Origin of the sequence: Virgibacillus kekensis, assembly GCF_042654125.1 — a bacterium.
Classification (GTDB): Bacteria; Bacillota; Bacilli; order Bacillales; family Amphibacillaceae; genus Lentibacillus; species Lentibacillus kekensis.
In genome coordinates this window covers 1-103,040 of the sequence record NZ_JBHSFU010000002.1, presented here as the reverse complement: position 1 = coordinate 103,040, position 103,040 = coordinate 1, and the positions used below count along the sequence as shown (strand labels likewise).

The 103,040-nt window shown below is 41.8% G+C and carries 95 protein-coding genes, 1 rRNA gene, 1 pseudogene and 2 riboswitches; of the genes and pseudogenes, 29 read left to right on the top strand and 68 right to left on the bottom strand.

Going from position 1 to position 103,040, the window contains the following annotated elements:
• Positions 1 to 152, bottom strand: a 16S ribosomal RNA gene (locus tag ACFO3D_RS01325); the annotation flags it as partial.
• Positions 153 to 635: 483 nt separating this feature from the next.
• Complete coding sequence (locus ACFO3D_RS01320) at positions 636 to 1,505, bottom strand: nucleotidyltransferase-like protein (RefSeq protein WP_390292778.1); 870 nt, start codon at positions 1,503 to 1,505, stop codon at positions 636 to 638.
• 129 nt (positions 1,506 to 1,634) lie between these two features.
• On the opposite strand from ACFO3D_RS01320, the gene ACFO3D_RS01315 reads away from it, so the two are divergent.
• On the top strand, positions 1,635 to 2,027 hold the full coding sequence (locus tag ACFO3D_RS01315; protein ID WP_390292777.1) for a YgzB family protein: 393 nt from the start codon (positions 1,635 to 1,637) through the stop codon (positions 2,025 to 2,027).
• A gap of 201 nt (positions 2,028 to 2,228) precedes the next feature.
• On the opposite strand, the gene perR is transcribed toward ACFO3D_RS01315, so the two are convergent.
• From perR to ACFO3D_RS01285, 6 genes are all read right to left on the bottom strand, one after another.
• Positions 2,229 to 2,678, bottom strand: coding sequence for a peroxide-responsive transcriptional repressor PerR (perR, locus tag ACFO3D_RS01310; protein ID WP_390292776.1), 450 nt, complete (start codon positions 2,676 to 2,678; stop codon positions 2,229 to 2,231).
• Positions 2,679 to 2,859: 181 nt separating this feature from the next.
• On the bottom strand, positions 2,860 to 3,414 hold the full coding sequence (locus tag ACFO3D_RS01305) for a cob(I)yrinic acid a,c-diamide adenosyltransferase (protein WP_390292775.1): 555 nt from the start codon (positions 3,412 to 3,414) through the stop codon (positions 2,860 to 2,862).
• A 3-nt stretch (positions 3,415 to 3,417) separates the two neighbouring features.
• Complete coding sequence (locus tag ACFO3D_RS01300) at positions 3,418 to 4,374, bottom strand: D-2-hydroxyacid dehydrogenase (protein WP_390292781.1); 957 nt, start codon at positions 4,372 to 4,374, stop codon at positions 3,418 to 3,420.
• 54 nt (positions 4,375 to 4,428) lie between these two features.
• The gene (locus tag ACFO3D_RS01295) at positions 4,429 to 5,091 is read right to left on the bottom strand and encodes a sugar transferase (RefSeq protein ID WP_390292774.1); all 663 of its coding nucleotides are present in this window, start codon (positions 5,089 to 5,091) and stop codon (positions 4,429 to 4,431) included.
• 134 nt (positions 5,092 to 5,225) lie between these two features.
• A complete protein-coding gene (gene bcp, locus ACFO3D_RS01290) occupies positions 5,226 to 5,693 on the bottom strand; it encodes a thioredoxin-dependent thiol peroxidase (RefSeq protein ID WP_390292773.1) in 468 nt (155 codons plus the stop codon).
• Between the two features lie 45 nt (positions 5,694 to 5,738).
• Positions 5,739 to 6,179: a potassium channel family protein gene (locus tag ACFO3D_RS01285; protein WP_390292772.1), complete on the bottom strand. Its 441-nt coding sequence runs from the start codon at positions 6,177 to 6,179 to the stop codon at positions 5,739 to 5,741.
• 113 nt (positions 6,180 to 6,292) lie between these two features.
• Here ACFO3D_RS01285 and ACFO3D_RS01280 point away from each other — a divergent pair, with 113 nt between their 5' ends.
• The 5 genes from ACFO3D_RS01280 (at position 6,293) to ACFO3D_RS01260 (ending at position 12,070) form a co-directional block, all read left to right on the top strand.
• Positions 6,293 to 6,994 carry a response regulator transcription factor gene (locus ACFO3D_RS01280; protein WP_390292771.1) on the top strand — a complete coding sequence of 234 codons (702 nt, stop codon included), beginning with the start codon at positions 6,293 to 6,295 and terminating at the stop codon, positions 6,992 to 6,994.
• Positions 6,991 to 7,989, top strand: coding sequence for a sensor histidine kinase (locus ACFO3D_RS01275; RefSeq protein ID WP_390292770.1), 999 nt, complete (start codon positions 6,991 to 6,993; stop codon positions 7,987 to 7,989). The genes ACFO3D_RS01280 and ACFO3D_RS01275 overlap by 4 nt, the downstream gene beginning before the upstream one ends.
• A gap of 98 nt (positions 7,990 to 8,087) precedes the next feature.
• Positions 8,088 to 8,864: an ABC transporter ATP-binding protein gene (locus ACFO3D_RS01270; RefSeq protein WP_390292769.1), complete on the top strand. Its 777-nt coding sequence runs from the start codon at positions 8,088 to 8,090 to the stop codon at positions 8,862 to 8,864.
• The gene (locus tag ACFO3D_RS01265; RefSeq protein WP_390292768.1) at positions 8,839 to 10,755 is read left to right on the top strand and encodes an FtsX-like permease family protein; all 1,917 of its coding nucleotides are present in this window, start codon (positions 8,839 to 8,841) and stop codon (positions 10,753 to 10,755) included. The genes ACFO3D_RS01270 and ACFO3D_RS01265 overlap by 26 nt, the downstream gene beginning before the upstream one ends.
• 16 nt (positions 10,756 to 10,771) lie before the next feature.
• The gene (locus ACFO3D_RS01260) at positions 10,772 to 12,070 is read left to right on the top strand and encodes a glutamate-1-semialdehyde 2,1-aminomutase (protein WP_390292767.1); all 1,299 of its coding nucleotides are present in this window, start codon (positions 10,772 to 10,774) and stop codon (positions 12,068 to 12,070) included.
• Between the two features lie 331 nt (positions 12,071 to 12,401).
• Here the strand turns inward: ACFO3D_RS01260 and ACFO3D_RS01255 are convergent, their stop codons facing one another.
• From ACFO3D_RS01255 to mutY, 4 genes are all read right to left on the bottom strand, one after another.
• Positions 12,402 to 14,168 (bottom strand): ABC transporter ATP-binding protein, encoded by a 1,767-nt coding sequence (locus tag ACFO3D_RS01255; protein ID WP_390292766.1) that lies wholly within the window; start codon positions 14,166 to 14,168, stop codon positions 12,402 to 12,404.
• A 205-nt stretch (positions 14,169 to 14,373) separates the two neighbouring features.
• Positions 14,374 to 14,901, bottom strand: coding sequence for a nucleoside tri-diphosphate phosphatase (ntdP, locus tag ACFO3D_RS01250; RefSeq protein ID WP_390292765.1), 528 nt, complete (start codon positions 14,899 to 14,901; stop codon positions 14,374 to 14,376).
• 139 nt (positions 14,902 to 15,040) lie between these two features.
• Complete coding sequence (locus ACFO3D_RS01245; protein WP_390292764.1) at positions 15,041 to 15,214, bottom strand: gamma-type small acid-soluble spore protein; 174 nt, start codon at positions 15,212 to 15,214, stop codon at positions 15,041 to 15,043.
• 188 nt (positions 15,215 to 15,402) lie between these two features.
• On the bottom strand, positions 15,403 to 16,476 hold the full coding sequence (gene mutY / locus ACFO3D_RS01240; RefSeq protein ID WP_390292763.1) for an A/G-specific adenine glycosylase: 1,074 nt from the start codon (positions 16,474 to 16,476) through the stop codon (positions 15,403 to 15,405).
• A gap of 125 nt (positions 16,477 to 16,601) precedes the next feature.
• Here mutY and ACFO3D_RS01235 point away from each other — a divergent pair, with 125 nt between their 5' ends.
• A complete protein-coding gene (locus ACFO3D_RS01235; RefSeq protein ID WP_390292762.1) occupies positions 16,602 to 17,582 on the top strand; it encodes a metal-dependent hydrolase in 981 nt (326 codons plus the stop codon).
• Positions 17,583 to 18,151: 569 nt separating this feature from the next.
• Here ACFO3D_RS01235 and ACFO3D_RS01230 read toward each other — a convergent pair.
• Positions 18,152 to 18,490, bottom strand: coding sequence for a YfhH family protein (locus ACFO3D_RS01230; RefSeq protein ID WP_390292761.1), 339 nt, complete (start codon positions 18,488 to 18,490; stop codon positions 18,152 to 18,154).
• Positions 18,491 to 18,603: 113 nt separating this feature from the next.
• Between ACFO3D_RS01230 and ACFO3D_RS01225 the strand changes: the two genes are divergently transcribed.
• Positions 18,604 to 19,263, top strand: coding sequence for an SDR family NAD(P)-dependent oxidoreductase (locus ACFO3D_RS01225; RefSeq protein WP_390292760.1), 660 nt, complete (start codon positions 18,604 to 18,606; stop codon positions 19,261 to 19,263).
• Between the two features lie 43 nt (positions 19,264 to 19,306).
• Here the strand turns inward: ACFO3D_RS01225 and recX are convergent, their stop codons facing one another.
• Positions 19,307 to 20,119: a recombination regulator RecX gene (gene recX / locus ACFO3D_RS01220; RefSeq protein WP_390292759.1), complete on the bottom strand. Its 813-nt coding sequence runs from the start codon at positions 20,117 to 20,119 to the stop codon at positions 19,307 to 19,309.
• Between the two features lie 125 nt (positions 20,120 to 20,244).
• On the opposite strand from recX, the gene ACFO3D_RS01215 reads away from it, so the two are divergent.
• The 3 genes from ACFO3D_RS01215 to ACFO3D_RS01205 all read left to right on the top strand — a co-directional run bounded on the left by ACFO3D_RS01215 (position 20,245) and on the right by ACFO3D_RS01205 (position 22,189).
• Positions 20,245 to 21,144 (top strand): TIGR01777 family oxidoreductase, encoded by a 900-nt coding sequence (locus ACFO3D_RS01215; RefSeq protein WP_390292757.1) that lies wholly within the window; start codon positions 20,245 to 20,247, stop codon positions 21,142 to 21,144.
• A gap of 307 nt (positions 21,145 to 21,451) precedes the next feature.
• Positions 21,452 to 22,009, top strand: a complete 558-nt coding sequence (locus ACFO3D_RS01210) for a GNAT family N-acetyltransferase (RefSeq protein ID WP_390292756.1) — start codon at positions 21,452 to 21,454, stop codon at positions 22,007 to 22,009.
• A 51-nt stretch (positions 22,010 to 22,060) separates the two neighbouring features.
• Positions 22,061 to 22,189: a YfhE family protein gene (locus ACFO3D_RS01205; protein ID WP_390292755.1), complete on the top strand. Its 129-nt coding sequence runs from the start codon at positions 22,061 to 22,063 to the stop codon at positions 22,187 to 22,189.
• A gap of 410 nt (positions 22,190 to 22,599) precedes the next feature.
• On the opposite strand, the gene ACFO3D_RS01200 is transcribed toward ACFO3D_RS01205, so the two are convergent.
• From ACFO3D_RS01200 to ACFO3D_RS01170, 7 genes are all read right to left on the bottom strand, one after another.
• Positions 22,600 to 23,295 carry a hypothetical protein gene (locus ACFO3D_RS01200; protein ID WP_390292754.1) on the bottom strand — a complete coding sequence of 232 codons (696 nt, stop codon included), beginning with the start codon at positions 23,293 to 23,295 and terminating at the stop codon, positions 22,600 to 22,602.
• A 1-nt stretch (position 23,296) separates the two neighbouring features.
• Positions 23,297 to 24,154: an ABC transporter ATP-binding protein gene (locus tag ACFO3D_RS01195; RefSeq protein WP_390292753.1), complete on the bottom strand. Its 858-nt coding sequence runs from the start codon at positions 24,152 to 24,154 to the stop codon at positions 23,297 to 23,299.
• Entirely contained in the window at positions 24,144 to 24,521 is a 378-nt protein-coding gene (locus ACFO3D_RS01190) for a GntR family transcriptional regulator (protein WP_390292752.1), read from the bottom strand. Before ACFO3D_RS01190 ends, ACFO3D_RS01195 begins: the two co-directional genes overlap by 11 nt.
• A gap of 266 nt (positions 24,522 to 24,787) precedes the next feature.
• Positions 24,788 to 24,967: a type II toxin-antitoxin system antitoxin gene (locus ACFO3D_RS01185; RefSeq protein WP_390292751.1), complete on the bottom strand. Its 180-nt coding sequence runs from the start codon at positions 24,965 to 24,967 to the stop codon at positions 24,788 to 24,790.
• 13 nt (positions 24,968 to 24,980) lie between these two features.
• Complete coding sequence (locus tag ACFO3D_RS01180; RefSeq protein WP_390292750.1) at positions 24,981 to 25,829, bottom strand: SPFH domain-containing protein; 849 nt, start codon at positions 25,827 to 25,829, stop codon at positions 24,981 to 24,983.
• 73 nt (positions 25,830 to 25,902) lie between these two features.
• Entirely contained in the window at positions 25,903 to 26,775 is an 873-nt protein-coding gene (locus ACFO3D_RS01175; RefSeq protein ID WP_390292749.1) for a ComEC/Rec2 family competence protein, read from the bottom strand.
• A 279-nt stretch (positions 26,776 to 27,054) separates the two neighbouring features.
• Complete coding sequence (locus ACFO3D_RS01170; protein ID WP_390292748.1) at positions 27,055 to 29,184, bottom strand: ATP-dependent Clp protease ATP-binding subunit; 2,130 nt, start codon at positions 29,182 to 29,184, stop codon at positions 27,055 to 27,057.
• A gap of 278 nt (positions 29,185 to 29,462) precedes the next feature.
• Between ACFO3D_RS01170 and ACFO3D_RS01165 the strand changes: the two genes are divergently transcribed.
• Positions 29,463 to 30,506 carry an LCP family protein gene (locus ACFO3D_RS01165; RefSeq protein ID WP_390292747.1) on the top strand — a complete coding sequence of 348 codons (1,044 nt, stop codon included), beginning with the start codon at positions 29,463 to 29,465 and terminating at the stop codon, positions 30,504 to 30,506.
• A 64-nt stretch (positions 30,507 to 30,570) separates the two neighbouring features.
• Here the strand turns inward: ACFO3D_RS01165 and mbcS are convergent, their stop codons facing one another.
• From mbcS to ACFO3D_RS01140, 5 genes are all read right to left on the bottom strand, one after another.
• Complete coding sequence (mbcS, locus tag ACFO3D_RS01160; protein WP_390292746.1) at positions 30,571 to 32,145, bottom strand: acyl-CoA synthetase MbcS; 1,575 nt, start codon at positions 32,143 to 32,145, stop codon at positions 30,571 to 30,573.
• Between the two features lie 373 nt (positions 32,146 to 32,518).
• Positions 32,519 to 33,319 (bottom strand): delta-lactam-biosynthetic de-N-acetylase, encoded by an 801-nt coding sequence (gene pdaA, locus ACFO3D_RS01155; protein ID WP_390292745.1) that lies wholly within the window; start codon positions 33,317 to 33,319, stop codon positions 32,519 to 32,521.
• A 52-nt stretch (positions 33,320 to 33,371) separates the two neighbouring features.
• Complete coding sequence (locus ACFO3D_RS01150; protein WP_390292780.1) at positions 33,372 to 34,682, bottom strand: Na+/H+ antiporter family protein; 1,311 nt, start codon at positions 34,680 to 34,682, stop codon at positions 33,372 to 33,374.
• Between the two features lie 182 nt (positions 34,683 to 34,864).
• On the bottom strand, positions 34,865 to 35,662 hold the full coding sequence (locus ACFO3D_RS01145; RefSeq protein ID WP_390292744.1) for a YfkD famly protein: 798 nt from the start codon (positions 35,660 to 35,662) through the stop codon (positions 34,865 to 34,867).
• A gap of 109 nt (positions 35,663 to 35,771) precedes the next feature.
• On the bottom strand, positions 35,772 to 36,164 hold the full coding sequence (locus tag ACFO3D_RS01140; RefSeq protein ID WP_390292743.1) for an OsmC family protein: 393 nt from the start codon (positions 36,162 to 36,164) through the stop codon (positions 35,772 to 35,774).
• A gap of 162 nt (positions 36,165 to 36,326) precedes the next feature.
• Here ACFO3D_RS01140 and ACFO3D_RS01135 point away from each other — a divergent pair, with 162 nt between their 5' ends.
• The gene (locus tag ACFO3D_RS01135) at positions 36,327 to 37,508 is read left to right on the top strand and encodes an MFS transporter (RefSeq protein ID WP_390292742.1); all 1,182 of its coding nucleotides are present in this window, start codon (positions 36,327 to 36,329) and stop codon (positions 37,506 to 37,508) included.
• A gap of 614 nt (positions 37,509 to 38,122) precedes the next feature.
• On the opposite strand, the gene ACFO3D_RS01130 is transcribed toward ACFO3D_RS01135, so the two are convergent.
• Positions 38,123 to 38,809, bottom strand: coding sequence for an amino acid ABC transporter permease (locus tag ACFO3D_RS01130; protein WP_390292741.1), 687 nt, complete (start codon positions 38,807 to 38,809; stop codon positions 38,123 to 38,125).
• A 6-nt stretch (positions 38,810 to 38,815) separates the two neighbouring features.
• On the bottom strand, positions 38,816 to 39,703 hold the full coding sequence (locus tag ACFO3D_RS01125) for a transporter substrate-binding domain-containing protein (RefSeq protein ID WP_390292740.1): 888 nt from the start codon (positions 39,701 to 39,703) through the stop codon (positions 38,816 to 38,818).
• 229 nt (positions 39,704 to 39,932) lie between these two features.
• Between ACFO3D_RS01125 and ACFO3D_RS01120 the strand changes: the two genes are divergently transcribed.
• Entirely contained in the window at positions 39,933 to 41,861 is a 1,929-nt protein-coding gene (locus ACFO3D_RS01120) for a heavy metal translocating P-type ATPase (RefSeq protein WP_390292739.1), read from the top strand.
• 26 nt (positions 41,862 to 41,887) lie between these two features.
• Here the strand turns inward: ACFO3D_RS01120 and ACFO3D_RS01115 are convergent, their stop codons facing one another.
• The 6 genes from ACFO3D_RS01115 to ACFO3D_RS01090 form a co-directional block, all read right to left on the bottom strand.
• A complete protein-coding gene (locus ACFO3D_RS01115; RefSeq protein ID WP_390292738.1) occupies positions 41,888 to 42,709 on the bottom strand; it encodes a YihY/virulence factor BrkB family protein in 822 nt (273 codons plus the stop codon).
• 42 nt (positions 42,710 to 42,751) lie between these two features.
• Positions 42,752 to 43,096 carry a YtxH domain-containing protein gene (locus tag ACFO3D_RS01110; RefSeq protein ID WP_390292737.1) on the bottom strand — a complete coding sequence of 115 codons (345 nt, stop codon included), beginning with the start codon at positions 43,094 to 43,096 and terminating at the stop codon, positions 42,752 to 42,754.
• A gap of 128 nt (positions 43,097 to 43,224) precedes the next feature.
• The gene (locus ACFO3D_RS01105) at positions 43,225 to 43,890 is read right to left on the bottom strand and encodes an SOS response-associated peptidase (protein WP_390292736.1); all 666 of its coding nucleotides are present in this window, start codon (positions 43,888 to 43,890) and stop codon (positions 43,225 to 43,227) included.
• 18 nt (positions 43,891 to 43,908) lie between these two features.
• Entirely contained in the window at positions 43,909 to 44,904 is a 996-nt protein-coding gene (locus ACFO3D_RS01100; protein ID WP_390292734.1) for a glutaminase, read from the bottom strand.
• Positions 44,905 to 45,221: 317 nt separating this feature from the next.
• Positions 45,222 to 45,977: a lysophospholipid acyltransferase family protein gene (locus ACFO3D_RS01095; RefSeq protein ID WP_390292733.1), complete on the bottom strand. Its 756-nt coding sequence runs from the start codon at positions 45,975 to 45,977 to the stop codon at positions 45,222 to 45,224.
• 109 nt (positions 45,978 to 46,086) lie between these two features.
• Positions 46,087 to 46,956, bottom strand: coding sequence for a CAP domain-containing protein (locus ACFO3D_RS01090; protein WP_390292732.1), 870 nt, complete (start codon positions 46,954 to 46,956; stop codon positions 46,087 to 46,089).
• A 384-nt stretch (positions 46,957 to 47,340) separates the two neighbouring features.
• Here ACFO3D_RS01090 and mreBH point away from each other — a divergent pair, with 384 nt between their 5' ends.
• The 5 genes from mreBH (at position 47,341) to ACFO3D_RS01065 (ending at position 53,088) form a co-directional block, all read left to right on the top strand.
• Entirely contained in the window at positions 47,341 to 48,348 is a 1,008-nt protein-coding gene (gene mreBH, locus ACFO3D_RS01085) for a rod-share determining protein MreBH (RefSeq protein ID WP_390292731.1), read from the top strand.
• A 318-nt stretch (positions 48,349 to 48,666) separates the two neighbouring features.
• Entirely contained in the window at positions 48,667 to 49,020 is a 354-nt protein-coding gene (locus tag ACFO3D_RS01080) for a DUF1428 family protein (RefSeq protein WP_390292730.1), read from the top strand.
• A 235-nt stretch (positions 49,021 to 49,255) separates the two neighbouring features.
• A complete protein-coding gene (locus ACFO3D_RS01075) occupies positions 49,256 to 50,416 on the top strand; it encodes a CaiB/BaiF CoA transferase family protein (RefSeq protein WP_390292729.1) in 1,161 nt (386 codons plus the stop codon).
• 12 nt (positions 50,417 to 50,428) lie between these two features.
• Positions 50,429 to 51,619: an acyl-CoA dehydrogenase family protein gene (locus ACFO3D_RS01070; protein WP_390292728.1), complete on the top strand. Its 1,191-nt coding sequence runs from the start codon at positions 50,429 to 50,431 to the stop codon at positions 51,617 to 51,619.
• A 23-nt stretch (positions 51,620 to 51,642) separates the two neighbouring features.
• Positions 51,643 to 53,088: an NAD-dependent succinate-semialdehyde dehydrogenase gene (locus ACFO3D_RS01065; RefSeq protein WP_390292727.1), complete on the top strand. Its 1,446-nt coding sequence runs from the start codon at positions 51,643 to 51,645 to the stop codon at positions 53,086 to 53,088.
• Positions 53,089 to 53,818: 730 nt separating this feature from the next.
• Here ACFO3D_RS01065 and ACFO3D_RS01060 read toward each other — a convergent pair.
• The 7 genes from ACFO3D_RS01060 to ACFO3D_RS01030 all read right to left on the bottom strand — a co-directional run bounded on the left by ACFO3D_RS01060 (position 53,819) and on the right by ACFO3D_RS01030 (position 62,349).
• Positions 53,819 to 54,133: a DUF3870 domain-containing protein gene (locus ACFO3D_RS01060; RefSeq protein WP_390292726.1), complete on the bottom strand. Its 315-nt coding sequence runs from the start codon at positions 54,131 to 54,133 to the stop codon at positions 53,819 to 53,821.
• Positions 54,134 to 54,151: 18 nt separating this feature from the next.
• Positions 54,152 to 54,922: an IclR family transcriptional regulator gene (locus ACFO3D_RS01055; protein ID WP_390292725.1), complete on the bottom strand. Its 771-nt coding sequence runs from the start codon at positions 54,920 to 54,922 to the stop codon at positions 54,152 to 54,154.
• Positions 54,923 to 55,013: 91 nt separating this feature from the next.
• Positions 55,014 to 56,186, bottom strand: coding sequence for a saccharopine dehydrogenase family protein (locus ACFO3D_RS01050; RefSeq protein ID WP_390292724.1), 1,173 nt, complete (start codon positions 56,184 to 56,186; stop codon positions 55,014 to 55,016).
• 83 nt (positions 56,187 to 56,269) lie between these two features.
• The gene (locus ACFO3D_RS01045; protein WP_390292723.1) at positions 56,270 to 57,766 is read right to left on the bottom strand and encodes an aldehyde dehydrogenase family protein; all 1,497 of its coding nucleotides are present in this window, start codon (positions 57,764 to 57,766) and stop codon (positions 56,270 to 56,272) included.
• A gap of 39 nt (positions 57,767 to 57,805) precedes the next feature.
• A complete protein-coding gene (locus ACFO3D_RS01040; protein WP_390292722.1) occupies positions 57,806 to 59,479 on the bottom strand; it encodes a thiamine pyrophosphate-binding protein in 1,674 nt (557 codons plus the stop codon).
• Positions 59,476 to 60,657, bottom strand: coding sequence for an LL-diaminopimelate aminotransferase (locus ACFO3D_RS01035; protein WP_390292721.1), 1,182 nt, complete (start codon positions 60,655 to 60,657; stop codon positions 59,476 to 59,478). The genes ACFO3D_RS01040 and ACFO3D_RS01035 overlap by 4 nt, the downstream gene beginning before the upstream one ends.
• Positions 60,658 to 60,768: 111 nt before the next feature.
• Positions 60,769 to 62,349 carry a Na+/H+ antiporter NhaC family protein gene (locus ACFO3D_RS01030; protein WP_390292720.1) on the bottom strand — a complete coding sequence of 527 codons (1,581 nt, stop codon included), beginning with the start codon at positions 62,347 to 62,349 and terminating at the stop codon, positions 60,769 to 60,771.
• A 229-nt stretch (positions 62,350 to 62,578) separates the two neighbouring features.
• Between ACFO3D_RS01030 and kynU the strand changes: the two genes are divergently transcribed.
• From kynU to ACFO3D_RS01005, 5 genes are all read left to right on the top strand, one after another.
• Positions 62,579 to 63,850, top strand: coding sequence for a kynureninase (gene kynU, locus ACFO3D_RS01025; protein WP_390292719.1), 1,272 nt, complete (start codon positions 62,579 to 62,581; stop codon positions 63,848 to 63,850).
• Entirely contained in the window at positions 63,850 to 64,503 is a 654-nt protein-coding gene (gene kynB / locus ACFO3D_RS01020) for an arylformamidase (protein WP_390292717.1), read from the top strand. Before kynU ends, kynB begins: the two co-directional genes overlap by 1 nt.
• Positions 64,496 to 65,332 (top strand): tryptophan 2,3-dioxygenase, encoded by an 837-nt coding sequence (gene kynA, locus ACFO3D_RS01015; RefSeq protein WP_390292716.1) that lies wholly within the window; start codon positions 64,496 to 64,498, stop codon positions 65,330 to 65,332. The genes kynB and kynA overlap by 8 nt, the downstream gene beginning before the upstream one ends.
• Positions 65,333 to 65,402: 70 nt before the next feature.
• On the top strand, positions 65,403 to 66,746 hold the full coding sequence (locus ACFO3D_RS01010; RefSeq protein ID WP_390292715.1) for a sodium-dependent transporter: 1,344 nt from the start codon (positions 65,403 to 65,405) through the stop codon (positions 66,744 to 66,746).
• Between the two features lie 460 nt (positions 66,747 to 67,206).
• A complete protein-coding gene (locus ACFO3D_RS01005) occupies positions 67,207 to 68,553 on the top strand; it encodes a CoA-disulfide reductase (protein WP_390292713.1) in 1,347 nt (448 codons plus the stop codon).
• Between the two features lie 37 nt (positions 68,554 to 68,590).
• On the opposite strand, the gene ACFO3D_RS01000 is transcribed toward ACFO3D_RS01005, so the two are convergent.
• The 9 genes from ACFO3D_RS01000 to ribD form a co-directional block, all read right to left on the bottom strand.
• The gene (locus ACFO3D_RS01000; protein WP_390292712.1) at positions 68,591 to 69,856 is read right to left on the bottom strand and encodes a DUF5667 domain-containing protein; all 1,266 of its coding nucleotides are present in this window, start codon (positions 69,854 to 69,856) and stop codon (positions 68,591 to 68,593) included.
• Between the two features lie 271 nt (positions 69,857 to 70,127).
• A complete protein-coding gene (locus ACFO3D_RS00995) occupies positions 70,128 to 70,802 on the bottom strand; it encodes a hypothetical protein (protein ID WP_390292711.1) in 675 nt (224 codons plus the stop codon).
• 62 nt (positions 70,803 to 70,864) lie between these two features.
• Positions 70,865 to 71,590, bottom strand: a complete 726-nt coding sequence (locus tag ACFO3D_RS00990; RefSeq protein WP_390292710.1) for a TerC family protein — start codon at positions 71,588 to 71,590, stop codon at positions 70,865 to 70,867.
• 108 nt (positions 71,591 to 71,698) lie between these two features.
• Positions 71,699 to 73,576 carry an ABC-F family ATP-binding cassette domain-containing protein gene (locus ACFO3D_RS00985; RefSeq protein ID WP_390292709.1) on the bottom strand — a complete coding sequence of 626 codons (1,878 nt, stop codon included), beginning with the start codon at positions 73,574 to 73,576 and terminating at the stop codon, positions 71,699 to 71,701.
• A 12-nt stretch (positions 73,577 to 73,588) separates the two neighbouring features.
• Positions 73,589 to 73,780: a hypothetical protein gene (locus ACFO3D_RS00980; RefSeq protein WP_390292708.1), complete on the bottom strand. Its 192-nt coding sequence runs from the start codon at positions 73,778 to 73,780 to the stop codon at positions 73,589 to 73,591.
• 61 nt (positions 73,781 to 73,841) lie between these two features.
• The gene (gene ribH, locus ACFO3D_RS00975; RefSeq protein ID WP_390292707.1) at positions 73,842 to 74,315 is read right to left on the bottom strand and encodes a 6,7-dimethyl-8-ribityllumazine synthase; all 474 of its coding nucleotides are present in this window, start codon (positions 74,313 to 74,315) and stop codon (positions 73,842 to 73,844) included.
• Between the two features lie 19 nt (positions 74,316 to 74,334).
• On the bottom strand, positions 74,335 to 75,570 hold the full coding sequence (locus ACFO3D_RS00970) for a bifunctional 3,4-dihydroxy-2-butanone-4-phosphate synthase/GTP cyclohydrolase II (protein WP_390292706.1): 1,236 nt from the start codon (positions 75,568 to 75,570) through the stop codon (positions 74,335 to 74,337).
• A gap of 41 nt (positions 75,571 to 75,611) precedes the next feature.
• Positions 75,612 to 76,244, bottom strand: a complete 633-nt coding sequence (gene ribE, locus ACFO3D_RS00965; RefSeq protein WP_390292705.1) for a riboflavin synthase — start codon at positions 76,242 to 76,244, stop codon at positions 75,612 to 75,614.
• 1 nt (position 76,245) lies between these two features.
• On the bottom strand, positions 76,246 to 77,328 hold the full coding sequence (gene ribD / locus ACFO3D_RS00960; protein ID WP_390292704.1) for a bifunctional diaminohydroxyphosphoribosylaminopyrimidine deaminase/5-amino-6-(5-phosphoribosylamino)uracil reductase RibD: 1,083 nt from the start codon (positions 77,326 to 77,328) through the stop codon (positions 76,246 to 76,248).
• 148 nt (positions 77,329 to 77,476) lie between these two features.
• Positions 77,477 to 77,623: riboswitch (FMN riboswitch) on the bottom strand.
• Between the two features lie 434 nt (positions 77,624 to 78,057).
• Between ribD and ACFO3D_RS00955 the strand changes: the two genes are divergently transcribed.
• Positions 78,058 to 79,041, top strand: a complete 984-nt coding sequence (locus ACFO3D_RS00955) for a DmpA family aminopeptidase (protein ID WP_390292703.1) — start codon at positions 78,058 to 78,060, stop codon at positions 79,039 to 79,041.
• A 135-nt stretch (positions 79,042 to 79,176) separates the two neighbouring features.
• On the opposite strand, the gene ACFO3D_RS00950 is transcribed toward ACFO3D_RS00955, so the two are convergent.
• From ACFO3D_RS00950 to ACFO3D_RS00920, 7 genes are all read right to left on the bottom strand, one after another.
• Positions 79,177 to 80,079, bottom strand: a complete 903-nt coding sequence (locus ACFO3D_RS00950; protein WP_390292702.1) for an RluA family pseudouridine synthase — start codon at positions 80,077 to 80,079, stop codon at positions 79,177 to 79,179.
• Between the two features lie 20 nt (positions 80,080 to 80,099).
• A complete protein-coding gene (locus ACFO3D_RS00945; RefSeq protein ID WP_390292701.1) occupies positions 80,100 to 80,330 on the bottom strand; it encodes an excisionase family DNA-binding protein in 231 nt (76 codons plus the stop codon).
• Positions 80,331 to 80,363: 33 nt separating this feature from the next.
• On the bottom strand, positions 80,364 to 81,014 hold the full coding sequence (locus ACFO3D_RS00940; protein ID WP_390292700.1) for a transporter: 651 nt from the start codon (positions 81,012 to 81,014) through the stop codon (positions 80,364 to 80,366).
• A 575-nt stretch (positions 81,015 to 81,589) separates the two neighbouring features.
• Entirely contained in the window at positions 81,590 to 81,868 is a 279-nt protein-coding gene (locus ACFO3D_RS00935; RefSeq protein ID WP_390292699.1) for a GNAT family N-acetyltransferase, read from the bottom strand.
• 40 nt (positions 81,869 to 81,908) lie between these two features.
• The gene (cyoE, locus tag ACFO3D_RS00930; protein ID WP_390292697.1) at positions 81,909 to 82,829 is read right to left on the bottom strand and encodes a heme o synthase; all 921 of its coding nucleotides are present in this window, start codon (positions 82,827 to 82,829) and stop codon (positions 81,909 to 81,911) included.
• Between the two features lie 103 nt (positions 82,830 to 82,932).
• Entirely contained in the window at positions 82,933 to 84,330 is a 1,398-nt protein-coding gene (locus ACFO3D_RS00925; protein ID WP_390292696.1) for a hypothetical protein, read from the bottom strand.
• A 125-nt stretch (positions 84,331 to 84,455) separates the two neighbouring features.
• Positions 84,456 to 86,723 carry a putative bifunctional diguanylate cyclase/phosphodiesterase gene (locus ACFO3D_RS00920; RefSeq protein WP_390292695.1) on the bottom strand — a complete coding sequence of 756 codons (2,268 nt, stop codon included), beginning with the start codon at positions 86,721 to 86,723 and terminating at the stop codon, positions 84,456 to 84,458.
• A gap of 71 nt (positions 86,724 to 86,794) precedes the next feature.
• Positions 86,795 to 86,876, bottom strand: a riboswitch (cyclic di-GMP riboswitch).
• Between the two features lie 515 nt (positions 86,877 to 87,391).
• On the opposite strand from ACFO3D_RS00920, the gene ACFO3D_RS00915 reads away from it, so the two are divergent.
• Positions 87,392 to 88,207, top strand: coding sequence for a ZIP family metal transporter (locus ACFO3D_RS00915; RefSeq protein WP_390292694.1), 816 nt, complete (start codon positions 87,392 to 87,394; stop codon positions 88,205 to 88,207).
• Positions 88,208 to 88,336: 129 nt separating this feature from the next.
• Here ACFO3D_RS00915 and ACFO3D_RS00910 read toward each other — a convergent pair whose 3' ends face one another.
• The 3 genes from ACFO3D_RS00910 to ACFO3D_RS00900 all read right to left on the bottom strand — a co-directional run bounded on the left by ACFO3D_RS00910 (position 88,337) and on the right by ACFO3D_RS00900 (position 90,222).
• Complete coding sequence (locus ACFO3D_RS00910; RefSeq protein WP_390292693.1) at positions 88,337 to 88,513, bottom strand: YjzC family protein; 177 nt, start codon at positions 88,511 to 88,513, stop codon at positions 88,337 to 88,339.
• A gap of 318 nt (positions 88,514 to 88,831) precedes the next feature.
• Positions 88,832 to 89,362 carry a GNAT family N-acetyltransferase gene (locus ACFO3D_RS00905; protein WP_390292692.1) on the bottom strand — a complete coding sequence of 177 codons (531 nt, stop codon included), beginning with the start codon at positions 89,360 to 89,362 and terminating at the stop codon, positions 88,832 to 88,834.
• Positions 89,363 to 89,631: 269 nt separating this feature from the next.
• Positions 89,632 to 90,222, bottom strand: a complete 591-nt coding sequence (locus ACFO3D_RS00900) for a vWA domain-containing protein (protein ID WP_390292691.1) — start codon at positions 90,220 to 90,222, stop codon at positions 89,632 to 89,634.
• Positions 90,223 to 90,337: 115 nt separating this feature from the next.
• On the opposite strand from ACFO3D_RS00900, the gene ACFO3D_RS00895 reads away from it, so the two are divergent.
• Positions 90,338 to 90,823: a hypothetical protein gene (locus tag ACFO3D_RS00895; protein ID WP_390292690.1), complete on the top strand. Its 486-nt coding sequence runs from the start codon at positions 90,338 to 90,340 to the stop codon at positions 90,821 to 90,823.
• Between the two features lie 51 nt (positions 90,824 to 90,874).
• On the opposite strand, the gene ACFO3D_RS00890 is transcribed toward ACFO3D_RS00895, so the two are convergent.
• The 5 genes from ACFO3D_RS00890 to ACFO3D_RS00870 form a co-directional block, all read right to left on the bottom strand.
• Positions 90,875 to 91,618 (bottom strand): PepSY domain-containing protein, encoded by a 744-nt coding sequence (locus ACFO3D_RS00890; protein WP_390292689.1) that lies wholly within the window; start codon positions 91,616 to 91,618, stop codon positions 90,875 to 90,877.
• A 103-nt stretch (positions 91,619 to 91,721) separates the two neighbouring features.
• Positions 91,722 to 93,083, bottom strand: coding sequence for a sensor histidine kinase (locus ACFO3D_RS00885; RefSeq protein WP_390292688.1), 1,362 nt, complete (start codon positions 93,081 to 93,083; stop codon positions 91,722 to 91,724).
• Positions 93,080 to 93,772 (bottom strand): response regulator transcription factor, encoded by a 693-nt coding sequence (locus ACFO3D_RS00880; protein ID WP_390292687.1) that lies wholly within the window; start codon positions 93,770 to 93,772, stop codon positions 93,080 to 93,082. The genes ACFO3D_RS00885 and ACFO3D_RS00880 overlap by 4 nt, the downstream gene beginning before the upstream one ends.
• Before the next feature lie 473 nt (positions 93,773 to 94,245).
• A complete protein-coding gene (locus tag ACFO3D_RS00875) occupies positions 94,246 to 94,719 on the bottom strand; it encodes a hypothetical protein (RefSeq protein ID WP_390292686.1) in 474 nt (157 codons plus the stop codon).
• A gap of 317 nt (positions 94,720 to 95,036) precedes the next feature.
• Entirely contained in the window at positions 95,037 to 96,023 is a 987-nt protein-coding gene (locus ACFO3D_RS00870) for a tRNA dihydrouridine synthase (RefSeq protein ID WP_390292779.1), read from the bottom strand.
• 697 nt (positions 96,024 to 96,720) lie between these two features.
• Between ACFO3D_RS00870 and ACFO3D_RS00865 the strand changes: the two genes are divergently transcribed.
• Positions 96,721 to 97,416, top strand: a complete 696-nt coding sequence (locus tag ACFO3D_RS00865; RefSeq protein WP_390292685.1) for a hypothetical protein — start codon at positions 96,721 to 96,723, stop codon at positions 97,414 to 97,416.
• A 228-nt stretch (positions 97,417 to 97,644) separates the two neighbouring features.
• On the opposite strand, the pseudogene ACFO3D_RS00860 reads toward ACFO3D_RS00865, so the two are convergent.
• Positions 97,645 to 98,469: pseudogene (locus ACFO3D_RS00860) on the bottom strand (tyrosine-type recombinase/integrase).
• A gap of 430 nt (positions 98,470 to 98,899) precedes the next feature.
• On the opposite strand from ACFO3D_RS00860, the gene ACFO3D_RS00855 reads away from it, so the two are divergent.
• Positions 98,900 to 100,315 carry a DUF2254 domain-containing protein gene (locus ACFO3D_RS00855; RefSeq protein WP_390292684.1) on the top strand — a complete coding sequence of 472 codons (1,416 nt, stop codon included), beginning with the start codon at positions 98,900 to 98,902 and terminating at the stop codon, positions 100,313 to 100,315.
• 313 nt (positions 100,316 to 100,628) lie between these two features.
• Here ACFO3D_RS00855 and ACFO3D_RS00850 read toward each other — a convergent pair whose 3' ends face one another.
• Both ACFO3D_RS00850 and ACFO3D_RS00845 read right to left on the bottom strand, forming a co-directional pair.
• Positions 100,629 to 101,213, bottom strand: coding sequence for a bifunctional transcriptional activator/DNA repair enzyme AdaA (locus tag ACFO3D_RS00850; RefSeq protein ID WP_390292683.1), 585 nt, complete (start codon positions 101,211 to 101,213; stop codon positions 100,629 to 100,631).
• Positions 101,197 to 102,483, bottom strand: coding sequence for an APC family permease (locus tag ACFO3D_RS00845; protein WP_390292682.1), 1,287 nt, complete (start codon positions 102,481 to 102,483; stop codon positions 101,197 to 101,199). The genes ACFO3D_RS00850 and ACFO3D_RS00845 overlap by 17 nt, the downstream gene beginning before the upstream one ends.
• Positions 102,484 to 103,040 lie beyond the last annotated feature (557 nt).

Below are 103,040 nucleotides of genomic sequence, written 5' to 3'. Positions count from 1 at the left end.
TTACAGGCAGGTTGCCCACGTGTTACTCACCCGTCCGCCGCTCGTTCCACAGGCGTCACCCCGAAGGGTTCAGCCTGCTTCCCGCGCTCGACTTGCATGTATTAGGCACGCCGCCAGCGTTCGTCCTGAGCCAAGATCAAACTCTCCAAAAAAGTTTGATATGATTGACACCAATCAATCATATAATGTCTTAGCTTTTAAAAATAGAATTCAGGGAAAAGCAATAAATGCTTTTCCTGTCTTCTTGACATACTGGTTGTTTTGTTCAGTTTTCAAGGATCAAATTTCAATGCCGCTCTCAAATTGGCGACTTTATTAATATATCATTTTTCAAGGTTGATGTCAACAACTTTTTTGTTCATCTTTTTGAAAAATGCTTACTGCGTCTCAAGCAGCGTTTATTAATTTATCATGATTTTTTCTTTTTAGCAAGAAGAAAATCTATGAAATTTTGTCGGTCCAAAACCTGTCCGGTTTTTTGCGACGGAATTAAATGTACCATGGTTACTTATTAAAGTCAAACCCTTTTTTTAAATAATATATCGACCGTAGAAAAGCTTCAGCTTAAATGCCACTGAAGCTTTTCGGCCATCTTTTCAATATGAAGCTTTAATTTTTGCCTGGTGAATTGCCATTTACTTTTTTACACGATATTTCCTTTGATATACACCTTTTCCCTTTGTCTCGATTCTTTCCGCTGATAATAATCCCTTTTCAGTCAGAAATCCAAGTATGGCTGTTAGGTCAAGTTTATATGGTTCCACTTTCTTGTTCTGTTTCAATTCTCCATACGACCATGCCTCAGCCTTGGCTTTCATGATATCCAACAGGTGTTTTGCAGACACGTTCGCTCTGGTGCTAATGGCAAAGTCTACTGCTATTATCATCAAATGAACACGCTCATCTATAGCTTCATTGCTTTGGGTTAACTCATCGTAAAGTTTATATACCTCCGGATCTATTTGCTTCACCTGGGTCCATAAAGTTACCTCGGGATAATAACCCTTTTCTATAACCGCAAGTCTCGCCAGATAGTGTAGACAGTTAACCATTCTGCTATATGAATCCTTATATTGCTTTAGAGCATACAGATCTTTCACTTCACTGTAACTCTTAACCAACTTGCCAAACTCCATCGCTTTTCGAAGATCTCTTTTTTCTACTGGAAATTCCCTGAGCTGCTCCTTTAATTGGGAAATATATTCGTTACGGTCAAAAAGAACCTTCCCATTGACTATCCATTCTATAGCTTTTCTGTATCCACTTGTATCAATCCATTCCATCAGCAATTTTTCCGTTACAGTATGCATTGCTGCAGTCTTGTCATCAAATTCATAATGCTTTTCCTGCCAAGCATTTTCATTTTCCTTTACAATAATAAGCAGAATCACATCGAAATTATCAGTCACAGGGCTATTCGGTTTAGTTTTTTCTATTATAACGATTCCCAGTGTATTGGCATCTCCTGCCCGCTCCTGGTAAATCGGCCGTAATAAATCTTCCATATAGTAGGTCCTCCATTAAATTCGAATTCTATATATATTTCGTTATAGTTTTGTGAAATCCTTTTTTCAGAATCAAAAAATGAAATAAAATATGCTATACTACCATTGTAATATATAAGGAGGACAACCATGGCGCAACAATTAGTCTATTCAAGTAAAATAAATAAAATAAGATCATTTGCCCTGATACAAATTTTTATTGGTTTTGCCTTTATGTATGGAGGTATTCTGACAAAAAAAATTGAATGGTTGATGGCAACCTTATTCGTTATAGGTGTATTATTTGTAGTTTTCAGTTGTGTAGTGTATTTCTGGATTGGATTATTGTCCACAAGAGCTGTTCCGATTGTTTGTCCTAACTGTGAAAAGCCCACAAAAATGCTGGGCCGGGTCGATGCCTGTATGCATTGCAAACAACCCCTTACCCTTGATAAAGATCTGGAAGGCAAAGAATTCGACGAAAAGTATAATACCAAAGAATACCGCAAAGAACTTAAGCGGAAAGCTAAAAATAATAAGTAACTTGCAGACCCGTCATGATGGCGGGTTTTTTGTTTCCATAAATGCAAAAGCTCAAGCGCTCTTAACAACTATAGGCTGGATGGCCAGCGCGACCAATTCACATAATACGGCTTCCCCACCACTTATGAGGCAATTTATATATTTTTAAAACCTATAAAAAAATCCGGATATCCTTCACTGGATAGCCGGATTCTTACATTATTAGTGTTTTTGTGTTTCAACCTGCTGACAGTCTTCACATTTGCCGTAAATCTCCATCCGATGATGGCTTATATCAAAACCAGTTACCTGTTCTGCCAAAGATTCAACTTCATGCAGGGTCGGATAATGAAAATCAACTATTTTACCGCAATCATCGCAGATAATGTGGTAATGTTCACTTGTATTACAGTCAAATCGGCTTGATGCATCTCCATACGTAAGTTCACGTACAAGCCCGATTTCCCGCAGTACCCGCAGGTTATTATAAACTGTAGCAACACTCATATTCGGGAATTTCCCTTCAAGCGCTTTATAAATTTCATCAGCTGTCGGGTGAACCATCGAGTTAAGAAGGTACTCAAGAACCGCATGACGCTGTGGTGTAATCCGTACGCCAGAGTCTTTTAAGGTGTTAATTGCTTCACGTAATTTTTTGTCAGACACCGTCATGCACCCCACTTTCAAATTTATTCGAGTCTAATAATATTCTTATATTATAATTCTTATAATTAGTGTAACCGGTTCTACAGTCTTCTGTCAATATAAGTATATTGAGCGTTTATAAATATTATTCCCCGAAAAAACAAAACAAGCGATTCCATTTCAAGGTAATCGCCTGTTTCTCATTTTTTTAAACATCAGCTTTCAATGGAAGTTCTTCTCCACCGAGATTCTTGTTTACGTACCTGGCTGCTACGAATAAAAAGTCGGAGAGCCGGTTCAGATAGGACACCACCAGTGGATTAGCATCTTCTCCCATAGCAACTGCTGCCCGCTCCGCTCTGCGGGTTACTGTTCTAGCTGTATGCAATGCACTTGAGCAGTTGTGTCCTGATGGGAGGATGAAGTTTCGAAGGGGATCAAGTTCTTTATCCCATTTATCAATTTGGTCCTCGAGCTCCTGGATATGCTCTTTTTTCAACTTCCACGCAACTTCCTTGTCACTGGGCGTAGCAAGTTCGGCCCCCGCATGGAATAAAATCGTCTGTACCCGGTGCATTTTTTCCAAAAAGTCCTGCTTCCCCGTCCAGTCTTCCTTATCAAGAAAGCTTAAAGCCAGTCCAATCATGGAGTTCGCTTCATCACACGTTCCATAGGCCTCGACACGGATATCATTCTTGGGTACCCGTTGTCCATAAACCAGTGATGTTGTACCTTTGTCACCTTTTCGGGTGTAGATTCGCATATGTTAATACCCCCTGCTTATATCGATTTGGTTTATATATTGACCGCCCTCATTCAAAAAGGTGCGTAAATTCTCCTCAAATATATCGAGTGCTCTGGTCACATACTTGGAGGATTTTCCCGATAAATGCGGTGTAACGGTAACGTTCTCGGCTTCCCAGAATGGGTGGTCTTCCGGCAATGGTTCTGTCTCAAAGACATCAAGTACCGCATGGGCAATTTCCTGTTCATTGACTGCCCGCAGAATATCCTCCTCGCTGACAGCGTCCCCTCTGCCCATATTCAGAAATACCGCATGATCCGGCATCAACTGGAAGTGTTCATAGGTAAAAAACCCTTTTGTATCCGTCGTGCTCGGTAAAACAGATACCACAAAGTCAGCTTGAGAAAGAACGCTCTCCATTTCCGATTTTGTATAGTTTTCATCGAAATATTCCCTTGGAGTACCACTTCTAGAAATTCCGTAAACCTTCATATTAAAAGCTTTGGCCAGCCTCGCCACTTCACCGCCTATTGCCCCGGCACCCACGATAAGCATAGTTCTGCCTGAAATTTCATTGATACGGACGGTTCGCTTCCAGTTTCGCTCAGCCTCATCTTTCATTAATTCTTTGCCTTGCCGATATACCTGCAGCAGCATAGAGATAGCATATTCAGCCATTGGCGTTTTATGGATACCCCTGGCATTGGTTACTAATATCCCCTTTTCTTGAATTGCTTCAAACGGCATTTTTTCCACTCCGGCTGAGATAACCATGATCCATTTCATATTTTCAGCTTTGCCAATTAGTTCTGGAGTAAGATCCTCCCCATACGTAATCAATACTTCTGCTGTGTCAATATACTGTTTGGACTCGTCCATATTTTCACAAAAAATAAAGGAGACATCAGCATATGTTTCAGTAAGCTTTACACGATGTTTGTTGGATAGTTTTGCTGAAGATAGTACAATCAAGTCCATTTCCTCCCTGTCCATTTCTCTTACCCTTATAGTAAACGTTTTTTTTATAAATTGCTATTGTTTGAAAATTTGTCTGATTGCACGGGAAAAGATAATTAAATCAAATTTAATGGATCTTTTTTCGATATAAAATAAATCATCCCGTATTTTCTGAGTATGGTTCAGGTTTGTACTCCCATTCACTTGGGCAAACCCGGTGATCCCTGGCTTAACCATGAGTCGGACTGCCTGGTGCTTATTATAATGATCCACCACTTCTGCAATTTCCGGCTCCGGACCAACAAGACTCATATCCCCTTTAAGAACGTTGTAGAGTGCGGGCAGGTTTTCCAGACGGTATTTTTTAATCCACTTTCCAGAAAACGTAACTGTTTGTGCTGCACTCCTTTTAAAATGAAAAGAATCTGGCACTCCATTCGACCACTCTTCTGGAAAGGGGTGCGGCGGCAATGACCGGATTACTTTTGATGGTATCGTCATCGTTCTGAATCGCCATATAGTATAAAGCCGGTTCCTCTTCCCTGCCACAGTCTCCTTCTCAAAGACTGGTTTTCCATCCCTTTTTAAAATCCGGTAACTAACTACAATAAACAGTGGTGACATAATAAGAAGAGCAGCGGAACTTATGACGATATCGGCGACACGTTTGGTTATGGTATACAAGGTGTCATGCTTACCTAAATCTGCTTTGGATCGGATACTTTGGCGGATTTCCATCTTACACACCTCTTTCTTTAGAATGTAATCCCTACATTTTATTCGGCAAAAGAAGCCTGTATAACATAGACCGCCAATTATTATATATCTGTAATAAAACAGACAGCCCATTCATCGATAGGCTGTCTGGATTTTTAACTATTTTCCCGGATAAATTCCAGTGCTTCTTCTACATGGCCTTTAACTTTGACTTTACGGAATTCTTTTTGCAGGACTCCCTCTTTATCAATAATAAAGGTTGATCGCTCGATACCGTAGTATTCTTTTCCAAAGTTTTTCTTAAGTTTCCAGACTCCGTAATCTTCGGCTACTTTATGATCTTCGTCGGCAAGCAGCTGAAATGGAAGGTCGTGTTTCTCGATGAATTTCTGATGTCGGGAGGCCGGGTCCGGACTTACACCAAGAATAACGGCATCTAATTCGCTGAAGCTTTCCTGGGCATCCCTGAAATCACACGCTTCTGTAGTACACCCTGGTGTCATGTCTTTCGGATAGAAATATAGAACGACATGTTTTCCTTTAAAATCTGACAGGCTTACCTCGTCTCCGTCCTGATTCGCCAGAGTAAAATCCGGTGCTTTCTTCCCTGGTTCTACGCTCATTCAAATCCCTCCAAATAAGTCTCTCTACGTTAACTATAGCATATCCTACTGACTGTCTCTATTTTCATGGTTTGTTTGAACGAGCCTTAGCACAAAAGCGGTAGGCAGAACATATCCAAGCAGGGCCTGTACGAGCGCAATGAAACGACCAATCCCTATTGGTGTTATGTCCCCATACCCAATGGTCAGAAGGGTCACCCCACTAAAGTACAGGGAATGGATAATCGATCCGGCAACACTTACATGGCGAAGTTCCCCGTTCTCAACTAGCAGTATATTATTAATTGACAATGTGAAATAAATTAGGCCAAATCCGATAATCACAATCAGGTAAATGACAAGCAGTGTATAAAAAATCTCAACAGAGAACCTTGTCTCACGCATTTCCATAACTTTTTTGCGACCGCCACCACGAATGAAATCAATAATACTCACAACAACAATACTGCAAATTATAAAAACAATTATTGCTGGAATGATGTCCATAACTACCCCCCACTCGAAAACATTATATGCTTGGCCACCGGAGGAATAGTCATTTATTTTTAGTAATCAATACGATAGTATATAACTATTATCAGGAAAGGATTGGTTTTCAATTGAAACGAATCTACCTAATCGAAGATGACCCGAAAATCGCAGGACTGCTGAAGGATTATCTGGAAAAATATGAGTATGAAGTTACTACTGTCGCGTCGTTTGATAAAATTATCGATGAATTTAAAGCGATAGAGCCACATTTGGTTCTGTTGGATATAAATCTGCCGCGTTTTGATGGATTTTACTGGTGCCGACAAATCCGTAGCATCTCCAATTGCCCGATTATCTTCATATCGGCGAGGGATAGTGGAATGGACCAGGTCATGGCAATTGAAAATGGCGGCGATGACTATATTACAAAGCCGTTTGACTTTGACGTGGTACAAGCGAAAATAAAAGGTCTGATCAGGCGCATTTATGGTGAATATGCTGCCCCCAATCAATCTGAGTCTATGGAACTCGACGGTCTGCAACTATATTTAACCGCAATGGAGGTTTCGTGGAAGGGACAGACCTCAGTACTGACAAAGAATGAGTTTATTCTTTTAAGAGCCTTTGTTCACCGACTGAACAACGTTTTATCACGTACGTATCTTCTGGAAATCCTTTGGGATGATGAAACCTTTGTCGATGACAATACATTATCGGTCAATGTTACACGGCTGAGAAAAAAACTGGAGCAGATCGGAATCTTTGACTGTATCCAAACTGTACGGGGAGCCGGCTATAAAATGGTGAACACATGGAGTGAACTAGCATGAAGGATTTTCTGAGCGACAGCCGGCCGTTTATCATGTTTTACTTTTCACAAATTATCCTGATGGTAATTATCAGTCAGCTTGTTCTCCTTAATACCGGGGGCACTGTGAGCGTGGAAGTAATTTCTTATATGCTGCTTCTTGCTTCAAGCTTCCTGGTAATCTTTCTGACATACCGTTACCTGAAATTCCGTGACTTCTATGTAAAACGGCAAAATACATACTTTCCTGAACCGCCAAACCGGATGCTTGCGAATGTCCAGCAGCTTCTTGAAAATGATCACCAGCAATATCAGCAGGAAATTAATGCATTACAGACCGAGAAAGAGTTGGAGTTTAATTTTATCCAGCAGTGGGTGCATCAGATGAAGACGCCGGTATCTGTAATGGACCTGACTTTACAAAAAGAGCGAATGAACCTGCCAGAAAATGTATTTCACAGTATGCAGGAGGAAATCGAGAAGCTCGAGCAGGGTCTGGATCAGGCACTTTATTTGTCACGGCTGCAGAAATTTGACCGTGACTTCCACGTCCAGAGGTTGTCTCTGAAGCAGCTGGTGCGGGAATCGATACAGGACTTCAAATCAAGTTTTATCCGCAACAGCATTTTTCCCGAAGTCACCATTGAGGAAAACTGTGAAGTGGCTACCGACCCAAAATGGATCCGCTTCGTAATCAATCAGCTGATTTCCAATGCAATTAAATATTCAAATCCCAATTCGGAAAAAATATATTTTACCGGAGAGCAACAGGAAAAGTCGGTTACCCTGACAATCCGCGACACTGGATGTGGTATACCCTTCCAGGACCTCTCCCGTGTATTTGACCCCTTCTTCACTGGTCTGAATGGCCGGAAGTTCCGCGAGTCCACCGGAATGGGACTCTATTTGGCACATCAGATCTGTGAAAGACTTGATTATAATATCACTGTTCAGTCGGCAGCGAATAAAGGGACAGAAGTAACCCTCCGATTCAACACAAACCTTACCAATTTGTAAGGTTTCTTTTTTACTTTGAAAGGAAAATCGATGGTCGACTTGGCGGTAATTCCGTAGACTTTATGACAGTAATGTTATTAATGAAAGGAGCAGTTCACATGACTGTTTTACAAGCGAACAACCTATCTAAAATATACGGAAGCAAACGAGGCGTCCAGTACCAGGCGCTTGATGAGTTTACATTCAATGTCACCAAGGGAGAATTCATCGGGATTATGGGTCCTTCAGGAAGCGGGAAAACCACCTTATTGAATTTGCTCGCGACTATCGATAAACCCACCTCTGGAAATATCACTATTAATGGCACAGAGGTCACAGGTCTGGCCAAAAACAAGCTTGCCAAATTCCGCCGTTCGGAAATGGGATTTATTTTCCAGGATTATAATCTGCTTGATACGCTGACAGTTGGTGAAAATATCCTCCTGCCACTCACATTGCAAGGAGAAGAAGTGAAAGAGATGGAAAAGAAGCTTGTCACCGTCGCCAAACAGCTTGGAATCGATAAGATTCTCGATAAACGGACATTCGAGATTTCCGGAGGGCAGATGCAGCGTGCGTCAATTGCAAGGGCAATTATCCATGATCCGACGATAATCTTTGCTGATGAACCAACCGGTAACCTTGACTCCAAATCTTCCGGCCAGGTTATGCAGTCACTCAGCACAATGCAAAAAGAACGCCGGACGACAACCATCATGGTTACACACGATCCATTTGCGGCCAGTTTCTGTCAGCGGGTTATTTTCATAAAAGATGGCAAATTGTTTAATGAGATTCACCGCGGAGACAACCGCCAGGCATTTTTCCAGGATATATTGAATGTCCAGTCACTGTTGGGAGGGAATACTGATGACCTTCACTCAGTTCGCTTTTAATAATGTAAAACGTAATACCAGACAGTATCTGAGTTATTTTCTAAGCTGTACCTTTGCTGTAGCGATATTTTTCATATATGCCGCAGTTATTTTCCACCCCGACATTACCGACAATGAGTTCCGGGCAAATGTCCAACAGGGAATTATTGTCAGTGAGGTTATTATATACTGTTTCTCATTCCTTTTTGTGCTTTATTCAACAGGCGCTTTTATAAAATCAAGGTTAAAAGAATACGGAATATTGACAACCCTTGGTATCAGCAAACCACAGCTAAACAGAATGCTTCTTTTGGAAAATACCATAATCGGTGTGATTTCCATCGGGGCTGGCCTATTGCTCGGTACATTATTGATGAAGTTATTTCTTATGGTGTTTTCAGCAATTCTTGGAACAGAAGAAATCCTGTCATTCTATTTATCCTGGAAAGCAATCGGTCTGACAGTAGGGCTATTCTTCATTATGTTTGAGCTGAATACACTTGCAGTGGTATGGACTCTTAGAACCAACTCAATTATGGAGGTCTTCCGCGGTGCCAAAAAACCAAAGAAGCTCCCCGGATTCTCCTGGATTGTCAGCCTGCTTTCTATAGCGGCCATTGGTATAGCTTACTATATGGCTTACACTGCAGATATTACGAGTATTTTTTTTCGGATGATTCCAATTCTCCTTCTCGTAATCCCGGGCACCTATTTCCTTTTTACCCAATTCAGTGTCGCAGTAATCAGCATCATAAAGAAGAACAAAAGCTATTATTTTAAGGGTTCAAATATGCTTACCGTGTCTGATTTGGCATTCAAAATGCGGGATAATGCCCGGCTGCTGTTTTTCGTAACGATACTGAGCGCTGTTGCATTCACTTCATCTGGCGTCCTTTATGGGCTGTATCAGGGTATCGAGGAGGAAGCAGAGCGTTTTCTACCACAGGATGTGACTCTCTTCAGCACCGATGTGGAAGATGGCAAAGGATTCAGCCAGGCTGTTGAAGAATTGAGGCAACAGTTTAAAAACAGAAACATCCCTTTTGAGGATAGTCAGATTACAGGAGTTAAAGTTAATGGTGAATCAGATGGTACAACGTTGAACGATTCGACGTATACGATTTACGCGTACTCAGATTATAAGAAACTTGCTTCCTTACAAGATCGAAACGTTGTATTTACGGTTGAGGAAAATGAGGCTGCTATCCTGGCACAGGATATTGAAATGCAGTTTTATCAGGACCTGCCGGATAAAATGACCCTTAGTTCGAAAAGTAAGCAGGCCACCGTCGACCTGGAAATTGAACTGACTGCAATAAATCCTAACCCCTATGCCGGTGATGCTGTGGTTGTTTCTGATCATCTATATAATTCATTCTATAAGTCTGCCGAGTCTGGTGAACTTCTCCAGTATTATGCGATGAATGTACCCGACTGGCCTTCTTATTCCGAGGAAATAACAGAAAGCCTTGCACACGTTGACAGAAAAAAAGCTTTTCCCGATTCCAGTGCCAATTTCTACGTTCAATATAAGGAATCTATGTCCTATACATTCTTTTTTGGTATATTTATAAGTGTTCTATTCTTTTTGGCAGCAGGGTCAATCTTATACTTTCGGATGTACCAGAATATTGATAAGGATCTCGAACATTTTCATTCCCTGTACCGAATCGGCTTTACGGATAAAGAGATGAAAAAAATTGCAACTGTCCAGCTTGGTCTAATGTTTATAATTCCGTTCATAGTTGCAGTAATTCATGCAGGATTCGCGTTCCGTTCCCTGCAGAACATGCTGGCATCTTCCATTCTGTTGCCAACTGTATTAATTATAGCGTGCTATTTCGTGGTCCAACTGGTCAATTTTATTTTCATCCGGAATATATACACTGCCAAGCTGAAAAAAGTTATGTAATCTGGGAGGCATTTTAATGGATTTTTCACAATCGAAAGAACTGCACGAAGAAGCACTGGACCATATAGTAGGTGGGGTAAACTCGCCATCACGTGCCTATAAAGCGGTTGGCGGCGGGGCTCCTGTCTATATGGACCGTGCCAGAGGTGCTTATTTTTGGGACGTGGATGGTAACAAGTATATCGATTACCTGGCAGCGTACGGACCAATTATTACAGGACATGGTCATCCGCATATTGCCGAAGCCATAACACGTGCGGCAAATAACGGAGTCCTTTATGGTACACCAACTAAACTGGAAAATAAATTTGCAAAAATGCTTAAGGAAGCGATTCCGTCACTTGAAAAGGTACGTTTTGTAAACTCCGGAACTGAAGCTGTTATGACGACAGTCCGGGTTGCCCGGGCATATACCGGCCGCACTAAAATAATTAAGTTTGCCGGTTGCTATCATGGTCATTTCGATTCGGTACTTGTTCAGGCGGGATCCGGACCTGCAACACTCGGAACACCCGATTCGGCGGGAATCCCTAAAGCTGTTGCTGCTGACGTGATTACCGTTCCATTTAATGACCTTGAGGCATTCAAAACTGCCATGGACCGCTGGGGCGATCAGATTGCTGCAGTTCTGGTGGAACCGATCGTCGGTAACTTTGGTATAGTCGAACCACACCAAGGTTTCCTTCAGGCAGTCAATGATATTACCCATGATGCGGGAGCATTGGTTATTTATGATGAAGTAATCACTGCATTCCGGTTTACTTACGGAAGTGCACAGCAAGTCTATAATATCGAGCCGGACATGACGGCAATGGGTAAAATTATTGGTGGCGGCCTACCAATCGGAGCGTATGGCGGCCGTCAGGACATCATGGAGCAGGTTGCGCCACTTGGACCGGCGTACCAAGCAGGAACAATGGCCGGAAATCCGGCATCCATGGCAGCTGGAATAGCTTGTCTTGAAGTTTTACAACAAGACGGCGTGTATGACCGGTTAGATAAGCTGGGGGCTCGCTTGGAAAAAGGTATCGTGGTAAAAGCTGCAGATGCAGGGGTTCCAATTTCTGTAAACAGGTTATGTGGCGCCTTGACTGTTTACTTTGGTGATACAAAGGTAACCAACTATGACCAAGCAGAAGAAAGTGACGGTGAAGCATTCGCACAATTTTTCCGTCTGATGATTGAACAAGGTATCAATCTTGCGCCATCCAAGTATGAAGCATGGTTCCTGACCACCGAACATACGGAAGCTGACATTGATACGACGGTTGATGCAGTTGGCAATGCGTTTAAAAAGATGGCTGAGAAATTCTAAGCGGACACAGATTACCTTATTTCCACTAAAAACATGGTTTTACTTTTTAAGCGGACATACGAGCCCTTATTTACTATGGATTATCCAAAACGAGCTACCATTTAGCTTAAGGGCTCTGGTGTCCGCTAAACAGCTTAACCGGACAGGGGACCTATTTTTTTATGTAAAAAGAATTTATCCTTCGTCTGGATCTAGTGTTCGAATTTTATGTTACTTATACACTTTTATCCTAGCCTCTTTAAATGGACCAAATGAGTTCAGAACGGAAACTTGTCTTCTTGAACAAAACACTCCCTCACTGCACCAGTGAGGGAGTTCCACCCTGAATAAATCAGGTTTCCATATATTCATGATTATCAAGGTTTTGGACTTGATAAAGATTATAATAACTTCCTTTACGTTTCATTAGTTCTGCATGCGAACCAATTTCCTTTATTTCTCCATCCTCGATTACAACAATCCGGTCAGCATGCGTAATTGTTGCAAGCCGGTGGGCTACAATAAATGTTGTCCGGTCGGATGCAAGTCGTTCGACAGCCTCCTGGATAATATGCTCACTTTCCAAGTCCAGTGCTGAGGTCGCTTCGTCAAAAATTAGGATTGGAGGGTTTTTAAGAAATACCCGTGCAATGGCAATCCGCTGTTTTTGCCCGCCGGAAAGCTTGACGCCACGTTCACCGACAAGCGTGTCGTAACCGTACGCCAGTCCCTCAATAAAGTCGTGGGCATTAGCGGCTTTCGCGGCCGCAACAACCTCTTCGTCAGTTGCATGTGGGTTCCCCATCCTGATATTCATCGCAATTGATTCGCTGAATAAAGTATTATCTTGGAGCACCATTCCGATGTTGTCGCGGAGTGAGCGTGCCTTTACATCGCGAATATCGATTCCGTCAACCTTTATCGACCCTGCTGTCACATCGTAAAACCTTGGAATCAGACTGATTAATGTTGATTTTCCTCCCCCACTCATTCCAACAAAGGCAATGGTTTCACCCTGCTTCACATTAAGGGAGACACTTTTCAGCACCTCCTCTTCTGCTTCATCATAATGAAAGGAAACATTCTCGATATCTATTCTTCCTTCCACACGACCGAGCTCTTTCGCGTTCTTTTTATCAGTTACATCATACTTCTCGTTCAGGAATTCAAATACCCGGTCAATAGATGCAATTGACTGGGTCAACACGGTGGATGAACTTACAAGCCGCCGTAATGGACTGTATACGCGCTCCATGTATCCTACAAATGCGACCATCGTACCCATTGACAAGGCTCCATTAATTACCTGGTACCCAGCATAGGCAATTACCAATAATGGAGCAAGGTCAGTGATTGTATTCATCACTGCAAACGTCTTGGCATTCCAGTCAGTATGGTTGAGAGCTTTCTGCAGAAAATTTTCATTACGCTCGTCAAATTGATCCTGCTCATACTCTTCGAGAGCAAAACTACGAGTAACCGGAATGCCCTGCACCCGCTCATGCAAGTGCCCTTGTACTTCCGCAAGAGACTGGGAACGATCTCTGGTCAACCGCCTCAATTTGGCATAAAAGTATTTTACCGAGAATCCATAAAAAGGGAAAAGCATTATCGACACAAGGGTCAGCCAAACATCCATCGACATCATAATTCCAATTGCAATTAAAATGGTAATCATGTCGAGCCAAATATTCATTAGTCCAGTAATCACAAAAGTTTTAGTTTGTTCGACATCATGTATTACCCGGGAAATAATTTCCCCGGTTTTTGTCTTGGAATAGAATTTAAGGCTAAGTTTTTGTATGTGATCAAACAGCCGATCCCTTATATCATAAAGGATTTTATTGCCTATCCACTGCGCCAAGTATTGTCGAACATATTCTATTGGCGGACGCATTACAAGGAAAATAAGAAAAGCGATACCCATCAGCCAGAAAAGTTCGTTGATTTTTGCTGCATCTGTCATGTCTTCTTCGTTTATAATGTTATCAATAACATATTTCAGAATTAATGGCATTAAAAGCGGTATGGCAAATTTGACGATCCCAATAAGTACGGTCCACAGGATTTTCCATTTATATGGTTTTACAAAAGCTAAATATTGTTTAACACTGCTCATCTGCTTCAATTCCTTACTGATAAATTTAGAAAAACTCGACATTCGTCTCGTCTATTACGAGTGTCGAAGTTTTTCTTATACTATTTTCCATAGAAATTAATAATTTCTGATAGTACAAAAAATCCCTGTAGCATCACCAACAGGGATAACGTTTCGACACTTAAAGCATTATAAGGCTTACAACTACTATAATCAATTGGACTGCCTAACGATATGTGAGATATCGTTCATACCACTGATCCACGAAATCAGCCGAAAAGGGACCTTTTCGCTGCCTTACCAGCCTAAGCAAAAATTCCATATTATTATGCAGAATACGATCGAGAACCCGTGGATAGTTCATTAACTTTTTATGTTCGTCATATTCATCTTCGTCAAGAATTACATATGTCATATCGGGATAAACTTTAACGTCCAAATCATAATCGATATACTTAAGCGCCTCTTCATCGTATACAAACGGCGAGCTGATATTGCAGTAATAGTATATCCCATCATTTCGGAGCATACTTATTATGTTGAACCAATATCTTGAATGAAAATAACAAATGGCAGGCTCGCGGGTTATCCACGTCCGTCCGTCACTTTCTTTTACCAGTGCCTTATCATTAGCCACAATCACTACTGTATCGGTTGCCTTTAGTACAAGACTGTCTTCCCAAATTCGGTGGATCTTTCCGTCGTGCTTATAACTTTGTATCTGTATTGTTGAGCCTGCATCCGGACCGGCCATTATTGCTCTCCTTTCCCAAGTAAGTTTGTCCTTCCATTATACGGACAAAAATTACAGATATAAAGCAAACCGAGTTTTTAGCACAACGTAAAAAGAGCTCCCTGAGGCAGGAAGCTCTTTTACATCGGGGGATGGTACGTTATTTTTTGTTTTGCTGAGATTTCTGGTTTTGACGCTTAACTTCTTGTGCATTTGTTTCAGATGCAAATTCAGTACCAAACTGACCTTGTCCTTGTTTAGACTGTTGGTTCTGCTGTCTTACTTTCTGAACGTTTGTGCCAGCAGCTGATTTGTTAGGTTGTTGTTTAGCCATCAGTATCACCTCCGCAGTAATTAATTTCTCCATTATGAAGGTTGTTATCCGAAAAAAAATCAGATAACAATTGGTAATTACTGGATAACAGAGATGAATGCTAAATACCTTTCTTATACAGGACAAGTGTCTATTTTCCTTATCAAATCCACATTTTTCATTTATTAATCATATAGTTATATTAAGGACTACCTATCGAAATATTTCATCATTTTCTGATGGGATACCGGAAAAGGATATTGATCCATTTCTTTACGATCAACTAAGATTAGTCGGTCATCATCCGCCAAAATATTATTTGTGACGGCTTCATAGATGTCGAGTTGCCAAATAATATGAGAAAAAACATGCTTGAGTTTTCCTTGCTTTTTCCCCAGGGTGATGTTTATTCCATATTCCATCTGAAACCAGTTTTCGATATGTTCCAATCCTATTTCATCAACCGGTACCATGGGGAATTGCCACATGTATGCGAGCAATCCATTTTCCGACCGCTTTTCAATAACGAATTGATCGTTCTGATTTCGAATTAGAAGTGCTACATAGGGCTTTGTCTTCTGCTTTTTGGCTTTTGATTTATTTGGCAAATCTTCCTCAACCCCATCAGCAAAAGCTCGGCAGTATTCCTGCACAGGACAAAGCATACACATTGGAGATTTTGGTGTGCATACCAGGGCCCCAAGCTCCATAATTCCTTGGTTAAACGATGAGGGATCTTCGACAGAAATCAGTTTGCTGACAATTTGTTCAAATTTCTTTTTCGTTTTAGGTTGGGCAATATCATCGTCAATTTTTAAAACGCGAGATAAAACACGCATCACATTCCCATCAACGGCTGGTTCCGGCTGGTTAAAGGCAATTGAAAGAATAGCCCCTTTAGTATACGGGCCGACCCCTTTTAGCGAACCCAGCTCTTTTGGATTAGACGGCACCTCGCCGCCATATTCAGTAACGACCTCCCGCACAGCGTTTTGCAGGTTACGAGCCCGGGAATAGTATCCAAGACCTTCCCATGTTTTCAACACTTCCTGCTGATCAGCATCAGCTAAATCATTTAAAGTTGGATACTTTGTGATAAAACGCTGAAAATAAGGGATAACGGTATCGACTTTAGTTTGCTGTAACATAATTTCGGATACCCATACTTTATAGGGATCCTGATCTTTACGCCATGGGAGATCACGTTTATTTGACTGATACCATTCCAGTAGACTTTGCTGGAATGCATTGGTATCAAAATTTTCTAAAGTTTTATCAGACATGAAGTTACATCCTTTTATGTTAAAATCGACTAGCAGGTAAATTTGCCTTCTGATTTGCAACATACTTATTATTAAAGTAAAAAAATTGTGCTACCATGAAACTGTCTAAGGAGGACATTAAACCTATGGATACCGGCACTCATATTACAATGGGCGTTGCACTAGGCGGCCTGGCAACGCTGGATCCGGCTGTGCAAAGTGATCCATTACTGTTCAATGCAGTCATGGTCGGGACGATTGCAGGTTCGCACGCTCCTGACTTTGATACTATATTAAAACTAAAAAACAATGCTGTATATATTCGTCATCATCGCGGTGCAACCCACTCTATCCCAGCAGTTATTGCATGGGGAATTTTGCTCGCTGGAATAATCCACGCAGTTGTCCCTAGCGTGAGTTTCCTCCATTTATGGGCGTGGACTGCTCTCGCGGTTATAATTCACGTACTTGTCGATATCCCTAATGCATATGGAACCCAGGCATTCAGGCCATTTTCAAACCGGTGGGTTGCATACGGATTCATCAATACGTTTGACCCGTACATTTTCGGTCTTCATGTAGCCGGAATATTTGCATGGCTACTGGGCGCAAATCCTGCTTATACATGGATAATCGTTTATGTCGTGGTATTTATGTATTATATCAAGCGTTATATAGAAAAGCGCGAGATTGCCAAAAAAATTCACGAATATTATCCAGATACAGTGGAAATTGCAACATCACCAACTATTAAGCAAAATTACTGGCGGGTCGCTATCACAACACCTGATAAATTTTACGTAGGTGCGGTCGAGCATGGACATATTGAAATTATTGATGAGTTCAACAAGGTTCCTTTGCCTGATGACGAACTAATGCATAAGGCAAAGGAAGATAAGAACATCGCGGCATTTTTGTCATTCTCCCCTGTTTACCGATGGGAGCTCAGTTATTATGATGATTTCACCGAAGTACGATTTATTGATCTTCGCTACCGGTCAGATGAATACTATCCATTCGTCGCGGTTGTGCAAATTGATGATAATATGCGAATCATGACGTCATACACCGGTTGGATATTTTCTGAGCAAAAACTTCAGAATAAACTTGGCATCGATAATATTTAACATAAACAACAGCCCGCTTACCCGGGCTGTTGTTTATTTTTGGCAGTTTTAAAATAACTGTTATTTGTGACAGAAAAATTATAAAATGCGAAGTAGTGAATTTAGGAAATGTTAGGCAATAGCTTCAGCAATACACTTCGCTTTCACCACTCCAGGTGCAAGTCCAACATCTGTTCAAGCTAAAGTTTTCACAGTGTTTCCTTTGCCGTTGGACTCACCAAGAGCCTCCTCGTTCGCAAAAATCCCTCGCTGCGAGATCTCTTTGGCTCGTTGTTCCACGGGAGTCTACGGTATTGCTTACACTTCAGGTCCATAATTAATAAGGGTTTGAGCATGCTCCAACGGCCTTGCACTAATCCTCTTCTATCTCCTTCGCTAACTTGGCGTTGATTGGAGCGTAGGGTAGTCGACTCCTGCGGGAAAAGCAACAGCTGAAAATCCCGCAGGAAGTGGTCTTCTTCCGAGGAAGTTGAAGCGTTGCCCGCGGAAAGCGACTGCGCGAAGCGGAAATCAACATAGCTAGCTATGTCGCAGTTTATATCAACTGCGTGGTTTAAAGAGCAAGAGCCTTATTTTTCTTCGACTTTATCTCCCAGAAGTGAAATAGGGATTGCTTCTTCTTTTTCATATTGTTCATTCAGCAGGTTAATCCGATGCCCCCATGCAAAAACGCCGTTTATATAATTTATTTTAAACGTGTGACCAGGATCGCCGCTCAATTCATGAATATCGTTCGCTTGAAAATCTTCAGGGTTTAGCATATAGGCCATGGCCACTTGAAGTTTTCGCTCGTTGATAGCAACTTCGCTTATATTTCCAAGCTGCTCTGCTTTCTGTGCCTTTTCCTTCAGCCTTCCTACTTCCTCACGCAACTGCTCTATTGAATAGTCACTATATCGGTAGTCCATTTCGCATACTCCCTTTCCTATCAGTTTACATTTTATCAATAGTTTAGGAAAATGGAAATAAACATACCTGCTTTTTTCGATTTGCAGCACAGGTTTCCTAAGGAGGATTACATATGCGTACAATTGCGATTACTGGTGCCGGGAGCGGACTTGGCCGTGCCCTAGCACTAAAATATGCGCAAAATGATTATAAAGTTTTCTTGCTCGGACGGGATGATACAAAACTTCATTTCGTACAGAATAGTATTATCCAAAACGGCGGACAAGCCGAAGTTGTGTTATGCGATGTCCGTGAACAAGCTTCTGTAAGTATCGCCTTTCAGCAGATTGGTCAGCTGGATGCATTTATCAATAACGCGGGAATCGGTATTTTTGGCCCTGTCGAGGATTATACTTTGGAGGAAATTGAGAATACGCTGAACACCAATATTAAAGGTACTATCCTGACAGTGCAGTCTGTCCTCCCGTTAGTCAGGAAGAGCAGCGGCCGGATCCTGAACATCATTTCGACAGCTGGTCTGCGCGGCAAAGTCAATGAATCCATCTATTGTGCAAGTAAGTTTGCCGTAAAGGGATTTACAGAGAGTCTTCAGAAGGAATGGGAAAACGAATCAATTTCTATTACGGCAGTGTACATGGGAGGTATGAACACCCCGTTCTGGAAAGAATCTTCGCATGTTACTGATCCATCTGGGCTAAAGGGTCCTGAAGTGGTAGCTGAACAGATTTTTAATGAAGATGATGGAAGAAAAGAAATTATCATCGACAAATAACAAGTGGAATTCGATAGACAGAGGCAGTTTTGTCTCTGTCTATTTAAACCTCAAGCTCCTCGTCAAGAAACTTATTGATGAGGTCGATTGCAAATCCCTTTCTGTATAATGCTTCCTTCATTTTTTGCCTGAGTTCAAAGCCCTCATATTTTTTCCGGTTTTTACGGAGCAGCTTCTCACCTTGAACATAAAGTGCATCCCATTCCACATCGTCATCCTTTTCATATCTTGCTTCGTTAATAACATCTTTAATGACATCCTGGGTAAATCCCTTTTGCATCAATGTTCCCTGCAATTGCTGAAGCTGTTTTTGAAAAGAATTGTTCTTGCTGGAATTGAGTTTTTTCTTCACCCATTTCATAGCCTTCTTAAATTGCGTTTCGTAATTATAAAGATCAACCGCTTCTTCAGCAATCGATTTGGAAACTCCTTTTTCCATCAGCTCTTTTTTTACCAGTAATGGCCCTTTACTTGTTGTATGAATTCTGGTCCGGACGAATGCCTCGGCAAACTGATTATCATCAATCAGTCCCTCGTCTTCAAGCTTTTTCATAATTTTATTGATATGTTCCTGGTCAACTTCCTTTTTTTCCAGGTAATCGTAAATTTCCTTTTTTGTCCGCATCCTGTAGCTTAAAAAGTTTATTGCCAGGGTATAGGACTTATGCAATGTATCTTTCTTGATGAGTGTGGTAATCATTGAATCGTCTAGCTCCATGTTCTTTCGGAGTCCGAATTCAATAAGAACTGCTTCATCCACACTAAAGCCGTATTCTTCGCCATTACCGTTGTCGAGAAAGATATTATACCGGTCTTTTCGTCTTTTTTGCGTGGTGATTCGGGAAATCTTTGTCACGTATCTCACCCCTTCCCCCTAATTTTAGCAGAATAATGAAGTCCAATCACCATCTGGACGCCGGTATACTAAATTTGTTAAAAGAGAATAGACTATAATAGACAAGCTCAATTGGAGTGATGATAATGAATATCCTGATTACAGGTGGTACCGGTTTTGTCGGCAGCCATCTTACAAAAGAACTAACCGCCAAAGACCATCATGTATACATATTGACCCGCTCCCCAGATAAGCACAATGACACCGAAAGAGTTTCCCATATTGGATACGACGACCAGGAAATATCAAACCTTCCACCCATCCAAGGAGTTGTTAATCTAGCTGGTGATTCATTATTTGGTTACTGGACCCGAAAGAAAAAAGAGACCCTCCTCTCCAGCAGGATAAATACGACACAAAAACTGATTGATATGATTCAAAAAATGGATAGAAAACCTGATGTATTCATTAGTGGATCAGCGGTAGGCTTCTATGGTACATCAGAGGACCTAATATATACCGAAAGAACTACCGAACCTGGTAAAGACTTTCTGGCCAAGGTTGCAGTTGACTGGGAGAAAGCAGCAAGCCAAGCCGAGCAAATGGGGATACGAACTATCTATACCCGCTTTGGGGTTATTCTTGGAAATGAAGGAGCACTTCCCTACATGAAACTTCCGGTCAAACTGTTTGCTGGCGGCAAAATCGGGAATGGACAGCAATGGTTGTCGTGGGTCCACATTTATGATGTGGTGCAGCTTATCCAGTTCTGTTTGTTTAATGACCATATCAGTGGACCTGTGAATGTAACGGCGCCACATCCAAAACGGAACAAGGATTTCACAAAAATACTCGCTGATGCGCTGAACCGCCCGTACTGGCTCCCCACTCCGGCTCCTTTAATCAGGACTATTATCGGGGAAATGAGTATGCTGATTACAAAAGGGCAGTTTGTGTTACCGAAGAAAGTTTTGGACAGTAACTACCAATTCACCTATCCTAATCTTAGAGCTGCACTGGAGGAAACGGAACGTACTAAGGCGTGAAAAATTTGTCGTAAATTTGTGTTAAAAAATCATTCCCTTTTCTTCTGAATGATTGTAAAATATAAATAGCAAATTAGGAACGGAGATACGTCTTATTGAGGTACCGGAACTGATTGTAATTCAGTGCATAGACTGGATTAAATAGGGAAGGCAAATGGTGCGCCACCGGCTTCGGCCGGTTCTAGTGGGTTCGATTCCCGCCCCGAATTTTTGTTGAACGTTAACTAAAAATTCGAGGGTGGGGAACCTTACTGGATTTCTGTGTGAATTTAGGATACCCACCTTTAATATAAGGAGGGTATTTTTTATGCTCAAACCACGTGAACTGCATGAGGTATCAGCATTATTTGAACTACTGTCCCACCCAGAGGTTTCTCCATTTGTCCGGCAGAAAGCAGAAACCAGCGACGGGTATTACTTTGTAACGAAAAAGACCATTGAGGATGAAAAAAAAGGCGAACTGATCTCCAGAACAATTGTCGATGAATACCATCATCCAATTGGCACTATTAATTTATTTGATATCCAAAATAATTGTGGATTTCTCGCAACCTGGATTGGTAAGCCATATTTCGGAAAGGGCTATAATCAACTTGCAAAGGAATTGTTTTTTGAAGAGCTTTTCTACGAGCTCGGACTGGATGCAGTGTTTATTAAGATACGCAGAACTAATATCCGTTCGTTAAAAGCTATTCTAAAATTCCCGTATGTTGCATTAGGGAACAGTCTTTATCCTGAAGTCTACCAGCAAATTAATGCCGTTGACGATGTTTATGATCTATTTATCATTTCTAAATACCATTATATGTCCTACAAACAGTTTGAACAAACCGAACTCCAAGACACGGGAGAGGAAGTTTCCTAGTATGAATTGTTACCAATTGGAGAATCCTAACGATAAAGTGAGGGATTGCCAATGAGAGGAAAAAGCAAAGACCAGCACGAAAGATTTTTGTCTAAAACACAAGAAGTACTCTATCAGCGTGAATTTAAGCATGCTGATAAAGTCTACAACAAAATGACTCAAAAAGGAAACCGGAGTTAAGCTTCGGTTTCCTTTCTTTTTTTGTATGCATAGTCCCGTATTTAATGTCATTCCTCATGTTCATCCACAAATAGTCCACCGATTGTGAATAACCTTTTAAAAAGGCTCCACATATGCAGTAGTTATTCACAGGGTATCTGTGCATAATTTAATTGCCTTCTGTGGATATCGGGGATAACTAGGATAAATGCCCGCTTACACATTATTTAACCTGTTGATAAATTGTTATTAACGTAATGCTTAATACGGGGGAAGCATCGTAATGCAAAGTCAGGTGAACTTTGTTTTTTTATATACAGGGAAATATTCTTCTCTCCAGCATAAGTGCTAAAATGCCATTCGCCACAATGGCTCGATTAATCCCATAGTTTCTAATGTTAAATCAGAACTTTTTTCGGTTAGTTACGTATTTATTTTACTTTTACGGTAGTAATGTTGCGTATGAACATCCAGGAAAGGACATAAGCAAAAAGTCCAACCAGAAATATTTTAAGGAACAGGGTCATAGAGAATGACTGGAATAAATCCACGAGAAATTCAACCAGCCACCCTTGGGCTATTCCTCCAAGTATTACGACAACCATAACACCTAAAACACTGCCGCCTCCTGCCAGTCCGTATCTGTAAAAAAGCAATCCTAACAGAAACATAATAGCCATCAGACAGAACATGATAGAAATATCCACCAGAATTCTTGTGTACCAATTATTTTCCATCATCTGCGCAGGGTGCAGGAATGTAAATGCTCCTGAGACACTAATGAGCCCCATAATGATTTCCTGAAATATACTTGCCACAACAGCCATAGCTGAAGTAAGCCCGAGAAAAAATATGCCCAAACTAGCATACATTTTCTTACGGGTAGCACCCATTCTAATTGCAAAAGGTACAGCCTCCTTCACGGTAAGGAATCCAACGATAGAACAATAAATATACATTGGCCCTGTAAGACTAAACGCCATTGCGTTACTGTCTGTTTGGTACAGGAAGTAAGCGAACGCCAGCGACACTAGCAGAATCCCTGCAAGAATCACGTAGAATATGGAAAGTGAGTGACGATAATTAGCGGCATAGAAATATAATAACCCCTTAAATTGCCTAGTCATACTATGCTCCCCTCCTTGCTTCAGTAAGGTAAATCATGAGATCCTGTATCGGGATACCTTCAGCCTTCAGCCCGGACGAAAGTGCATCTTCTTCATTTCCATAAACATAGGCGGTCATCATCCCTGCAATTTGTTTTTTACCGATTACCTCTTTATCTGAAATGAATGATTCCACGACCTCTATTGGTCCGGAGACTGCACAAGTGCGATCCCTCAGTGATTCAGCATCCTCTTTAATCATAAGTTTTCCTTTATTAAGGATTAACACCTCTTCAAACATCAGACTAACTTCATCGATTAAATGTGTTGAAAAAATGATAGTTCGTTTCTCAGACTCATACTCTTCAAGTAACAGGTCATAAAATTTTCTTCTAGCAGCAGCATCGAGCCCAATATATGGTTCATCAAAAATTGTAATAGGTGCTTTACTTGCAAGACCGACTATAATACCAAGTGCTGAAACCATCCCTTTGGATAGGGCCTTTATTTTCGCATTCGGATTAAGGTTATATTCTTTAACCAATTCTTCTGCCAACTCACCGTCCCATTTCGGGTAAAAAAAAGAATAGATACGCAGAACATTTTTTACTTTAAGATCTCTTTTAAAATTACCGCCTTCTTTTATCAGGCAGATCGACTCGGTTAATCGCTGATTGTCGAAAGGATTCTCCCCATCAATCAAAATTTGACCTTCCGATGCCAGTATGTGACCTGATAGGATTTCCATAAAAGTGGTTTTACCCGCACCATTTCTGCCAAGTAATCCGTAAATTTTTGGCTCTTCCAGTGTAAACGACACATCGTCGAGCGCTATCGTATCCTTATACTTTTTCGATACATTTTTAACCTCAATTTTCATCTCGATTCCCCTCTCTGTTTACCATTTCCAGCAGCTCTTCCGTACTGATATTCAACTTACTGGCTTCCTCTTTCAATGGGAGCATGAAGTTCTCGTAGAAGGTCTTTTTACGCTTACTGATCAGTATGGATTTTGCATTCTCCGTAACAAACATTCCAACCCCCCTGCGTTTAACTAAAATATCTTCATTAACCAGTTCGTTTATGCCTTTTGCAGCAGTTGCCGGATTTATCTGATAGTAGCTGGCAAATTCATTTGTAGAGGGAACACGCTCCCCAGCCTGAATATTCTCATTGATGATAGAGTCTTCCAGCTGCTCTTTAATCTGGAGAAATATAGGTCTGTTATCATCCAATTGGTTTTTCATAAAAAATCCCCTCGGTTATTTGGTTAATTAGTTATGTAACTAACCATATAACTAAAACCCGAATATGTCAATAAGTTTTTTGAAAATTAGGCAGACCAGTTCATTCTTAGGAGCGATGAGAGGTCGAAGGAGCTAAAATTTCTTTGCTAACACCGCTCATTAGTGCGATAAGCAGTCGAACGAAGACAAAATTCCTTCAATTCCTCCCACCACATTGTTAAAATCTTTCCCATTAAATAAGCTCCGCACAATTTGTGCAGAGCTAATCAATCTTCCCCTATTTTCTTATCCTGTGACTTTGGCAGCCGGCCGGACCGCTTGGCAGATTCACGGAGCAAGAATTCAACATGACTGTTAACACTCCGGAATTCATCCTTGGCCCACGCCTGAAGAATGTCATAGAGCTTCGGGTCAATTCGTAATGGGAAATTCTTTTTTTTAGCCATAGAACCCCTCTTTTTAGTTATAGAGTGAACCAGTATTAATTACAGGTTGGGTACCATGGTCAGAAACGATAGATACTAGCAGGTTGTTAATCATCACAGCTCGGCGCTCTTCGTCAAGATCAACTATGCCATCTTTTTCAATTCGTTCGATTGCATCCTGAACCATCCCCACAGCACCTTCAACAATCTGTTTCCTGGCTGCGATAATTGCACTTGCTTGCTGGCGTTGAAGCATTGCTTGCGCTATTTCAGTGGAGTAAGCAAGGTGTGTCAGGCGTGCTTCGATGACGTCCACTCCTGCGACTGTCAGTCTGTCCTGCAATTCTCGGGCAAGCTGGTTTGAGACTTCTTCAGCGTTACCCCGAAGTGTAAGTTCTACGTCCTCGAATGTATCGTACGGATAATTGGTCGCTACAGCACGGATCGCGGTCTCGCTCTGTATTTCAACAAACTCTTCATACTGATCGACATCAAATACAGCTCGTGCTGCATCAACAACTTTAAATACGATAACTGCCGCAATTTCAATCGGGTTACCATTTACATCATTAACCTTCAGCCGTTTACTGTTGAAGTTCCGCACCCGAAGAGAGATTGTCCGGCGGATGGAAAAAGGTACTGTGATAACAATTCCCTCTTTCCTGATGCTTCCCATATACTTACCCAGAAAAATGACAACAACTGACTGGTTAGGCTGAATCAAAGTTATTCCACTGCCCAGTACAATTGCAACCAGAAGACTGATTGCTCCCAGTACAAAATGAGCCTCATAGAAGCTGAAAGCCCCTAATCCAAGTAAAACGATGATAGCAACAATTCCCACGTACCCATTCATCATCCATGCATCTTTTTCACGAAGCATACCAACACACCTTCCCCACTCTTATTTGGTTTTCATACCATTATGATATCATATTTGTTTATTTTTGGAAACATTATCCTACTTTTAAGCTGTCGGTCGGATTTTTTTCATTTAAAATAATATAATCCTGTCCGTCCGAAATGATTGAGATGTTACCAAATGCGGCAGTGGAATAAATCGAAGCACCAGCTTTGTTTAGATTTTTTACCACCCGTTCGACGGGATGCCCAAAGTCATTTTTTCGGCCATATGTCAGAATTGCGATTTCAGGACTTACCCTTCTCAGCAAATCATACGTTGTACTTGTATCAGAGCCATGGTGGGCGACTTTAAATATTTCCGATTCAAGATTATATTTATTCATCAATATTTTCTCTCGTTTGGCACCAATATCAGCCATCAGAAGAAAATCCAATTCTTTGAAACTGACACGAAGGGCAATGGAGGAATTATTGTTGCTGATTGACCCTTTGGACGCATTCAAAATTCGTATTTTCAGCAATCGGTCTATTTTAATAAGGTCATTCTGATGAGCAATTTCAACTGGAATTTGCTGTTTCAGGATTTGACTGACATAACTGGCATATGTCTTTGTCGTGTGCAACTTTCCCGAATCAAGAATCTTTTCAACTTCCACTGCTTTAAGTACCTCAACAAGGCCCCCGATATGATCAATATCCGGATGGGTTGCAATCAACAGATCTATCTTTTCCACGCCATGTTTTTTAAGAAACGAAACGACGGTTTTTCCAGCTTTAGGTGGTCCGCCATCTATTAGGATGCTTTTATCCGTCGGTGTCTCAATCAATATACTGTCCCCCTGGCCGACGTCGATAAAATGCACTTCCACTTCTGGTCTGTCTGCAGCAGAATGAATTTTTGGTAACACTATAACCATTACTATTACCAGGACGGCGGCTGTATTGATCCGTAAGAATTTCTCCATTAAAAAACATCCTTATCTCGCATAATTTTTCCTTAGTTTTAACGGATAAGGACCTAAAAATACGGCGGATACAAAGCTGTAATGCGAATGTTAAAAAGCGTGGGGCCCCATGCTCCTCACCGTTTACCTGCATTCCGGCATCACGATGATCGAGAATTGATGAGTACAAATGATAGCTTATAGCACTTATGCTAGCGTGGTTACTGGGAATCGGTAAGCAGATAATTCTAAAACTATCTAAAAAAGCCGCTGATTAAATATCAGCGGCTAACAATCACACTATTTACTTTTCACAACAGCAATTTCACCGTCGGTTACTTTAACTTCAACGTTCTCAACTGTTTCCTCTTCCAGGATCAAATCGGTCAGCTGATCCTCGATTTTATCTTGGATAACACGGCGCAATGGGCGTGCACCAAAGCGGCGATCATAACCAAGCCGTACCAGTTCCTGTTTTGCTTCATCAGTAATTGTGATACTGATGTTATTTTCCTCGATTGCCTCCTCAAGTTCGGCAAGCATCAGGTCAACAATTTCCAGAAGGTTGTCTTCTGTAAGTTCGTTGAATGTCACTATTCCATCAAAGCGGTTCAGGAATTCCGGTTTAAAGTAATTGCTCAGATTTTCAAGGGTTGAAACAGACTCGTGCTGTGCTTTATTAAAACCTACACTAATCTGTTTGTCGCCCGTTCCAGCATTACTAGTCATAATAATTACCGTATCTTTAAAGCTTACATTACGGCCATGAGAATCGGTCAGGTGACCGTCTTCCATAATTTGCAGGAACATATTCTGAACGTCCGGATGCGCTTTTTCAATTTCATCCAACAGGAGGATGGAATAAGGATTTCGGCGTACCTGCTCAGTTAACTGTCCCGCCTCCTCGTGGCCGACATATCCTGGAGGTGAACCGATAATTTTTGACACGGTGTGTTTTTCCATATATTCACTCATATCAAGGCGAATCATACTATCACGTGTACCAAACATCTCTTGCGCAAGTGCCTTACTCAGTTCTGTTTTACCTACCCCGGTCGGTCCAACAAATAGGAATGAACCGATTGGGCGATGTTTCGACTTCAGCCCAGCACGGCTGCGTCGGATCGCTTTAGCAACCTTGGTAACTGCTTCAGGCTGTCCAATAACCTTAGCCTCGAGATTTTCTGCAAGGCTCTTCATTTTCTCCTGTTCATCTGCCTGCAGTTTTGTAACCGGAATACCGGTTTTTTCTTCAACTATTAGCTGGACATCAGATATATCAACATCGGTAATTTGCTCATCATCTTTTGCTTTCTCCAGCTGTTTCTGAAGCTGAATTTCCTGATAACGAAGATGTGCTGCCTGCTCATAATCCTCTTTTTCTGCAGCCTTTTCTTTTTCTTTAATAATTTCATCAAGCTTTTTCTTAATGGAATTAGAATCTTTCTCGGCATTGGATAGATTCAATCGAGATCCCACTTCATCCATTAGGTCAATTGCCTTATCCGGCAGGAAGCGATCCTGAATATATCGTTGTGAAAGGGTCACAAATGAACGGATTACTTCATCAGAATAATAAACCTCATGGAATTTTTCATAGCGGTCTTTAATGCCATTCAAAATCTGGACAGCTTCATCGACTGACGGTTCTTTAACAATAATCGGCTGGAAGCGGCGTTCCAATGCAGCGTCCTTTTCAATTTTACGGTACTCTTTCAATGTAGTGGCACCGATAAGTTGCAGTTCGCCACGTGCCAGGGCTGGTTTTAGAATATTTCCCGCATCCATCTGTGAGCCTTCAGCTGTTCCTGCTCCGACAAGCAAATGGATTTCATCTACGAAAAGAATCACGTTTTTACGTGACTGCAGCTCCTGCACCAGCTGCTTCATCCGTTCTTCAAACTGGCCTCGAATGCCTGTATTCGCTACAAGAGAAGCTACATCAAGCAAGTAGATTTCTTTGTTCATTAGTTTTGCCGGTACATTTCCTTCCGTGATTTTCAGTGCAAGTCCTTCCGCAATTGCGGTTTTTCCCACACCAGGTTCACCAATCAATACCGGATTATTTTTGTTGCGGCGGTTAATTGTTTCAACCACTCGTTTAACCTCGCTGTCACGGCCGATTACCGGGTCAATCAGGCCGGCACGTGCCGCATGTGTAAGATTCTTGCCAAGCTGATCAAGCAGACCATTGCCACCTGCTGCCTGTTGTTGGGTTTTTGTACCTGTAAAGCCCTGTCCATTTCCCTGGAAAAAGCCTTCGGAAAAATCGTCCTGCTGGTTAGGATTAAATCCATAACCGTTATTCATTAAATTTCCCTGTATTTCTTCAAAGCACTTATTACAAACATGCATCTGCATCTTTTCATTATTAATTTTCATGGTTACATTAATGTTCGCTGGACGAATTCCGCATTGTTCACATTGCATAGATAATTCCTCCTTTTAATGGGATCAAATATCAATTTTGACTTTGACTATATTTGACCTTTGACTTTATTATACTCTGACCAATTTTGACTTTCAAGTCCTTTGACTCATTTTTTTTATGCAAAATTTATATGTTACCTGCCTTTTTCCTGGGTCATAAGTTGCGAGTTCGTATTGTTATATCCATTCTTTTCACATATAATAGGATTTAAAACGTCCATAACAGGTTAATACTTGGTGGACCTTAAAATTTGTCTGTTAATTGGGGGATTTATATATTGACTGAACTACGAACGGAGCGAAGAAGAAAGAAAAAGAAATCATGGAAGCGGCGGCTCCTAATTTTTGTTCTTATCTTTCTTATAATGATATTGGGTGTAGGGAGTTATCTCGTCTACCAGACGTACCAGGCAGCAAAAGGATCGTACAATGGTCTTGAACGACCAGGAGAAAAATCAGAGATGCGGAAAGAAGCGGTAACGGTTGGAGAAGATCCAATTTCCATCCTGCTGATTGGGGTCGAAAACTATTCCTCCGGAGGGAAAAACGGCCGGGCAGATACCTTGATAGTTGCTACTTTAAATCCGGACACGAATAAAATGACCATGACCTCTATTCCGAGAGATACTCGAGTAGAATTGCCAGAAGAAGGCGCAGGAGAATACGCAGGTTATCATAAAATTAACTCTGCATATCATTATGGGTCGATAACCGGCTATGGCGGCAACCGCCTAACTGTTGAAACAGTTGAGGATTTGCTTCATATCCCTATCGATGAATATGTTACAGTGGATTTTGAAGGATTTCGGGATATCGTCAATTCCCTTGGTGGGGTGACCGTGGATATTAAAGAAGGCTTTTGGGAAAAGAATATCTTTAATAATGATAAACGAATCTATTTTGAAGCAGGACCAGAGAAGCTCAACGGTGAAGAAGCACTTGCCTTTGTAAGGATGCGAAAGAGAGATGTAAATGCTGTTTATCCACGGGATGAGCGGCAACGTCAGTTTATCCAGGCGGCAATCGGGCAGGCTATCTCGCTTGGAACTATCTTCAAAGTAGGAGAAATCTCTGACATACTTGGTGAAAATGTAGAAACCAGTCTGCGGCCGACAGAAATTTACTCACTGCAGAAAGCCTATTCATCCATTAATGCCTCCAATATAAAAACATTCAATATTGAGGGGGCAAATCAATGGTTCGGTAACCAGATATTCTTTCTTCCTTCAGAGGCGGGAATTAATGAGGTTTCCGATAAATTAAGAAATGCGCTCGGTCTGCCGGAAGACAGTGGGACTGGTGAACCTGGAACAATTGAATAAGGTTAATATGAAAAGAACCCGGTAACAGCGCTAAGATATGCTCGCTGTTACCGGGTTTTCTTATTTAATGCGTTACTATTTCTTTCTGCCGTAATTCTACTCGTCTGATTTTACCAGAAGTTGTTTTAGGTAATTCCTTGATAAACTCTATTTTCCGTGGATATTTGTAAGGTGCTGTCAGCTCTTTTACATGGTCCTGCAGTTCTTTTACCAGGTCATCACTGGCACTCACACCATTCTGTAGCACAACAAATGCTTTTACTACACTTCCTCTAACCTCGTCCGGACTGGCGATTACTGCACATTCCTGGACAGAAGGGTGTTTAACCAAGGCATCTTCCACCTCAAATGGCCCAATTGTATAGCCGGAGCTGATAATGATATCGTCACTTCGGCCTTCGAACCAGAAATAGCCGTCCTTATCTTTTGACGCCTGGTCACCAGTTACATAGTAATCACCTCGACGGGACATCTTTGTTCGCTCGGAGTCCTTATAATATTCACGGAACAATGCCGGACAATCAAGTTTCACCGCGATATCCCCTGTTTCATTGACCGGAAGTGGATCACCGTTTTCATCAATAACTTCAACGTCGTTACCAGGTGTAGGTTTCCCCATGGACCCTGGCTTTACTTCCATATCTTTCATAACTCCAAGCAACAGTGTATTCTCAGTCTGGCCATACCCATCGCGGACAGTTACATTAAAATACTTTCTGAAAGTATCTATAACTTCACGGTTAAGCGGTTCACCTGCGGACACAGCGCTATGAAGCGCAGGCAACTGATAGTCTTCCAGATTATCCACCTTTGCCATCAGACGATATTCAGTCGGGGTACAGCAAAGAACATTAATATCGTTGTCTTGCAGTAGTCCAAGATAAGTTTTTGGATCAAATTTTCCCTGATAGACAAATCCAGTAGCACCTGAACCCAATACAGAGAGGAACGGACTCCATATCCATTTCTGCCAACCAGGCCCAGCCGTGGCCCAAACTTTGTCACCTTCATTAATACACAACCAGTTTTCAGAGGCTGTTTTCAGATGAGCAAATCCCCAGCCGTGTGTATGTACAACCCCTTTTGGGTTACCGGTCGTTCCAGAAGTGTACGGCAGGAATGCAATATCATCGCGGGATGTATCAGCGGTTTCAAGCTCATCAGATGCATCCTCCTTTAATGCATCCAGATGATGCCAGCCATCTACTTCCTTACCCACTGAAAATAATGTGAGCTGGTCATACTCTTTGATAGCTTTATATTGTTCCACATACGGATAGTAGCTTACGACACCACTTACTTCCCCGTGACTGATTCGGTACTGAAGATCCTTAGTCTTCAGCATTTCCGAACTCGGAATGATAATAATTCCGGTTTTCAATGCTGCGAGATAGGTCTCATATGCTTCAATTAGTCTGGGAATCATAATTAGAATTTTATCGCCCCTCTTTAGTCCTTTTTCGAGGAAGGCGTTGCCAATTTTATTTACATTTTTCATCAGTTCATTGTAAGTAATCTCTTTTGATTGACCACTATCATTCTTCCAGATTAGTGCTTTTCTGGTTGGGTCTTCTGCAAAACGCTCCATTTCCAGTACAATATTATAATCCTTTGGAGCAATTAAATCTTCTCTGTTCATTATCTCAACTCCCATCCCTATTATTGGTGCTTATTATATCAATAATTTTAAAAATTTAAAAATAAGAGCTTCCTGGCAGTAATGCCAATGTTGTGAATAAGATGAGCGTATTATTGAAAAACAACCATCATACATATTCCAGATACGGACTTATCGAAGGAAGCCCGTACGCCTATCTGCATAAATATGAAATATAAGAAAAGGGTGTTCCCCAATCATCTCAGGGAGCACCCTTTTCGTCTACTGCCATAGTGGCAAGGCTTCCTACCATTTATACGAATACCACTCTGCACTCAATACTTTCCAGCGCAGCCATCCCATTCACCTGCTCCCTTTCTGGCGGCACTCTAGCACAATGCAAAAAAGCGAGAAGTTAATAGCCGTATAGAGGTCTTGGGAGCAGATTCTTCATTACAAGATAATCAAGGCTCTTGAAGGTATATCCTTGTTTTTTAAGTTCGGTAATCATTTTATCAAGCGCTTCGGCATTATCCTGGGATACCGTATGGAGCAGCATGATTGCCCCCGGATGGATCTGTTCCATAATATTGTCAAAAGCATATTGCCAGCCCTTCTGATCATTAGTATTCCAATCCGTGAACGCCAACGACCAGAAAATATGAATATATCCAAGCTCATTAGCCCATTCCAGCGTTTTTTCACTGAATATCCCTTTTGGAGGTCGTACGTATTTTAGTTTTTCTTGATCGGAAACCTTTGCAACTGCCTGTTCAAGAGATTCAAGTTCTTCTTTCATCGATTCTTTTGATATTCGGGTGAATTCCGGATGGTGATAGGAATGGTTACCGACAATATGTCCTTCCTCCACCATACGTTTTACCAGTTCCGGCTCACTTTTAACATAATGGCCAGTTACAAAGAAAACTGCAGGTACATTTTCCTTTTTTAAGACATCAAGAATGTCATCGGTGTACCCCTGTTCGTACCCATTGTCAAAGGTAAGATAAAGCACTTTTTCTCCTGAGTGATCTGCATAATATGCACCATATTCGTCTAAGACAGACTTATATTTGCCCACTTCCGGAATCTTATGTTCAGTGTTTTTCTTATAACCCCATCCATAGCCACCGGCAGCTTCCGCAATGTTTCCAAACATAAAAAAAGCAAGGAAAGCCAGTGTGGCAATGAATGCTGAATATCTATATTTCCGCATAACATCCCACCTGTTTTTCCTTACTTTCTCCAGAGGGGTATTTAATTATTCACTACAGAACCAGTGAACCGATCCATCCAAATATAAACAATGGAATATTGAAGTGGATAAACGTTGGAACACAAGTATCCCAGATGTGGTGGTGCTTTCCGTCAGCATTCAGGCCAGATGTTGGTCCCAGAGTACTGTCGGATGCTGGAGAACCCGCATCGCCAAGAGCTCCCGCCGTACCAATAAGGGCTGCCGTAGCCATTGGCGAAAATCCTGCCGCAATGCAAATTGGAACAAATAATGCTGCTATAATTGGGATGGTACCAAATGATGATCCTATTCCCATTGTGACAACCAGACCTACCAGTAAAAGGATAAATGCTATTAAAGGCTTATTGTCTCCCAGAAAACCTGAAGAGACTTCAATTAATGCGTCGACTGCCCCTGTTTTATCCAAAATGGTTCCATAACCGGAAGCAACCAGCATCACGAATGCTATGGTACCCATCATAGAAATCCCATCAGCCATTACCTTATCACCATTTTTGAACGGTACAACAAGGAATAGGAACATAAGCACAAGTCCCGTCAGTGCCCCGATAATAAGGTTTTCTGTTCTTAGCTGAACCGCAAGTGCGGCTAATATTGCCACCAACGTCAATAAGTGTTTTTTATTAAACGTGACTTTTTCGACTGGGGGTATTGTGAAGTTCGCTTCACCGCCACCTGCACCAGGTACCGACTCCCGGTCCTTCCGATACGTAATAAATATGGCAATTAACAGTCCGACAACCATCCCTGACCCAGGAATAAGCATTGAAAGTGCAGTTTCTGATATAGAGATGTCCATACCATTTTTCTTCATTGCTTCGACCATTATATTATGGAAAATCAAGCCAAATCCGGCAGGGATCATAACATAAGGTGCTTTTAGACCGAACGTCAGGGCAGTCGCCACACCTCTCCGGTCGATCTTCATCTCATCAAAAAGCTTCAAAAGTGGTGGTATTAAAATCGGAATAAATGCGATGTGTACAGGTACCAGGTTCTGTGACAGCGAGGCCACACCAGCAAGGGCCAATAGCATCATTGTCTTTTTCCCCGTCAGGACCCGAACAAGGTAATTCACCAGAATAATCGTTATTCCTGTATAACTGATAGCTACCGCAAAAGCACCCAAAAGAATATAGCTTAATGCAGTACTCGCCTGACCTCCCATACCACTGACAAGCATTTCAATTGATTCCACTAAGTTAAGCCCTGACATCAGTCCGGCAGTAATTGCTGCTGCCAAAATAGCAACAATTACATTAACACGAAGCAGGCTTAGAATTGTCATAACCAAAACGGATACAACTACAACCCATTCCATCATTTATTTCCCCTCTCAATAATCTATATATAATAAAAATAAGTTCTGTCTTTAACACTTCACTATGATAAAGTGGTAAAGCAAGAAAATCAACCCCTTTTTTAAATCACAAAATAGCCTAACAATTCCAATTATATTACAAATCCAGTAAAAAAACCCTGATTACCAGGGTTTTTTTTGACCTATCGTACTTGGAAGGAAAAAGATACATAATCCTGAATAGGGATCCATGCACCGATACCCTGTTTGGTCACATTCTTTACAACAAGGGATCTCTTAGTCCCTTTCAACTGAAAATAAACTTCACCAAAGGTTACTTGTCCTTTTTCATTAACTGCCGGTGCATATGCTTCCAAGTATGCGTATTTATTTTCCGGTACGTTGTACGAATTATCCTTCTTTGTATTCTGGCCAATCACCGTTGAATATGATAGCGGTAATTCTGTTTTCTCTTTTGAGGTAAGTAGCATCATTTTTTTGATATCATCCGGGTTCGATATCTTATTAGTCAATGCGCCGGTTACCTCTTTTTTATTCTGCTGGATGTAGTTCATCTTTGTAGCCGATTCCCCGCCAATGTTATTAACTTCATTCGTATTGATTTTCTGGTATTCCCAATTGATGTTAGTCATATCCGAGTTGTAATTTAATGGCCAACGACCGATATAAACCATTCCCCGATAACCAAATGCAAGTGGGGATGGATTAATCGAAGTTTCGTTAAGCATCTTGATTAGGTCCGGATTCTCGATTGGAATATCTAGCCCTTTAATCAATTCTTTCGTCTGCTTGCTTGGCTCCACCACTTCCTGGTCTTCAGTAGAGTTAGGAAATGTATTTTCTTTGGATATATCCAGCACGTGATTTGGTACCTCAAACTTTCCATCTTCCTTTTCTTTCTCTTTTGCCAGACCCATTAATGGAAACAGAATAACTAATGCAGCTGCTATAAATACGGTAATGGATACTCGTGTTTTCATGTGTCCCATTCCTTTCTGTCACGAAATCATGGCTTTGGTTTCCGTAATATGGCCACCTCTACCTGTCGTTAGTTTTTTCGGACACATGAATATTATACCTTTATGATTTTCAGCGGCTTAACTCGACTGCCTCAAGGCTCTCTGTAATCCTAATACTATCCTCGACCGAGCGGACCATAGAACAGTTTTTCCGGGAAAGCTCAAGATTCCGGTTCAGCTTATCGGTATTCAGGTTGTAGCCTGTTACGGTATAATGCAAATCGATTCGTTCAATGCGGTTCGCTTCCTCAGGATTGCGTTCCACATCAACTGTAATGACAAGGTTTTCGACTTCAGTGCGCTGCTTGTCGAGAATCTTCCGGAATACGGAGGCACTGCACCCGGCAATTGAAGCAACCATCAGTTGAAACGGACGAAACCCATAATCCTCGTTACCTGAAATATCTAGTGTTCCATATTCGAAATCGACGCGCATTCCGTTTTCTTTTAAATGAAACTTCATGGTCATATCGCTCCTTCTCATTGTAGTTATATCTATTTAACCATTTATCCTGTTTGTGGGAAAACATTTTGTCCTGAACGGAAACCTATCAATTGACCTTTATGCAGGAACGTTTTACAGTGAATGAGGCTAATTGGTTTTGAAGAATTGGAGGGGTGAAATATGGCCTCGGAGCGGACACGTTTCTGGATATTAATCTCTCTTGTAGCTATTTCCGGATTTTCACAAGGAATGCTGCTCCCATTACTCGCAATCATACTTGAAAATAATGAAATATCCTCATCAGTAAATGGATTACACGCAACCGGCCTGTATATTGGTGTTCTGCTTGCTTCGCCATTTATGGAGAAGCCTATGCGCAGATTTGGTTTCAAGCCGATTATTTTTGTTGGTGGAATGCTCGTCTTTGTTTCACTGGCATTGTTTCCGTTATGGCAGTCTTTATGGTTTTGGTTCATTTTGCGGGTTACCATTGGGATTGGCGATAACATGCTGCATTTCGGTACACAGACATGGATCACCACTACAAGCGCAAAAGAATCACGAGGAAGAAACATTGCGTTTTACGGGCTGTTTTTTGGTCTCGGATTTACGCTCGGCCCTTTAATGACAAGGTTGCTTGCAATAAATGAAGCCCTGCCTTTCCTGGTGTCAGCCGTCCTTAGCATGATTGTCTGGTCCTCGCTTATTTTTATACGGAATAAGTGGCCGAAAGAAGATGATTTAAGCAGCAGTAGCTCGTCGAGTTCCATGAAACGATTTATTCAAACTGGCAGAATTGCATGGGTAGCACTTTTGCCTGCGTTCGGTTATGGATTTCTTGAAGCAACCCTTCATGGAATATTCCCCGTATACGGATTACGGATTGGACATGAGGTGGATATGCTTTCTCTGATTATTCCATGTTTTGCCGCAGGAAGTATTATTACGCAGCTACCCCTGGGCGTGCTCAGTGACCGGATTGGAAGACGCCCGGTTCTACTCGCCGTAATTTCCGCAGGTATCGTCTGCTTTTTGGCAGCCGCTGCGTTTGAAACATCAGTTTTTGCGTTATTTGCAACTTTTACATTGGCTGGAATGTTCACCGGCTCCCTATTCTCGCTTAGTATTTCTTTCCTGGCGGATATCCTGCCGGCATCGCTACTTCCTTCTGGCAACCTTATGACTGGAATTGCTTTCAGTATTGGCAGTATCAGCGGGCCATACCTTGGAGGGTTATTCATTGAATTTTTCCCGGGGGTCTCGTTCTTTTATACCATTGTATTAATGCTGTTACTTATTCTGGCAGCTATTTATTTCAAAAAAGTCACGACTGATCATCATCAAACAGTAGAAGAGCATTAAAAAAACTAAGGCTACTACCACACACTTTATTGCGGGAACCTTAGTTTTTTATTTGGACGGTTTTCTAAAAGATTATTGTCTTTCTTAATAAGTATAAAATGCGAAGTAACTCGCAGCTTCGCTCCGGAAATACACTACACTTTCACCACTCCGGGTGCAAGTCCAACATCTGTTCAAGCTAAAGCTCTCACAGTGTTTCCTTTGCCGCTGGGCAACGCTTCAACTTCCTCGGAAGAAAACCACTTCCTGCGGGATTTTCAGCTGTTGCTTCGACGAACAGGACGTTCTAGTACCGGCGTAGGCCACAGGACGTGGCCGGTTTTAGCCGGTGACCCGCAGGAGTCTTCGTGTATTTCCCTCGCTGGATTGAGGTCGATTAGTACTTAATTTAGATTGTTCTTTAAATCCTATCAAACAAACGTCTATTAGCGGAGGCAGAATACGAAGACTCCTGTGGGAACAGCACGAGTCGAAGACCCCGCAAGAAGCGTTCTTTGCTTCTGAGGAGGCTGTGGCCGTGCCCACGGAAAGCGAAGTATTCTGCCGGAGCGAAGCTTCGCTGATATTTCGCAGTTTATATCTACTACCAACAATTTTTAAGAAAAGAGCCTTATTTAAAGGTATCTGCTGAACCTTATTTCGAGATGGTCCTGCATGATGGAAATCAGGACACATATCGGCCAATAAATAAGCGCCACCAGGATATAAAGAGTCATCGCATCAAACTCTCTGCCGACGACAATCTGTGTACGCTGGAAAAGCTCAGGCACAGTTATAACTGCCGCAAGAGAAGTTGCTTTTACGATATCCATAAACACATTCGTCAACGGTGGGACCGCAATCCTGGTTGCCTGCGGTAAAATAATTTTCCTTAGCGCTGTCCAATATCCGATATTCAATGCTTTTGCGGATTCCCATTGCCCTGAATCAATACTGTTCAGCGAAGCTCGATTAATCTCGGCAATATATGCAGCACTGTTAAGACCAAACCCGGCAGAAGCAGCAACAATGGCTGACAATTCCAGACCGATATACGGAAGACCAAAATATAATATGAACAGAAAGACAAGGATTGGTGTTCCGCGCATAAATGAGATGTACATCCGCGCCGGCCAGCGTAACAGAATGCGTTCGGAACTCCGGGCAAGCGCAAGAAACAATCCAAGGATCATGCCAATTGTCATACCAGCGATTGCTACTCCCAGGGTGGACGGGAGTCCGCCAAGCACGAACGGCAGACTTTCTATCGCCAGCTCAACATCAAATACCCCGCCGAAATCAAACCCATTCAAATCAAGCATGGCAGATTAAAGCTCCAATCCTTCAATTTCTTTAATCTCGCCCTCAGGCTTTTTGGATGCGTCCTCTTTATAGAACTTCTTAGCCAGCTCGGATAGAGTTCCATCTTCACGCATTTCTTTTAATGCACCATTAATTTTTTCCTGTAACTTATCTGCACCATTCGGTAGGATTGCCGCCTGTTCAGTAGGATGGAATTTCAGTTTCGGATGTAGTGTTATATCAAATTCCGGGAAAGCTGCCACTCCAAATTTCGATAGGTAGTAGTCATTCACAATTACATCTGTTCGTCCATTATGCACATCACGAAGATATGCTTCGTTAGGTGCATTTCCGTAAGTTTTAACCTCGGCACCAAAATGACGTGCAATCTGACTGTACACCGTTGTTGCTCCACCGCCGGCTTTTTTGCCTTTCAAATCCTCCAGTGAATCAATACCGGAATAATTATCTTCCCGGACAACCATCGTGGTATACGAGTATTTATACGGTTCACTGAAATCAAACTCTTCTTTTCGGCTTTCCGTAATTTCTATATCATTTGCGGCTACATCAATTCTTCCGCTCTTGATTGCTGGAAGCATACTGTCAATCCCCATGATTTCAAAAGAAACATCAAGGCCCAGTCGTTTGCCGACTTCACGCATTACCTCAACATCGTACCCTGTGAGTTGATCCTTGTTTTCCCCTTCGCCTTCATAGTAACTTGCAGCGATAAGGGTACCGGAAGTTCCGACTACCATTTCACCAGCCTCTTTAATTTCAGCCCATTTACTGTTGCCTCCTGAATCATTGTTGCTCGTTTCTTCACTATTGCCCGTGTTCTCTTCGCCGCTTCCGCACGCAGCTAACAAAAGCAAAACCGCTACTAAGAAAATAACTTTCCTGATGTTCATAAATCTACTCTCCTCTTCTGTCACCCCAACGCGGTAGTGTTATATTGTAAAATTCAGTTTGATTGTAACAGTTTAATAGCTCTACTTCAACTTAATTGCTCGCTGTTACTATCCCTTTACAAACCTGTATTAGTGGCCGGAAACTAACCCTTGACTTTATTTGTTCAAATGATAATATAATAATAAATATTTATTTATAATAATTATAAATTTTAAGGAGGGATGAATAATGACTACTGAAACTTTAACACAAGATGATTCCACTTTTTTCAATTCTTTTTTTCAGAAAAAACCGTTTGTACACTTTCGGGCACATAGAGAACTTATCGCCGCAATAATTAGTGGCTTACTTATTCTGGCTGCATGGTTTATTAATGACAGTATCTCTTCCGAATTCTGGATAACCATTCATCTTGCAGCCTTTGTTATTGGCGGATACGCAAAAGCCAAGGAAGGTATTCAAGATACAATCGCTAATAAAGAACTCAATGTAGAGATGCTGATGATTTTTGCTGCTATCGGATCTGCTGCTATTGGTTATTGGGCAGAAGGTGCTATTCTAATCTTTATCTTTGCCCTATCAGGAGCCTTAGAGTCCTATACACTTCAAAAAAGCAACAAAGAAATTTCATCCCTAATGGATATGCAGCCTGAAACAGCAACAAAAGTTACTAAAGACGCGTTTGAAACAGTACCAGTATCCGCGCTTAATCTCGGTGATCATATTCTGGTCCGAGCAGGAGAACGGATACCAGCTGATGGTAGAATTGTAACTGGAATAACATCTGTTGACGAAAGTGCAATCACCGGAGAATCCCTGCCGGTCAACCGACAGAATGACGAGAATGTATTTGCCGGGACAGTCGCACTTGATGGAACCATTACGGTCGTCATTACAAAGCCTGCCAATGAAACCCTATTTCAAAAAATCATTAAGATGGTACAAACAGCACAGGAAGAAAAATCTTCTTCACAGCTGTTTATCGAACGATTTGAAGGCACTTATGTAAAAATAGTGCTGATTACTGTACTAATTATGATGTTTGCTCCTTATTTACTTTTAGGTTGGTCCTTTTCAGAGAGTATATACCGGGCCATGATTCTACTTGTTGTCGCCTCTCCATGTGCACTTGTTGCATCAATTATGCCCGCAACACTGTCTGCAATCTCCAGCAGCGCACGTAAAGGTGTTTTGTTTAAAGGTGGTGTCCATATTGAGAATCTAAGTCACATTAAGGCAATTGCTTTTGATAAAACAGGTACACTGACGAATGGAAAGCCCAAAGTTACGGATTTTTATACGACCACAGAATCTGAGAAGAAAAAAATCATGGCGATCGCAGCCGCTATTGAAAATGAGTCAACCCATCCACTGGCACAGGCAATCACCGGATACAGTTCAATTAATAACGTTACACCATCGCTGAATGTCCAGCAGGTAAGAACAGTGAATGGACATGGCGTTACTGCCTGTATTGAAGGTGAGCACTGGGAAATAGGAAAGGCTGCATTTGTCGGTGAGCATGAGGCAGCAGGGTTTCTTGATGGGATATCCAATAGTCTTGCAAGAGAAGGAAAAAGCCTTGTTTTCGTAAAAAGAGATAATAGGATTGTGGCATTATACGGACTGAAAGACACGATTAGAGAAGATGCTAAGGAAGCCATTGCCGCTGTGAAAAAACTTGGCATCCACACCATTATGCTTACTGGGGACAATGAGACTACCGCAAAGGCAATAGCTACTGAAGCAGGTATTGATGAATTCATTGCAGACTGCCTGCCAGAGGAAAAGGTTAAAAATGTGAAGCAGCTAAGGAAAAGATTTAAAAACGTTGCTATGGTCGGTGACGGAATCAATGATGCTCCAGCGCTTGCCAGCGCCAATGTGGGAATTGCGATGGGCAGTGGTACTGATGTTGCTCTTGAAACTGCAGATATGGTTCTGATGAAAAGCAGTCTCCCAAAGATCACCAATTCAATTAAGGTATCTGCCAGGATGAACAGAGTGGTAAAGCAGAATATAATATTCTCCCTTGGAGTTATATTGGTGTTACTCGCATCGAACTTCCTTCAAGTTCTTGATCTGCCACTGGGTGTCATTGGTCATGAAGGGAGTACCCTTCTTGTAATCCTCAACGGCCTTCGTTTACTGAAATAGCTGCCAGCTCAAGCTGACAGCTATCTTCATGTAGTATTTCGTTTTCTTCGCTGAACCACTGCATTAATGACGCCACCGATCATGATCACTATACCGGAGAGGTAAAACCATATCATTAACACAATAACGGTACCAATTGTTCCATATGTGGTCTGATAGTGTCCCAATGTATTTACATAAAAGGAAAATGCCAATGAAACCAATTGCCAACCAATCGTTGCAAACAAAGTACCCCATACTGCATATTTAAAATAAACATGTTTATTGGGCGCAAGCTTGTACAGCACCAGCAGGACGATGAAGAACACGACAGATGAGATTACCCAGCGTAATGCTCCCCAAACCTGCAAAAAGCCCGCTGACAGGCCAATAAAGGTAAAAATGTACTGTCCTATCATCTTTCCGAATATCGGAAGCAGGAATGCCATGCAAATAACAAAAAGCATTGCAATCGTCAAGAGAATTGCGATAAACCGACTCGTAATAAATGAACGATCATCATCTACCTCATAAGCTCGGTTTAACCCCTTCATAATGGCATTAATTCCATTGGAAGCTGACCAAAGTGTCGCGAGAATTCCGATGGACAGCAATTGACCATTCTTCGATTGAACCAGCTGATTCACATTCTGCTGGATCATATCAGACGCGTTGGACGGTGCATACTGCTGAATGAAACTCATAATTCTTTGTTCATCTATCGGTAAAAACCCGACCAGCGTCATTAAGAACAGCAGGAACGGAAACAGGGAAAGCAGGAAAAAGTATGCCAGCTGTGCTGCTACCCCAAAAATATCGTCTTCTATTATTTTGTTGTATGTTTCTTTCAAACCGCCGCCTTTACTCATAGCTGTATAACTCCCCTTTGATGCCTTTGTTAAGTACTGAGATTAAGAATTGATGTTCTCTGTGGTGGAAACTGTGTTGGGATTATTAGCTTCCCCTTCCAGCTTTGCATCACTTTTCTTAGCAAATTTATCAAGCGTTTCTTCTGCCTGTTCAAGCATCTTTAGTGTGCTTTCTGTGCTGCTGGAGAATTTTTTATTAAACGTATCAAATCCCTTTCGAAGTTTCCTTACTCCCTCGGACGGATTCTTCATAAAATAACTTGACTGGCTCTTGGCCACGTTCATTTTCCTTTTGGTGTAATACCGTGTATCACTGTCTAAAAGTGAAACTAGTCCACCCAAAATTGCTCCCAGGAATACCCCTAAGCACAGTTTTCGTTTTGCCATCTGAACCGCTCCTTTTTATTGAATTTTGTACTGTAAATAAATGACCATTCTGTTGTTTTATCACACAAGAGTAGCAGTATTGTACTTCTAATTTATTACCCACTCAAAGGGGAGTTAAACCCACTATGTTAAGCTATTGGTTTGATACAGGCGGCATCATTATTCTTTGCAGCGTTCACGTAGGTATCCACGTCATATGCTGTTAATTCTTCCGGTTGTACCGTTTGAAGAAATTGATGAACTTCATCGGGAGGCATCTTTCCTGATGTAACCCATTCATCTTCTTTGTCACGCGGAAGAATAATCGGCATTCGGTGATGGATGTCCTGCATAAAATCGTTCGCTTCCCTGGTAAGAATAGTACACGTGAAAAGTTCTTTTTCATTATGTACCCACTTATCCCACAAACCGGCAAAAGCAAACAGTTTTCGGCCAGCAACCTGAATACGCTTTGGCTGTTTCGTTTTCCCCTCGCGCCTCCACTCATAGAAACTGTCCGCAACAATCAGGCAACGTTTTCGTGCCATCAGATTTTTAAAACTTGGTTTCTGGTGGGCTGTTTCACTCCTGGCATTTATCATTTTATACCCTATTTTCTCATCTTCCGCCCATGAAGGCACCAGTCCCCATCGCAAGTATCCTGCACGCTTTTCCTTCCCATCATGAATAACAGCAAGTACATCCTGCCCGGGTGCTATATTATAGCTTGGCTGATAAGAGTCAATTTCCCGCTCTATTCCAAATTCGTTCAGAATTTCAATCTCATCCGCGAGCAGGGTATAACGGCCACACATGAAATCACCTCCTCTTATCTAAAATATACTTAAATCCCACTGTTTTGCAATATGACGCAATAATCGAATCCCGGCAATACTGTTACCCCGATCATCCAAGGCCGGCCCATAGACCCCGATTCCGCAGCCCTCAAGGAACGGCAGGTCTTCATCACGCACCCGCGGTGGAGCAGCTGCTATAATTCCACCGGATACTCCACTCTTTGCTGGTATTCCGACATAAGTAGCAAACTTACCTGACGCATCATACATTCCGCACGTTAGCATGAGTGCTTTTGCTATTCTTGCTACCTGACGCGGTATTATTTCTTCATCTGTATCCGGATTTACGCCATCATTCGCTAGAATCAACCCTATTCGAGCAAGATCATCCACGGTAGCCTCAATCGAGCACTGTTTAAAATATGTTTCAAGTGTAATATTCAAGTCGGATTCCAGAAAGCCAATCTCCAGCAGATAATAACCGATTGCACGGTTACGCATCGACGAGTCGCGTTCCGATTCGTAGACATCCACATTTATTTTCGGACGGTAACCAAGCATTTTTTCCAGAAGATCAAACATCGGCCGCAACCTCTCATCCGAAGTTCTGCCCTCAAGTATGGAGGTCACCGTTATTGCACCTGCGTTAATTAGCGGATTAAACGGCTTTTTCAGTTGTTTCATCTCGAGATGCATAATCGAGTTGAATGCTTCACCGGCAGGTTCCACATCAACTCTGTCGAGCATATAGGAAACACCCCGCTCCATGCATGCTACAATAAAGCTGAGCACTTTGGAGATACTCTGAATTGTAAAAGGTATATCACTGTCTCCAGCACGTATGCTTATACCGTTTTTCCCGATAATTGATATGCCCAGATCGTCCGGGTCTGCTTCCTGGAGAACAGGAATATATGAAGCAACCTTCCCGTCACTTGTATGTTTTTGATAAAAAGATACCCAGTCTTCAACATAGCTTTGCAGCCATTCTTCCGTTTGTTCAGTATTCCAGTTCGCTACACCCTGAACCATACCATCACCCCACATCTACTAATCAAAAAAATCACTCTGATTTACCCATCACAACTATAACTTATATTGGCATTATACCGTGAATTCCCAAGGAGAGGACGCCTTTATTAGTATACCCACCACTCTACACATTAATGGGACTTTTACTGTTTATTGTCCATTACGGGGAGTTATATCATGAGGAATTTATTTTTTCTTACAAAAAATACTTGTATGGGAAGGTTTCCACATATCCACGGTGGCTAAACCGCAAACTGTCTGTATTGAGGGCTTTTAGCAAATCTGAAAAAATAAGACTGCCCATAATGAACAGTCTCTCAATTGCTGATAATACGATTACCTATTTTTTGTTCTTCTTCAGCAAACAGCATGCTTTCAATCTCCGCCTGAAGTTCCTGAGCAAGTTCGCCGTGTTTTTTATCGTGATAATACTCCCGATATACAGGTTCCCCTATCGTCATTCGTATAGTAGACGCCTTAACTCTCCCGCTGTCTTCTTCAAGCATCTGATATGTACCATCGATTGCTACAGGCACAATAGGCACCCCGGCTTTAGTGGCTAATCGGAGGCTGCCTGATTTAAAGTTACTCAAAGTCTTCCCTCGACTGCGGGTCCCTTCCGGAAAAATAACAAGTGGGTGTCCATTTTCAAGGTTTTTGATTCCCTGACCAATCGCTTTCACAGCTTGTCGACGGTCCTTCCGATCAATAAACACACCTTTCATCAATCCCATCCATGAACTGACAACCGGTACTTTCTCCAGTTCTTTTTTGGCAATAAAACCTATCGGCCTGCCGAGATAACCAATCAGTGCCAAAATATCAAACAGTCCCTGGTGATTTGCGACAAGCAAGAAGGCCCCGTCCGGCAGTTTTTCTTCTCCACGTACATAGACCTCTGTCCCAGTCCTTTTGATTATCTTTTGAGATACCTGTTTCGGTGCGTCAAAAATTTTCTCTTTGTTTTGTATTCCTGACTGCTGGGCAGCAAGTTTTCGTGCGTATGGCAGCTTAAACGCGCTCCAGACTACAACTAATATAGCGTATATGTATATCGGTATACTTCTAATCATGCTTTAATCCCCCCTGATATTATCATTATACAAGGAAAACCGCCTTTTGAACCATTAGAACGAAAAAAAAGAGAAGCCAACCAAGCGGTCAGCTTCTCTCCTGAATAGATTATTTTCCGATAAACTGCTGTGTCCAGTGGTTTCCATCTTCAACATAACCCACACCGATGTGTGTAAAGTTAGGATTCAGGATGTTTTCACGGTGACCCTGACTGTTCATCCATCCATTTACCACTTGCTCTGGTGTACGCTGTCCTTTAGCGATGTTCTCGCCTGCAGTGCGGTAGTCAATTCCATATTGCTTCATCATATCGAATGGTGAGCCATAAGTTGGACTATTGTGAGCAAAATAGTTATTTGCCGCCATATCTCGTGATTTTTCACGAGCCACTTTACTTAGCTTTGTATCGACTTTCAGTGGTTCCAGACCACGTGCAGTACGTTCCTTGTTAGTAAGTTCCACAACTTCTTGTTCAAAGGCGTTCAACTGCTGTGACTGTGCGTTATTTGATTGCTCTTGTTGTTTCGCTGGCTGCTGTTCCTGGACCGGAGCTTCTGGTTGTTCAGTTTTCGGCTGCTCCTTCACAGTTTCCTGTTCATTATTTTGTTCAGGTGCTGGTGCCGGAACTGTTTCCTGCTCAGTTTCAGGTTTTGGTTCAGGCTTAGGTTCAGGCTTAGGTTCAGGTGCCGGCGCCTTTTCTTTTTCCTTATCAGGCTGTGGCTTTTCTTCCGGTTTCTCTTCCTTTGGCTGTTCTTTATCTATATTAGTATCCCAATTATATTCTACATTAGGGAAATAACGCTCTAATAGATTAGTAAGTTTATCCTGTGAAAAATAATCCCAGCTTCCTTCAGATGAAAAGTAGAATACTTTACTGAATGACTGTGTATCATTAGAAGAAGCTTCCGCAGAGCCCTGCAGAGTCCCACCAAATAACAGTGAAGCTGACAATGTTGCTACGATTATTTTGTTTAACATAATTACACCTCTCCTGTGTGTTGTTTTTCTTGCACATCAAAATAATAGCACAGGTCTTTCTGTAATATTTTTGGCAACAGCTGCCACTCGGAAAAACAAGTTTATTAATCTAGCAAAGCGTGCATATTATAAGGGGAATATGCATAAGTAATCAGGAATAATTTAAAAGTCCAGGAAAAACTTACATAATCTCATCTATTGACAGATTTTTTCTGCTACATATTGGTTACAAATATTAGTGATTTGTAACAGATATATTACATCATTTAATACTGCTGTAATAGGCTTTAAACCAATATATGTAAGTGCTTTAACTACCCCCAGAAACTGTGATAAAGTATAGAAATAGTATAGAGAAAAATTGTCATCAATGGAGGAGCTTATATGTTATCTAATGCAGAAATAGGGATCGATTTAGGAACTGCAAATATACTTATATATTCTAAAACAAAAGGGATCGTTTTAAATGAGCCATCTGTGGTGGCTATTGATACAAATACAAAGCAAGTAGTAGCTGTCGGACACGAAGCGAAGGAAATGGTCGGGAAAACACCGCGTAATATAATCCCCATCCGTCCTCTAAGGGATGGCGTAATTGCTGATTATGATGTAACCGCTCAAATGCTTAAAGAGTTTTTGAAAAAAGTAAGCAAAAAACTAGGCTTATCCATGCGTAAACCAACAGTTGTAGTATGCACTCCATCTGGAAGTACAGCAGTGGAACGCCGGGCAATTCATAATGCGGTAACAAGCTATGGCGCCAAGCATGTTCATCTGATCGAAGAACCCGTTGCCGCAGCAATTGGTTCAGACCTTCCAGTCGATGAACCAATTGCTAATGTGATTGTCGATATTGGCGGTGGCACTTCAGAGGTAGGTATCATATCATTCGGTGGTGTGGTGTCCTGTAATTCGATCCGCATAGGCGGCGACAAAATGGATGAGGAAATTATTCAATTTATACGGAAAACATATAACATCCTGATTGGCGAACGAACGGCTGAAAACATAAAAATGGAAATTGGCCATGCAAGTGAGAACCATACTGAAGAAACTATGGATGTGCGTGGACGAGATATGGTAACCGGCTTGCCGAAGACCGTATCGGTATCCTCCAAGGAAATCTACTCAGCACTAAAAGAATCACTGGAGCAGATTCTGGAAACAATCCGGTCAACACTGGAAAACTGCCCTCCTGAGCTGAGTGGAGATATTGTGGATCGGGGTATTGTGCTTACAGGAGGCGGATCACTGCTAGCAGGTATGCAGGAATGGCTGTCTGAAGAAATTATAGTTCCTGTCCATTTAGCTCCAAACCCGCTTGAATCAGTTGCAATCGGAACCGGCCGGGCACTGAAGATGATCCACAAACTGCAAAAAGCAGCTAAATAAATATGGGAATTTGAATTATAAGGAACCATGCTATCTTTCACAGAGGTATGGTTTTTTTTTCGTTTATAAAAACTTTTGTAAATAAAGAAGGTATTTTGTAATAAATATGGAATCTTTAGTGAAAGGAAAAAGTTTTTATAAAGGCTCTGTTCTTAAATTTTGTGATTTTTAACTCTAGCATGAGATAAAACTGCTAAATAATGAATTTGAGATTTGCAAGGAAACCGCTTAGATTTCTATTAATAAAAAGAATACCTTAATCATACAGTTTAGCACTTTTGTATTTACAAAAAGAGCTAGGGAAAAAGAGGTGATGGCATGTATACTGTTCTATATTTATATCGTGTAAATAAAAAACAAGTTGATTCCTTTATCGATATTAATGAAAAAGCCAGTGAAATATATCTTGCCAACGGTGCTCTCGAGGATGTAATCTACAGAGCTGACAACTTAGATGGAAAGCATGGTCTCACCGGCCTTATTGATACAGTTGATCTCCTGCCTGAAGAAGAACTGCTCTTCGGTCAGGCAGTATTCCGAAATAAATCCCATCACAAGGACGTGATGAAACAGGTTGATAACGATCCAGAAATTATCCAGCTTTTTAACCGTGTTAAAGAAATTACAGACATATCACGTATAATTACCGCAACTTTTTCAACTGATCAGTGAGATTCTGTTTACAAATTTTTCAGAATACAATATAATAAAAGAAGAGAATCATGATAAGGTGCCTCCGCGCCTGTTGCCCATGATCAAAGACACATATATTAAAAACATACTGTCTAATCTGTTTACAGTCCAATTCCAGTTCTGTTCCAGCAGGTAAGAGCCAGTTCAGAGTGACTTACAGCATGTTCTGTGGTCATTTTGGAGTGGCTTATTTTAATGTGAAAGGAGTGAGCAGATGGCTGGTGCACTTGAGAATATTAAAATACTAGATTTATCCCGTGTGCTTGCCGGGCCGTACTGCACTATGATACTCGGTGACCTTGGCGCCGAAGTAATTAAAGTCGAAGCACCAGGCGGCAGTGATGAGACACGAAAATGGGGTCCCCCTTTCAAGGATGGTGTTAGCGCCTACTATCTCTGTGCCAACCGCAATAAACGGAGTATTACGGTGAACCTGAAATCAGCGGAGGGTATTGAAGTTATTAAAAACCTCGTTAATGAAAGCGATGTCATTATTAATAACTTCAAATCCGGCACGATGGAACGATTCGGTCTGGATTATGAAACCCTGGCCGAAATAAATCCTGGGATTGTGTACTGCTCCATTACCGGGTTTGGGGAGACAGGGCCATATAAAGAAATGCCTGGCTATGACTTTATAATTCAGGCAATGAGCGGTCTGATGAGCATTACAGGGGATTCAGATTCCGGTCCCCAGAAAATGGGCGTAGCAATCACTGATGTGCTGACCGGCCTGTATGCATGCATCGGGGTTCAGAGTGCGCTAATTGAACGCACGTATTCAGGTAAAGGCCAGAAACTTGATATTTCACTATACGATTCGGCTGTCAGTGCGCTTGTTAATATCGGCAGTAACTATCTGATGGCTGAAAAGATTCCACAGGCACTTGGAAACCACCATGCCAATATTGTTCCCTATCAAACATTCAGGACAAAAGACGGTGAAATGGTTATTGCCGTCGGGAATGATAATCAATTCCGGAAGCTGTGCAAGGTATTGGGAAAACCGGAATATGCGGATGATAATCGTTTCAAAACAAACCCCGACCGTGTAGCCCACCGGTCTGAGCTCGTTCCATTACTTCAGCAGGAGTTTGAAAAAGAAAAAGGTGCGGCTTGGCTGGAAAAATGCCGGGAAAACAATATCCCTTGCGGACCGATCCAGACAATCGACCAGGTTGCTGGTGACCCGCAGCTTCAGTCACGTGATATGTTCATAAATTGTGAACATCCGACCGCCGGCCAAATTAAGATGATCGGCAGTCCGCTGAAGCTGTCTCGGACACCTTTCGAGCTTCGTCACCACCCGCCTGATCCCGGTGAGCACACTGACGAGATACTTGCCGAACTTGGAATTACCAAACCAAATAATTAGGAGATGATTTAAGTGGATTTTAACTTTAGCGAAGAACAGGAAATGCTCAGAAATACAGTACGCAGTTTTGTGGACAAAGAAATTATGCCTAATATAGCTGATTGGGATCGCGAAGGAAAATTTGATCCCTCCATTATGCCGAAGCTTGCTGATTTGGGACTGATGGGTGTTTGTATCCCAGAAGAATATGGTGGAAGCGGAATGGATTACAATTCGCTGGCAATCGTTTGTGAGGAGCTCGAACGAGGTGACACAGCATTTCGTACCGCTGTTTCTGTTCATACAGGCTTAAACAGCATGACATTGCTCCAGTGGGGTACCGAGAAACAGAAAAAGAAGTATTTAGTTCCACAGGCTAAAGGTGAGAAAATCGGGGCTTTCGGGCTTACTGAACCAGCTGCAGGGTCTGATGTAGCATCACTTCAGTCCACCGCTGTTAAAGATGGCGACCATTATGTGCTGAATGGACAGAAGACTTGGATCTCACTTTGTGATACTGCTGATCACTTCCTGGTCTTCGCCTATACCGATAAACAAAAGAAGCATCACGGAATATCAGCTTTCATTGTTGAACGGACATGGGACGGATTTTCCTCCAAAGCAACGAAAGGAAAACTCGGCATTCGTTCCGGAAATACGGGTGAATTATTCTTTGACAATGTAAAGGTGCCAAAAGAAAATCTGCTTGGCGAAGAAGGAGAAGGTTTCAAGATTGCCATGTCTGCTCTTGATAACGGCCGCTTTACAGTTGCAGCAGGCGCAGTCGGACAAATTAGGGCATGCCTTGAAGCAAGCGTAAAGTATTGCCACGAGCGTGAAACCTTTGGTAAACCAATCGGCAAGCATCAGCTTGTACAGCAGATGATCGCCCGGATGGAAGCTGGATTGCAGATGTGCAGCCTTCTCGTTTACCGTGCCGGAGAACTTAAGAATGAAGGTAAACGGAATACCCGTGAAACTTCGCTTGCAAAATGGCAAGCATGTGACTTTGCCAACAAGGCAGCGGATGACGCTGTTCAGGTCCACGGAGCATATGGCTATTCTGACGAGTATCCGGTTGAGCGCTACCTCAGAAATTCTAAGGCGCCTGTCATTTATGAGGGAACACGTGAAGTGCATACCATTATGCAGGCTGAATATGTATTAGGGTACAGGCAGGATAAAGAGCTCAATAAGATGCTGCCGGCATGGGACAGAAACTAATTAAACTAGGAGGGGTTCCAGCTATGTTTGACCGAGAAACAAAAAGTATCTTTATTAATGGAAAGTGGCGGGAGACCGAATCTGGAAAAACAGATACGGTGTATAATCCTGCAACGCTCGAACCTATTACCGGTGTTACCTATGGAGGCGAACAGGAGACACAAGATGCGATTATGGACGCCAAGGAGGCTTTCAAAACCTGGAGTACCATAACGGGCCGTGAGCGATCACGGGTCCTCTATAAAGCACATGAGCTTATGCTGGAGGATGTTGATCGGCTGGGTGAAATCCTAACTACGGAACAGGGAAAACCTCTTAAAGAGGCTAAAGGGGAAATCAAAGGAGCTGCCAGTTTTCTGCTCTGGTATGCCGAAGAAGCTAGCCGTGCGTACGGCGAGTGGATTCCTTCGTCCATTAAATCGAAGCGCATGCTAGTTATTCCACAGCCTGTCGGAGTCGTTGGGGCTATTACGCCATGGAACTTTCCTTCATCCATGATTACCAGAAAAATCGCTCCAGCACTGGCAGCAGGCTGTACAGTAGTACTTAAACCTGCTCCTGAGACTCCGTTATCTGCTCTGGAAATTGTTAAAATTCTGGAGCGTGCTGGCCTACCACAGGGAGTTGTCAATCTCGTAACCGGTGATGCAAAAGCAATTGGTACCACACTGCTTAAGAGCAGGGACGTGAAGCTGATTACTTTTACTGGCTCCACAGAAGTAGGTAAGTATCTTATGCGGGAAAGTGCCGACCATGTTAAAAAGCTGTCCCTGGAACTTGGTGGTCATGCTCCGATTCTGGTATTTGATGATGCCGACCTTGAAACTGCAGCAACACTTGCATTAGCCAGTAAATTCCGGAATAACGGGCAGACATGTATTTGTGCAAATCGCATTTACGTCCATGAATCTGTTAAGGATCAATTTACCGAAGTACTTACAAAGAAAGTGAATAACCTTAAGATCGGGTATGGACTTGAGGAGGATACTGATCTTGGTCCGCTGATTAATGAACAGGCATCTCAAAAAGTGGAAAAACATCTCGATGATGCTATAACCAAAGGAGCAAATGTTGTTACAGGCGGAAAAAAGTGGGATGGTGACCTGAAGGGATATTTTTACTATCCTACTGTTCTGGCAGATGTCTCCGATGATATGGTTATTATGCATGAAGAGACATTTGGTCCACTCATGCCAATTCAGACCTTCACCGATGAAGATACTGCAATTAAGAAGGCAAATGACACTGATTATGGGCTTGCCGCCTATATCTTTACCGAAACAACCAGCCGGGCTATCCGCGTCTCCGAAAAGCTGGAATACGGAATTGTTGGGGTGAACGATGTCTTCCCTGCTGTTGCAGAGGCGCCGTTTGGCGGGATCAAACAGTCAGGAATCGGAAAAGAAGGCGGACACCACGGAATGCATGAATTCCTAGAAATGAAATACGTATCAATGGGAATTAAGTGACGCTTCTTCCCTAACCTTTCTATTTTTTCTTACTCCTAAAGACGAGGACATTCTTGTTCGGGAAATACGGTGATAGATGAAAGAAACTGGGAATAGAATGTATAAGTCATATAAAATTAGAACTACCTTCAGCAGGGTAGTTCTTATTTTACGTTAGACGTAACTTCGTATTAAATTTAAACTGCGACATAACAGCGAAGCTTCGCTCCGGTAGAATACTTCGCTTTCACCACTCCGGCTACAAGGTCAACATCTGTTCAAGCTAAAGCTTTCACAGTGTTTCCTTTGTTGGGGCACGGTTCCCCTAGAAGTCTACGTATTTTGCCTGCGCTAATAGGCGTTTGGTGTTTCGTGTTTGTTAAAATTAAGAGGGTCAACCAAATACGTATGAATCAACTTCAACCCAGCGAGGGAAATACATGGAGACTCCAGCGGGTCACCGGCTAAAACCGGCCACGTCCTGTGGCCAACGCCGGTACTAGAACGTCCTGTTCGTCGAAGCAACAGCTGAAAATCCCGCAGGAAGTGGTTTTCTTCCGAGGAAGTTGAAGCGTTGCCCGGCGGCAAAGGAGACACTGCGAAAGTATGAGCAGATGTCGTACTTGCACCCGGAGCGGTGAAAGCGGAATGTATTTCCAGAGCGAAGCTTGAGTTACGTCGCAGTTTATATCAACTTTGATAGATTCCCATCTTAATTCGTTCAAAGTTTTAGTTGAGTCTCAGTCTCCACTCATTTTACTAGGTTAATCTGTTCATATTGCTTATACAAATCATTAAGTGCAGATGCCAATGCATTACCTGCCTTACCCAGATAGTGCTCTTTTACTTCACGGACAGGCTTTTCGATTCCGTCCTGCAGACTGTATCCACGTAGCAGCTGTTGGACGAATTCTCTTCCGTGCTCAGTTGCAAGTGTACAATTTGCCACTACAATAACACCATATTTTTTATCAATTTCAGCGGTAATGGTTAACGTTTCATACATACTTCTTGCAGCCATTCCTGAAGGCAGCTTTGCATGCCCTGCTATAAAGACTGTATTCATGTATCCATTCCCCTTTAACTAGTAGTCTGGTCCTCGGTAGCCCAGCTTTCGTGAGATTGTTTCAGACGTTTTCATTGTGCTGGCTTTAAGTATCTCAAGATTTTCACCTTCGAAATGACTGGACAGTCCGCTGACAGCAAGCGCTGCTGCAATCTGATTGCGGTGGTCATAGATCGGATAGGATATCCCGGTTGTATCTGCATCTTGCTCGCCTACACTATAAGCATAACCTTCCTGTCTGATTGTTTCCAGTTGTTTTATCAGCTGTTGCTTATCAATCGGCTCATTGTCACCAAGACTGTAAAGTTCTTTTTCACCGAGAACTTCTTTCTGGCGCTCTTTCGGCATATGAGCAAGCAGCATCTTTGGACCAGAGCCTATATATAGTGGGGAACTTTTTCCTACCCTCGTGTATAGTCTCAGTGCACGTGAGCTGTCAACCTTCTCTATGTAAGTTGCCTCATTGTGATTGGCGATAACTAGATGAATCACCTCATTGATTTCCCTTGCAAGTTTTTCCATATGTGGCAGAGCAATCGTTCTTACCTCAAGCTGATCGGCAACAATTTGTCCCAGTTCTAGCAGTTTAAGCCCTAGCCGGTATTTACTATCATGTTCAGTATCCTTTGTTTTGTACAAAAAATCATTGTCCACAAGTGCCGACAGCAGCCTATACGCTGTGGGTTTGGGTATTTCAGCCATCCTAGCAATTTCCCTGAGTGTCAATTCGGGGGTTTCAACTGTAAAGTAATTCAATAATTTCAATGCTTTCATTACACTCTGGTTCATTTCAAAACTCCTCAGTGCTGCTAATTAATCATTAATGGGAAGTAATAAGGCTGCCACAGTGAAGGCAGCCCCTAATTTCAGTCTTTTTAAACTAAATCTTCACATGTTCTTTCTCTGTGCTCTCCGTTTCATGAATATGGACATTTCTCTTAGCCATTTCCTTCATATAATATTCACCTGGAACACACTGTTCGGGCGGGTATACCCCTGTTTTACTTATTGTACCATTACCAATCATTTGAGCAACGACTGAAATAGTGTTTGCAGTTGCACGTGCCATCGCAGTAACATTGCTAGCTCTATCCTTATAAGTAGTCATTTCGTACTCATATGTCGTTGGCCTTCCGTTTTTCTTACCGGAAACCTTAATACGCAGAAGCACCGCATCGTCTTTGTCCTTTAAATCTACAATAGGATCTAGAACTTTCAACAGAACTTCACGCGGGCTGACTTTCTCTCCGTTCACATCGACTTCATAACCCATCTTTGTAAGGTTCAGGTCTACCAGAAGCTTAAATTTCTCCGCATGACCCGGATATCGGATTGTTTTATATTCCAGCGTTTTCAGCTGTGGATAAGAAATCGAGAGTGTTGATGTACCTCCTGATGTATGGAATGCTTCGAGTGGACCGAATTTCTCAAAATGTACTCTTTCCACCTCAGACAATGAAGGTATCTCCTGTTTGATTCCATTCCGGACGATTAGGGATGGATCTGTGTAATGGTCAAAAACACCTTCCATCGAAAACACATGGTTATATTCCAAAGGAGGTTCAGGTCTAACCGGAATACCCCCTACATACAGTTTGATTTCCTCTAGCTTATCGAGCTTTCCAGCACCGTGCCCGGATAAAATATTAATCATGCCAGGCGCAACCCCCAAGTCCGGAATCAGTGTAACTCCTGCTGCTGCGGCGTCTTCTTTAAGCGCCAGTACGCGGTCAGTCATATGCCCGATATGCCCACCAAGATCCACAGAATTCACGCCTACTTCTATTGCAGTTTTTGCGACCCTTTCATTAAAAGAATAAAACAGGGCATTAATGATTACATCGAATCTGCGCATATAATTGGCCAGTTCCTGATCATCGCTTGCGTCCACCTGATAGGCTGTAAGTTTATCAAAACTCAATTGGTCACATACCTGCTGTGCCCTGGACAAATCGATATCTGCAAGCCCCACTGCTGTTACTCCCTCGCTGCCTGCCAGGTCACGCGCAGCTTCCTTCCCCATCAACCCTGATCCAAGTACACCAATTTTCATATATTCCACCACTCCCTGTATATAGTTTTATAGGTTATCACCCAGCCGGAGATTATCCCTGGCCGGGAGATATACTGTGTCCGCTATTCCACGTCGATTTGGGCACGCTGCAGTTTACCACTGAAGTCCACATATACGGCTTTCCATTCCGTGAACACATCAAGTGCCTGAACGCCGGAATCCCGGTGCCCGTTCCCTGTTCCTTTTGTGCCGCCAAATGGCAGATGTATTTCAGCACCAGTTGTGCCGGCATTTACATAAACAATCCCTGTATCCAAATCACGCTGTGCTTTGAATACTTTGTTTACATCGCTTGTGAAAATAGAGCTAGAAAGCCCGTATGACACGCCATTGTTAACTTCAATAGCCTCTTCAAAGCTTTTTACAGGAATCAGGGAGACAACAGGCCCGAAAATTTCCTCCTGTGCAATACGCATCTCAGGTGTTGCATCAGTGAATAATGTCGGGGCAAAGTAGTTCCCGCCGGCATGGTTATCTTCCGTTAACTCATAACCACCGGCAAGCAGTTTAGCTCCTTCTTCCTTACCTATTTCGATATACTTTTTAATTTTTTCCAGCCCTGATTCATTGATGATTGGACCGACCTTAATGGATTCATCCAGACCGTCACCAATTGTAAGTTTCTCCATTTCGGCAAGCAGACGTTCTTGAAGGGTCTCTTTCACATCTTCGTGGACAATTACCCGGCTGCATGCAGTACAGCGCTGACCACTAGTTCCGAACGCACTCCAAAGAATACCTTCCACTGCCAGACTTAAATCAGCATCGTCCATTACAATCACCGCGTTTTTACCGCCCATTTCAAGGGAAACCTTTTTCAGTTGTTCACCACATTTACTTGCAATGCTGCGTCCTGTATCATTGGACCCAGTGAACGAAATAACACGGATATCTTTATGATTAACCATCGCATCTCCGACAGTTGAGCCCTTACCGAATACTACGTTGATGATACCTTTTGGTAATCCGGCTTCCTCAAATATTTTTGCCAGTTCATACGCCATGATTGGTGTCTCAGTAGCTGGTTTCCACACTACAGCATTACCCGCAACAATTGCAGGGAATGATTTCCATGTGGCAATAGCAATCGGGAAATTCCAAGGTGTTATGATCCCAACTACACCTACAGGACAACGCTGACTCATGGCGAATTTATCCTTTAATTCAGCAGGCGTGGTTTGCCCGAACAATCGGCGTCCTTCACCTGCCATATAGAATGCCATATCAATACCTTCCTGTACTTCCCCGCGTGCTTCCTCAATAACTTTCCCATTCTCCATAGTCAGGAGCTGTGAAAGGCGTTCTTTACGTTCTTTCATAATCTGTCCTACTCGGTACAGTACTTCCGCACGCTGTGGTGCTGGGACCTGCGCCCATTCTTTCTGCGCTTTCTTGGCAGATTCCACTGCAGAGTTAACAGCCGCTCCTTCCGACAATGGTACCTCCACAATTGTTTTCCCGTTTGCAGGATTGACTACCGCTGTAGTCTCTTTTACCTCTACCCATTCACCATTAATAAAGTTCTTCAGTTTGTCAGCTTTAAGCAATGTTTCAGCCATAACTATTACCTCCTTAAAAATATGTGCTTAATCTCAAAACTATTTATTAGCACGATTCCGCAATTGGGAAATCGTGGATGAAATAGAAATTTGTTCTTTATCGGTTAAAATCTCGATGACTGTCGGTCTATTGGTGTTTAATGCCGCTGTCAATGCCTCTTCAAATTGTTCTGGTTGAGTCACCTGATAACCTTCTGCACCAACACTGACAGCAAGATCCCGGAAAGAGACATTCCCAAGGTCTGTTCCGATAACTTTTTTGGGATAATGAATTTCCTGATGCATCCGGATGGTACCGTACATCTGGTTATTAAATACAAGACTAATAACTGGAATGTTATATCGTACGGCTGTTTCCAGTTCCTGAATGGTCATCATGAATCCTCCATCACCTGAGAGGGAAACGACCTTTTTATCAGGAGAAGCGAGTTTGGCTCCCAATGCTGCCGGCATTCCATAACCCATTGCCCCCGAGGTTGGCCCGGTATAGGTGTGTTTGTGTTTAAAGGGATAGAATGCATGAAGCCAGCCGGCAAAATTACCCGCATCATTGGTAATCAGCGAGTCATCAGGCAGCATTTTTTCCAACATTGCTATAATATGCTTGTTGATCACGTCATTATGCGAAACTTCCAATTTACTTACAGATTCATAGGACTCACGTCGTTTTTGGACCCAAGCGCTCCAGGTGGTATCTAAGTCAATGTCCATTAATCCCTCCAGTGCCTCCCGAGCGTCCGCTACAATTCCAATATCAGGAACATGGACCTTGCCAATAGATTGATAGTCTATATCTATATGAATCAGCTTTTTGTCAGGTGTGATTATGGAATAATCCTGCGTCGTCACTTCGGAAAGCCGTGTACCCATAGCAAGAATGATATCTGCTTCTTTTATCGTTTCTAATATCTGTTTATTGGTGCCAAGCCCAAGATGTCCCAGATATAGCGGATGGTCATTTGGAAATACATCATGCCGCCGGAATGCCGCTATCACTGGAATCGAATGTTTCTCTGCAAGACGGAGTAATTGATCCTCCCCTTCAGCACTTTTTACGCCACCTCCAGCTATTATTATGGGCTTTTCAGCTTCTGCAAGGCTTTCCTCTACTGCTATTACTTCCTGACGGGAGGGTCTGGGTGTTGGTCTTACCGTTGCCGGACCGAACCGCATTTCCCCGGTCACTGGCAATACATCCTCCGGCAATGAAACAATCACGGGGCCGGGTCTGCCGGTACGGGCGATCCGCAATGCACGCTGGACAATTTCCGGCATTCGTTCCGCATCGGTTACTTCCACTGCCCATTTGGCGATATGCTGAAAGTACCGATCCAGATCAACTTCCTGAAACCCCTCCCTTCCACGAAACTTACTATGTACCTGCCCCAGAAAAACGACCATTGGGGTGGAATCCTGAAATGCAGTGTGAACTCCTATGGAAAGATTGGCCGCGCCGACTCCCCGAGTTGCAAGTACAACTCCTGGCTTGAGAGCTGACTTGGCATAACCTTCAGCCATAAAGGCTGCTCCACCTTCATGTCTAGCAGATATAACACTTATTTCACTCTCATCATGGAGTGCATCAAGGACAGGCAGGTAACTTTCACCAGGAACACAAAAAACGTTTGATATTCCCTCCAGCTTCAGGCACTCCACAATGGCCTGGGCAGCTGTCATTGTCTTAACCATCCGTTTGTTCTGTGCTGTCTTCATTCAGTTTGCCCCCCCTTCAGTTTCATTCTCTTCATACGGGATATTACTTCATCGAGGCGCTCTGAGGGAACGGTAAGTGCTATTCGTACAAACCCTTCACCACGTTCACCAAACGCATTGCCGGGTGTCACAATAACATGTGCATCTTCCAGAATACGGTTGGCAAATGACATGGAAGTATGGCCCTCAGGCACCCTGGCCCAAAGAAAAATCGTACCTCTTGGCTTATCCGCATGGATTCCAAGTTTGTTCAACGCCTGGTGCATTTTTTCCATACGCTCCTGAAACACTTTGTTATTTGCCGCCACTGCCGTAAAGTCACTTCTCAGCGCGGCAGCAGCGGCCTTTTGAACAGGGAGAAACTGGGACGTGTCAATATTGCTCTTCAGTGTTGCCAGCGCCTTAACAACCTCTTTATTACCTACCAGGTAACCAATCCTCCAGCCGGTCATGTTAAATGTTTTGGACAATGAACCAAATTCGACTGCGTAATCCTTTGCCCCGGGTACCTGAAGGACACTTGGTGACTTATAATCCTCAAAAGTGACCATGTCATACGCCGCGTCATTCACCACAAGCAAATTATTTCTTTTCGCAAATGTAACCGCTTGCAAAAAAGTGTCGAATTCTGCGGTAGCCGCTGTCGGATTGCCCGGGTAATTTAAAAGTAGCAGCTTTGCCTGCTGGACGGCAGTTTTGTTTACCTGGTCAAACAATGGGGCATAACCGTTATCCGGATCCAGCGGGAGGGGAATGCCATTCCCACCTGCAAGATGAACAGCCGTACGATAGACAGGATAACCTGGGTCTGGAATCAACACAGAGTCCCCATGATTGATAGTAGCATGCATCAGATTGGCGATACCTTCCTTTGAACCGATAAGCGTAAGAATCTCTGTTTCAGGATTGAGTTCAACCTGATATTGCTTCCGGTAAAAGTCAGCGACCGCTTTCCTGAACTCGCTACACCCACTGTAAGTTGAATAGCGGTGATTAGATATAATTCTGGATTCCTCTGCAAGCTTATCAATTACGAAGTCCGGGGTCGGCAAATCAGGTGCTCCGATTCCCAGGTCAATTACATCCGCCCCCTTTGCTTCAAGTTCTTTCTTCTTACGTTGGAACTCGGAAAACAAATAAGGTGGCAGATTCTTAACTTTTTCAGAAACAAAAGCCATCTCAGATCCTCCCTGTTTCAAATAATGAAACACCATTTCATATAACTACCACCAGTATAAATCAGATTTTCCAAATTTGCAAACGTTTACAATTTACAGATTTTGAATGTGTTAATCTGCTAAAGCCTTATCAGCAGAATCAGCGCTGGTAGGTTTATTCAGCACCCCATAAAGAACAGCCAACCCGACAATCACGGCGATTAACCCGATCCATACACTTCCGGTGAGACCGAGCAGAAGGTAACCGACTGAAGAGATACCGGCCGCTGTAAGCGCGTATGGCAGCTGGGTTGTAACATGATCAATATGATGACAGCTCGATCCTGTTGAAGAAAGTATAGTTGTATCCGAAATTGGTGAACAGTGATCCCCGAAAACAGCACCTGCAAGTACCGCTGCCAACATCGGCAGTAGAAGGTTTATATCGGTTGAAGCTGCAATCTGTCCAGCGATCGGAAGCAGAATTCCAAACGATCCCCAGGAGGTCCCAGTTGCAAAAGCAATAAGACCGGCGATGATAAAGACAATTAAAGGCAACAGTGTAAGACTTAAATTTGAGGACTCCACTATACCAGCTAGGTATTCTCCAGTTTTTAACTTACCGATCAAAAATGCGATGGACCACGCAAAAATCAGTATAGAAAACCCTGGAAGCATTGATTTTATTCCTTCAACAAACCCCATACTAAAATGTTTTCCAGATAAATCACCTTTCGTGACGTGCCGGAAAAAATAGGCGAGTGTAACAAGTAAACCAAACAGCCCTCCATATAACAGGGATTCAGCTACTGCTGCACTTCCAAAGATGTTAATTAAAGTTGCCTCTCCTTCAACTGCACCAAGACCGGTCCAGAACATAAAGCCAATTACGCCGACGAACAATGCGGCGATTGGGATAACTAAATCACCGACACTTCCGGAATCGCTCGATGGCAAATTTGTCTCCGTGTCCACATTTTCTTTTTTGCGTGGATCAAGTACTTGCCCACTAGCTAATGCCCGCTGTTCGTGTGCCTTCATTGGTCCAAAGTCGGCCTGGCGAAGAGCCATAATAAGTACCATGCCCAAAGAAGCCCATACATAAAAGTTCATAGGAATTATTTGCATAAATGCACCAAAAGCAGTTAAATCTGTAACGCTCTGTGTTGCAAGTATTGTACCTATTATTCCAATTATATAAGCCCCCCAGCTGGAAACAGGTGACACCACACAAACCGGTGCTGCTGTGGAATCAACAACATAAGCAAGCTTCGCCCGTGATACCCGATGTTTATCTGTAACCGGTTTGGCAACCTGCCCCACAGTAAGACTGTTAAAGTAATCATCCACGAACACAATAATTCCAAGAACCATTGTCATGATTTGGGCACCTGCCCGGGTTTTCACCCGCTTGATCATCCAGTCACCAAATGCCTTTGTTCCCCCCATCATACTTATAAACGCGGTGATGATACCAAGCATTAATACAAACAGAAGAATGTACACATTCCAGGTATTCAGGGCGCCATCCGCTACAAATGTACCTTTAAACGACTGCCAGATCAGCGAGAGCGTCCCGCCCATGTTAAAACTAGCTGCAAACAGGGCTGCTGCAACAATTCCGATCCCTAAAGAAAGCAGGACACGTTTTGTAATCAGCACCATTACAATCGCCAATAACGGTGGGACCAATGACCAAATTGTATTCTCCATCTAAATCCTCCTTTGTCTTTTGGCTTTCAATAATCCGTTCAATCTATTAAATCCCTCTATTTTCCTCACCTCCTTTATACCTTTTTAATCACATTCGGACTATTTAAATAATTCTCTATCTGTTTCTAAAATCCTTCTTTGTACCGAAATAATCAGGTTATGTTCCAATCAAGTCTCAAACACTGTTATGATATGGTTAGTCAAAAATTTCAGAATGAGGTGTTTTAGAATGAATACAAATATCAAACAAGCACAGGAACTAGATCAGCAGGATACCTTACATCATTTTAGAAGTGAATTTTACATACCGGAAAAAAGTATTTATCTAGATGGAAACTCACTTGGCCTTTTATCAAAACGTGCCGAAAAAGCTATCGATGCTGCCGTCCAATCCTGGAAAGACTACGCCATTGATGGATGGACAGAAGGAGAAAATCCATGGTACTACCTCTCCGAAAACCTGGGCGTCATGTCAGCTCCATTGATTGGAGCTGAACCTGATGAAATAGTTGTAACCGGATCGACCACAACTAATCTTCATCAGCTTACAGCAACTTTTTATAAGCCAGAAGGAAAAAAAACAAAAATACTCGCCGATGAACTAAACTTTCCCTCTGATATATATGCACTGAAAAGCCAATTAAAACTTAAGGGTTACAACCCGGATGAACATCTTATTCAAGTGCAAAGCAGTGACGGACATACATTACGAACGGAAGATATAGTTGCAAAAATGTCTGATGAAATAGCGTTAATCGTTTTGCCAGGTGTATTGTACCGAAGCGGTCAGGTATTGGATATGAAGACACTGACAAAAGAAGCTCATCAACGGGGAATACTTATTGGCTTTGATCTCTGCCATTCCATTGGATCCATTCCCCACTCATTATCCGAATGGGATGTCGATTTCGCCTTCTGGTGTACCTATAAGCACCTGAATGCTGGGCCTGGAAGTGTTGCAGGACTATACGTAAATAGAAAACACTTTGGCACCGAGCCGGGTCTCGCCGGATGGTTCAGTTCAGCAAAAGAGAAACAATTTGATATGGACCATACACTTACACCCGCTGAAAATGCCGGCGCATATCAGATTGGCACACCTCATCTGTTGAGTCTTGCCCCATTACTCGGTTCCTTAGAAATGTTTGAAGAAGCAGGCATGGAAGAAATCCGCCGGAAGTCACTCCGTCTGACTGGTTACCTGATGGAACTGATTGAGAATGAGCTTGGCGGCTATGAATTCAAGATTGCCAACCCGAAAGATGAAACAACCCGGGGCGGGCATGTTCTTTTAGAGCATAAAGAAGCAGCGAGGATTTGCCGAGCACTTAAAGCCGATGGTGTGGTGCCTGATTTCCGGAAACCAGATGGAATCCGACTTGCTCCTGTAGCGTTGTATAACAGTTTTGAAGATGTATGGAAATCCGTTCAGATTCTAAAAAGAATTATGGATGAAGAAAAATTTAAGAAATACGAAAACAAACGGGGGGTTATCGCATAATGAATAATAAGAGCTGGATTGATATCTCTCAACCATTAACAAATGACATGGCACACTTTCCGGGCGATACACCTTTCAATTATTCGCTTACCTATACAAAAGAGCAAACCGGTTCGGTAAACATTGGCCAAATAACAGCAAGTGTTCATACCGGCACACATGTGGATGCTCCGTTCCATTATGATTCAGATGGAAAAACAATCGACCAGCTTGGGCTTGACCTTTATGTGGGGCCAGCAAAAGTTGTGGATGTCAGTAATACGGAGAGAATAACTACGGATACGCTGAAGGAATTCGACCTGGATGGCATTACACGAGTATTACTGCGGACGTCTTTGCCAAATAACGCAAAAGTCTTCCCTGAAAAAACACCCTATCTTGACCCGGGCATTGCTGCTTACCTGTATGAACAGGGTGTGCGTCTGATCGGCGTTGATATGCCATCCGTTGATGCCCCTGACAGCAAGGATCTTGCAACCCACCATGCACTATATGAATATAATATTTTTATCCTGGAAAACCTGATGCTTGATCATGTAAAATCAGGAAATTATGAACTGATTGCCCTTCCACTTGCAATCGAGGGAAGTGACGGAAGCCCGGTCCGAGCAGCAATACGTCCGATTGACGAAAGGAGAACTGACCATGAGTGAAAAGCCATTCAAAAATGAGAAAGATATTCATACTGACTTTATGGACGATATGACCTACGGGGATTATCTGCAGCTTGACCAGCTCCTGTCCAGCCAGAAACGGCTTTCCGGCCATCACGATGAGATGCTATTCATTATTATTCATCATGTCAGTGAACTGTGGCTCAAGCTGATTATTCATGAAACCCAAGCAGCAATTACTGCTATTCAGCAAGATGAACTGCAGGCGTCATTTAAAATGCTTGCGCGGGTTTCCAAAATCCAGTCACAGATTATCCAAGCATGGGATGTACTGTCCACCCTAACACCAGCTGAATATATGGAATTCCGTGATAAGCTTGGAAATGCATCAGGCTTTCAGTCGGATCAATATAGACTCGTTGAATTTGTGCTCGGCTATAAGACACCACACATTTTGAAAATCTATAAAAAGAATCCTGAGCTGTATGATACGCTGCTAAAAGCGTACGAACAACCGGGGCTATATGATGTTTCGATTCAAGCACTTGCGAGGAACGGATTTGCCATTAATCCAGATGTACTAAATCGCGATTTCTCCAAAACATATCAGGGTGATTCATCAGTTGAAGCTGCTTGGCTTGAGGTCTATCGGAATGTGGATGAGCACTGGGAACTTTATCAACTTGCTGAAAAGCTGGTAGACATCGAGGATTGGTTTCAGCAGTGGCGATTCCGCCATATGAAAACGGTTGAGCGGATAATCGGGCACAAACAGGGAACCGGCGGCTCTTCAGGTGTAGGCTATCTGAAACAGGTCCTTGATCATTACTTTTTCCCTGAGCTTTGGAATATCAGAACAAAAATTTAAATTGTCCTGATACATTCATAAATGATATACTTCTAATTAAATTTATAGATTCAGTGAGGTGGACAGACATATGAAAGAAGAACGAGATCAATGGGCATCCAGACTGGGGTTTATTTTATCCTCTGCTGGGGCTGCAATCGGTTTGGGGGCAATTTGGAAGTTTCCGTACATGACCGGGATGAATGGTGGAGGAGCATTTTTCCTCTTGTTTATTGCCTTCACTTTAATAATCGGACTTCCCCTGCTGATTGCTGAATTTGTGATAGGACGCGGAGCCCAGCGGGAGGCAATTAGTGCCTATAAGAAGCTAGCTCCAAAAAGTGGGTGGTCGATTATCGGCCATTGGGGTGTATTTGGATCGTTTGTCCTCCTCTCCTTTTACAGTGTAGTCGGAGGTTGGGTTTTAATCTACAGCGCCCTGTCGATTCCTGGACTTATCATCAAAGAAAATTCCAATTATGAACAGTTATTTGGAATGATTACCACCAACCCTTTGGTGACAATCGCAGGTCTTGGACTATTTTTGATTATTAATATTCTGGTGGTTTCACTTGGAATCAAAGATGGGATTGAAAAATCGAGTAAAGTACTGATGCCCCTGCTATTCGTATTTTTTATTGTCCTGGTTTTACGGTCAGTAACATTTGAGGGTGCTGCAGCCGGATTAAATTTCTTTTTACAACCGGACTTTTCTAAAATAACAGGCGAGAGTATTCTTTATGCTCTTGGTCAATCTTTCTTCTCTTTAGCAGTAGGATTTTCGGTAATGGTGACATACAGTTCCTACCTTGGAAAAGATATAAGCCTGCCATTTGCCGCAGGGTCGGTATCGATTATGAATATTTTTGTATCACTGCTTGCAGGGTTGGCGATTTTCCCGGTCGTATTCTCATTCGGACTTGAGCCTGCTGAAGGACCGGGACTGCTGTTCATGGTGTTACCGGCTGCGTTTGCGCAAATGCCGTTTGGCGAAGTGTTTCTGAGTCTCTTTTTACTGCTGTTCTTATTCGCCGTACTAACTTCTTCGTTCAGCATGCTTGAGATTATTACTTCAGCGTTTACCGAGAAAAAGAACCGCTCCCGTGTTAAAGTTGCTTGGCTTACAGGTCTAGTAGTATTTATCGCTGGAATCCCTGCTGCTCTTTCATCCAGCAGCCTTTCCGGTTTTAAAATATTCAACCTGACAGTTTTTGATGCGAGTGATTTCCTGGTAAGTAATATTCTTCTCCCTGGAGGCTGTCTGCTGATTGCATTGTTCATCGGTTTCCGGCTGGATCAATCTTTAATGAAGCAGGAGTTTTCATATGCAAACAGCCTGTCTGGCGGAAGTTACCAACTATGGTTCCAGATTATGCGGTGGCTTGTTCCAATAACCATAATAATAGTTTTCCTGGGTTCATTAGGAATACTGTAACGCTTAAAGAGCCTGGGACAAAAGTATATAAGCAATAGAATAACCCGAACTATCTTCAATTTCTCAATAAGTATTTGAAGTAGTTCGGGTTTTTTCGTTTAAAAATCTATAAGCTGCAAAATAGTTGCCTTGTTGATTTCCGCTCCGGCAGAAAATCTTCCTTTTAAAAAAGCATCCGGCAAAACAATTCTGCGGGATGCTTTACTAGTATTATTGTTCGGACTGGGCTGCTGTAATCAGTGCGAGTTTGTAACCATCGTCAGAACTGCAGCCTCGTGATAAATCGTTCACCGGCTTCATTACTTCGCAGCTTCTATCAACTTTGAATTGAAATTCAACTACAAAAAGTTAACATTATAATCTAGAAAGCAATGTTTTAGTTATATTCCAGCCTCTTTTTTTTAGCGTGATTATTCCATCCGGATAAGGGGAAATTAACAATGTAAAGGAGGTATAACCAATGGCAAAAAAGATAGTGGTGGTCGGTGGTGTCGGCGGTGGTTCCACTGTAGCTGCACAAATTCGCCGGATGGATCAGGAAGCAGAAATTACGTTGTTCGATAAAGGCGGTTACATAGCTTTCTCCAATTGTGGAATGCCTTATTATGTTGGTGGCACAGTCAGGAAACGGGAGCATTTACTTCGGGATACCAACGATTTTGCCAAAAAGTATAATGTTGACGTACGTACCCATACCGAAGTAATTTCAATTGAACGCGAAAAAAAGCGTGTTTCGCACAAAAAGAATGATGAAGTTTTTCATGAACCGTACGATAAACTGATTCTTTCTCCCGGTGCCTCCGCGGTGAAGCCTCCGCTTGATGGATTGAATCCGGACCGGACTTTTTCTTTGCATACCATTCCGGATATGGATGCTATCTATTCACATATTGAGAAAATCAAGCCAAAGACCTGTGCGATAATCGGGGCTGGTTTCATCGGTCTTGAAATGGTTGAGAACCTGACCGCTATCGGGATAAATTGTACGGTTATCGACCGATCCAGCCAGGTAATGAAATTGGTTGATGAAGATATGGCCGGAATCATCCAGGACCATCTGAAAGCAAAAAATATAGAACTGAGATTGAATGATGGGCTGGAATCTTTTAAAAATAACGGAGCCACACTGATGCTGAACAGTGGTAAAGTTATTCAGGCAGATATGACTATCCTGGCAATTGGAATCAAGCCGAACACAGAGCTTGCCAACGGAAGTTCACTGGAATTGGGCGAAACTGGAGCAATTAGGGTGAACGAATATATGCAGACAAACGATCCTGACATTTACGCGCTTGGGGATGTTGTAGAAACTCCAGACTACCTGACCGGAACCCCCCGCCATGTTGCGCTCGCTTGGCCTGCACATCGTCAGGCATATATAATTGCGAACCATTTAACAGGTTCGGAAATCGCTTATAAAGGCACACAAGGATCGGCTATATTTAAGGTGTTCGACTTAAGTGTGGCAGTAACAGGATACAATCAGGCGGCACTGGATGAACTTGATATCCGCTACAAAGAAGTTAGTCATGAAGCGCTCTCCAGGGCAGGATATTATCCCGGTGCTGAAAAAGTCTGTATTAAAGTTATTTTTGATGCGAAAGACGGGAGAATCTATGGTGCGCAGGTAATAGGTGAGGATGGTGTTCATAAACGCCTTGCAGTGATTGCCACCGCAATGAAAGGCGGCCTTTCTGTCATCGATCTTGCTGAACTGGAACTTGCCTATGCCCCTCCATACTCCACTCCAAAAGATCCTGTAAATGTAATAGGTTACAAAGCAGCGAAAATTCTGGGTAAAGAATAAAGCAAGCAGCCAATAGACGGCTGCTTGCTTCTTAATTCTAGTTATTTCCCCGATTATTTTTATTATTAGCTTTCTCGGCCTTCTGTTGATTTTTTTCAGCTTTTCTTTCTGCTTTTTCCTCTGCACGTTCGGCTTTTTCTTCTGCTTTTTCACGAGCACGTTCAGCTTTTTCCTCAGCTTTTTCACGTGCACGCTCTGCTTTCTCTTCAGCTTTTTCACGGGCGCGCTCTGCCTTTTCTGCTGCTTTTTCAGCTTCTGCTTCAGCAGCTTCCTCGGCTTCGATATCCCGCTCATCGTTTTTAGCCATAACAGTAGTTACTGCAGTCTCTTCTACTGTAACCTCTTCTTCATTTGTTTCCTCTGTTGGTGCTGTCACAACTGTCTCAGTGTTCTCTTCTTTATTTTCTGTAGCGTTTTCTTCGCCATCATCAGATTCAGCAGGCTCTTCTGTCTGCTCATCTTGTTCTGTATCCTCTTCTACCTTGCCAGCACGCTTTTCAATTTTAGCTGCTAGTTTGGCAAATGACTTCTGAATGTTTTTCATGATTGCTGCCTGGGCTTTCGGATTCTCAATTTTAGCTAGCACAGCTGAAAGTGCATCAATATTATTAGCAAGATTGATCCTCACCTGATCTGTTTCTTCCTCGTTTTCTTCTTCAGCAACTACTTCTTTACTTGCATCTGTTTCCTCGGTTTGTGTATCTTCTTCAACTACTTCTTCTTGTTCAGTTGAATCCTCTGTCGTAGGGTCTTCAGTAGACTCTGTGCCTTCTTCTGATGCAGCTTCTTCCCCAGCCGTTTCTTCAGTGCCGGTTAACGTTTCTTCTGCCTTTTCATGTGTTTCAATCGCTTTTTCCAAAAGTTCTACTGCTTCTTCCGTTTTACCAGCAGCGATTAATGCATTGGCTTCAGCAATACGCTCTGCTGCAATTTCGGCAAGCAGTTGGCTTTCTTTATAATCATCAAAAGTTAGTGCAAGTTGAATGTTTTCTTTGATGACTTTAACAAAGTAAAAAAAGTCACCAGGAATCAGATTGGAAGACAGTGACTCCTCTTTCTCAACAGTCTCCTCATCACTTGTCTCTTCAGTTGTTTGTTCTTCTTCCCCATCAGTTTCAGTGTTTTCTTCTGATGTGCTTTCCTGCGTATCAGTGACCTCAGTTGCTTGTTCTTCTTCTTCAATAATGATTGTGTCGTCATTTTCTTCAGCAAAAACAGCGCTTGCCGCTCCTGTCCCGAATGTGAATGACCCAACAAGCAATGTACTTGTCGCTAGTTTAGTGATTTTTATGGATAGTGCCATAAAAATAATTCCTCCCCTATGTATAATTTCAGTACATTATTCGGGTGGACAGTTCGGTTTTTGTGTGTCTATGTAATATTTTCGTAAATATACTGAAAAATACCTAGTAGGTTGTCGGGCTGACGTTTACATTTACTCATTAGAAAAAATCGACATTCGTCTCGTCTATAAAGAGTGTCAAAGTTTTTCTTACACTATCTTCCTTAGAGACTTATAAATTCAGATAGTACAAAAAAATCTCCTGAAAGCAAAATGCCTCAGGAGACTCTTGTTATAAATCTTCTTCAAATCTGTAAACCAGTTTAAACTTGTCCTCGTTAGCTACATCAGCAATATGAACCCGGTCACCATGACCAAAGATGATTTCATCTTTTGTCATACCAACAATCATCGCCTTGGTTTCTTTTTGAATATCCAGGTAGATATCGCCTACTACGGGATCCATTTCCTCAGCTCTTTTTTCTGCAAGAAAGTCTGATGATTCATCCATTTCCAGTTGAGATTCGGAAACCTGCGACTTATCCTTGTATGCGATATCCTCACTGTCATCTGCTTTGCCAGGCACCATGACAACATACTCACTATGTTTTACCCCATTATCTCTCGTGGTCACAACGTTTCCGTCCTCCACATTATCAACCTTCTCAATTTCATTGAGGGAGTAGTGGTCAAGGAAATCCGGGGCTGGTTTTACGATAAGTATGAAATCTCCCGGCTCTGGCATTTTATCCTTATCAATTGTGTAGCGTTTGCCATAAAAAATGAAAGAATCCTTATGTTTTGGCTTATACGGCTCGATTTCACTCGCTTTTGACAGTATCTGCTGCATATCTTTCAAGCGGAACAGGTGGACTGATTGTTTAAACATAGGTTTAACCGAATAAACTTTATGAAGTTCGTTATTATGATAAACAAACTGACCCTTCCGCACCTGAAAAAGCTTCATATACCTTTAGCCTCCCTATTATATAATAATCCTTTTTATATTTTCCCATAATACTCTTTATATTAAACATCAAAAGAGTATAAAACGCTATTTGAGTAGCTATACTCCTTAATTCTATTTCCTAAATAACCAAATAGCAAAACTGCTGCTGTTAATCCGGCAATGATCAGATAGGTGAACATTCCGTGGTGGAGATTAAGAAAATCAATTACAAATTCATCGCCGACTATCATTTCACCCGCAGTCCAGGCAAGAATACCTGCACCTATATATGCAATCCAAGCATATTTTTCCAGTGCTCGAACAATCAGTTTGGAGCCAAAAATTATTATCGGTATACTGATTGCGACGTCAATTGCAATCATGGCGATATTCCCTTGTGCGGCCCCGGCAACTGCCACTACGTTACCTAGACTCATAACGGCATCGGCCAGATTAATTGTCCAAACAGCTTTCAGCATTGATTCTGATGATTGAATGTTAGCTTTTGATTCTTCATCCACCAATACATGGTATGCAATCCATAATAGAAGCAGACCGCCAAATAGGTGAACCAGTGGAATTTGCAGTAGGTAAACAATAATGATAGCAAACAAGATACGCAGAATTACCGCACCTGCAGTTCTGATAAAAATCGCTTTATTCTGCTGGTGTTTCGGCAGCCCCTTTATCGCCATGGCGATAACCACCGCATTATCCCTTGACAGTACTATATCAATCGCGATGATTTTAAGTAAAGCAATAATTAATTCTGAAGTAAATTCTATTCCAAACAAATTAAATGCCAACCTTCAAAATACTCATAGGAATCAGTATTCGTGGTTGCAGCTTAAGGGTTTGGCATATAGCCATCTTCCATAAAAATCAACTGTAGCCTACATTTTTTATGTTAATTATTATTGGTTCATTTCTTCTGCCAGTTCGGACAGTTCTTCCCAGCGTTCCATTTTCGCTTCCAGTTCTTTTTCGGCTGCTGCCTGTTCAGCATAAAGTTCCTGAACCTTCTCCAGATCACTGCCAGCACCGGCAATCGATTTTTCCAACTCCGCAATCGTGTCTTCAAGCGCGGTAATATCATCTTCTATCGTTTCCCACTCTTTTTTATCTTTATACGACATTTTTCGGCGGTTTAACGTTTTTTGCGGTTTCGATTTCACTTGCTTCTTCCTGGCTCCTTCACTTTCTTCTGTACGGCGCGCCAGATAATCAGTGTAGTTGCCGTAGAAGTCCTCGATAGCTTTACTTTCTTTAAAAATAAGCAAATGGTCTACCACTCTGTCGAGGAAATAACGGTCATGGGACACAGTGATAACAACACCAGGGAATTGATCAAGATACTCCTCAAGAACACTTAGCGTCTGGGTGTCCAGATCATTGGTTGGCTCGTCCAGAAACAATACGTTCGGCTCAGTCATTAACACTTTAAGTAAATAAAGGCGCCGTTTCTCCCCGCCGGAAAGACGTCCAATATACGTCCACTGGGCAGATCGTGAAAAAAGAAACCGTTCCAGCATCTGCTCAGCAGTTATAGTCTCACCCTCCCTGGTATGAATCACTTCGGCAACTTCCCTGATATAATCGATAATCCGCATTTCCGGATCCAGTTCTTCGTCCCCCTGGGTATAATAACCAATCTTTACAGTTTCGCCGATTTCAACTTCCCCGCGGTCGGGTAGAACACGGCGGGCCATAATATTCAGCAATGTAGTTTTTCCAGCACCGTTCGGACCGATTATACCTAAGCGATCACCCGGGTTTACCAGATAATTGAAATCATCAATTAATGTTTTTCCTTCGTAAGACTTGCTGACATCGCTCAATTCGATCACTTTCTTCCCAAGCCTTGTAGAACCTACATGGAATTCAACATTTTGTCTGTTGGTATCGAACTTCTTTTCCTTTAGTTCATGAACCCGCTCCACCCGGGCCTTCTGCTTGGTTGACCGGGCTTTGGCACCACGACGCAGCCATGCAAGTTCACGTTTCAGGGTATTCTGATGCTTCTGCTGATTACTCGCTTCCAGTGCCTCACGTTCAGCTTTCTTTTCCAGAAACAGTTCATAATTACCTGAATACTGATAGAGATTTCCCTGATCAAGCTCGAATATCCGGTTGGTCACCCGGTTCAGAAAATAACGGTCATGTGTGACAAGCAGCAATGCGCCTTTATACGTGGTCAGATATTTTTCAAGCCATTCCACGGTCTCATTATCAAGATGGTTAGTCGGCTCGTCAAGAATTAGTAAGTCTGCCGGCTGTATAAGTGCCTTTGCGATTGCCACCCGTTTTTGCTGGCCACCAGACAAATCGGTAACGTTTTTGTGGAAAGACGTTATCCCCAGTTTGGTAAGAACAGTTTTGGCTGCAGTGTTTGCTTCCCATGCATCCAGCTCATCCATTTTCTGCTGAACCGCAAGCAGGTTGTCCTGGTTCTTTTCATTATTTGGATCCAATTCCAGCAGTCCGAGTGCCTTCTCATATTCCCGCATTGTTTTCATAATCTCGGAATCACCGTAGTAGATTTGTTCAATTACTGTCAGGTCTGTATGGAGGTGAGGCTCCTGTGCCAAGTATTCGATCTTATAATCTTTGGCATGATTGATTTCACCCGACTCATTGCTGTCAATTCCCGCAAGCACTTTTAGAAAAGTTGACTTACCAGTACCGTTAACTCCAATCAATCCTATTCGGTCATTACTTTCGATTGTACAGGAAACATTCTCAAACAGTATTTTATCCCCGTAAGACTTTGATAGATTTTCAACTGTAAGCATATTATTACCTTCCTATCGTGGATTCCTGTCATCATTCCTTCTGCGCTTTACTAATTGCTTCACAAACAGCACAATCAGAAAAAGAAACCAGGATGTTACCACATAAAAAATGATTTTGCTGAACTGGTCCATTTCAGAAAAAAAGACGGCCATCCCAATCCAGATGACGCCGATAGCCAGCAATTGATACCCTAGAAACTTCAAGTTAATCTTCTCCCCTATATGTAAATTTGCAGGAAAAAAGGAGAGGCATCCTCCCCTTATTTTATCGGTTATTAAGGTTTTTCACAACGTTCGCTGTTTCAATCGCAGCAAGTGCTGCATCTGCTCCTTTGTTGCCCGCTTTGGTACCAGCACGTTCGATTGCCTGCTCGATATTATCAGTGGTGATTATACCAAAAATGACCGGTTTCCCTGTTTTCAGCGCAGCACTTGAAACGCCTTTTGCTGCCTCATTGCATACATAGTCAAAATGCGGCGTGGACCCACGGATTACCGTGCCAAGCGTAACCACTGCATCATAATCACTTTTTTCTGCCATGGTCTGAGCCACAAGCGGAATTTCAAATGCGCCCGGCACCCATGCCACATCAATATTGTCTTCGTGAACGCCATGCCGTTTCAAGGTATCAACTGCACCACTAAGTAGTTTACTTGTAATGAATTCGTTGAAACGTGCTACGACAATCCCCACTTTTAAATCTGTACCAACCATATTTCCCTCAAATGTTACTCCCATTATTGATCTCGCTCCTTTATTATTGATGGAAGTTCAGTAAATGTCCCATCTTATTGAACTTAGTATGCATATATCGTTCGTTTTCTTTTCGTGTTCCTGTTTCAATTGGAATGCGCGCACCGATTTCAATCCCGTTTTCAGAGAGTGAAGTCATTTTCTTTGGATTATTCGTCAACAAATCTACTTTCTTAACGCCAAGGTCTTTCAGGATCTGTGCGCTTAACTCATATTCCCGTAAATCAGGTGCAAAGCCAAGCTGTTCATTCGCCTCGACGGTGTCCATTCCGGCATCCTGCAGCTGATAGGCACGGAGTTTATTAATCAAGCCAATACCACGGCCTTCCTGACGCATATAAAGAAGGACTCCGGTACCTGATTCATTGATTTTTTCCAGTGCTTCATGAAGTTGTGGGCCACAGTCACAGCGATAAGAGCCAAACACATCACCGGTCAGACACTCGGAATGAATACGCGCAAGTACGGGTTCACCGGAATGAATATCGCCTTTAACCAGCGCGATATGTTCCTTGTCATCCAGGTCATTTGTATAGCCATACACCTTAAATACGCCAAACTCAGTCGGGAGTACTGTTTCCACTGCCCGGTTCACATGGGCTTCATTACGTTTACGGTATGCCGCTAACTCTTCTATGGTAATAAACTTGAGATCAAACTCTTCTGCGATTTTTTTCAAGTCAGGAACTCTAGCCATTGTTCCATCCTCTTTAATGATTTCACAAATTACGCCGGACGGAAATGCGCCGCTCAGTTCAGCAAGATCTACAGAGGCCTCCGTGTGTCCTGGACGTGTCAGTACCCCACCATCCTTTGCAACAATCGGAAACACATGGCCCGGACGTTTAAAGTTCTCCCCGCTGGAATCTGGATCAAGCATCGCTTTTATTGTTCTGGAGCGTTCTTCCGCGCTTATACCGGTGGTAGTCGTTTCATGATCGATACTTACGGTAAACGCAGTCCCAAATGGATCGCTGTTCTGGCTGGTCATCATCGGCAGATTCAGTTTTTTTGCAAGTTCTGGTTTGATTGACGTACAAAGCAAGCCTTTGCCATGTGTAATCATGAAGTTGATCACTTCAGGTGTCGCTTTATCAGAAAGCGCAACAAAGTCCCCTTCATTTTCACGGTTTTCATCATCTACTACAATAACCGGTTTTCCTGCCTTTAAGTCTTCAATTGCCTCATCTATTGTGTTAAACATAGTCTCCACTTCCTTTTTGTTTAGAAAGCCTGACATTCATCAAGCCCCTTGTAACTTTTATCTTTTGTATGAAGCATTTAAAGAAATGCCTGGTTAATCCCGTCTTTACTGTCAGTCTGCTGATGGTTCAGCAGGTTGTGTACATGCTTCGCAAGCATATCGCATTCAAGATTCACGATATCTCCCTCTCCCTTTTCACCGAGCACTGTCTCTGAAACAGTGTGAGGAATCAGGGAGATAGTAAATTTATTATTTTCGATTCCGAATACAGTTAGACTGATACCGTCAACCGCAATGGAACCTTTCATCATAAAATATTTTATAAGGTCCTCGGGTATTTCAATATCATAATAAATGGCGTTCTCCTGTTTTTCTCTTCGTGTGATTTTACCTGTACCATCGACATGCCCCGATACGAAGTGCCCGCCAAACCGACCACCTGCCGCCATAGCACGTTCCAGATTCACGCTGGATCCCTCAGCCAGTATGCTCAGGGATGTTGATTTAACGGTTTCTGGCATTACATCCACCTGAAAGTCCGAATCGGTATAATGGGTTACTGTCAGGCAAATCCCATTAACGGAAATACTGTCTCCCGTGTTTACATCTTCCAGTACCTTCGATGAGCTGATTGTCATTATCACGGACTGCTCAGAAATTTGATTTATTTTTTTTACTGTACCTGTTTCTTCAATTATTCCAGTAAACATTTCAATCATCCTTTCCAGGTTCGGCAACAATTTTTAGGTCACTACCAATCATTTCAACCTGCGTTATTTCAAGCGAAAGGGTTTCTGCCATGGAGGCAAATCCCTCTCCTCCGATTGATGTCGGCGATAGCTTGCCACCAATCAGTTTAGGTGCCATATAGGTTACCAGCTGGTTGATACGCCGGCTTTCCAGAAAAGATCCATTCACCGTTGCCCCGCCTTCAACAAATAAAGACATAACATTTCTTTTTCCAAGTTCCTGAAGTACATGCTCTACAGTTAACTGGTCAAGCTGGATTACGGTCACCTGCTCCTTTTCCAAATATGGTGCATGGTCCTGTTCGCCAGCTTCGGTAAAAATCCAGGTTTCCGCTTGCCCATCATTTAGAACTTTCGTATCAAGAGGCGTCCGGAGTTTCCGGTCCAGAACAATGCGGATAGGGTTTTTTCCTCCATGCGGAATTCTTGTGGTCAAACTAGGATTGTCAGCAATAACTGTTCCGGCACCAACTAGAATGGCATCATGTTTATGCCGGTACTGATGAACATCTAACCTCGCCGCTTCACCGGTTATCCATTTACTGTCGCCTGTACGTGTAGCTGTTTTCCCGTCAAAACTGACTGCTGACTTCATCGTAACGTATGGCGTTTTAGTTCGCGTATAATGGAAAAAAACTGCGTTAACCGCTTCGGCATCTTTCTGCATGACGCCAAGTTCGACCTCAATACCTGCTTTACGGAGCTTTTCAATTCCGCGACCGGCCACTTTCTCATTAGGATCCGTGACCGCGACAACTGCACGCCTGATTCCACGCTCTATAATCAAATCCGCGCAGGGCGGTGTTTTTCCATAATGACTGCACGGCTCAAGCGTGACGAAAATGGTAGCGCCTTCCGCATTATCGCCAGCCATGTTTAGTGCATGGACCTCAGCGTGGGGTTCACCTGCTCGAAGATGTGCCCCCATCCCAAGTATTTCGCCATCCTTTACAACCACCGATCCAACAGGCGGATTCGGACTCGTCTGGCCCGCCGCTGTGCGCGCGAGATTCAGCGCAATCTGCATATAGTGTTCGTCATTCATAAATATCGCTCCCACTAAAAAAACCTCTGAATATCACTTCAGAGGTTTAAGGGTAGAATTTTATAAGCATCATCGAAAGTTGACATGGGGAAAAATGATACACAAATACCACGGTATCATGCCCCATAGAAACATGCGACTACTTTAAAAATTCCTTCTCCCATCCAGACTATCACTGTCGGCTCTGGAGTTTCACCAGATCCACCGTACCGGTTAAAACCGTACGGGTCACGGACTGAGAAGCTATTGCTTCAACACCGCCGATTGGGAATTTCACCCGACCCCGAAGGAATATTTACGTATATTAATTTAATTCCATATATTATTATAGCACTGGACAAATTATAAATGCAAAAAGGTTGTTTTGGAAATGTTTGATTGATAATCCGCAATACTTTTTCTTTTTCTTATGAGGTTAGGCGATTTTCTGGAAAGATAGTTGTTTTCAATAAACTGCATCATTCGGGAAAGTTGGTTTCCGCTCCGGGTGCAAGTACGACATCTGCTCATACTTTCGCCCGTATCTCCTTTTCCGCTGGGCAACGCTTCAGCCTCCTCACGAGCAAAATTCAAAACAGCCTTCTAAAGTTATAATCGTTTCCAACACACACAAGGAGGCATCTGGTTATTCGTGCATCCTCTTCTTCTCAAACGAATATATATGTAAGCAACCCTTTTGCTGAATTTTGCTATAATGCATGTAACAGTTTTATGGGAGGAGTAGACAAAATGGCATTAAAAAAGGGGAAGAAAAACTGTATTACCGATGTAGAAAATATAAAGGTAGGACATGTTACCCTGTACGAGAAAATCAGTGAAACAGATACCGTCTGTACCGGCGTTACTGCAATACTTCCACATGGTGATAACGTTTTTTTTAAGAAAGCCCGTGCGTCAAGCGCAGTTATTAATGGGTACGGTAAGACAACAGGGCTGGTCCAGCTTGATGAACTGGGAGTGCTGGAATCTCCAATTATGCTGACCAATACATTCAGTGTAGGGGCTGTCTGGCAGGGTACGCTTCAGTATATGCTTGACCGCAACCCGGAAATTGGTGACAGTACGAGCTCCCTAAACATAGTAGTCGGGGAATGTAATGACAGTTATCTAAATTCGATGAGGCTGCAGGCAGTCAAACCCGAGCATGCAATCGAAGCTTTGGAAAAGGCGGATAATAATCCGATTGAAGAAGGTGCAGTCGGTGCCGGAAAAGGTATGGTCTGCTTCGGGCATAAAGGCGGGATTGGAACAGCGTCAAGAATTGCCGGAGATTATACGGTTGGCTGTCTGGTAGTAAGTAATTTCGGGAAACGGGAAGATGCCTTGTTTGCAGATTTCCGCGAAAAGAAAATCGAAACACCTGATGGCTCAATAATGATGATTATCGCCACAGACGCCCCATTATACGACCGGCAATTAAGACGGCTGGCTAAACGGTGTGCGGCGGGGTTGGGGAGAACAGGCAGCCATATTGATAATGGAAGCGGTGATATTGCAATCGCCTTCTCCACTTCCAACCTGTACAACCATTCGTCTGATAACATCGTTGAAACGATGTCCTATGTACGGGATGACGACCCGCTTATGAATCAGCTCTTTCAGGCAGTCATCGAAGTAACGGAGGAGGCTGTACTCCGCTCACTGACAAATGCGGAAACGACCGAGGGACGAAAAGGCCGGGTTGTTGAGCGTGCGTCATTCACTCTGGAATAAGCTCAGCAACGAGTTCGAATTTCGGTGTTATTAGGCGAATTCATCCGGATATCAGGCGTATTTGGTTAAACATCAGGCGAATTCATTTATAAAGCTGTCACACGGGATATTCACCCTAGCGTGACAGCTCTCCTACTACTTTGACTTTGTCAGAAACGATTTAGGCACATCGGCTTCAAATCGCATCTGCTTGCCTGTGATTGGATGTTTAAATGCCAGCACTTTTGCATGCAATCCCAGTCGGCGCAGTCCTTTCGATTTTGATCCGTATTTTTTATCACCAACAACGGGATGTCCGATGTCCTGCATATGAACACGGATCTGATTCTTCCTTCCCGTCTCAAGCTGGACCTCGAGCAGCGAAAATTCCTCGTTTTGCTGAACGACTTTATATTGAGTTGCAGCATACAGACCATCATTTTTTGTCTGACTTGAATACATCAGCCGCGTCTTACTTTCACGGAGCCAGGAGGTTATCTTGTACTGGTGCTTAGCTACCTTACCCTCGACCAGTGCCATGTATGTCCGTTCTGTAACATTTCTCTTCCAGTCGTCCTGAAGGATATGTTTTACTTTTTCACTCTTAGCAAACATCATGACGCCGGATGTGTCTTTATCGAGCCGGTGAACCACGAAAATTCTGTTTTGCGGATGTTCACGCCGCACATATTCCATTAGCTGATGATGGGCTGTGCGTTCCTTCTCTTTCTCATTGGCGATTGACAATAATCCAGCCTCTTTGTTTATAACAATCAGGTGTTCATCCTCATAGACGATTTCCATTCCGATTAAAGCATCCTGTTTCACGGCAGCTTTATTCTTTAAAATCGTGACACGCTGGCCGGGTTGAAGCTCATAGTTATACTGGGTTTCGATATGGTCATCAACCGTTACCTGGCCACGGGCCAATATCGATTTAACTGAGTTACGGCTGCGATTTGAGAGTGCCGTCAAAAGGAATTTCAGCAGTTCCGCTGGTTCCCCCACCTTGTACTCTAGTGTTTTATCACTTTGGGATTTTCTGTTCTTTTTTTGCATCAATAAATGCTCCTCTTGTATTAATCTTCATCCTTAACATCCGGATCTTCCGGCAATGGGTCACTCAGATATTCCTGAATCATCTCTCTGTATTTTTCCATATGTTCCATATACGTACTGAACTGATCTTTGTTTATAAGATAATCTTCCCCGTCATAAACAGAACGGATACGTCCCTGAAGAACAAACGCCCTCACTTTTGATTGATCAATATCCAAATACTCAGCAGTTTCCTCAATAGTCATATACATACTGCCTGTCCTCCCCCGGGTTGACGTGCAAAGCTAACCATTTACCTTTTTTGATTGCCGTTCCTGTTTTTCCGCATGATTTTTTCTCCTAAAGCGATGAAATATCTGTTCAACCCAGCTGAAGGCCCATTGTACAGCCAGACCATGAAGGGCAATCCCTATTATAGATATAGCCGTTAACGTCCAAATGGAAACAGGGTCGGTAATCACAAACATATGATGTCCAAAAAACAATAAATAGCCGAACACTACGTATATGCCATCCAAGTATGAGGTGACAGTATTCTCCAGTTCCCGAATCAGCAACACCTCAAGGGAAAACAGCAATCCAAGTATTGTAAGAATTAACGTTTTTGAGTGAAATGTTAACTTTTCTGCATATGGCACAATGTAGTATTTGGTTATTGTTTTCAGGCGGAAAAGATAAATCACCCTGACGATTCTTGCCATCTGAAAGAACTGGTCGAACGGGATAACGGCTACCAGTAGAAATGGGTTTTGTTTAATGAAATTCCATTTTCCCGCAGCTGTCAGGAACCGTACAAGAAAGTCCGCGAAAAAAACTCCCCATACTATCCAGTTTACCGTAGAATTATAGGTGTCTTCGGTCCATAATGTAATAATAGTTATCATTACGAGTATAACCATACCACTCTCATATACTATTTTCGCCATTTTCTTCATTTCAAATCCCTCTTCCGACCGCCCAGCGTCTCGCTCTATTATATTAGAAAAGCCCCCTTTCCGTAACCCTCGTGCAAATACTTATGGTATTTTAAAAAATTATAATAGAATGATTTTTTAAGGAGGCATATTATGATACATACATTAAACCTGCGTGAACAACACCTTCACGGGTCTTTCAGCAACGAGTACAAGCCCACATTGACAGTGAATTCAGGTGATACAGTCAGACTGAGAACACCTGATATTCAGTGGAGGTACTCTCTTGAACAGGGAACGGAAAGAACTTTTTTGAAATCCAGGGAATCGGAGGAAAGGCATCGGCGAGACACCGCAGTGCGCCAGCACGAGGAGGCTCGCCAGCAGCCCGGCGGCAAAGGAGACACTGCGAATTTATGAGCAGATGTCGTACTTGCACCCGGAGTGGTGAAAGCGTAGTGTATTTCCGTAGCGGAAAATGGTGTTGCAGTCTCTATCAAGGGCTTGGGTTAATGAGCAACAAAGCTTATGAAAAGAGCCAATATTAAAAAGCATCCTTCCTAACAATCCAACGGAAGGATGCTCCACTTTATAGATTATTTTGCCAGAACATCATGGTAATTAGTATTCCGCTCCAGCTTACTTCGCGTATATTCACAGGTAGGATAAATCTTCTTCCCTTCACCCCGTGCATAAGCAACTACTTTATCAACGAGCTTTCCTGCAACACCTTCCCCGCGCAGTTCCTCGGAGACGTAGGTATGATCAACGATGATTTCATTTTCCCCTGATGGCTGAAATGTAATTTCCGCTTTGGGATCTTGTTCATCTTCCCCTGCATAGAATTTGTTATCACCTTTTTTGATTTCAATCATTCAAAATCTCCTCCTGTATGTTCTGTTATATGGAAGTTTTTTAACCGAATTGCGGGACCGCAGCGAGCATCATTGTCAGAAATAGAACCATCAGATAGTTTACCGAATAAAGGAACATAATCCGGGCCCATTTCTCATCATCTTTCACAAAGAACCCTCGAATAGCCAAGGCAATATAACCAATATTCAGCAGGGTCGCAATGATGATAAAAGCCGTTCCGAGTGACAAAAGATAAAACGGCAGCGGCAAAAGACACACTGAATAGACAGCCATTTGTCTTTTGGTAATATCCATCCCGTGAACGACTGGCAGCATTGCCACACCAGCTGCCTTATAATCCTCATATTTCCGTATCGCAATGGCGAACGTATGCGGCATCTGCCAGATAAAAACGATTAGGAAAAGTGTGATTGGAACAATATGAACGGCCGAATCAACTGCCGCCCATCCAATTAGCGGCGTTACTGCCCCCGACACACTTCCAATTACCGTATTTAATGTATAACGTCGTTTGGACCACATTGTATATAGAAAAACATAGACAATCCATCCGATAAAACTGTAAATAAATACTTCAACAGTAGTAAACGAAAGGAGAATAAACCCTGCAACCGAAACAGCGAGTCCACCGAATAATACTTTTCTCAGCGGCATATTTCCTGTCACCGTAGGACGATGCTTCGTCCGCTCCATTACCGCATCAATATCGGCATCATACCAGTTATTCAGAATGAGAGCACCTGCCATAACGAATAGACTTCCTATAAAAGTAATCACAAACAGTTGCCAGTAATCCGCAAAGGACCTGTCGTTGTAATAAAGTGCCAACCAAAACCCCGCTATAACCGGCAGGACGTTCAGGACCAGCACTTTTCCTTTTAAAAGTGATTTAAAGTCGGCAATATATGATCGACTACTCTCGCCATTTTTATTTTTGGCGGAGACATCAGTTGTACGCATCCAAATCGGTCCTCCTGAAAAATTCAACTGGGAAATTGGTTCCCTGTAATCTATTGTAAAGGTTTACCGACTTTTATTTAAGCAGAAAGCACTACAAGTACTGTCAGGCCTGTTTTTGCATGCTCACGTACAGTTGCCGGTACGCCTTGGCTTCTGCTTCTTTACCCACTTTTTGGTACAACTTGGATAACCACTGGAGCGGCTCTGTATCATCCGGCTTTAGTTCCATTTCCCAGCTGAAGCATTCAATCGCTTTATCAAGCTGACCATATTTATAATATAGTTTCCCAAGCGGCCCCATCTGATCCAGATCATCGCTCATTCTTTCCATCCTGTCTATGTCACTGAACAATCCTAATTCTCCATTCCCTTCCTGAAAGGGTTTTAACCATTTTTGAATATAGCTCGGTTCATGGGTTTCCAGCATAAAAACAACCAACCGGTGTAAAACTTTTTCGGCATTTTCGGGGTGTAACTTGATAATCTGTTGGATTGGTCTGCTTAGCTGTTCAACCTTTATGTGCGAGGCCTTTAAATCCGATTGTTCCAGCATATCGACAAAATAGCCGGATTGGTTTTCGGTGGGCGTAAAATCATTTTTCTGCATAACCATTGCCGCTTTTTTTAGCTGTTGGTTTTTTATATACAAATCGAATAGGTCTTGCTGTAAAGGTTGGTAATCGGGTGTCTGTTCGGATAACGACTCAAGCGAGAGGATATAATCACTTTCATTAAAATGCTGCCTGAGTAATTTTTTTAGAGGAAGGTAGAGGTTTTCGGTAGGGTTGTTGACGAATCTGAATATCATCAGGGCAACCAAATCATTCCAGCGGGATTCTTTCTCCAGAATAGCTTCCAGCCCCTTAAATGACTTGTTTTCATGTTTACGTGCATACAGTACTTTTTCGGCAAAAATGGGATCTTTGGTAAGTAGTTCCTCTGTTTCACGTTTATACTGGGTTGCGTAGTCGCGGAATATCGAATCGCCTGATATTTCCCGTACCCAGCTGTGGTCAGGAGCAAAGTCCCTAAGGACCCGGATAACTCGGTAGCCGTGAAAACCTTGTCCATTACGGCGATAGACATAGAAAATCGACTTTATTTCATCAATCAGTTCTTGCTTAGAAATAAATGATTCAAAGAAAGTGAGAATGTACGCTTGTTCTTGGGGATGATAACGTTTCTTGAGCTTTTTCAACAAGGGAGCGAATTCAGCGGTCAGTTGATAAGAATCCTGTGAGGACAGAAGCCGATTTATAAGTGGATGCGGAGTCTGTAGTACTATTCCTTTTTTAAAGGACTCAGCGACAAAAGAATTATTTTCCAGACAGGAAGCTTTATATCCGGCAATATACTTTTCCTTATAAAAAAACAGATAATAGATCCTATTATCCTCACTGCATGCCTCGATTATTTCACTTTGGAGATAAAAAGCGGACCGTTTCGCCATAAGCCGTACTGGTGTTTCCTGATCAACAATTAAAAATTGTTCATTGGTCATCATATGCGCCCCCTTGTATTTTCTACCACTATAACATAATTACAGTGTTTTTACCGACTATGAAATTAAAAGGATTAACAATCAGGCAGGCTTTCCAAATTGCTAATCCTTTTCCATATATTTTATTAAGCCTTCGCCAAAAGAATACTATCAGCTAGCAATTTTTCAAACATCTCCGCTTTAATCGGTTTAGAATATAAATATCCCTGTCCAAGAGCACAATGGTAATCTTTTAAAATAGCAACCTGTTCTTCACTTTCAATCCCCTCCGCAATCACACGAAGGTTAAGATTCAACCCTATATCTATGATTGATCTGACCATCGAACGGTTCGCCTGCTTTTCCATATTACTTATAAAAGTCTTATCAATTTTAATCGTATCGATAGGAAGTTCTTTCAATATATGGAGTGATGAGTAACCTGTCCCAAAATCATCGATTGAAGTTTTGACTCCAAGCTTCTTCAGTCCTTGAAGCACTTTCATGGTCTCCGAAACATCCCGCATAATGCTTTCAGTGATTTCCAGTTCGAGATACTGTGCTGGCAATCCTGTCTGTTCCAGGATATTTCTTACGGTGGAAACAAACCCACGACGCTGAAATTGGCGAACCGACACGTTTACAGCTATACAAAGAGAATCATACCCTGCACGATGCCAGGTGGCAGTCTGCTGACACGCCTGATAAAGTACCCATTCACCAATAGAATCAATCTGACCTGTTTCCTCGGCTATCGGAATAAATTCAGTGGGAGACACAACCCCAAGTTTAGGGTGTTCCCAGCGAATTAGTGCCTCCATGCCTGCAATCGCTCCGGACTTCAGTTCAATTTTCGGCTGATAGAAGATGCTGAACTGGCTATCCCGGTCAGCCTTGCGAAGCTCACTCTCAATTTCCATCTTACGAGCCATACTTTTGCTCAGTTCTGCATTATAAAAGCAGTAATTATTTTTTCCACTGTCTTTAGCAAGGTACATGGCAGCATCTGCGTTTTTCAGCAAGTCTTCCCCATTATTGGAGCCATCATAAGGATAAATGCTGACTCCAATACTTGGGGTAACTGCAATTTTATATTCTCCAACCACAAAGGGGGCGGAAAACTCAATCAGAATAGCCTCAGCAGCTGCTGCACAGCCACTCTTTGTTGTACCGGAAAGGATGATGACAAACTCATCACCACCTAGGCGGTAAATCTGGTCCAGGTTTCCAAGTGCTTTCTGGAATCGTGCGGACGATTCCTGGAGCAGACTATCCCCGATATGGTGGCCTAGTGTATCATTTACCGTTTTAAATCTATCGAGATCAATCAGCAATAATCCAATCAGGCTTAAATCCTTTTTAGATGTCTCAATCGCTACATCAAGGTCCTCCTGGAAACTTGTCCTGTTACTAAGCCCTGTCAAGGTATCATGATACGCAAGATTTCGGAATTCGGTAAGTAAATCGTCGTTTTGTCGCATCACCAGGATTTGCCGTGCTATCACCATAAAAAAGACTAAGCTCAATCCAATACTTAATGCATTAAAGGCCCAATTGTAATCTATGCTAACCAGGATAATAAGAAGAATCACACCGGCGTAAGGAAAGATATTTTCCCGGGTTTTCAGATTTTGTCGGATACCCACATTTCGATTTGTTTTTGTGAGCTGTGCACTGCGACCTGCAAGCCCAATGATCAGAATGGCAATCAGCCAGAAGAGATCCACATAACTACCCAGCTTATATGTGCCATTAATTGTTTGTATTATAAAAATCGTGTCTCCTGCGATTTGCAATAGAAAACCAGCAATCAGGATTTTAAGATGTTTCCCTTTTCTGCTGTGATGGGATAAGTAATAGAGAATCGTTATTACAAACAGGATACTCAAGTTTGTGATTGGATATGCCAGCGTTAAAATAGAAACCGACACAGCCCCATCTGTATTGTTTAAAATTGGCTTAATCAGGTAATGAACACTGATGGTAGCCGCCGTAACCATAAAAACAATAATGTTAAATATGTAATGACTTCCTGGAATATTGAGGCTCAGTTCATGTGTCTTATAAATCAGCCCTATTAAGAAAACTAAATTAGCCAGAAGCCAGGCAATACTGGCAGCTTCCGGATATGCCCCCACTCCCTCAGACAATACCCCTACCAGCCAGATAAAATTGGAAATTATATATAGCAGCACACCGACACTCATCAGCAACCATGAAACTCGTAGTCTGGTAGTTAATCGCTGATAGGTCTGAAACAGCCAGACACAACTAGCAGCCCCTCCGATAATGGAGAATAACGAAGAGCCCATTGACCGCATAAAATCATTTTCATTATATAAAAAAGCCCATCCATAGCATATAATAACTGCCAGAATTAAAAAGGGCACTGCAGTATGTCTGGTGGTCAGCATATTCATCCCTCACGTTCCAAAATAGAAATACAAAAAGGTTATTTCCACTGGAAATAACCTGCGTTAATTCCCTTGGTATCTCAGCCGCCATAGTTTTTCCTTAGGCCTGAAGCTTTGCGTCCCTATCTTTCGATAAGTTTGCCCTTTCATGAAACATCATTCTATTTACTTTATATCTAGTACTATTTTATCACATGATTCCCGATAATATAATCCTTTTTGCCTATGTATCTAAACTTTTGATTTAATTTTATAGGTCACTACCAAACCTACTTATATGATGTATACTTTGAGTAAGATACGGGTCTAGTGAAAGTGTCGATTCCTACCACAAAAGTCATGATATTTATAACTACTGGCAGAATTTACCCTGTGATATCCTTTGGTTAATTCTTAGGAAAGCAGATCTCTCCTTCTACATAATGTCCAGACAGAACATCCTCGCTTCCAATCCACACATCAAATTCATTAATCAGTGCAAATCAACAGTTAGAATAGGGTATACACAGTACGCGGCTCAATGTCTGTTCTGGTTAAAAATTGACACTAATATCTATACAGGATAATATGTTTCGCAAGGGAAACTTTTTGTCGCTAACACATATATTACTTTAGAGATGATGAAATAACCTATATATATATGGTTTGTATAGAAGGGAATGACACGAATGATTGATTTTTTCACCAGCTTAAGTCCGGTCACACAGGCGCTAATAGCCACCCTTTTCACATGGGGAATGACTGCTTTAGGGGCAGCGCTTGTATTCACAACTAAAGCAGTTAATGAGAAGCTTATGGACGGAATGCTCGGATTTGCCGGGGGCGTCATGATTGCAGCAAGTTTCTGGTCACTCTTATCACCAGCGCTTGCTATGGCGGAGAACGGTTCATTTCCTGCGTGGGTCCCGGCAGCCTCTGGATTCCTGCTCGGGGCCATCTTCCTCTGGGGCATCGATAAAATTATCCCCCACCTGCACCCGGGCCTGCCAATGAAAGAAGCAGAAGGACTCCAACCCGCTACAAAACGAAGGAGTACACTCCTGGTTTTAGCAGTGACATTGCATAATATTCCTGAAGGGCTTGCTGTAGGTATCGCCTTTGGGGCAATTGCATCCGGGTCCCCCTCCGCATCACTTGCTGGTGCGGTAACACTTGCGATTGGGATGGGAATTCAGAACCTTCCTGAAGGTACTGCAGTTTCCATGCCATTGCGCAGAGAAGGCATGTCTCGGAGAAAGAGTTTCCTTTTTGGTCAGTTTTCCGGAATGGTCGAACCTATTGCAGCACTGGTCGGAGTCCTGGCAGTAACTCTAATGGAGCCGATCCTCCCGTTCGCGTTAAGTTTTGCGGCAGGAGCAATGATTTTTGTTGTTGCCGAGGAAGTTATCCCCGGTTCACAGGAAAATGGAAATAAAGACCTTGCCTCCATGGCATTGATGATTGGGTTTACCATCATGATGATCCTGGATGTTGCCTTAGGATAAACTTAAAAAGGAGCTAAGCACCGGAACAGAACCAGCCGTTCCCTCTGCTTAGCTCCTTGCTTTTCTACTTGTCTTCTTTGGGTGGTGTTCCATGCATGTTTACTAGAGGGGGACTAATCAAACGTTTAATTAAACTTTTACCCAGTAAGCTGCTTCATTCTCTGACGGTGATGGCGGGAAAGAGTCCCCTTCGTTCATATCAATCTCTGTATTATCGCCACTGGTGTTGCCATTTACTAGTTTGTCCACTTTGTACTTGCCGCTCTCTGACGCTTTTTCGCCAGTCTTATACTGTTTATTTGTCATGATAGAACACCTCCGATAAAATTTATTTATACATAGATATTCATTCTCTCTTTAGAAGACGACTAATTTTTTCAGGTAATAGTTTCCTGTTTTAATATTTCTGTAATATGGATGAATATTATGTAACAGGCAACGAAAGGAGTTCATCACTTGAATACTTCCATTATAGTTGCGTTGTTCGTGATTTTTATAGCCGTTTTTGCCGGCAACAAAAACAAAAATAAATAGACACTTTTCAGATTTATACACCACAGAAAGCGATGGTGCAACCCCACTTGGCATAACATTGAAAAAAGAAGGCCTGTGAGGACCTCCTTTTTATAATTCCAATTCATATTTGCAATGTTTGCCGTAGATATTGGCGATTCCTTTCAAGGGATAATGGCGCTGATAATAAGTGTTAAGACCTTCATTGTCCCCCAGGCAATCAAACCTGATATATTTTCCACCTCCATCTCTTACGAATTTCTTTGCCCAATCTATGAGCTGTTTACCTATCCCCCGTCCAGCATAATCCCGATGAACGACAATTCTATGTAAATACACAACGCCATCATCATGTATGTCTTCACCCCATATATCGGTATCCCAGTCGTTTGGGGAGTCTTCAAGTGTTATGGTGGCAATTGCTTTTCCCTCATGCTCCACCAGATATGTGCCGCTATTCTTAATAGATTCCTGGACCTCTTTCGTATTATCTTCCAGATTTGTTAAGTAATAATCCCATTGAGTCGTTTTCTTGGTCTGCAGCCATTCAGCTGCCTGGACGAGAAGCTCGAGAATCCGGTCCAGGTCTTCCCTGTTTGCCTGCCGCAATTGAAATACATCTGTACCATCGCGTAGTTCCATGAGAGATTCATCTCCTTTTCGATTTCTCATATAATATCATTCAATAAATCTTTCAGAACTCCTGCAAATAATTAGATAATCTCTCTTCCATGTTAATTCTTCTCATGGTTCACCGTCCCGTCCTTCATCCTAGTATTTACGTTGCCTGCCTAAAATTAAAATACGTATCCCCCTCTGCAACCTCGGAAAAATAGTCCTATAAAGAAAAAAGACACCAATTCTCCAGCTCTCTTCTGGTAGAATTGATTGCCTTTTCTCTTCCCTCCATACTATTCTATTTTTTTCCTACTTTCCGTAACCGCTTCGGCAACCATATCGTACATTACCTCTACACCTTCTGTAGAAGCCTCAAAATTAAAGGCCTTTTCCCGTGCGATGCCTATACTGTCTGCTTCCTCGGCGGCATCAATGTTAGCTCCCATGAAAATAAACTCCCAGTCATATTTTTTCTGTTGGTGTTTTATCAGTTCTTTTACCTTTTCATAAGTGAATTCTCTGCTAGAATTCTCCATTCCATCGGTAGTGATCACAAACATCACGTGATCTGGTCTATAGTTTGCCGATGTTCTAGATAGTCTGTACCCAACATCCAGAATGGTTTTACCGACAGCGTCCAATAAAGCGGTAGTACCACGGACATGATATTCCTTATCCGTCAGTTTCACGTGATTTGCATCAACGCCATTCCACAATAACTCGTAGTCATGATCAAACAGAGCAGTTGTAAGAACTGTTTCACCATCCAGCTTGCACTGCTTTTCGATAAAACTGTTAAACCCACCGATTGTATCATTTTCGAGGCCTGACATTGATCCGCTTCGGTCAAGCAAAAAAATAATTTCAGTTACGTTGTTTTTCATAATATTCATCTCCCTAAAAGTTAATCTGTTATAATAATAACCAGATTAATTTCTTCTGTGGTCGCCTGATAAGCGACAATTTTGGGAGGTGGGAAAGATTCTGGATAAAACATTATTGATTGAGCTTGAGAGGTATATTAACGACCATCTGGAAGAACGAACGTTTAGCATGATGGAGCCTCAGGAACAAATAAATTATAGTATCCAGGAAGACTCGATTCATGGAGAACTGGAGGATTTCATTAAAAAGAATCGGAAGCCCACCCTCAACCAGGTATTGTTCAGGTACGTAGATGAAAAGGGGCTCAAGGATTCGGAGGTTTATAAGCGGGCTGGGATAGATCGAAGACATTTTTCCAAAATCCGCTCCAATCCGGATTACCAAGCCGGAAAAAATACGGTTATTGCACTAGCGTTTTCCCTGGAACTATCGTATGAAGAGACTGGGGAACTATTAGACTCGGCAGGCTATTCTTTGTCCGATAGCGATACGTATGACCTGGTGATTCAATTTTGCCTGGAAAAGAATATATATGACCTTCATGATGTCAACCAGGCATTGGACTACTTTAGCCTGAAGCCATTAACTGGATTATATTGATATTAACAGTTATAAAAATCAGAGGGACAGTATGCCTGTCCCTCTGTCCCATTATTCGTTATCGTCGTCTGTATCATCTTCTGTATCGTCGTCTGCATCATCTTCTGTATCGTCTTCTGTTTCGATTTCCATTACAAGGACTTCGCCTGTATAGGCATCTATTTCAATCTCAGCCTGGCGATTACCATTAACGATTTCCACTTGGTAGACTTGGCGGCCATCATCTTCTTCGAGTTCTTTTTCAACAATGGTTCCTGAGAAGTTTTTCAGTGCAATGGTCTCCGCCTCTCTCATCCCAATTATTGTTTTCTTATCAGTCTTCGTTTTAGTTGGTGTATCATCGCTGGTTGCATTACGATTGTCGTCGGCGTCATCGTTGGCATCATCTTTCTTTTCTACTGTATTCTCATCACTTGGAGGGGTCTTTGTATCATCGTGCTGGTCATCCCCTTGATTGGATGATTGGTCATCTTTTTCATCATCTTTCTTTTGGGATGAATTGCTGGATACTTTTATCTTTTCCTCCAGTTTGATAACTTCTCCATTATCCCCATTAATCTTTAATTCGTATTCTTTCCCTTCCAGTTTTATCTCTACTTCATAAACTGCCTTATTGCCTTCTTTGTCTAATTCAAGTTCAGTAATTTCCCCTGGATAAAGTTCCTTGACCTGTTTTTGAATATCATCCCTTGTTAATTCAGGATCAGCATTTACCACTCCGGACTGTGTAAAAGTAAATCCGATAACTCCTGCTGTCGCCATGGCTCCAACCGTTGCTAATACTTTCTTCTTCATATTCGTTACCTCCTAATTAGTTGATATGTTTAGATTACCTTCCTTTTATGAAGAAAGGATGTAACGAAGATTAGAATCAGATTAAAAAATAATTATTCTTATCTCATTCGGAGTTTACCAATGCTAATCTAAGCGTAAAAGTAGAACCAAGGCCCTGATCACTCACAACTGACAATTCCCCTTCATGAGCTGCGGTTATAGCGTGCGCAATGGAAAGTCCCAGACCAGTGCCTCCGGTATCCCGGCTCCGTGCTTTATCCACCCGGTAAAAACGGTCGAAGATGCTCTTCTGCTCTTCTTCTGTTATTCCCTGGCCAAAGTCTCTGACCTGAAGAAGCGCCATATCGCTATCTTGCAAAACATGTACTTCAATCTCTGTTTCGCTGTATTTTATAGCATTATCGATTAATATACTTATTACCTGATCCAACTGAGACTTGCTACCATATACAATAGGCTCAGAACCGTCTGTGATTAGTCTAATATCTCTTCCATGTACTCCCTGTAGCCTCGAAATTGCATCCGTTGCAAGTTCATCAAGCTTAATGTTCTCTTTCTTACCAAGCTGTTTGTTCTTCGCAAGAGCAAGCATTTGGTCTACCAGCTTTTTGACCCTGTCTGTTTCAGAATCGATTGCTTCGAAGGACTCTTTGTATAAATCGCTGCTGATGGTATCCCTTCTCGCCAAGAGTTGGGCATAGCTTTTTATAACCTGAATGGGTGTTTTTAACTCGTGGGACGCATCGGAAACAAACATTTCCTGTTTCTCATAACTTACTTTTATTCGATCAATCATTTCGTTAAATGTCATTTCCATTTCATAAATTTCGTCATGAGATTTATTTGTATTGTTGATTTTCTTCCAATCCCCCTGAGTCATGTTGCCCCTCATTATACGAATCAAGTTTTGGATTGGGCTTAATAGAAATCTGCCTAAAAATGCCCCCGCCACGATCACCGGGATTAGCACGAGGATAGACAATGTTGCCAGCACATAGAATAGTGTGCGCATTGTCTCATGCAGGGATACCAGACGGTTGGAGATCTGAATTGTAACAACTTCACCTTCTCGAGCACCTGAAGGCCAGACTATCGGCTTTTCTATAACAGCAATATCAGGAGCATTATCCTGCTCAATAATTTTCCGTGATTCGGCATCGGAGAACTCCCATGGAAGGGTTTGGTATTCCTTTGATCGCGTCTGTTCAATGACGGGTACACCGTTTTCTAGGATAACTCGGACCGTACCGTTACCCGGCAAGTAAGCCTTCATCAGATCTCCCGGGTCTACGGTAGGATTTTCATTCAACGCTGCGATAACATCCTCCGTTAGAAGGTTGAGTTCTTCAAGCTCTACATCAGTGCTCATATTATAAAAGAAATAGTACGCTGCAATATTGACGGCCAATACCAATACAAACATAAACAGACTGGAATATAGCTGTATCTTGGTTCTGAGTTTCATAATTTAAGGTCCTTTATGGTATAACCGACTCCTCGTACAGTTTGAATATATGCCGGATCATAATTCTTATCTATCTTTTGGCGAAGATATCGGATGTAGACATCCACCACATTGGTTTCACCGTAGTAATCAAATCCCCACACCTGTTCGATAAGCTGCTCCCTAGTCATCACAATGTTTTTATTTTTTAACAAGCATGAAAGCAAATCAAATTCTCTGGCTGTTAGTTCGATTAAACGCTCTTCACGCCTCACTTCATGTCCATCCAAATCAACGGTGAGATCGCCAACCGACAATATATTCTGTACTTCTTTTGTTAGTTTAGGTACCCTTAAATGCACACGAATTCGGGCTAACAGCTCTTCAATTTGAAATGGCTTCGTTATGTAATCATTCGCCCCTGAATCCAATCCACTTACTTTGTCAAAAACCTGATCCCTTGCTGTTACTAAAATAATCGGTGTCATCTGATCAGTTTTTCTTATTCTACGGAGTACTTCAAGTCCACTTAGTTCGGGAATCATTATATCTAGTAGAATCAAATCCCACTCTTTCTCTTCCATAAGCTTGAGAGCACGCTTACCATCGTTAGCTGTTTCTGTTTTGTAGTTTTCATATTCCAGTTCTAGCTGCAAGACTCTGCTTATTTTCTGATCATCTTCTACAATTAATATATGAGGATTACTCATTGTCCCACCTGCTTTGTTCGATATTTTCAAAGAATCGTTGATTCAAGGCACATGTTCTAACAATTATTATACTATTCGAGACAGCTTTGGGGTTAATTTATGTTTATTTCCTTTATGCAGGTAAGTTCGATACTTCTTACCGCTAAAAAAAGATGGCACTCAAATTGAGTTCCATCTTTTATTCTCATCGTATTACATTTTCTTTTACGATTCTCGCTACGACTCCAACATGACTTGGACAGCAAAAATTATCGTTGCACTCCAGTCTCCAGGAACTCAGGTAATGAATGTAATCAATATACCCACTCAAACTTGATAAATGATTGATATTCTACTAACTCAGCAGTAAGGCTACCTTTCATTTTTTCCAAGCTCTTCGCAATTGGCAAACCTAGACCCGTCCCTTGTCCAGTCCTAGTTTTTCAATAGCAGTAAATAACATGAAAGGAAAGCTTGAGAGAACATACCCTGTATTAAGCCGGGTCTATACCTTCAATAAAATTAGCCTTTACGTTTTTCATATATTCTTCTACTTGAACCCATCTCTCGTCAAATATATCTATTTCATCAATACTGGTGGTACCAAAATAGTTATTATATGCAGCATTCCTGGCCTTATCCGTGATACTTTTCAACGTTTTCATCTCAGATTCAACCAATGTTTTTATCCACGACTCTTCAAAGCCCATTTGTAATAACTCTAAATGTGCTCGCTCACGTCTCTTATTAAGTTCATCTCTTTTTGTTAGCCAATGTTTTCTATCTTCATCCATCAGAGAACTCTCTTTTATGATCAGGGTTATTCTTTCTAACATTATATTATTATCAGCAAGCTCCCTGAAGTTTCGTTGGACACTGTTATTATGTTTCAAATTATACAAGGCATCATTCATCTTTTGCTGGTTTGTCTCAATAACCTGCTTTTCAAACACCTCAACTAAATTCAATTATTTCTCACCCTCTTTAAAAGAATAATTAGTAATGATCTCTCTTACAAATATTATCATCAACATCAAATCCCTCCAACCCCTTACCACTGCATTGCGAAGAAAGTAATGATCTTCCATTTGCGTTTTTTAAAATTCAAATTGATAACCTAATATAGAATAACTGTAATAAAAAGCGTATAAAATAAAATTGGCAGGTATGAGTCCGGTTTAATACCGCATTCACACCAGCCAATTAACTGCTTAATATAGAATATAACTTTTGGGGGCACATTAGTTTAACGTCGACTTCGCTTTTACCATGAAATAGAACACTTTTATAGTTCCCCCGTCATCTCAGCATTCTTTCGTGCAAAGTCATCGAGCAATACACGGACTTCATCTGTTGACTCTGTACTCATCAATTGATTTCTTAATTCACTAGCACCTCGAAACCCACGAACATATATCTTAAAAAAACGACGGAGAGGCCTGAATGGACGTGGCTCTAATTCATTTGAGTATTTATCATGGAGATCAAGCTGCAACCTTAAGAGATCAAGCATTTCCTTACTACTATGGTCTTTCGGCTGCTTTTCGAAGGCAAATGGATTTTTAAAAATACCACGCCCAATCATAACACCATCAACACCGTATCGATTAACGAGCTCCAAGCCAGTTTGACGGTCAGGAATATCCCCATTGATTGTCAAAAGGGTATCTGGTGCCACTTGATCACGAAGTTTCTTAATCTCCGGAATTAATTCCCAATGAGCATCCACATTGCTCATTTCCTTTCTTGTTCGCAGATGAATGGAAAGATTGACGATGTCTTGTTTCAATAAGTGTGTTAGCCAATCGTGCCATTCGTCTAAATCCGTGTAACCAAGCCTTGTTTTCACACTTACAGGCAATCCACCTGCTTTTGCCGCTTCTATAAGGTCTGCTGCAACGTCCGGTCTACGGATAAGACCAGACCCCTTCCCTTTTGGTGCCACATTTTGTACAGGACACCCCATATTGATGTCCACTCCCTTAAATCCTTGCTCGGCCATACCAATACTCATTTGTCGAAAGTATTCGGGTTTGTCCCCCCATATATGGGCCACAATTGGCTGTTCATCCTCTGTGAAAGCCAGACGCCCACGCACACTTTGGTTCCCATCTGGGTGACAATAACTCTCCGTGTTTGTAAACTCTGTAAAAAACACATCAGGTCTGGCGGCTTCACTTACTACATGACGAAAAACAACGCTAGTCACATCTTCCATCGGTGCCAGTATAAAAAATGGTCGTGGTAAATCACGCCAAAAATTATCTACCATACTCAAATTCCAATCCTCTCATTATGGGACAACAGATCAAATTCTTATCCCAAAAATAAAAAGCAAAAAATCTCTCTGCTTCTTTTACACTTATACCATGATTAAGCATGTTATATCAATCCAATCGGAAATGTTATTTTTTACAAACTATTGTTTATTTTAACTAGACACTCGTTGTAAACCCGAATTGAATTACCCAGTAAATATTAAAAGGACCGACTCATTGTAGGAGTCAGCCCTTCAAGGATATTGATTGCTTTTTTTTAGTTCTCTAACATATAACGTTAAAGATTTTGAAAGATAAAAAAAGCGTAATTCCTCATTATCTTTAGTGAGAAATTAGGCTTTGATGTTCAGCAAACGCGCCCTTTAATGGAATAAATAATTTGTAGGATACTAACAAATAAGTAGCTTCAATATTAAATGTTTCTTTTCTTGTTGATTAATTGTTTATTTTTTCCCTTTTTATTCGTTGAGGATATGATGATACCTGCAATCACTAGAAAAGCCCCGTGAAGGTGGTTCCATTCGAACGAAATATTCATATTATTTCAGAAAGAATTTTTATCTCTCTTAATAAGACAGCTACATTCCTTAAAATCTGACTGAGTTACTTTTTCCTTAATTAAAATGTTTATATTCATTTGTTTTACACATATTAAAAACAGACACTGAAATGTAGTCCAGGAGGTAAACTATGGAACAAAAAGAGAAATTGAAAGTTGCAGGAATTGCCATGGGAAGTGATTTTAAAGTACAAACCGTCGGTGGTGCTGAGAAAACGACTAAAACTTTTGAAAATATGGAGACTGTTGAAGCTATTGTTAATGATTGGAATGCCATGTCCACAAAGGCAGCTTATCTTACAATTGAACAATATGGCCCCCCAAACGAAGCTACTCAAAGCCGATTGATTTGGTATAACAACGGACCATGGAAACGATCGATTGTATATCGTGATGAAATCCCACATGATTTCCCACAACCTCATACCGATGTAATCGAAAATTTAATTAATTATCAGGTGCCACCAGAGAAGTTGAGTGAGCTAGCGAAGTTTGATGGAAGTATTATCGTCGAAAAGACAAGAGGAGAGGTATCTTCCCGTTGTGATATAGAGGCAGCTAATTTTACTGCCCTTAACGTAATGAATGATATTGTTACAGGAAAGCTAAACTCTGAAGAAGCTCGTGAGGTCTTGTGTGAAGTTATGTCTGCTTATATGATGAATAGACCAGCACCTTATGCAGAGAAACTTCAATTTGATGTTTCAAATGAAGAAAAATATGACACAGACGTTGTAATGATTACTGACGAAATGGTTGAACAAGCGAGAGAAAAAATTAATGATATGGTTGAACCTAACCATAACCAAAATACTGACTACCATTAATATAATGCTTTTTAGAATCTATCCTAATAATTTTATGATTCTTTTTTTAAGTATCCTGTGCTAATTGTAAGACATTATGAATTACAAGTTTGATTTGTTCTACAATCTGGCCCTTTTCATGATCAGCGACCATTTGCAGTCTAATTACATGTTTCTCCCACGAATTGTTCAAATTAATTTTAAACAAAAGGTAATATTCGAAATACAATGTATATAATAAATCCACCTTTAAAAATACTTGCTATAAAAATCATGTCTTAATTTTCCGCTGAGATGAGCATAAATCCTTGTTGTTTCACTCTTTTCATGACCAAGAAGGCTTTGAATTACTTCCAGGGGGGCGCCGTTGTCTATCATGTGTGTAACATAACTGTGACGTAATTGATGAGGATGAATTGTTTTTTTGATTCCAGCACGATTAGAAATACGTTTGACAATATACCTCAAAGAATACACTCATACGTCTTTTGGGTTTACGCTCTGTGACAAATAAACAGGGTTCATCATCGTCCCGTTCGTCTAAATACCTTTTTAACCAAATCGCACAGCGTACATTAAAGTATACTTCTCTTTCCTTATCACCTTTTCCATGTACAATAACCGAGTTTCCTGTGAAATTAATATCGTCTCGATTTAATTTCGCGACTTCTCCAATCCGGCAGCCAGTCGAATAAAAAAATTCAAACAAAGCTTTCTTCCTTCACGAAGATGCTCAATTTCATGTTCAGATAGAAATTTTGGAATTCGCTTGCCTAACTTAGGTTCTTTTAACTTTTCAGCCGGGTTTTTTAAGATAAAACCCTCTTCATGGGTCCATTTAAACAACGACTTAATAAATCGTACACGATGACCCAAACTAGATAGTTTCAATTGTTCCCCAGCTTCGCTCAGGTATTGTTTCAAATTTTCTGTTGTAATGTCTCCCATTCTAATATCACTAAAATAACGCTTTAAAAGATTACATTGAAAGCCATACATTTTCAAAGTAAGAGGAGAATAGCCTTCAATTCTTTTATCTGAATGGTATTTCTCCCATGCTTCCGACAACAACATGTTTTTCACGCCCCTATACTATGAATCAATTAATTTGATTCCAGTATGGTCTTTTTACAAAACCTTTATTCAACAATCGAAATGTATAATAAAATACAAACCCTTGAGTTATCACAAAAATACAGAAAAGGCGTCCTTTCCTGAAAGGTAAAATCGCCCTATTCTTGAACAATGTAATGATCCAAAACTATATTTATCTTTGGTAAAGAAAGAGGTAGTATCAGACAAAAACCTTTAAGGGCTAATTTTTCCTTTACTCAGATCCTTGAAACATTGACTTAGGTCTGGTTTCCATATAATTACATGTCCGATTTTTTTGATTTTAGTGGAATCTATCAGCAAACAAGTTTTTCTTTTCTAATAATATTAAAAAACGAAAATGAAGGGTATAGGAGAGTATATACATCATGTGCCTTAGAGGGGTGTCGAAATGAAGAATCAGAATAAATTCCAAACCAACAAGAAGAAATACAAAAACATGTCAAAAAGAGAGAAATGGCACCAAAGTTACTCAAACATTTGGGTGACGCCGATTATTTATGCAGGGTTATTTCTATTGCTTTTTGTTCTAACCGTGTGGGCAGACCTGAAGATGGAGTTTGACAACATGATTCCTTTGCTTCTTAGTGCAGATTATCAATTGACCAAAACGATTTTAAGTACCTTAACAGCAGGACTTTTATCATTAAACGCCTTTACCTTTTATGGTGTGTTAACAGCTTTAACTACTTTCGCCAGCCAATTTTCCCCGAGAATACTAAAGAATTTTATGATGACAAATGTGACACAGCGAACACTAGGGATTTTTAATGGGAGCTTCCTGTATGTATTGTTTTGTTTATTATTTCTAAACGAGGAAACGGCCTCCCAATATTTCTTGATCCCAGTAACAGCCACATTTCTGGCAGCTTTATGTTTAGGAGCTTTTGTTATTTTTATTAACCATATTGTCACTTGGCTACAAGTGTCAAATATGATGGGTGATATGAAAAGGGAATCCATCGAAATTATTGAGAATTCCTTGCTTAGTGAGCTTCAGCCTTACAGGGTAGATAATGAAGGGGCAATAAAAGGTCAAATCCCGGAATCCCAGGGACATCAAATAGTAGGTATTGATAATTCGGGTTATTTACAAACCGTTGATTTTATTCCATTGATTGAGGAGGCATGCAAGGATGATCTCATTATTCGGCTAGAATACAAAGTTGGCAATTTTGTATTTGGCTCAACGCCATTGTTAACCTATTGGAAGAAGAAAGAAAAAACAGACATTGATGAATTTAAATATAAAAATATGTTTCATACTGGAAATAGTCAAACGGTAATTCAGGATATTGAATACAGTATCAATAAATTTGTTGAAATTGCTATTCGTGCATTGGGTAATGATGACCCTAAAACTGCAACTACCACCATTTACGAGATTGGAGATTTACTTATAAATATATCTCAGAAGGCGAAGTTCACACCTTATTTAACCGATAAAGATTATAACCTTCGTCTTATTTTACAAAATCTTAGATTTGACGATTATTTATATATTGGGTTCGCCTCTATACGGCATTATGCAAGAGATAACGTGATCATTACCGTTGAGCTATTGAAAGTCCTCGAGGCGGTTGCCCAAGGATTAAGCCATCGTGATTACCAACATGTATGGGAATTTGCTGTTTATACAGCAAGTGGGTTTGAATATAAATATATGCATCATTTAGATAAGAGAAAGTTTTATGATGGTCTTTTTAATATCGCAAAAGTAACGGGTAACGAGGAAAATTACAAGTACATTACTGAAATCATATCAAAACAGGTAGGCCATTCATTTAAGGAAAAAGTATTACAATAATGTTAAAGAACCCCACTTTAGAATTAAAGCGCCCTATTAATTGAATAAACTACTACATAATATGTGTGTATTCCGAAATAAGATTACTCGTAATTTTTCCATTCTCCAGAAGGATTTTCAAGATTTATTTCATCATAGCAACTTTCACAAACCGTAGGATAAGGATCATACTCGTTTGTTTTATTACCGCAAAATTGGCACTCCAATTTCATTTCTCCTTTCTATCAGAATTTGTGTCAAATATGAAATTACGCAATCCTTGTTAAAGAATTGCGCCCGATTGTTGAAAGGATAACAAATCCAGCTTAAACCCTTAATAAATTTCTGTTTCCACATGATTTGCTTGAAATTGGCTTGGCGAAAGTCCAGTACTCCGTTTAAACGCATTATAAAAACTGGAAATGCTTTGATATCCTATTTGATAGCCAATTTCCGTGCTGTTTAACTTAGTCATTAAAAGTAGCTCTTTCGCCTTCTTGATTCTGATTTCTTCCAAATACATATGTGGCGTATAGCCAGTTCTGTTCTTAAAGATTCGGTTTAAATGAAAACGACTGACCCCTACCTTTAAAGCTACTTCATTTAAGGGCATCTTTTGGCAATAATTATTCTTTATGACCTTCTTTGTATCTTCTATAATCGACTGAAACGGATCGTAACTCTTTGATTCTAAGTCGGGACGACACCTTTTACAGGGTCGGTACCCTGCTTTTTGAGCTTCCGCTACATTGGAAAAGAAGGATACGTTATCAACATTCGGAACTTTTGATTTGCATGACGGTCGGCAAAAAATACCTGTTGTCTTTACTGCATAAAAGAATATCCCATCATAAACTGAATCACATGATACTGTTGCCTTCCACATTGTATCCTTGGAAATATCATTTTGATCCTTCATTAGATTTCAACCCTCCCTTGTAGGCAAAAATCTTCTTATCCAAAATCATATAAATCGCATATAAAGCCACGACAATTAACGGAACAAAAATATACAGTTGGAAAAATGGGATTACCAGCAAGCATAAAATAAAAGCAGTTAATGATGCCCACCATGACAGTGTTCTCTTCTTAAACAATCTCACCCCTGCTGCCATCGAAAGAATATAGACCAAAATTCCAAGAAAGGTAGGGATAAACAAAATATCATCGAACGTCAGCGACAAAGCCTTTACCACTAAAACACCTACCGCCGAAAAGCAGATTACAAACAATACCATCCTTCTCGGAATTTGAGTCGTTGTATGCAGTCTTGAAAGAGCTTTTGGGAAGGCACCATCCCTGCTTAATGAATACCCTAATTGCGTTAGACTGGCCACAAATGCATTTGATGTTCCTGTGCAAATGATTAATGCTAAAATAGCTGTAACAAATTTGGCCCCTGCACCCACTGCATCTCCCATTATAACACCAATAGGAGACAGGTTGCTTTCATTACTACCATACGTAGCCGTTCCAATGGTGACCAGACTTAACGCCAAAAATAGCACACCAATGATAACTGCACTAACAACGGCCCCCTTAACAATATCTTTGTCCGGTTTTTTAAAATTATTAGCCAGATTACAAATGGCCTCCCAACCGAAAAACGACCAAAAGATAACCGTCATAGCACTTCCAACGGAAAACCATCCATTTGGAATAAAAGGTGTGAAATTCCCCCATTGTATATTAGGCAACGACACAAATACGGCTGATAGTAAAAGTACAAGTAACAAAGCGCTTAAAATCAATGCGACTTTACCACTGACATTTACACCGTAATAATTTGAAACACCTGCAATCACCAAAATAAAGACGGCAATTAAGGTTGTTACAAAGGGAGAAAATCCAAAAGCTTCACTGACGTAAAAAGCACCAGTCAAGGATACGATTGTTTGCCCGACTGCTGCGGTTACAAAGTAAAACCATCCAACAATATTACCAAGGTGATATCCGAAAGATTTTCTAACAAAAGTTGCTGCCCCACCAGCATCTGGATATTTTCGTGCCAAACTCGCAAAAGAATAGGCAAGCGGAAAACTAATGAAAATAATGATAAGCCAGGATACAATCGACGCAGGGCCCGCTATTGAAGCTGTAACTCCTGACAAAAAAAGGACGCCTGATCCTAATATGGCTGCAATATATAATGCAATTCCTTGAAATAATCCAATAGATCTATTGTTCATGATCTCACCCCTTTTTCAGCATTTAGTATACTAAAAAGGGAAGAACGATTCTTCTTGTTTTTTGCGGTTTAATTCGATAATGAAACGGTCTAAAGGCAAATTTTTATAGTAGTTTTTATTCCACATAATGGTCCTTTTCATGATCAGCGACCATTTGCAGTCTAATTACATGTTTCTCCCACGAATTGTTCAAATGTTATCGTTAGAAGTTTCCGAACTTGTCAAAAGCTGATCCGATATCATGATTAAACACGAATGGTTAGAATAACCGCCTGGAATAAAAGGTCGTTAAAAATTAGCGAAGAACAAACAAAAAAAGCTGACAAAGTCACCTTTTAAATTATTCAGTTAAAATCGAGACTGACAAACAAACCCGAAATAGTTCCAACAAATAATCTTCCATAAAATAGCCCTATACAAAAAGACGCGTTTAAGACAAACGCGCCCGTTTGTTGCATGGATTATTATTAAAAAGAGCAAACCATCTTAGGTACCAACCCCCGAAAGTTAGAGTAGAAAATCTAACTTTCGGGGGTGTTTTTATGGCCAAATATAGT

What these genes read in the sequence shown, in the direction of transcription:
- ACFO3D_RS01140 (WP_390292743.1), bottom strand. Translation starts at nt 36,164, where the DNA reads ATGAAGTTTCATTTAAAAGAAAACGGAATGCGCGTCGATTTCGAATAT.
- ACFO3D_RS01260 (WP_390292767.1), top strand. Translation starts at nt 10,772, where the DNA reads ATGGATTTTTCACAATCGAAAGAACTGCACGAAGAAGCACTGGACCAT.
- mreBH (WP_390292731.1), top strand. Translation starts at nt 47,341, where the DNA reads ATGTTATCTAATGCAGAAATAGGGATCGATTTAGGAACTGCAAATATA.
- ACFO3D_RS01090 (WP_390292732.1), bottom strand. Translation starts at nt 46,956, where the DNA reads ATGTTAAACAAAATAATCGTAGCAACATTGTCAGCTTCACTGTTATTT.
- ACFO3D_RS00940 (WP_390292700.1), bottom strand. Translation starts at nt 81,014, where the DNA reads ATGAAGAAAATGGCGAAAATAGTATATGAGAGTGGTATGGTTATACTC.
- ACFO3D_RS01100 (WP_390292734.1), bottom strand. Translation starts at nt 44,904, where the DNA reads ATGGTTCAGGGTGTAGCGAACTGGAATACTGAACAAACGGAAGAATGG.
- ACFO3D_RS01255 (WP_390292766.1), bottom strand. Translation starts at nt 14,168, where the DNA reads ATGAGCAGTGTTAAACAATATTTAGCTTTTGTAAAACCATATAAATGG.
- ACFO3D_RS01075 (WP_390292729.1), top strand. Translation starts at nt 49,256, where the DNA reads ATGGCTGGTGCACTTGAGAATATTAAAATACTAGATTTATCCCGTGTG.
- kynA (WP_390292716.1), top strand. Translation starts at nt 64,496, where the DNA reads ATGAGTGAAAAGCCATTCAAAAATGAGAAAGATATTCATACTGACTTT.
- ACFO3D_RS01320 (WP_390292778.1), bottom strand. Translation starts at nt 1,505, where the DNA reads ATGGAAGATTTATTACGGCCGATTTACCAGGAGCGGGCAGGAGATGCC.
- ACFO3D_RS01185 (WP_390292751.1), bottom strand. Translation starts at nt 24,967, where the DNA reads ATGGCTAAAAAAAAGAATTTCCCATTACGAATTGACCCGAAGCTCTAT.
- ACFO3D_RS00865 (WP_390292685.1), top strand. Translation starts at nt 96,721, where the DNA reads ATGGAACAAAAAGAGAAATTGAAAGTTGCAGGAATTGCCATGGGAAGT.
- ACFO3D_RS00950 (WP_390292702.1), bottom strand. Translation starts at nt 80,079, where the DNA reads ATGCAAAAAAAGAACAGAAAATCCCAAAGTGATAAAACACTAGAGTAC.
- ACFO3D_RS01285 (WP_390292772.1), bottom strand. Translation starts at nt 6,179, where the DNA reads ATGGACATCATTCCAGCAATAATTGTTTTTATAATTTGCAGTATTGTT.
- ACFO3D_RS01005 (WP_390292713.1), top strand. Translation starts at nt 67,207, where the DNA reads ATGGCAAAAAAGATAGTGGTGGTCGGTGGTGTCGGCGGTGGTTCCACT.
- ACFO3D_RS01190 (WP_390292752.1), bottom strand. Translation starts at nt 24,521, where the DNA reads ATGAAAAACCAATTGGATGATAACAGACCTATATTTCTCCAGATTAAA.
- ACFO3D_RS01210 (WP_390292756.1), top strand. Translation starts at nt 21,452, where the DNA reads ATGCTCAAACCACGTGAACTGCATGAGGTATCAGCATTATTTGAACTA.
- cyoE (WP_390292697.1), bottom strand. Translation starts at nt 82,829, where the DNA reads ATGCGTACAACTGATGTCTCCGCCAAAAATAAAAATGGCGAGAGTAGT.
- ACFO3D_RS00845 (WP_390292682.1), bottom strand. Translation starts at nt 102,483, where the DNA reads ATGAACAATAGATCTATTGGATTATTTCAAGGAATTGCATTATATATT.
- ACFO3D_RS01045 (WP_390292723.1), bottom strand. Translation starts at nt 57,766, where the DNA reads ATGGCTGAAACATTGCTTAAAGCTGACAAACTGAAGAACTTTATTAAT.
- ACFO3D_RS01000 (WP_390292712.1), bottom strand. Translation starts at nt 69,856, where the DNA reads ATGGCACTATCCATAAAAATCACTAAACTAGCGACAAGTACATTGCTT.
- ACFO3D_RS00985 (WP_390292709.1), bottom strand. Translation starts at nt 73,576, where the DNA reads ATGCTTACAGTTGAAAATCTATCAAAGTCTTACGGGGATAAAATACTG.
- ACFO3D_RS00935 (WP_390292699.1), bottom strand. Translation starts at nt 81,868, where the DNA reads ATGATTGAAATCAAAAAAGGTGATAACAAATTCTATGCAGGGGAAGAT.
- ribE (WP_390292705.1), bottom strand. Translation starts at nt 76,244, where the DNA reads ATGTTTACTGGAATAATTGAAGAAACAGGTACAGTAAAAAAAATAAAT.
- ACFO3D_RS00850 (WP_390292683.1), bottom strand. Translation starts at nt 101,213, where the DNA reads ATGAAGGATCAAAATGATATTTCCAAGGATACAATGTGGAAGGCAACA.
- ACFO3D_RS01080 (WP_390292730.1), top strand. Translation starts at nt 48,667, where the DNA reads ATGTATACTGTTCTATATTTATATCGTGTAAATAAAAAACAAGTTGAT.
- ACFO3D_RS01010 (WP_390292715.1), top strand. Translation starts at nt 65,403, where the DNA reads ATGAAAGAAGAACGAGATCAATGGGCATCCAGACTGGGGTTTATTTTA.
- ACFO3D_RS01195 (WP_390292753.1), bottom strand. Translation starts at nt 24,154, where the DNA reads ATGAAAATTGAGGTTAAAAATGTATCGAAAAAGTATAAGGATACGATA.
- ACFO3D_RS01205 (WP_390292755.1), top strand. Translation starts at nt 22,061, where the DNA reads ATGAGAGGAAAAAGCAAAGACCAGCACGAAAGATTTTTGTCTAAAACA.
- ACFO3D_RS00890 (WP_390292689.1), bottom strand. Translation starts at nt 91,618, where the DNA reads ATGAAGAAGAAAGTATTAGCAACGGTTGGAGCCATGGCGACAGCAGGA.
- ACFO3D_RS00955 (WP_390292703.1), top strand. Translation starts at nt 78,058, where the DNA reads ATGGCATTAAAAAAGGGGAAGAAAAACTGTATTACCGATGTAGAAAAT.
- ribH (WP_390292707.1), bottom strand. Translation starts at nt 74,315, where the DNA reads ATGGGAGTAACATTTGAGGGAAATATGGTTGGTACAGATTTAAAAGTG.
- ACFO3D_RS01115 (WP_390292738.1), bottom strand. Translation starts at nt 42,709, where the DNA reads ATGAGTAAAGGCGGCGGTTTGAAAGAAACATACAACAAAATAATAGAA.
- ACFO3D_RS00885 (WP_390292688.1), bottom strand. Translation starts at nt 93,083, where the DNA reads ATGAAACTCAGAACCAAGATACAGCTATATTCCAGTCTGTTTATGTTT.
- ACFO3D_RS00910 (WP_390292693.1), bottom strand. Translation starts at nt 88,513, where the DNA reads ATGACAAATAAACAGTATAAGACTGGCGAAAAAGCGTCAGAGAGCGGC.
- mutY (WP_390292763.1), bottom strand. Translation starts at nt 16,476, where the DNA reads ATGTCTGATAAAACTTTAGAAAATTTTGATACCAATGCATTCCAGCAA.
- ACFO3D_RS01300 (WP_390292781.1), bottom strand. Translation starts at nt 4,374, where the DNA reads ATGGACTTGATTGTACTATCTTCAGCAAAACTATCCAACAAACATCGT.
- ACFO3D_RS01095 (WP_390292733.1), bottom strand. Translation starts at nt 45,977, where the DNA reads ATGATTAGAAGTATACCGATATACATATACGCTATATTAGTTGTAGTC.
- ACFO3D_RS01120 (WP_390292739.1), top strand. Translation starts at nt 39,933, where the DNA reads ATGACTACTGAAACTTTAACACAAGATGATTCCACTTTTTTCAATTCT.
- ACFO3D_RS00855 (WP_390292684.1), top strand. Translation starts at nt 98,900, where the DNA reads ATGAAGAATCAGAATAAATTCCAAACCAACAAGAAGAAATACAAAAAC.
- ACFO3D_RS01305 (WP_390292775.1), bottom strand. Translation starts at nt 3,414, where the DNA reads ATGCGAATCTACACCCGAAAAGGTGACAAAGGTACAACATCACTGGTT.
- ACFO3D_RS00915 (WP_390292694.1), top strand. Translation starts at nt 87,392, where the DNA reads ATGATTGATTTTTTCACCAGCTTAAGTCCGGTCACACAGGCGCTAATA.
- ACFO3D_RS01065 (WP_390292727.1), top strand. Translation starts at nt 51,643, where the DNA reads ATGTTTGACCGAGAAACAAAAAGTATCTTTATTAATGGAAAGTGGCGG.
- ACFO3D_RS01230 (WP_390292761.1), bottom strand. Translation starts at nt 18,490, where the DNA reads ATGGACTACCGATATAGTGACTATTCAATAGAGCAGTTGCGTGAGGAA.
- ACFO3D_RS01295 (WP_390292774.1), bottom strand. Translation starts at nt 5,091, where the DNA reads ATGGAAATCCGCCAAAGTATCCGATCCAAAGCAGATTTAGGTAAGCAT.
- ACFO3D_RS01130 (WP_390292741.1), bottom strand. Translation starts at nt 38,809, where the DNA reads ATGCTTGATTTGAATGGGTTTGATTTCGGCGGGGTATTTGATGTTGAG.
- ACFO3D_RS00970 (WP_390292706.1), bottom strand. Translation starts at nt 75,570, where the DNA reads ATGTCAGGCTTTCTAAACAAAAAGGAAGTGGAGACTATGTTTAACACA.
- bcp (WP_390292773.1), bottom strand. Translation starts at nt 5,693, where the DNA reads ATGAGCGTAGAACCAGGGAAGAAAGCACCGGATTTTACTCTGGCGAAT.
- ACFO3D_RS00900 (WP_390292691.1), bottom strand. Translation starts at nt 90,222, where the DNA reads ATGAAAAACAACGTAACTGAAATTATTTTTTTGCTTGACCGAAGCGGA.
- ACFO3D_RS00880 (WP_390292687.1), bottom strand. Translation starts at nt 93,772, where the DNA reads ATGAGTAATCCTCATATATTAATTGTAGAAGATGATCAGAAAATAAGC.
- perR (WP_390292776.1), bottom strand. Translation starts at nt 2,678, where the DNA reads ATGACGGTGTCTGACAAAAAATTACGTGAAGCAATTAACACCTTAAAA.
- ACFO3D_RS01150 (WP_390292780.1), bottom strand. Translation starts at nt 34,682, where the DNA reads ATGGAATGGGTTGTAGTTGTATCCGTTTTGGTTATGACAATTCTAAGC.
- ACFO3D_RS01105 (WP_390292736.1), bottom strand. Translation starts at nt 43,890, where the DNA reads ATGTGTGGCCGTTATACCCTGCTCGCGGATGAGATTGAAATTCTGAAC.
- ACFO3D_RS00905 (WP_390292692.1), bottom strand. Translation starts at nt 89,362, where the DNA reads ATGGAACTACGCGATGGTACAGATGTATTTCAATTGCGGCAGGCAAAC.
- ACFO3D_RS01170 (WP_390292748.1), bottom strand. Translation starts at nt 29,184, where the DNA reads ATGCAATGTGAACAATGCGGAATTCGTCCAGCGAACATTAATGTAACC.
- ACFO3D_RS01275 (WP_390292770.1), top strand. Translation starts at nt 6,991, where the DNA reads ATGAAGGATTTTCTGAGCGACAGCCGGCCGTTTATCATGTTTTACTTT.
- ACFO3D_RS00945 (WP_390292701.1), bottom strand. Translation starts at nt 80,330, where the DNA reads ATGTATATGACTATTGAGGAAACTGCTGAGTATTTGGATATTGATCAA.
- ACFO3D_RS01035 (WP_390292721.1), bottom strand. Translation starts at nt 60,657, where the DNA reads ATGGCTTTTGTTTCTGAAAAAGTTAAGAATCTGCCACCTTATTTGTTT.
- ACFO3D_RS01145 (WP_390292744.1), bottom strand. Translation starts at nt 35,662, where the DNA reads ATGAAAACACGAGTATCCATTACCGTATTTATAGCAGCTGCATTAGTT.
- ACFO3D_RS00920 (WP_390292695.1), bottom strand. Translation starts at nt 86,723, where the DNA reads ATGCTGACCACCAGACATACTGCAGTGCCCTTTTTAATTCTGGCAGTT.
- kynB (WP_390292717.1), top strand. Translation starts at nt 63,850, where the DNA reads ATGAATAATAAGAGCTGGATTGATATCTCTCAACCATTAACAAATGAC.
- ACFO3D_RS01270 (WP_390292769.1), top strand. Translation starts at nt 8,088, where the DNA reads ATGACTGTTTTACAAGCGAACAACCTATCTAAAATATACGGAAGCAAA.
- ACFO3D_RS01225 (WP_390292760.1), top strand. Translation starts at nt 18,604, where the DNA reads ATGCGTACAATTGCGATTACTGGTGCCGGGAGCGGACTTGGCCGTGCC.
- ACFO3D_RS01030 (WP_390292720.1), bottom strand. Translation starts at nt 62,349, where the DNA reads ATGGAGAATACAATTTGGTCATTGGTCCCACCGTTATTGGCGATTGTA.
- mbcS (WP_390292746.1), bottom strand. Translation starts at nt 32,145, where the DNA reads ATGAACAGAGAAGATTTAATTGCTCCAAAGGATTATAATATTGTACTG.
- ACFO3D_RS00995 (WP_390292711.1), bottom strand. Translation starts at nt 70,802, where the DNA reads ATGAAGCTTTTTCAGGTGCGGAAGGGTCAGTTTGTTTATCATAATAAC.
- ACFO3D_RS01055 (WP_390292725.1), bottom strand. Translation starts at nt 54,922, where the DNA reads ATGAACCAGAGTGTAATGAAAGCATTGAAATTATTGAATTACTTTACA.
- ACFO3D_RS01180 (WP_390292750.1), bottom strand. Translation starts at nt 25,829, where the DNA reads ATGCTTCGTGAAAAAGATGCATGGATGATGAATGGGTACGTGGGAATT.
- ACFO3D_RS00925 (WP_390292696.1), bottom strand. Translation starts at nt 84,330, where the DNA reads ATGACCAATGAACAATTTTTAATTGTTGATCAGGAAACACCAGTACGG.
- ACFO3D_RS01050 (WP_390292724.1), bottom strand. Translation starts at nt 56,186, where the DNA reads ATGAAAATTGGTGTACTTGGATCAGGGTTGATGGGGAAGGAAGCTGCG.
- ACFO3D_RS01265 (WP_390292768.1), top strand. Translation starts at nt 8,839, where the DNA reads ATGACCTTCACTCAGTTCGCTTTTAATAATGTAAAACGTAATACCAGA.
- ACFO3D_RS01235 (WP_390292762.1), top strand. Translation starts at nt 16,602, where the DNA reads ATGGATACCGGCACTCATATTACAATGGGCGTTGCACTAGGCGGCCTG.
- ACFO3D_RS00870 (WP_390292779.1), bottom strand. Translation starts at nt 96,023, where the DNA reads ATGGTAGATAATTTTTGGCGTGATTTACCACGACCATTTTTTATACTG.
- ACFO3D_RS01175 (WP_390292749.1), bottom strand. Translation starts at nt 26,775, where the DNA reads ATGGAGAAATTCTTACGGATCAATACAGCCGCCGTCCTGGTAATAGTA.
- ACFO3D_RS01125 (WP_390292740.1), bottom strand. Translation starts at nt 39,703, where the DNA reads ATGAACATCAGGAAAGTTATTTTCTTAGTAGCGGTTTTGCTTTTGTTA.
- ACFO3D_RS01040 (WP_390292722.1), bottom strand. Translation starts at nt 59,479, where the DNA reads ATGAAGACAGCACAGAACAAACGGATGGTTAAGACAATGACAGCTGCC.
- ACFO3D_RS01110 (WP_390292737.1), bottom strand. Translation starts at nt 43,096, where the DNA reads ATGGCAAAACGAAAACTGTGCTTAGGGGTATTCCTGGGAGCAATTTTG.
- ntdP (WP_390292765.1), bottom strand. Translation starts at nt 14,901, where the DNA reads ATGGCCGGTCCGGATGCAGGCTCAACAATACAGATACAAAGTTATAAG.
- kynU (WP_390292719.1), top strand. Translation starts at nt 62,579, where the DNA reads ATGAATACAAATATCAAACAAGCACAGGAACTAGATCAGCAGGATACC.
- ACFO3D_RS01245 (WP_390292764.1), bottom strand. Translation starts at nt 15,214, where the DNA reads ATGGCTAAACAACAACCTAACAAATCAGCTGCTGGCACAAACGTTCAG.
- ACFO3D_RS01315 (WP_390292777.1), top strand. Translation starts at nt 1,635, where the DNA reads ATGGCGCAACAATTAGTCTATTCAAGTAAAATAAATAAAATAAGATCA.
- ACFO3D_RS01215 (WP_390292757.1), top strand. Translation starts at nt 20,245, where the DNA reads ATGAATATCCTGATTACAGGTGGTACCGGTTTTGTCGGCAGCCATCTT.
- ACFO3D_RS01060 (WP_390292726.1), bottom strand. Translation starts at nt 54,133, where the DNA reads ATGAATACAGTCTTTATAGCAGGGCATGCAAAGCTGCCTTCAGGAATG.
- ACFO3D_RS01135 (WP_390292742.1), top strand. Translation starts at nt 36,327, where the DNA reads ATGGCCTCGGAGCGGACACGTTTCTGGATATTAATCTCTCTTGTAGCT.
- ACFO3D_RS01200 (WP_390292754.1), bottom strand. Translation starts at nt 23,295, where the DNA reads ATGACTAGGCAATTTAAGGGGTTATTATATTTCTATGCCGCTAATTAT.
- pdaA (WP_390292745.1), bottom strand. Translation starts at nt 33,319, where the DNA reads ATGCGGAAATATAGATATTCAGCATTCATTGCCACACTGGCTTTCCTT.
- ribD (WP_390292704.1), bottom strand. Translation starts at nt 77,328, where the DNA reads ATGAATGACGAACACTATATGCAGATTGCGCTGAATCTCGCGCGCACA.